General features: G+C 63.7%; 107 protein-coding genes, 2 tRNA genes and 1 pseudogene (2 of these 110 only partly in view). 36 read left to right on the top strand and 74 right to left on the bottom strand.

All coding sequences use genetic code 11. From position 1 onward, the window contains the following. From RTK35_RS22815 to thrS, 13 genes are all read right to left on the bottom strand, one after another. Window positions 1-1164, bottom strand: the 5' portion of a protein-coding gene (locus tag RTK35_RS22815; RefSeq protein ID WP_316909073.1) for an Eco57I restriction-modification methylase domain-containing protein. 468 nt of this gene lie to the left of the window's left edge; only the first 1164 of its 1632 coding nucleotides appear in the window; its start codon is at window positions 1162-1164; its stop codon lies beyond the left edge, outside the window. Next, a complete protein-coding gene (locus RTK35_RS22810) occupies window positions 1139-1741 on the bottom strand; it encodes an HNH endonuclease (RefSeq protein WP_316909072.1) in 603 nt (200 codons plus the stop codon). Before RTK35_RS22810 ends, RTK35_RS22815 begins: the two co-directional genes overlap by 26 nt. Then, complete coding sequence (locus RTK35_RS22805) at window positions 1738-2406, bottom strand: hypothetical protein (protein ID WP_316909071.1); 669 nt, start codon at window positions 2404-2406, stop codon at window positions 1738-1740. Before RTK35_RS22805 ends, RTK35_RS22810 begins: the two co-directional genes overlap by 4 nt. Before the next feature lie 2 nt (window positions 2407-2408). After that, window positions 2409-4961, bottom strand: coding sequence for a sensor histidine kinase (locus tag RTK35_RS22800; protein ID WP_316909070.1), 2553 nt, complete (start codon window positions 4959-4961; stop codon window positions 2409-2411). A 463-nt stretch (window positions 4962-5424) separates the two neighbouring features. Further along, window positions 5425-5501 (bottom strand) — tRNA-Pro (locus tag RTK35_RS22795). 84 nt (window positions 5502-5585) lie between these two features. Then, on the bottom strand, window positions 5586-5942 hold the full coding sequence (locus RTK35_RS22790; protein ID WP_044401789.1) for a MerR family transcriptional regulator: 357 nt from the start codon (window positions 5940-5942) through the stop codon (window positions 5586-5588). After that, on the bottom strand, window positions 5923-6225 hold the full coding sequence (gene ihfA, locus RTK35_RS22785) for an integration host factor subunit alpha (RefSeq protein ID WP_044401787.1): 303 nt from the start codon (window positions 6223-6225) through the stop codon (window positions 5923-5925). The genes RTK35_RS22790 and ihfA overlap by 20 nt, the downstream gene beginning before the upstream one ends. A 3-nt stretch (window positions 6226-6228) precedes the next feature. Next, window positions 6229-8607 carry a phenylalanine--tRNA ligase subunit beta gene (gene pheT, locus RTK35_RS22780; protein ID WP_316909069.1) on the bottom strand — a complete coding sequence of 793 codons (2379 nt, stop codon included), beginning with the start codon at window positions 8605-8607 and terminating at the stop codon, window positions 6229-6231. 37 nt (window positions 8608-8644) lie between these two features. Next, window positions 8645-9661 (bottom strand): phenylalanine--tRNA ligase subunit alpha, encoded by a 1017-nt coding sequence (pheS, locus tag RTK35_RS22775; protein WP_044401781.1) that lies wholly within the window; start codon window positions 9659-9661, stop codon window positions 8645-8647. Between the two features lie 93 nt (window positions 9662-9754). Next, window positions 9755-10111, bottom strand: coding sequence for a 50S ribosomal protein L20 (gene rplT / locus RTK35_RS22770; RefSeq protein ID WP_044874620.1), 357 nt, complete (start codon window positions 10109-10111; stop codon window positions 9755-9757). A 26-nt stretch (window positions 10112-10137) separates the two neighbouring features. Then, on the bottom strand, window positions 10138-10332 hold the full coding sequence (gene rpmI / locus RTK35_RS22765; RefSeq protein ID WP_044401775.1) for a 50S ribosomal protein L35: 195 nt from the start codon (window positions 10330-10332) through the stop codon (window positions 10138-10140). A gap of 61 nt (window positions 10333-10393) precedes the next feature. Continuing rightward, on the bottom strand, window positions 10394-10945 hold the full coding sequence (infC, locus tag RTK35_RS22760) for a translation initiation factor IF-3 (protein WP_170832300.1): 552 nt from the start codon (window positions 10943-10945) through the stop codon (window positions 10394-10396). Then, window positions 10945-12867, bottom strand: coding sequence for a threonine--tRNA ligase (thrS, locus tag RTK35_RS22755; protein ID WP_316909068.1), 1923 nt, complete (start codon window positions 12865-12867; stop codon window positions 10945-10947). The genes infC and thrS overlap by 1 nt, the downstream gene beginning before the upstream one ends. Before the next feature lie 358 nt (window positions 12868-13225). Between thrS and RTK35_RS22750 the strand changes: the two genes are divergently transcribed. Continuing rightward, on the top strand, window positions 13226-13387 hold the full coding sequence (locus tag RTK35_RS22750; RefSeq protein WP_236211403.1) for a hypothetical protein: 162 nt from the start codon (window positions 13226-13228) through the stop codon (window positions 13385-13387). A gap of 76 nt (window positions 13388-13463) precedes the next feature. On the opposite strand, the gene RTK35_RS22745 is transcribed toward RTK35_RS22750, so the two are convergent. Further along, window positions 13464-13540, bottom strand: a tRNA-Val gene (locus tag RTK35_RS22745). A 183-nt stretch (window positions 13541-13723) separates the two neighbouring features. On the opposite strand from RTK35_RS22745, the gene RTK35_RS22740 reads away from it, so the two are divergent. Continuing rightward, window positions 13724-15007: an NAD(P)/FAD-dependent oxidoreductase gene (locus tag RTK35_RS22740; RefSeq protein ID WP_182850506.1), complete on the top strand. Its 1284-nt coding sequence runs from the start codon at window positions 13724-13726 to the stop codon at window positions 15005-15007. A 61-nt stretch (window positions 15008-15068) separates the two neighbouring features. Here RTK35_RS22740 and RTK35_RS22735 read toward each other — a convergent pair whose 3' ends face one another. Next, complete coding sequence (locus RTK35_RS22735) at window positions 15069-15752, bottom strand: PA2778 family cysteine peptidase (protein ID WP_316909067.1); 684 nt, start codon at window positions 15750-15752, stop codon at window positions 15069-15071. Window positions 15753-16024: 272 nt separating this feature from the next. Between RTK35_RS22735 and RTK35_RS22730 the strand changes: the two genes are divergently transcribed. The 6 genes from RTK35_RS22730 (at window position 16025) to RTK35_RS22705 (ending at window position 19896) form a co-directional block, all read left to right on the top strand. After that, window positions 16025-16294, top strand: a complete 270-nt coding sequence (locus RTK35_RS22730; RefSeq protein ID WP_044401762.1) for a hypothetical protein — start codon at window positions 16025-16027, stop codon at window positions 16292-16294. A gap of 182 nt (window positions 16295-16476) precedes the next feature. Next, complete coding sequence (locus tag RTK35_RS22725) at window positions 16477-17475, top strand: GlxA family transcriptional regulator (RefSeq protein WP_316909066.1); 999 nt, start codon at window positions 16477-16479, stop codon at window positions 17473-17475. A 14-nt stretch (window positions 17476-17489) separates the two neighbouring features. Continuing rightward, complete coding sequence (locus tag RTK35_RS22720; RefSeq protein WP_107328936.1) at window positions 17490-17738, top strand: DUF1272 domain-containing protein; 249 nt, start codon at window positions 17490-17492, stop codon at window positions 17736-17738. 12 nt (window positions 17739-17750) lie between these two features. Next, window positions 17751-18260, top strand: a complete 510-nt coding sequence (locus tag RTK35_RS22715) for an HPP family protein (protein WP_044401754.1) — start codon at window positions 17751-17753, stop codon at window positions 18258-18260. Between the two features lie 8 nt (window positions 18261-18268). Beyond that, a complete protein-coding gene (locus RTK35_RS22710; protein ID WP_316909065.1) occupies window positions 18269-19435 on the top strand; it encodes an MFS transporter in 1167 nt (388 codons plus the stop codon). Between the two features lie 83 nt (window positions 19436-19518). After that, the gene (locus RTK35_RS22705) at window positions 19519-19896 is read left to right on the top strand and encodes a hypothetical protein (protein ID WP_316909064.1); all 378 of its coding nucleotides are present in this window, start codon (window positions 19519-19521) and stop codon (window positions 19894-19896) included. Between the two features lie 28 nt (window positions 19897-19924). Here the strand turns inward: RTK35_RS22705 and nfuA are convergent, their stop codons facing one another. From nfuA to RTK35_RS22675, 6 genes are all read right to left on the bottom strand, one after another. Then, window positions 19925-20509 (bottom strand): Fe-S biogenesis protein NfuA, encoded by a 585-nt coding sequence (gene nfuA, locus RTK35_RS22700; protein WP_044401745.1) that lies wholly within the window; start codon window positions 20507-20509, stop codon window positions 19925-19927. A 147-nt stretch (window positions 20510-20656) separates the two neighbouring features. Then, window positions 20657-22933, bottom strand: coding sequence for a fatty acid cis/trans isomerase (locus RTK35_RS22695; protein ID WP_316909063.1), 2277 nt, complete (start codon window positions 22931-22933; stop codon window positions 20657-20659). Between the two features lie 80 nt (window positions 22934-23013). Further along, window positions 23014-25164 carry an AAA family ATPase gene (locus RTK35_RS22690; RefSeq protein WP_316909062.1) on the bottom strand — a complete coding sequence of 717 codons (2151 nt, stop codon included), beginning with the start codon at window positions 25162-25164 and terminating at the stop codon, window positions 23014-23016. Continuing rightward, window positions 25149-26360 (bottom strand): hypothetical protein, encoded by a 1212-nt coding sequence (locus RTK35_RS22685; RefSeq protein WP_316909061.1) that lies wholly within the window; start codon window positions 26358-26360, stop codon window positions 25149-25151. The genes RTK35_RS22690 and RTK35_RS22685 overlap by 16 nt, the downstream gene beginning before the upstream one ends. Window positions 26361-26475: 115 nt before the next feature. Further along, complete coding sequence (locus RTK35_RS22680) at window positions 26476-27444, bottom strand: hypothetical protein (protein WP_222901526.1); 969 nt, start codon at window positions 27442-27444, stop codon at window positions 26476-26478. Window positions 27445-27494: 50 nt separating this feature from the next. Next, the gene (locus RTK35_RS22675; protein ID WP_316909060.1) at window positions 27495-28229 is read right to left on the bottom strand and encodes a hypothetical protein; all 735 of its coding nucleotides are present in this window, start codon (window positions 28227-28229) and stop codon (window positions 27495-27497) included. A gap of 312 nt (window positions 28230-28541) precedes the next feature. Here RTK35_RS22675 and RTK35_RS22670 point away from each other — a divergent pair, with 312 nt between their 5' ends. From RTK35_RS22670 to RTK35_RS22640, 8 genes and pseudogenes are all read left to right on the top strand, one after another. Beyond that, on the top strand, window positions 28542-29051 hold the full coding sequence (locus RTK35_RS22670) for a hypothetical protein (protein ID WP_279811038.1): 510 nt from the start codon (window positions 28542-28544) through the stop codon (window positions 29049-29051). Between the two features lie 12 nt (window positions 29052-29063). Next, window positions 29064-29537 carry a hypothetical protein gene (locus RTK35_RS22665; protein WP_316909059.1) on the top strand — a complete coding sequence of 158 codons (474 nt, stop codon included), beginning with the start codon at window positions 29064-29066 and terminating at the stop codon, window positions 29535-29537. A gap of 216 nt (window positions 29538-29753) precedes the next feature. Then, window positions 29754-33476, top strand: coding sequence for a methionine synthase (metH, locus tag RTK35_RS22660; protein WP_316909058.1), 3723 nt, complete (start codon window positions 29754-29756; stop codon window positions 33474-33476). 191 nt (window positions 33477-33667) lie between these two features. Beyond that, window positions 33668-34483 (top strand): annotated as a pseudogene (locus RTK35_RS30655) (cache domain-containing protein); the annotation flags it as partial. A gap of 90 nt (window positions 34484-34573) precedes the next feature. Continuing rightward, window positions 34574-35707 (top strand): methyl-accepting chemotaxis protein, encoded by a 1134-nt coding sequence (locus RTK35_RS30650; protein ID WP_371320963.1) that lies wholly within the window; start codon window positions 34574-34576, stop codon window positions 35705-35707. A 74-nt stretch (window positions 35708-35781) separates the two neighbouring features. Continuing rightward, the gene (locus RTK35_RS22650; protein ID WP_107328948.1) at window positions 35782-36075 is read left to right on the top strand and encodes a YceK/YidQ family lipoprotein; all 294 of its coding nucleotides are present in this window, start codon (window positions 35782-35784) and stop codon (window positions 36073-36075) included. A 53-nt stretch (window positions 36076-36128) separates the two neighbouring features. Further along, on the top strand, window positions 36129-37169 hold the full coding sequence (locus RTK35_RS22645) for an RNA methyltransferase (protein WP_316909057.1): 1041 nt from the start codon (window positions 36129-36131) through the stop codon (window positions 37167-37169). Window positions 37170-37217: 48 nt separating this feature from the next. Next, window positions 37218-37436 carry a DUF2970 domain-containing protein gene (locus RTK35_RS22640; RefSeq protein WP_044401713.1) on the top strand — a complete coding sequence of 73 codons (219 nt, stop codon included), beginning with the start codon at window positions 37218-37220 and terminating at the stop codon, window positions 37434-37436. A 5-nt stretch (window positions 37437-37441) separates the two neighbouring features. Here the strand turns inward: RTK35_RS22640 and RTK35_RS22635 are convergent, their stop codons facing one another. Then, window positions 37442-38533: an ABC transporter substrate-binding protein gene (locus tag RTK35_RS22635; protein ID WP_373870841.1), complete on the bottom strand. Its 1092-nt coding sequence runs from the start codon at window positions 38531-38533 to the stop codon at window positions 37442-37444. A 375-nt stretch (window positions 38534-38908) separates the two neighbouring features. Between RTK35_RS22635 and RTK35_RS22630 the strand changes: the two genes are divergently transcribed. From RTK35_RS22630 to RTK35_RS22600, 7 genes are all read left to right on the top strand, one after another. Further along, on the top strand, window positions 38909-42619 hold the full coding sequence (locus RTK35_RS22630; RefSeq protein WP_316909056.1) for a DUF4132 domain-containing protein: 3711 nt from the start codon (window positions 38909-38911) through the stop codon (window positions 42617-42619). After that, window positions 42613-43710 carry an ATP-binding protein gene (locus RTK35_RS22625; protein ID WP_044401704.1) on the top strand — a complete coding sequence of 366 codons (1098 nt, stop codon included), beginning with the start codon at window positions 42613-42615 and terminating at the stop codon, window positions 43708-43710. The genes RTK35_RS22630 and RTK35_RS22625 overlap by 7 nt, the downstream gene beginning before the upstream one ends. Before the next feature lie 3 nt (window positions 43711-43713). After that, window positions 43714-46179, top strand: coding sequence for a DUF5682 family protein (locus tag RTK35_RS22620; protein WP_316909055.1), 2466 nt, complete (start codon window positions 43714-43716; stop codon window positions 46177-46179). Continuing rightward, window positions 46172-47296: a VWA domain-containing protein gene (locus RTK35_RS22615; protein WP_069562357.1), complete on the top strand. Its 1125-nt coding sequence runs from the start codon at window positions 46172-46174 to the stop codon at window positions 47294-47296. The genes RTK35_RS22620 and RTK35_RS22615 overlap by 8 nt, the downstream gene beginning before the upstream one ends. Then, window positions 47293-49302 (top strand): SWIM zinc finger family protein, encoded by a 2010-nt coding sequence (locus tag RTK35_RS22610; protein WP_316909054.1) that lies wholly within the window; start codon window positions 47293-47295, stop codon window positions 49300-49302. The genes RTK35_RS22615 and RTK35_RS22610 overlap by 4 nt, the downstream gene beginning before the upstream one ends. A 222-nt stretch (window positions 49303-49524) precedes the next feature. After that, window positions 49525-51183 (top strand): nitrite/sulfite reductase, encoded by a 1659-nt coding sequence (locus RTK35_RS22605; RefSeq protein WP_074968816.1) that lies wholly within the window; start codon window positions 49525-49527, stop codon window positions 51181-51183. Continuing rightward, complete coding sequence (locus RTK35_RS22600) at window positions 51167-51664, top strand: DUF934 domain-containing protein (protein ID WP_074968815.1); 498 nt, start codon at window positions 51167-51169, stop codon at window positions 51662-51664. Before RTK35_RS22605 ends, RTK35_RS22600 begins: the two co-directional genes overlap by 17 nt. 102 nt (window positions 51665-51766) lie before the next feature. Here RTK35_RS22600 and cysS read toward each other — a convergent pair whose 3' ends face one another. Further along, complete coding sequence (gene cysS, locus RTK35_RS22595; protein WP_316909053.1) at window positions 51767-53152, bottom strand: cysteine--tRNA ligase; 1386 nt, start codon at window positions 53150-53152, stop codon at window positions 51767-51769. Next, a complete protein-coding gene (locus RTK35_RS22590; RefSeq protein ID WP_316909052.1) occupies window positions 53152-54822 on the bottom strand; it encodes a glutamine--tRNA ligase/YqeY domain fusion protein in 1671 nt (556 codons plus the stop codon). Before RTK35_RS22590 ends, cysS begins: the two co-directional genes overlap by 1 nt. A 120-nt stretch (window positions 54823-54942) precedes the next feature. Here RTK35_RS22590 and RTK35_RS22585 point away from each other — a divergent pair, with 120 nt between their 5' ends. The 3 genes from RTK35_RS22585 (at window position 54943) to RTK35_RS22575 (ending at window position 57596) form a co-directional block, all read left to right on the top strand. After that, window positions 54943-55437 (top strand): peptidylprolyl isomerase, encoded by a 495-nt coding sequence (locus tag RTK35_RS22585; protein WP_044401686.1) that lies wholly within the window; start codon window positions 54943-54945, stop codon window positions 55435-55437. Then, window positions 55434-56156: a UDP-2,3-diacylglucosamine diphosphatase gene (gene lpxH, locus RTK35_RS22580; protein ID WP_316909051.1), complete on the top strand. Its 723-nt coding sequence runs from the start codon at window positions 55434-55436 to the stop codon at window positions 56154-56156. Before RTK35_RS22585 ends, lpxH begins: the two co-directional genes overlap by 4 nt. A gap of 102 nt (window positions 56157-56258) precedes the next feature. After that, entirely contained in the window at window positions 56259-57596 is a 1338-nt protein-coding gene (locus RTK35_RS22575) for an SPFH domain-containing protein (RefSeq protein WP_279811006.1), read from the top strand. Window positions 57597-57655: 59 nt separating this feature from the next. Here RTK35_RS22575 and RTK35_RS22570 read toward each other — a convergent pair whose 3' ends face one another. Next, window positions 57656-58258, bottom strand: coding sequence for a tRNA-(ms[2]io[6]A)-hydroxylase (locus RTK35_RS22570; RefSeq protein WP_316909089.1), 603 nt, complete (start codon window positions 58256-58258; stop codon window positions 57656-57658). Between the two features lie 188 nt (window positions 58259-58446). Here RTK35_RS22570 and RTK35_RS22565 point away from each other — a divergent pair, with 188 nt between their 5' ends. After that, on the top strand, window positions 58447-59310 hold the full coding sequence (locus RTK35_RS22565) for a universal stress protein (RefSeq protein WP_074968897.1): 864 nt from the start codon (window positions 58447-58449) through the stop codon (window positions 59308-59310). A 51-nt stretch (window positions 59311-59361) separates the two neighbouring features. Here the strand turns inward: RTK35_RS22565 and RTK35_RS22560 are convergent, their stop codons facing one another. Next, window positions 59362-59838: a DUF1289 domain-containing protein gene (locus RTK35_RS22560; RefSeq protein ID WP_044401674.1), complete on the bottom strand. Its 477-nt coding sequence runs from the start codon at window positions 59836-59838 to the stop codon at window positions 59362-59364. A gap of 405 nt (window positions 59839-60243) precedes the next feature. Here RTK35_RS22560 and acnB point away from each other — a divergent pair, with 405 nt between their 5' ends. The 8 genes from acnB to RTK35_RS22520 all read left to right on the top strand — a co-directional run bounded on the left by acnB (window position 60244) and on the right by RTK35_RS22520 (window position 69838). Beyond that, window positions 60244-62853 carry a bifunctional aconitate hydratase 2/2-methylisocitrate dehydratase gene (acnB, locus tag RTK35_RS22555; protein ID WP_044401671.1) on the top strand — a complete coding sequence of 870 codons (2610 nt, stop codon included), beginning with the start codon at window positions 60244-60246 and terminating at the stop codon, window positions 62851-62853. Between the two features lie 158 nt (window positions 62854-63011). Then, window positions 63012-63221: a YgdI/YgdR family lipoprotein gene (locus RTK35_RS22550; protein WP_044401668.1), complete on the top strand. Its 210-nt coding sequence runs from the start codon at window positions 63012-63014 to the stop codon at window positions 63219-63221. A 157-nt stretch (window positions 63222-63378) separates the two neighbouring features. Further along, complete coding sequence (locus RTK35_RS22545) at window positions 63379-64734, top strand: pyridoxal phosphate-dependent decarboxylase family protein (protein ID WP_316909050.1); 1356 nt, start codon at window positions 63379-63381, stop codon at window positions 64732-64734. A 172-nt stretch (window positions 64735-64906) separates the two neighbouring features. Beyond that, complete coding sequence (locus RTK35_RS22540; protein ID WP_172433089.1) at window positions 64907-66010, top strand: polysaccharide lyase family 7 protein; 1104 nt, start codon at window positions 64907-64909, stop codon at window positions 66008-66010. 291 nt (window positions 66011-66301) lie between these two features. Further along, window positions 66302-67531 carry an alanine transaminase gene (gene alaC / locus RTK35_RS22535; protein ID WP_316909049.1) on the top strand — a complete coding sequence of 410 codons (1230 nt, stop codon included), beginning with the start codon at window positions 66302-66304 and terminating at the stop codon, window positions 67529-67531. Between the two features lie 110 nt (window positions 67532-67641). Further along, window positions 67642-68529, top strand: a complete 888-nt coding sequence (locus tag RTK35_RS22530; RefSeq protein ID WP_316909048.1) for an alpha/beta hydrolase — start codon at window positions 67642-67644, stop codon at window positions 68527-68529. 94 nt (window positions 68530-68623) lie between these two features. Further along, window positions 68624-69310, top strand: coding sequence for a polysaccharide lyase family 7 protein (locus RTK35_RS22525; protein ID WP_160479771.1), 687 nt, complete (start codon window positions 68624-68626; stop codon window positions 69308-69310). A gap of 84 nt (window positions 69311-69394) precedes the next feature. Next, window positions 69395-69838: a thioesterase family protein gene (locus tag RTK35_RS22520; RefSeq protein WP_316909047.1), complete on the top strand. Its 444-nt coding sequence runs from the start codon at window positions 69395-69397 to the stop codon at window positions 69836-69838. Window positions 69839-70133: 295 nt separating this feature from the next. Here the strand turns inward: RTK35_RS22520 and RTK35_RS22515 are convergent, their stop codons facing one another. The 8 genes from RTK35_RS22515 to ppsA form a co-directional block, all read right to left on the bottom strand. Beyond that, the gene (locus tag RTK35_RS22515) at window positions 70134-71180 is read right to left on the bottom strand and encodes an OmpA family protein (RefSeq protein ID WP_044401650.1); all 1047 of its coding nucleotides are present in this window, start codon (window positions 71178-71180) and stop codon (window positions 70134-70136) included. Window positions 71181-71288: 108 nt separating this feature from the next. Then, window positions 71289-71879 carry an RNA polymerase sigma factor SigX gene (gene sigX, locus RTK35_RS22510; protein ID WP_044401647.1) on the bottom strand — a complete coding sequence of 197 codons (591 nt, stop codon included), beginning with the start codon at window positions 71877-71879 and terminating at the stop codon, window positions 71289-71291. An 87-nt stretch (window positions 71880-71966) separates the two neighbouring features. Further along, entirely contained in the window at window positions 71967-72791 is an 825-nt protein-coding gene (locus RTK35_RS22505) for a mechanosensitive ion channel family protein (protein ID WP_044401644.1), read from the bottom strand. Between the two features lie 2 nt (window positions 72792-72793). After that, entirely contained in the window at window positions 72794-73039 is a 246-nt protein-coding gene (locus RTK35_RS22500) for a hypothetical protein (protein WP_044401640.1), read from the bottom strand. A 55-nt stretch (window positions 73040-73094) separates the two neighbouring features. Next, entirely contained in the window at window positions 73095-74090 is a 996-nt protein-coding gene (locus RTK35_RS22495) for a zinc transporter ZntB (RefSeq protein WP_316909046.1), read from the bottom strand. A gap of 19 nt (window positions 74091-74109) precedes the next feature. Next, a complete protein-coding gene (gene rraA / locus RTK35_RS22490; protein WP_074968794.1) occupies window positions 74110-74598 on the bottom strand; it encodes a ribonuclease E activity regulator RraA in 489 nt (162 codons plus the stop codon). 258 nt (window positions 74599-74856) lie between these two features. Next, complete coding sequence (locus tag RTK35_RS22485) at window positions 74857-75837, bottom strand: alpha/beta fold hydrolase (RefSeq protein WP_316909045.1); 981 nt, start codon at window positions 75835-75837, stop codon at window positions 74857-74859. A gap of 63 nt (window positions 75838-75900) precedes the next feature. Continuing rightward, the gene (gene ppsA, locus RTK35_RS22480) at window positions 75901-78270 is read right to left on the bottom strand and encodes a phosphoenolpyruvate synthase (RefSeq protein ID WP_044401628.1); all 2370 of its coding nucleotides are present in this window, start codon (window positions 78268-78270) and stop codon (window positions 75901-75903) included. A gap of 263 nt (window positions 78271-78533) precedes the next feature. On the opposite strand from ppsA, the gene RTK35_RS22475 reads away from it, so the two are divergent. Then, the gene (locus RTK35_RS22475; RefSeq protein ID WP_316909044.1) at window positions 78534-79835 is read left to right on the top strand and encodes a tyrosine-type recombinase/integrase; all 1302 of its coding nucleotides are present in this window, start codon (window positions 78534-78536) and stop codon (window positions 79833-79835) included. Between the two features lie 112 nt (window positions 79836-79947). Here the strand turns inward: RTK35_RS22475 and terL are convergent, their stop codons facing one another. From terL to RTK35_RS22275, 40 genes are all read right to left on the bottom strand, one after another. Beyond that, window positions 79948-81687 carry a phage terminase large subunit gene (gene terL / locus RTK35_RS22470; RefSeq protein ID WP_316909043.1) on the bottom strand — a complete coding sequence of 580 codons (1740 nt, stop codon included), beginning with the start codon at window positions 81685-81687 and terminating at the stop codon, window positions 79948-79950. Window positions 81688-81732: 45 nt separating this feature from the next. Further along, window positions 81733-81882: an Rz1-like spanin outer membrane subunit gene (locus RTK35_RS30645; RefSeq protein WP_410478706.1), complete on the bottom strand. Its 150-nt coding sequence runs from the start codon at window positions 81880-81882 to the stop codon at window positions 81733-81735. A 281-nt stretch (window positions 81883-82163) separates the two neighbouring features. After that, a complete protein-coding gene (locus RTK35_RS22460) occupies window positions 82164-82409 on the bottom strand; it encodes a DNA packaging protein (protein ID WP_165668105.1) in 246 nt (81 codons plus the stop codon). A gap of 3 nt (window positions 82410-82412) precedes the next feature. Then, complete coding sequence (locus tag RTK35_RS22455; RefSeq protein ID WP_316909041.1) at window positions 82413-82610, bottom strand: type II holin; 198 nt, start codon at window positions 82608-82610, stop codon at window positions 82413-82415. An 8-nt stretch (window positions 82611-82618) separates the two neighbouring features. Beyond that, window positions 82619-83989, bottom strand: coding sequence for a phage tail fiber protein (locus RTK35_RS22450; RefSeq protein ID WP_316909040.1), 1371 nt, complete (start codon window positions 83987-83989; stop codon window positions 82619-82621). 96 nt (window positions 83990-84085) lie between these two features. Further along, window positions 84086-84466 carry a hypothetical protein gene (locus RTK35_RS22445; RefSeq protein ID WP_316909039.1) on the bottom strand — a complete coding sequence of 127 codons (381 nt, stop codon included), beginning with the start codon at window positions 84464-84466 and terminating at the stop codon, window positions 84086-84088. 37 nt (window positions 84467-84503) lie between these two features. Further along, complete coding sequence (locus RTK35_RS22440) at window positions 84504-88589, bottom strand: transglycosylase SLT domain-containing protein (RefSeq protein WP_316909038.1); 4086 nt, start codon at window positions 88587-88589, stop codon at window positions 84504-84506. A gap of 17 nt (window positions 88590-88606) precedes the next feature. Continuing rightward, window positions 88607-90883: a hypothetical protein gene (locus tag RTK35_RS22435; protein ID WP_316909037.1), complete on the bottom strand. Its 2277-nt coding sequence runs from the start codon at window positions 90881-90883 to the stop codon at window positions 88607-88609. Window positions 90884-90891: 8 nt separating this feature from the next. Beyond that, the gene (locus RTK35_RS22430; protein ID WP_205894789.1) at window positions 90892-91425 is read right to left on the bottom strand and encodes a hypothetical protein; all 534 of its coding nucleotides are present in this window, start codon (window positions 91423-91425) and stop codon (window positions 90892-90894) included. A 42-nt stretch (window positions 91426-91467) separates the two neighbouring features. Next, complete coding sequence (locus RTK35_RS22425) at window positions 91468-91926, bottom strand: phage protein Gp13 family protein (RefSeq protein ID WP_316909036.1); 459 nt, start codon at window positions 91924-91926, stop codon at window positions 91468-91470. 51 nt (window positions 91927-91977) lie between these two features. Beyond that, on the bottom strand, window positions 91978-94344 hold the full coding sequence (locus RTK35_RS22420) for a hypothetical protein (RefSeq protein ID WP_316909035.1): 2367 nt from the start codon (window positions 94342-94344) through the stop codon (window positions 91978-91980). Between the two features lie 8 nt (window positions 94345-94352). Further along, a complete protein-coding gene (locus RTK35_RS22415; RefSeq protein ID WP_165672919.1) occupies window positions 94353-94946 on the bottom strand; it encodes a phage tail protein in 594 nt (197 codons plus the stop codon). Window positions 94947-95023: 77 nt separating this feature from the next. Continuing rightward, window positions 95024-96049: a hypothetical protein gene (locus RTK35_RS22410; RefSeq protein WP_316909034.1), complete on the bottom strand. Its 1026-nt coding sequence runs from the start codon at window positions 96047-96049 to the stop codon at window positions 95024-95026. Between the two features lie 104 nt (window positions 96050-96153). After that, complete coding sequence (locus RTK35_RS22405; protein ID WP_316909033.1) at window positions 96154-97017, bottom strand: capsid assembly protein; 864 nt, start codon at window positions 97015-97017, stop codon at window positions 96154-96156. A gap of 92 nt (window positions 97018-97109) precedes the next feature. Further along, on the bottom strand, window positions 97110-98714 hold the full coding sequence (locus RTK35_RS22400; RefSeq protein ID WP_165668093.1) for a portal protein: 1605 nt from the start codon (window positions 98712-98714) through the stop codon (window positions 97110-97112). 11 nt (window positions 98715-98725) lie between these two features. After that, window positions 98726-98986 carry a hypothetical protein gene (locus RTK35_RS22395; RefSeq protein ID WP_165668092.1) on the bottom strand — a complete coding sequence of 87 codons (261 nt, stop codon included), beginning with the start codon at window positions 98984-98986 and terminating at the stop codon, window positions 98726-98728. A 22-nt stretch (window positions 98987-99008) separates the two neighbouring features. Further along, window positions 99009-99302, bottom strand: coding sequence for a putative phage head protein (locus RTK35_RS22390; RefSeq protein ID WP_316909032.1), 294 nt, complete (start codon window positions 99300-99302; stop codon window positions 99009-99011). A 9-nt stretch (window positions 99303-99311) separates the two neighbouring features. Continuing rightward, window positions 99312-99569, bottom strand: coding sequence for a phage protein (locus RTK35_RS22385; protein ID WP_316909031.1), 258 nt, complete (start codon window positions 99567-99569; stop codon window positions 99312-99314). A gap of 93 nt (window positions 99570-99662) precedes the next feature. Next, window positions 99663-100595 carry a hypothetical protein gene (locus RTK35_RS22380; RefSeq protein WP_316909030.1) on the bottom strand — a complete coding sequence of 311 codons (933 nt, stop codon included), beginning with the start codon at window positions 100593-100595 and terminating at the stop codon, window positions 99663-99665. Window positions 100596-100844: 249 nt separating this feature from the next. After that, the gene (locus tag RTK35_RS22375; RefSeq protein WP_165668087.1) at window positions 100845-101054 is read right to left on the bottom strand and encodes a hypothetical protein; all 210 of its coding nucleotides are present in this window, start codon (window positions 101052-101054) and stop codon (window positions 100845-100847) included. Window positions 101055-101065: 11 nt separating this feature from the next. Continuing rightward, on the bottom strand, window positions 101066-101410 hold the full coding sequence (locus RTK35_RS22370; RefSeq protein ID WP_316909029.1) for a hypothetical protein: 345 nt from the start codon (window positions 101408-101410) through the stop codon (window positions 101066-101068). A gap of 9 nt (window positions 101411-101419) precedes the next feature. Next, window positions 101420-103492 (bottom strand): DNA polymerase, encoded by a 2073-nt coding sequence (locus tag RTK35_RS22365; RefSeq protein ID WP_316909028.1) that lies wholly within the window; start codon window positions 103490-103492, stop codon window positions 101420-101422. A gap of 61 nt (window positions 103493-103553) precedes the next feature. After that, on the bottom strand, window positions 103554-103751 hold the full coding sequence (locus tag RTK35_RS22360) for a hypothetical protein (protein WP_316909027.1): 198 nt from the start codon (window positions 103749-103751) through the stop codon (window positions 103554-103556). Window positions 103752-103770: 19 nt separating this feature from the next. Then, window positions 103771-105441 (bottom strand): DnaB-like helicase C-terminal domain-containing protein, encoded by a 1671-nt coding sequence (locus RTK35_RS22355; protein ID WP_316909026.1) that lies wholly within the window; start codon window positions 105439-105441, stop codon window positions 103771-103773. Then, window positions 105428-105985 carry a hypothetical protein gene (locus tag RTK35_RS22350; RefSeq protein WP_316909025.1) on the bottom strand — a complete coding sequence of 186 codons (558 nt, stop codon included), beginning with the start codon at window positions 105983-105985 and terminating at the stop codon, window positions 105428-105430. The genes RTK35_RS22355 and RTK35_RS22350 overlap by 14 nt, the downstream gene beginning before the upstream one ends. 77 nt (window positions 105986-106062) lie before the next feature. Further along, window positions 106063-106485: an N-acetylmuramoyl-L-alanine amidase gene (locus tag RTK35_RS22345; RefSeq protein ID WP_316909024.1), complete on the bottom strand. Its 423-nt coding sequence runs from the start codon at window positions 106483-106485 to the stop codon at window positions 106063-106065. Next, window positions 106485-106955 (bottom strand): endodeoxyribonuclease, encoded by a 471-nt coding sequence (locus RTK35_RS22340; RefSeq protein ID WP_316909023.1) that lies wholly within the window; start codon window positions 106953-106955, stop codon window positions 106485-106487. Before RTK35_RS22340 ends, RTK35_RS22345 begins: the two co-directional genes overlap by 1 nt. Next, window positions 106955-107644 carry a single-stranded DNA-binding protein gene (locus RTK35_RS22335; protein ID WP_316909022.1) on the bottom strand — a complete coding sequence of 230 codons (690 nt, stop codon included), beginning with the start codon at window positions 107642-107644 and terminating at the stop codon, window positions 106955-106957. Before RTK35_RS22335 ends, RTK35_RS22340 begins: the two co-directional genes overlap by 1 nt. 125 nt (window positions 107645-107769) lie before the next feature. Further along, window positions 107770-108147 (bottom strand): hypothetical protein, encoded by a 378-nt coding sequence (locus RTK35_RS22330; protein WP_316909021.1) that lies wholly within the window; start codon window positions 108145-108147, stop codon window positions 107770-107772. Then, a complete protein-coding gene (locus tag RTK35_RS22325; RefSeq protein ID WP_316909020.1) occupies window positions 108147-108281 on the bottom strand; it encodes a hypothetical protein in 135 nt (44 codons plus the stop codon). The genes RTK35_RS22330 and RTK35_RS22325 overlap by 1 nt, the downstream gene beginning before the upstream one ends. Next, complete coding sequence (locus RTK35_RS22320) at window positions 108281-108433, bottom strand: hypothetical protein (protein WP_165668079.1); 153 nt, start codon at window positions 108431-108433, stop codon at window positions 108281-108283. The genes RTK35_RS22325 and RTK35_RS22320 overlap by 1 nt, the downstream gene beginning before the upstream one ends. Then, window positions 108430-108597 (bottom strand): host cell RNA polymerase inhibitor, encoded by a 168-nt coding sequence (locus RTK35_RS22315; RefSeq protein WP_316909018.1) that lies wholly within the window; start codon window positions 108595-108597, stop codon window positions 108430-108432. The genes RTK35_RS22320 and RTK35_RS22315 overlap by 4 nt, the downstream gene beginning before the upstream one ends. After that, window positions 108594-109262 (bottom strand): hypothetical protein, encoded by a 669-nt coding sequence (locus RTK35_RS22310; RefSeq protein ID WP_316909017.1) that lies wholly within the window; start codon window positions 109260-109262, stop codon window positions 108594-108596. The genes RTK35_RS22315 and RTK35_RS22310 overlap by 4 nt, the downstream gene beginning before the upstream one ends. Next, entirely contained in the window at window positions 109255-109458 is a 204-nt protein-coding gene (locus RTK35_RS22305) for a hypothetical protein (RefSeq protein ID WP_316909016.1), read from the bottom strand. The genes RTK35_RS22310 and RTK35_RS22305 overlap by 8 nt, the downstream gene beginning before the upstream one ends. Beyond that, a complete protein-coding gene (locus RTK35_RS22300) occupies window positions 109451-109711 on the bottom strand; it encodes a hypothetical protein (protein WP_165668075.1) in 261 nt (86 codons plus the stop codon). Before RTK35_RS22300 ends, RTK35_RS22305 begins: the two co-directional genes overlap by 8 nt. A gap of 326 nt (window positions 109712-110037) precedes the next feature. Further along, window positions 110038-111045 carry a hypothetical protein gene (locus tag RTK35_RS22295; protein WP_316909015.1) on the bottom strand — a complete coding sequence of 336 codons (1008 nt, stop codon included), beginning with the start codon at window positions 111043-111045 and terminating at the stop codon, window positions 110038-110040. After that, a complete protein-coding gene (locus tag RTK35_RS22290; protein ID WP_316909014.1) occupies window positions 111045-111341 on the bottom strand; it encodes a hypothetical protein in 297 nt (98 codons plus the stop codon). The genes RTK35_RS22295 and RTK35_RS22290 overlap by 1 nt, the downstream gene beginning before the upstream one ends. After that, the gene (locus RTK35_RS22285; RefSeq protein WP_316909013.1) at window positions 111338-111466 is read right to left on the bottom strand and encodes a hypothetical protein; all 129 of its coding nucleotides are present in this window, start codon (window positions 111464-111466) and stop codon (window positions 111338-111340) included. The genes RTK35_RS22290 and RTK35_RS22285 overlap by 4 nt, the downstream gene beginning before the upstream one ends. 9 nt (window positions 111467-111475) lie before the next feature. Beyond that, window positions 111476-111655, bottom strand: coding sequence for a hypothetical protein (locus tag RTK35_RS22280; protein ID WP_316909012.1), 180 nt, complete (start codon window positions 111653-111655; stop codon window positions 111476-111478). Between the two features lie 12 nt (window positions 111656-111667). Further along, on the bottom strand, window positions 111668-113718 hold the 3' portion of the coding sequence (locus RTK35_RS22275) for a DNA-directed RNA polymerase (RefSeq protein WP_316909011.1). Its footprint extends 625 nt past the window's final position; the window shows 2051 of its 2676 coding nt (coding positions 626-2676); its start codon lies beyond the right edge, outside the window; its stop codon occupies window positions 111668-111670.

Below are 113718 nucleotides of genomic sequence, written 5' to 3'. Positions count from 1 at the left end.
ATTCTTTCTATTGCGACATTTATATCGCTTGTGAAGCCCCTCAGCCTCACCCTGCTTAATATACTCCTGCAGCTTTTCATTTAACGATGAGAACTCCCCCTTAATATTCAATAGATAGCAGGGTTCGCGTCGCTCAAGCTCGTTAAAATCTGCATGATCGAAGACTGGTCTATGGCTTGCCAGGCTACCTTTCTTCAATATTGGGATAACGTAATTTTCAACTTCAAGCTCTTCGACTCGAGCCTTTGTCAGAATGAAGAACTCGTTAGCCGCCGAAACTATTCCAGGCGCACTCCCAGAAAAATCAGAGATTTTTTTTGCACGAGCTCGCAACTTCACTAATAGCTCTACCGTGGTTTTGGGAAGGAGAAAGGAGCTAAGCTCAATACCAGAATTACTTTGGTCAAGTGCAGAAAGCTTATGGACAACTGGGCTAAAAAGATCAACCATGCTTTCAACGTGATTAATATAAAGCCCTTTACTTCTATTTGTTTTCTTCTGACCAACAAAAATAACGGCATCCTGGTCTATCGAAGGAAATGCTTTACTTTTTGATATAAAAAGATCTATACGCTCATAAGCAGCAGAAAGAGATCGTAGCGCTTTCCTCCCATAATCTACGGTCATAAGCTCATAGGGAAGAATAAGCGCCACAACCCCATCTGGCGATACTAAAAGTCCCGATGCAATCAAAAAAGCGACCCAGCTATTTTTCAAATCTATTAAAGGATAAGAGGCTACAGCTGAAAGTTCTGCCATGCGGCTTTTAAATTCTTCCGAAAAATGGCGCCCACGAATAAAGGGTGGATTCCCTATAATAATATCGAATTTCCGGAAGCCCACATAGCTCTTACTAAGAGCGTACTCTATGAAATCACTGCAAATCAGATTTAATGATGAACGGCAGCCTGCTAGGCCTTTTAACAAAGTATCAATAGACTGACTATCGATATCTACTGCAGTAAATTTATGCTCTTGCTGCAGCTTTATCATTTCATGTAAGAAAACGCCATCCCCTACGCTTGGCTCCAAAATCTCTAATGGACGACTTGGTACAAGAGAGATAACTTTTTTTATCAACGCGACTGCAATATCTGTCGGAGTGTAAACCGCCCCAGTAAATCGAATCTTTTTTCTCTTATCCGCCTTGCGCACCAAACTCATACTCTTCAATCTTAATTGTTAGCTCTCGGAATTTTTCTAACAAAGCGACATACAGCTCTCCTTTAGGAAAGCCTCTCGCTCTAAACTCTTCGATCAATGGGGAAATTTCTTCTCTAAGCAACCTTGCACGCCTTGCTCTCCAAAGCAATTGATGCCTAAGAAGCCCGAGATTTAGGCGCTTGACTATATAGCAACCTAGTGGCGTTTTGCCAATAATCTTACCTGTTGCTTCGCGCCCTATATGTTCCGCATATGCATCAGAGCAAGGATCGACAAATCCTTTTTCACCATCATTATGAATCAATGGGTCATCGCCTATCCAGTGATTAGATTTAGGTATATTGCAAAAACGACAGGCATAGACAAGATTTGAATAAGCATTCTCAAGTTCAGGAAATTTTTTCTTCGGCGCAAAATGATCAATATGAAAGCATATGCGATCCATTCTATGATCACTGTCATCACAGTAGCCACACGATTGATTGAAATCTTCTCTTAGATCATCTCGGTAAGCACTATAGGGCTCTCGGAGCTCGATCTGTCGACGACTAGGCTTCTTCTCGTGAACCAAACTCACTTACTTTCACCTTCTTTGAGGGCGGATCGCATGTGTTTGATTAAATTCTCAGCTTCTTCAATAAGAGAACCATCAAACTCTAGAAGATGCTTTTTTATATGAGAAGGAATTGACGACTTTCTAGAAATACTAGACTCTATTTTGCCATCCAGCTCGATGGCCCTCTCCACCTCTGCGGCACTTAACCTACCGGGCCTGTTATTAAGATCGTCTAACTCTTCCTGCCAAGCGTGCAGACGAGATTTATATCTATTTATCTGATGGACAATACGAGCAAAAAGATCTCGACCATCTTCCTTGTCCCTGCCGCCACCTTTAGAGTAGACCCTATTCACATCCTCAGCCGAAGATATTGCTTGGTCGCCATACGCTGTTCTTATAAAACAGGGGAAATCACACCGCACAGACATAAATGCGGAAACTAATTTATCACCATCATAAGACAGAGGCCCCGCTTCCGAGAGGTTAAAATCACTTACAAGAGCATCAATATCTAAAGAAAGCAAGCCATCAAGCAACTCATCAAGGTCCTTAGTTGGAGCAACTAGGTAAATAGTATTGAAGAACTCAGTATCAAAAGCGTCATTAAAAAAATTTGATCGCTCATCCTCATGCTCATCAACGTAAGCGATACTTGGGCGCCAACCGCTATCCATCGAATCCATATTTACCCCTCCTTCTTATACTCTGGAAATTTTAGGCTGATTGAAAATCCAGACTCCCCTATGCCTGAATTTAAATTTACCTCACCAGAATAGTCATCAATAATTCCTTTAACCAGCCACATCCCAATGCCCGTTCCAGAAACCTCTGTTCCTTCGGTAGTTTTCGATGAGACGCCAAAAGAAAAAATATCACTTACCGAAGTGAAACCTTCCGAAATGCCAGGGCCATTGTCTCTATATATAACATCTATACTATTAGGACTAACCGAAGCCACCTTAATCCAAACATCTCTGGACTCGGCATCTCGAGGGCGAATAAATGCCTCTACAGAGTTGATAAGTAAATTATAGAAAATACTATCTAAATCTATTTCGTGAGCCAATAGTAGCGCTGGTTGCTCAAGTTCATCAACTATATGAAGGACAATGCTTTTCGCTTTGAGGAAGTCCTCCCAGTACTCAGAAAGGTTCAATAAGTAACTAGAGAAATCGATGATCTTACGCCGACGCTTAACTGGCGAAATAGCCGACAAGGCAAAATCAACCCACCTACCTACCTTCTCGTCCTCACGCGCCCATCTTTGGACGATATTAAATGGGTTGACATATTCTGGCACTGTCTTGATACGCTCCTCATCAACCACTCGCTTGAGGGCATTATCCATCCTGCGGTAGCGTAAATCCATGTTGGCTTTAATTTGCTTTAATTCATGCGTAAACGAAACCAATACGGTTCCTAACGTAGCCAATCCACGCATTACTTGGATTTCATCTTTTAGTACTTCGTTCCTTTGCTCCTCAGTCTTATATGCCTTAGCGATCTTCAGATTCTGAGATAGAAGTTCTTCGTTTGCTTGATGCAGGCTTTCGGGATTAGTAACCCCTAGTTCTAACTGAGGGGGCTTCGGGTTATCAGCATTGGCTAACGCATCTTCCGCTAGCTGCTTCCCTTCCTCAATATCCTTTTGATCTGCTCGCTCAGCCTCGTAGACCCTGTCAAAGACTCGATAAATATAGCTTCTATCATGCTCAAACTCTGCGATTAGTGAAATAATCAATGAGCGAAATACTGAAAACGCTCGCTCATTCATAATACCTTCGCGGTTAGACTGATCAGCAAGCAATGGATTTTCGTGTTTTGTTATATTAATTGTGCCCGCCACTTGCTGTGGGGGTACACGCCAGCCAATGCGTTTCGCTGCGGCAGGATTAGATGCAACCCTCTGTCCAAGTAGGAGCCAATCTGAGCCTTGCGTATTTGGTTCGCCATAAGGACGCACCCGAAATCCATCACGGTAAATTCTTATTCCACCAGAGCTATTTAACCATCGACGCCTTTTAGCAACATCGAAACTCTTTTGTGGATATCGTTCTAGAGTATCTGCAGAGGGGTTAGCCAACTTAAAAAAATAGAGAGTAAAATCAAGAGGACCAATTGAGAGAACATCTTTCTTCTCGTTATCCGTCAAACGAAGATTAAAAATACTTTTATTATAGCCATAGCTACCAATTAAAAAATCCCCCCTCCTAAAACCATCAACCTGCATTTCCTTATAATCGAAAACAGCGGACCTTATTTTAGAAGGATCTATCTCCTTTCTTTCAATAGCAAACTCAACACTCCCACTCGCATTAATTTTTGCAAACATTTTATAATCGAACTGATCTGGCGGAAAACTATCAATCCAACCACTACTTGCAATATCTCGATAGTCATAAACATATATATTAAAGCCACCTCGCTCCCTTGGGGGAAGCAAAGCTTCTAGAGTCTGCTTCAGCTTTAAGCTGTCACGCTGGTCCCAGACATCGTGCAAGTGAGAGATCCTGATGGCTGTTCCCTTTAGAAAGCTAACAGGTTCATAGTCCGTTTCATTAACAGGCACAGACTTTGGCAGATACTCTTTGATACCTATTCTTTGATAGAGAGAGCATAGCTCTTCTGCATAAGAGTCCAGAGACGCTCTGACATCGTCTAGAATTTTTCCTCTACCTTCAAAACATTCCCAGTCAACAGACCAGTGGATTATTTCTGCCCCTTCATGCTCCCCACTGTAGAGCTCACACTCGTACCCTAACCGGTCAAGTGCAAAGCGGCCAATTCCCTTTGCCCCTGTAACAACTCGCCCACCTACTGAATGCTCTCTTATCTCCTTCGCATCGGTTCCAATTACCATCCAGTGATCTTTTATAACTTGAGCCGACATCCCATGACCATTGTCTACGATCCATAAATCTAATACATCTTTAAAGGCGGCCGCAACGCTGTCCAAAAATTGTCCGGATAAACCTGTGCGCAAGTGATACTCTTGCCCCACTGCCTCATAATAGCTTTCAGCATCCTGTAAAAACTTAGACAGCTCTTGGTATTGCCGCCCAGATATAGATCGAGGAACTTGCTTATATCTTGGCAAAAACATTACCGCACATGCGCCCGCGTCTGCATCATATGCATTCTTTACTAATTCAGTAATGGCACCTTGCGACGTCGCAACGTTCTCTCGGCCTATTAGTCTAGCGGCCCTTGCAGACACCTTAAATGGAATATCGGCCATAAATAGCCCATCCTATGCAAGTAAATTGAGGTAATACAGCTCTACTGAACAGTAACAAAGCAGGCCTATCGGGCGACTGAAGCTGAATTTCATGCCTCTAGCTCTGCAAAGCTGCAACCGCTTGCGCTTACGCTACCAACAGACACTTTATGGGAAGTTCTCTTTTTTGACGAGCCTGGATTTTCCCTTTCATAACCCCCCTCAGATGGTCGCCCCTTTGGTAGCCTATTGTTTCGCACGCAGTTCACTGATCACAGTTAATGCGAGCCGAATGGAGCTATAGAGATAAGCAAGAGCAGGACTGCAATAGGCGCCCAAGGCAGGCGCCGCAAAGGGAGGAGGGGAAAATTGAAAGGCAACCTCCAAGGTGGAGGTCCTTAAGCAAAAGCCCTTAGATCGATCAAATAAAATTAATCGAAAAACGAAAAGGCCCAAGCCTTTTGGCTTGAGCCTTTTCTAAATATGGTCGGGACGGAGTGATTCGAACACTCGACCCCTTGCACCCCATGCAAGTGCGCTACCAGGCTGCGCTACGCCCCGACATTTGTTGCTAGCTCCGTCACCGGAACGACGCGAACTATACTTTAAGCTTTTGAATTATGGAAGGTTTTTTTTGGATTTTTTTCACTTACGCAGTACGACGAGGACGTCTTCAAGCTCGGCAATCATCTGCCGTATCAGCTGCTTGTACTGAGTGGTGTCATCCTTGGCCTCGTCACCGGAGAGACGCTGACGCGCCCCGCCGATGGTAAAGCCCTGATCGTACAGCAGAGCCCGGATCTGCCGAATCATCAGCACATCCTGGCGCTGGTAGTAGCGGCGGTTACCCCGCCGCTTGACTGGGTTGAGCTGGGGAAACTCCTGCTCCCAGTAACGCAGCACGTGGGGCTTGACTGCGCAGAGCTCGCTGACCTCGCCAATGGTGAAATAACGCTTGCCAGGGATAGGTGGCAGTTCGTCGTTATGACTTGGTTCCAGCATAAGCTTCAACTCTGGCTTTCAGTTTTTGGCCCGGACGGAACGTCACGACACGGCGTGCCGTGATCGGGATTTCCTCGCCTGTCTTCGGGTTGCGTCCGGGGCGCTGGCGTTTATCGCGCAGGTCGAAGTTGCCGAAACCGGACAATTTCACCTGTTCGTTCTGCTCCAGCGCCTGACGGATTTCCTCGAAAAACAGTTCGACCAGTTCCTTGGCTTCCCGTTTGTTCAGGCCAAGCTCTTCATACAGACGTTCAGCCATCTCAGCTTTCGTCAGAGCCCCCATACGCTACTTCCTTAACGTGGCGTTGAACCTACCTTCCAGCGAGGTGACGATGTTCTGGGTTGTGGTGTTCACCTCATCGTCGTTAAGAGTGCGCGATGGATGTTGCCAGGTCAAGCCGACGGCCAGGCTTTTTCTAAGCGGATCAATACCTTTACCGTGATAGACGTCAAATAGCCTGAGGTCCGTCAACCACTCCCCAGCGGCTTCGCGAATCGTATCGAGGACGGCTTCAGCGGCGACTTCGCGATCAACCAGGACGGCCAGGTCGCGACGCACTTCGGGGAAGCGCGACAGCTCGCTGAACGTAGGCAGGCGTCCACTCATGACCTCAGCCAGCACGAGTTCGAAGAGGTAAACGGGCTGGTCAAGATCGAGGCTCTTGGCCAGTTCGGGGTGAATGGCGCCGAGGTAGCCAACCAGCTTGCCATCTCGTTCGATGCGAGCGGTTTGCCCCGGATGCAGCGCCGGATGCTCGCCCGACACGAAGCTGAATGCGTCCAACGCGCCAGCTGCACCCAACAGCGCCTCGACGTCGGCCTTGGCGTCATAAAAATCCACGCCTTCGCGGCCATGGGCCCAGGCTTCCGGCAAGCGCTTGCCACAGACGACACCGGCGATCATCGCTTCCTGCTTCAGGCCTTCGAGTTGGCCGACGAAGCGAAGGCCACTTTCAAACAGGCGAACACGGCTCTGCTGACGGTTGAGGTTATGCTGCAGCGCCTTGACCAAACCCGGCCACAGCGAGGATCGCATGGCAGCCATGTCGTTCGAGATGGGGTTGGCCAGCATGAGCGGCTTGGCGCCAGGATTGAACAGCTCGAACAACTTGGGATCGATGAAGCTGTAGGTGATCGCTTCCTGATAGCCCCGGGCAACCAGCAGGCGACGCAAGGCCGGCAGCTCGACTGCAGATTCGGCACGCGCGCGAGGCGCAAGGCGCGCTTGCGGGTAGCGAACCGGCAGGCGGTTGTAGCCATAGAGACGACCAAGCTCTTCGATCAGATCCACCTCCAGACTGATGTCGAAGCGGTGACTGGGCACTGCAACCTTCCACTGACCCGGCGCAATAGAGGTGACGCCCAGACCCAGAGCGGTAAGCAAGCGCTCGACCTCGGCGGCGTCCATCTCCATGCCCAGCATCTGGGCAATACGCTCGGCACGTAGGATAACTGGGGCAACGCTCGGCAGATCTGCCTCACTTACAGCCTCGATGATCGGGCCAGCTTCCCCCCCCACGATCTCCAGCAGCAACGCAGTGGCGCGCTCCATGGCCTGGCGAGCAAGCTGCCAGTCCACGCCACGCTCGAAGCGATGCGAAGAGTCGGTGTGCAGGCCATAGGAGCGGGCCTTGCCAGCAACGGCGATGGTGTCGAAGAAAGCAGCCTCAAGGAACAGGTCGCGGGTCTTGTCGCTGACGCCACTGTGCTCACCCCCCATTACCCCTGCGATAGCCAGGGCACGGCCGTGGTCGGCGATGACGAGGGTGTCACCACGCAGGCTGACCTCCTGACCATCGAGCAGGACGAGCTTCTCCCCCTCCTCCGCCATGCGCACACGGATGCCGCCATTGATTTCGGCAAGGTCAAACGCGTGCATCGGTTGGCCGAGCTCAAGCATCACGTAGTTGGTGATATCGACGGCTGCATCAATGCTGCGCACGTCCGCCCGGCGAAGGCGCTCGACCATCCACAACGGAGTGGGCTTGGAGAGGTCGACATTACGCACCACCCGACCGAGATAGCGAGGACAAGCCTTCGGCGCCAGCACGTCCACCGGGCGAACTTCGTCGTGAGTCGGTGCGACCGGGCTGATCACTACAGGGGTGACGGATGCCGCATACAGGGCACCCACTTCACGGGCCAGACCAGACATGTTGAGACAATCGCCACGGTTGGGCGTGAGGCCCAGCTCGATGACGGCATCATCCAGACCGAGGTAGGCCCGGATGTCCTGCCCGACTGGCGCATCGGCAGCTAGTTCCATCAGGCCGGCGTTCTCGTCGCTGATCTGCAGCTCACTGGCAGAGCAGAGCATGCCAAAGGACTCGACGCCGCGAAGCTTGGCTTTCTTGATCTTGAAGTCGCCGGGCAGCTCAGCACCGATCATGGCGAAGGGGATCTTCAGGCCGGGGCGCACGTTGGGCGCGCCGCACACCACCTGGAAAGTCTCGCTGCCATTGCTGACCTGGCATACACGCAGCTTGTCGGCATCGGGGTGCTGCTCGGTGCTGAGTACCTCGCCCACCACGACGCCACTGAACGCGCCGGCGACAGGCGTGACGCTGTCCACTTCCAGGCCGGCCATCGACAGACGAGCCACCAGCTCGTCGCGGGAAACCTGCGGGCTTACCCAGCTCCGCAGCCACTGTTCACTGAATTTCATCCTGCTCTCCTGAGGAATTCGTTACGTGGACTACGACCTAGCGGAATTGCGCGAGGAAGCGCAGGTCGTTGTCGAAGAACAGGCGCAAATCGTTGACGCCATAACGCAGCATGGCCAAACGCTCGACGCCCATGCCGAAGGCAAAACCCTGGTACTTCTCGGGATCGATGCCGGACATGCGCAGAACATTGGGGTGGACCATGCCGCACCCCATCACTTCCAGCCAGCCGGTCTGCTTGCAGACGCGGCAGCCTTTGCCGGAACACATGACGCACTGCATGTCGACTTCGGCGGACGGCTCGGTGAAGGGGAAGAACGAGGGGCGGAAACGCACGCCCAGGTCCTTCTCGAAGAAGACGCGGAGGAACTCCTCAATGGTGCCTTTCAGGTCGGCGAAACTGATGCCTTCGTCGACCAGCAGGCCTTCCACCTGGTGGAACATCGGCGAGTGCGTGATATCCGAGTCACAGCGATAAACACGGCCGGGGCAGACGATTCGGATCGGCGGCTGCTGGGACTCCATGGTGCGCACCTGGACCGGGGAGGTGTGGGTGCGCAGCAACATGTTGGCGTTGAAATAGAAGGTATCGTGCATCGCCCGGGCCGGGTGGTGGCCGGGGATGTTGAGCGCTTCGAAGTTGTGATAGTCGTCTTCAACCTCCGGGCCTTCAGCGATGCCGTAGCCGATGCGGGTGAAGAACTGCTCGACGCGCTCGAGAGTACGGGTAACCGGATGCAGACCGCCAGATACCTGGCCGCGTCCCGGAAGGGTGACATCGATCCGCTCGGCCGCGAGCTTGGCTGCCAATGCAGCTTGCTCAAGCGAGTCCTTACGGGCGTTGAGGGCGTCCTGGACGCGCTCTTTGGCGGCATTGATCAGCGCACCGACCTTGGGCCGCTCGTCTGCAGGCAGGTCACCCAGGGTCTTCATCACCTGGGTCAGCTCGCCTTTCTTGCCGAGGTACTGAACGCGAATCTGTTCGAGAGCATTCACGTCTTCGGTTTGTTGCACGGCCTCAAGCGCTTGAGAGACCAGCGCATCCAGATTTTCCATTTACTGACTCCAGATACGAAATAGGGGAAGAGCCAAGGCCCTTCCCCTATTGGTGACGTTCAGCACCGGGATGGCCCGGTGATTGTCGGGGACTTAAGCCAGAACGGCCTTAGCTTTCTCGACAATCGCAGCAAACGCCGCTTTTTCGTTCACTGCCAGATCGGCCAGAACCTTGCGGTCGATCTCGATGGCCGCTTTTTTCAGGCCAGCGATCAGGCGGCTGTAGGACAGACCGTTCTGACGAGCACCAGCGTTGATACGAGCGATCCACAGAGCGCGGAACTGACGCTTGCGCTGACGGCGGTCACGGTAGGCGTATTGGCCTGCCTTGATTACCGCTTGCTTGGCAACGCGGAACACGCGAGAGCGAGCACCGTAGTAGCCTTTGGCGAGTTTCAGAATTTTTTTGTGACGAGCACGAGCGATAACGCCACGCTTAACACGAGCCATGAGTGTATTCCTCTAGTCTTGACCGATTAACGAACGCGCAGCATGCGCTCGACTTTTGCTTTGTCCGACGGATGCATCAGTTCGCTACCGCGAAGTTGACGCTTACGCTTGGTGGACATCTTGGTCAGGATGTGGCTCTTGAAAGCGTGCTTGTGCTTGTAGCCGGAAGCGGTCTTGAGGAAACGCTTGGCTGCACCGCTCTTGGTTTTCATCTTTGGCATGTTCGGATACTCCGCATTGAGTGATTACGCATAACCGCAAGGCCTGCCAGTGCCCTGGTGGTTACTTTTTCTTTTTAGGAGCGATGACCATCATCAGCTGGCGTCCTTCCAGCTTGGGATGCTGTTCGACGGTTCCGATTTCGGCGAGGTCGGTTTCGACCCGCTTCAGCAGTTCCATACCCAGCTCCTGGTGAGCCATCTCACGGCCGCGGAATCGAAGCGATACCTTGGCCTTGTCCCCATCATTAAGGAAACGTACCAGGTTGCGTAGTTTTACCTGGTAATCCCCTTCTTCCGTCCCTGGACGAAACTTGATCTCTTTGATCTGTTGCTGGTGCTGATTCTTCTTGGCTGCAGCAGCCTGCTTCTTCTTCTCGAAGAGGTGCTTACCGTAGTCCATGATCCGGCAGACAGGCGGTACCGCGTCTGCCGAGATCTCTACGAGGTCCAGCTTTGCTTCATCAGCAGCGCGAAGCGCTTCATCGATCGAGACGACGCCAATTTGCTGGCCGTCTGCACCAATAAGTCGCACCTCTCGAGCCGTGATGTTCTCGTTGATCGGGGCCTTGGGTGCAGCTCGTTTATCTTGTCTCATTTCACGCTTAATAGTGATTACTCCGATTCTTGGCGACCACGCCGGGAAACCGTCTGCGCGAGCGTGGTGACGAATTGCTCGAGGGGCATGGAGCCCAGATCGACGCCTTCACGGGTGCGCACAGCAACGGATCGTGTCTCAACTTCCCTGTCTCCGATAACCAGGAGATAGGGAACCTTGAGCAAAGTATGCTCGCGGATTTTAAAGCCGATTTTTTCGTTTCTCAAGTCGGACTTGGCACGGAACCCGCTTTGATTGAGAGTCTTTTCGACCTCAAGGGCGAAATCCGCCTGTTTGTCGGTGATATTCATGATCACCGCCTGGGTCGGCGCCAGCCATGCCGGGAACGACCCTGCATAGTGCTCGATGAGCATGCCGATGAAGCGCTCGAAGGAACCGAGGATCGCGCGGTGAAGCATGACCGGGCGCTTGCGGTTGTTATCTTCGGCGATGTAGCTGGCATCGAGCCGATCAGGCAGGTTCGGATCGTACTGCAGGGTACCGCACTGCCAGTTACGACCCAGGCAGTCCTTGAGGGTGAATTCGATCTTCGGACCGTAGAAAGCCCCCTCACCCGGCTGGTATTCCCAGGCCAGGCCCGACTCGTTCAGCGCGTCAGCCAGAGCCCCTTCAGCCCGATCCCACAACTCCTCGGACCCCACGCGCTTGGCCGGGCGGGTCGAGAGCTTCATGGAAATGTCACTGAAGCCGAAGTCGGAATAGACCTGCAAGGTGAGCTTGATGAAGTCCGCAGCCTCCTTCTTCACCTGCTCTTCGGTGCAGAAAATGTGGGCGTCGTCCTGGGTAAAGCCGCGCACGCGCATGATGCCGTGCAGCGCGCCCGACGGCTCATTGCGGTGGCAGGCACCGAATTCAGCCAGGCGCAGCGGGAGATCGCGGTAGGACTTCAACCCCTGGTTGAAGATCTGCACGTGGCACGGGCAGTTCATCGGCTTCACGGCATAGTCGCGACTCTCGGACGCGGTGGTGAACATGTTCTCGGCGTAGTTGGACCAGTGACCGGAGCGCTCCCACAGGATGCGATCGACCACCTGGGGCGTGCGCACCTCGACATAGCCATGCTCACGCTGAACCTGACGCATGTACTGCTCGAGCACCTGATAGACGGTCCAGCCATTGGGGTGCCAGAACACCATGCCCGGCGCTTCTTCCTGGAGGTGGAAGAGGTCCAGCTGCTTGCCGATACGGCGGTGATCCCGCTTCTCGGCCTCTTCGATGCGCTGGACATAGGCAGCCAGCTGCTTCTTGTCCGCCCAGGCAGTGCCATAGACACGCTGCAGCTGCTCGTTCTTGGAGTCGCCGCGCCAGTAGGCACCCGAAATCTTGGTGAGTTTGAAGGCCTTGAGGAAACGCGTGTTCGGCACGTGCGGGCCACGGCACATGTCCACGTACTCTTCATGGAAGTACAGGCCCATGGCCTTCTCGTCCGGCATGTCATCGACCAGGCGCAGCTTGTACTCCTCGCCTCGAGCCTTGAAGGTCTCGATCACCTCCGCACGCGGCGTCACCTTCTTGATGACGTCGTAATCCTTGTCGATCAGCTCGGCCATGCGCTTCTCGATAACCGCCATGTCGTCCGGAGTGAAGGGACGCTCGAACGCGATGTCGTAATAGAAGCCTTCGTCAATCACCGGCCCAATGACCATCTTGGCACTGGGATAGAGCTGCTTGACCGCATGCCCGACCAGGTGAGCACAGGAGTGACGGATGATCTCCAGCCCCTCCTCGTCCTTCGGCGTGATGATTTGCAGGGTGGCGTCGGCTTCGATCAGGTCACAAGCATCGACCAATTTGCCGTTGACCCGACCCGCCAGCGTGGCCTTGGCCAAACCAGCACCGATGGACTGAGCCACCTCGAGCACGGAAACGGGTTTATCGAACGAACGCTGACTGCCGTCGGGAAGAGTAATGATGGGCATGGCGCCTCCTCTCCTAGTGGTGACCTCTACCAAAGGCCACATGGGTTGGGATGAGCCAGTAAATGATCCGGCGGTATACCTGCCACACGATGGCAGAGCCCTTTCAGGCCAACCTGACCGAACCAGGGTCACTGGAGGTATTTCGGGAAACGCGAATGCTTTCAGAAAGACAACGCAGTGACAAGCAGGAATTGGGCCTCACAGAGCATTTAGCCAGCGGCACCTCACCACCCCACCGCGCATCCATAACTCACGCCAAAACGAGACACGGATCACACAAGCCCAGCACCGCAACCTGACAGATCGCTCGCGCACCTATGCTCAAACGGGTAACCCGCCACCCTCGGGAGGGCGCGCAATGAAAGAACAACGGAGATACCTCGCACTGCGTGCGCACATTGATGAACTGATCCAGAGCGGCGCCCGAATTCTCAGCCGAGAACCACTCACCCTCAGGGCAAACGGCAATTTGTACACGATTGCCCATGGCATGCTGATCAGCCATATCGCAGCCGCCTGAAGCGCGACCACGAAGCCAAAAACAAAAAGGGCGATCCTTTCGGATCGCCCCTTCTGCTAAGCCTTTCGGCTTTATTTGGTAGGCACAATTGGACTCGAACCAACGACCCCCACCATGTCAAGGTGGTGCTCTAACCAACTGAGCTATGTGCCTTCGATGGGTGCGCATTCTACGGGGTTAAATTTTGGTGTCAACAACTTTTTTCGCTAACTGACTGAAAAAGTGGAGCTTTTACTGTTCAGCCCCTCGTCAATTATCTTGCACGGAGGCTAGCCGGCTATTTTCAACTCGGGTAGCATCTCGCCATCCGTAAAAAATAAAAAACAGAGATTCAAGATGACGCACACTCCCTACCCTCAATCCTATTACGCCGCCTCCGCCAACCCGGTTCCGGCCCGCCCTGAACTGGAAGGCGAGACGCAGACCGATGTCTGCATCATCGGCGCGGGCTATACCGGCCTTTCCACCGCCCTCTTCCTGCTGGAGAACGGCTTCAAGGTCACCGTCGTGGAAGCGGCCAAGGTCGGCTTCGGCGCATCGGGGCGCAACGGCGGCCAGATCGTCAACAGCTACAGCCGTGACATCGATGTCATCGAACGCACCGTCGGCCCCAAGCAGGCCCAACTGCTCGGCCAGATGGCGTTTGAAGGCGGACGCATCATTCGCGAGCGCATCGCCAAGTACGACATCAAGTGCGACCTGAAGGACGGCGGCGTATTCGCCGCCTTTACCGCCAAACAGATGGGCCACCTGGAATCCCAGAAGAAGCTCTGGGAGCGCTACGGCCACACCCAGCTGGAACTGCTGGACAGCAAGCGCATCCGCGAAGTGGTAGCGAGCGAGAACTACATTGGCGGCATGCTCGACATGAGCGGCGGCCACATCCACCCGCTGAACCTGGCCCTCGGCGAGGCGGCGGCAGTGGAGTCGCTGGGCGGCGTGATCCACGAGCAAAGCCCGGCCATCCGCGTCGAGCGTGGCGATAACCCGGTGGTCTACACCCCCAAAGGGTCGGTAAAGGCCAAGTTCGTCGTCGTCGCCGGCAACGCCTACCTGGGCAACCTGCTGCCGGAACTGATGGCCAAGTCGATGCCGTGCGGCACCCAGGTGATCACCACCGAGCCGCTGTCGGACGAGATGGCCCGCAGCCTGCTGCCGCAGGACTACTGCGTGGAAGACTGCAACTACCTGCTGGACTACTTCCGCCTGTCTGGCGACAACCGCCTGATCTACGGCGGTGGCGTGGTCTACGGTGCACGTGATCCGTCGAACATCGAGGCCATCATCCGCCCGAAGATGCTCAAGACCTTCCCGCAGCTGAAGAACGTGAAGATCGACTTCGCCTGGACCGGCAACTTCCTGCTGACCCTGTCCCGCCTGCCCCAGGTGGGTCGTCTTGGCGACAACATCTACTACTCCCAGGGCTGCAGCGGCCACGGTGTCACCTACACCCACCTCGCCGGCAAGGTGCTGGCCGAGGCGTTGCGCGGCCAGGCCGAGCGTTTCGACGCCTTCGCCAGCCTGCCGCACTACCCGTTCCCGGGCGGCCACCTGTTCCAGGTACCGTTCAGCGCTCTCGGCGCCTGGTACTACAGCCTGCGCGACAAGCTGGGCTTCTGATGCTCCATCCTTGAATGAAAACGGCGCCACAGAGCGCCGTTTTCATTTGGGCGATGCACATTCAGCGCACCTGTTTCCTCGCCATGTCCGCCGCATCCGCCTGGCCCGCAGCCGCCAGCGCATCCGCCGCCGCCCGCCAGCGAGCCATATCGGCCGCCACCGGTAGCACATTGGGCGCCTGAAGCAGCACGGCCCACTGCCCAGCGGCGGCCCAGTCTGCCGCGAACTCAGCAAACCCGACCTGGGCCCGACGATCACCGGCCAACCGCAACAGCACCACCTCACGCTCCCGGTCGAATCCGACCAGCACCGCATAACGCCACGACGGCAGCCAGCCATAGCCCTGGCGCAGATGCACCAGCACCGGGTTACCGGCCGCCACCTGGACCAGTAGGTCCTCCAGACGCTTATCGAGCGGGTACACCAACAGACCATGCTGGTGGGCGACCACAGGAATCCGCTGGGCAAGCGACGCCTCGGCCTCAGGCAGTTGCAACGCCTTCTCCACCATTCCCGGTGTCACCGTTTCTCCCTGGAAGCCAAACAGCGCAGCCAGGGAAGCCGGCGCACTCTGATAAGTCTGCTGGGCGAAGAACGGCACGCTGCTCAGCTCCACCACCATCGGCAGAGCCCGCACGCGCGGATCATCGGCGGGATCGTGCCCCGCGCAGGCCACCAGCAGGAATGGAACGAGGCAGGCCATCACGACCTGGCGGGAACAGGCAACAAATCGGGAACGGCGCAAGGAAACCACCTTGTTAGCAACCGGGAAGAGGCCCGCATGATAGCGCTCGCCCCCAACCGGAACCCCATGTTTTATGGGACTTCGCCCCACCGGCAGATGACAGAAATGCGACCTGTGCACACTCCACCATTCATCCTGGCGACAAATTGTTTCCAAAGCGCGACTCGCTGTGACTTATAGCGGGGAATCAGCCATCCATATCCACGACACCGCCCAGCCACATTGGCGGCGGCCAAGTCAACCCTTGGGCACAATATGGAGAGAATCCCCCAATGAACGCTCCGCTCCGCGTCAACGAAGCCTTGATCATCGCCGGCCGCGCCTTCCAACCCTACCAGTGCGTCGCCTGGGCTCCCCAGGATGGCAGCGGTGAACTCAGCATCAGCGTGATCGACCGCACCAGCACCCGCCTGCTGGGCCGCTCGAAACTCACCACCAGCACCTACACCGACCCGGCCCAACTGGCCAGCGTCCTCAAGCAGTCCCGCGAGGAGCTGTCGCGCCAGGGCTACCGCCTCGACCCGTGGAAGATGCCGGAATAATCCTCTTCCGCGCTGTGCCCAATGCGCCGGCGAGCCGTCCACACGGCTCGCCGCTGAGCTGATCCCCTCCACCTCCTCCCCTCTTTCCCAAGCAGCGGATTGGCAAGATCCGTGGGCTTGTTGTCGTTGTCGCCAAGACCTCCGACCTCCACACTGATGGCGTCCCCCTTGAAGCGAACGCCATGGACGCCCCACTGACCATCGCCTGCCTGGCTTTCCCCGATGTGATGAGCCTCGACGTGACCGGCCCTCTGCAGGTCTTCGCGTCCGCCAATGTCGAGCGAGAACGCCAGGGCCTGCCCGCGCCCTACCGCATCCTCCTGCTCGGCCTGGAGGCTGGGCCAGTGCGCACCTCAGCCGGCTTTGCCCTGCTGGCGGAGCAGGCCTGCGGCAACTGCCCGGCGGAAACCCTCGACACCCTGCTCATCCCGGGCGGTTTCGGCGTTGAGCCGCTGCGCAGCCATGCGCCCCTCCTTGGCTGGCTGCGTGATGCCGAACCCAAGCTCCGCCGCCTCGGCTCGATCTGCTCCGGCGCCCTCATTCTTGCGGCCGCCGGCCTGCTGGACGGCCGGACCGCCACCACCCACTGGTCCGACGTCGACACACTGCGCTGCCACGAAGCCGTGGACGTGCAGGGCGACCGCCTGCACACCTACGATGCCTGTGGCCGCGACGGCGATCCCCATGTCTTCACCTCGGCCGGGGTCACCGCCGGCATCGACCTGGCCCTCGCCCTGGTGGAGGCCGACCTCGGCCGCTCCATCGCACTGGCAGTCGCCCGGCGCCTGGTGCTCTTCCTGCGGCGCCCCGGCGGTCAGGCGCAGTTCAGCCCGCTGCTGGCGCCGGATCCGCACCGCACATCGCGCCTCGCCGCCTTGCTGGAGTGGATCCCCCTCCACCTCGGCGAGGACCTCAGCCTCGACACCCTCGCCAGCCAGGCGAACCTGTCGCCGCGCACCCTCTCCCGGCTCTTCAGCCAGGAGCTGGGCATGGGGCCCGGCCAGTACGTCGAGCGGGTGCGCCTGGAGGCCGCGCGCAACCTGTTGCAGGACGCCCAGGCCTCCATCTCGACCGTCTCCCGCCTCACCGGCTTCGGTCACCCCGAGAACCTGCGCCGCACCTTCCACAAGCACCTGTCCATCAGCCCCCAGGAATACGCCGAGCGCTTCGGCCGCCCCTGACCCGGAGAACCGCGATGCTCGAACTGCGCCCCAACTGCGAATGCTGCGACAAGGACCTGCCGCCAGCCGCCACCGACGCCATGATCTGCTCCTTCGAATGCACCTTCTGCCGTGACTGCGCCGAAGACCACCTGGACGGGCGCTGCCCCAACTGCGCCGGCACGCTGGTGAGCCGCCCCATACGGCCCGATGCGAAGCTGGCGGCCAACCCACCGTCCACCCAACGCATCCACCACCCCAATGGCTGCCTGAAGCGCGCCTAAGCTGGAGTCACCATGCTCGAATTCGCCAAGAAGCTCCGGGGCGACGCCGCCGCCCTGCCCCCTCGTCCCGCTTCGCGCCAGGTGATCCTCGCCTGGTTCGGCGGCGTGCTGGCCATTGCCGGCATCGCCGGCCTGGGTGACGCCCTCACCCTCAGCCTGCTGCTGGGCTCCTTCGGTGCCTCCTGCGTGCTGGTCTTCGGCTTCCCCGACGTCCCCTTCTCGCAGCCACGCAACGTGGTGCTCGGCCACGTCCTCAGCAGCCTGGTAGGCCTGGTATTCCTGGCCCTCTGCGGGCCCCACTGGTGGGCCATTGCCCTCGCCGTCGGCAGCGCCATCGCCCTGATGATGGTGACCCGCACCGTGCACCCACCGGCCGGCTCCAACCCGGTGATCATCTTCCTGCTGCAGCCCGGCTGGGACTTCCTGCTCTACCCCACCCTCAGCGGTGCACTGCTCCTGGTCTTCGTCGCCCTGCTGTACAACAACGCAAGCCGCGAGGCCCGCTACCCCAAGTACTGGTAGGCCACCGCATGCCCCTTCTGCTGAGCAACCCCGGAATCCGCCTGCTGTTCGCCTGCCAAGCGCTGTACTGGAGCTGCTCGCTGATCGGCATCACCCTCACCGCACTGATCGGCCTCCAACTCGCGCCGGCCAACGCCCTCGCCACCCTGCCGCTGGCACTGCTGGTGCTGGGCAACCTGCTCGCCGTGCAGCCGCTGTCGGTGTTCATGCAACGCCACGGCCGCCGCCCGGGCCTGATGCTCGGAGCGGCCGGGGGCATCCTCGGCGGCCTGACCAGCGCCCTGGGCGTCTGGCTCGGCGACTTCAGCCTGCTGTGCCTGGGCGCCTTGCCCATCGGGGCCTACCAGGCCTCGGCGATGTACTACCGCTTCGCCGCCCAGGAAGCGGTCCCGCCGGAGCAGAAGGGCCGTGCCACCGCCTACGTGATCGGCGGCGGCATCTGCGCCGCCCTGCTGGCACCCAGCCTGGCGCTGTGGTCGCGCAACGCCCTGCCGACACCCTTCGTCGGCGCCTACCTCGCCATCGCGGCACTGGCCGCGCTCGCCCTGCTGCTGCTTCATCGCCTGCGTGAAGGCGATGCACCCCCAGCCCCACGAACCGGCTGGGCCTCGACACGCGCACTGCTGGCCCGCCCCCTGGTGCGCGCAGCCATCGCCACCACCGCCATCGGGCACGGCTTGATGATCCTGGTGATGAACGCCACGCCCCTGGCCATTAGCCTGTGCGGGCTGTCGATCGAAGAAGGCTCGGAAGTGATCCGCTGGCACGTGCTGGGCATGTTCCTCCCGGCGTTCGCTGCCGGCCCGCTGGTAGACCGCTTCGGCAGCCGCCAGGTGGCACGGCTCGGCATCCTGCTGCTGGCCATCAGCGCGGCCACCGCCCTCACAGGCCTGGCACGCAGCCATTTCCTGGTCAGCTCGATGTGCCTCGGCCTGGGATGGAACCTCATGCTGGTCGCCGGCACCACCCTGCTTGCGGAAGGCCACGACAGCGCCGAGCGGGGCCAGGCCCAGGCCCTGATGGAGCTGAGCAACAGCCTGGTGGCAGCCTGCGCGTCCTTCGCCTCCGGCGCCCTCATCACCGGCCTGGGTTGGGCCGCCGTGAACATCGGCATGCTGCCGCTGCTGGTCATCGCCTTGCTGGCAGCCGGCGTTCGCCCACACAAGGCGCACTGAGCACAGCCGTCTTGCTCGCCGGCCGGCCAGCCAGCGGCTAGAGTTGCCCGCTACCGGCCCCCCCAACCACAAGGCCCAGCACGATGTCGAAGCCGATAACCGACCCGCACGATGCCTCCACCGCTACAGAAGCATCAGCGCACGAACCCCCACTCCCGGGAATCGACCTGTCCAGCCCAGCTTCGGGCCAGCCTGTCTGGGGGACGATCAGCGCCCCGGTCGCGATGCCATCGCCTGACGTCAAAGGCAGCGACACAAGCCGCAAGTACGGCGTCGAATACAACATAGACGTGCACGCCCACCAGACACTGATGCCCGAAGGCCTGCAGCGTGTCCTGGACATCATCGACCAGGCCATCGCCCCACACCCCGCCGCACCCGCTGGCGGCAACCACGCCGGGCCCGACGAGCCAGCAGCCTCGTCGCCAACCGCTCCCGAAAATGAAAAAGGCAGCCCGTAGGCTGCCTCTCTCTGCTTCGCGCAACGCCTCAGTAGTAGGCGTTCTCGCGGTTGCTGTGGTCGGTGACGTCACGCACGCCCTTCAGCTCGGGGATGCGCTCCATCAGGGTCTTCTCGACACCGTCCTTCAGCGTCATGTCGACCATGCCGCAGCCCTGGCAGCCGCCGCCGAAACGCAGCACGGCGATGCCTTCCTCGACCACGTCCACCAGGCTCACCTGGCCGCCGTGGCTGGCCAGACCGGGGTTGATCTCGGTCTGCAGGTAATAGTCGATGCGCTCGTTGAGCGGGCTGTCTTCGTTGACCATCGGCACCTTGGCATTCGGCGCCTTGATGGTCAGCTGGCCGCCCATGCGGTCGGTCGCATAGTCCACCACCGCGTCTTCGAGGAAGGGCTCACTGACGGCATCGATCCACGCCGTGAAGGACGCCAGAGCCAGGGGCGTATCCTCGGGCTTCTGCTCGCTGGGCTTGCAGTAGGCGATGCACGTCTCGGCGTACTGGGTGCCGGGCTGGGTGATGAAGATGCGGATACCGATGCCGGGGGTGTTCTGCTTCGACAGCAGGTCAGCCAGGTAATCCTGGGCTGCCTGGGTAATGGTGATGGCGCTCATGGCAACTCCTCGCGAACATGGCGCGCAGTGTACGCCAATCCGCTCCGACGGATAAAGTCCCAGTAATTTAGTAGGAATTATTCCCGATTAGCTCAGCCCAGGCTCCATGCAACGCTCTTCCCGGTGGAAAGAGCGCTGCAGCGCGCCTCAGAGGTTCTGGTAGCGGTTCATGTCCAGCACGCCCGCCTCCACCGGTTCGGTCTCGCGGATGTAGGCCGACAGGTCGTGGAAGTAGTACCAGAACTGCGGGTGACTACGGCGGATGCCCCAGCGCTCCACCACCTTGTCGAAGGCTGCCATGTCCTTCACCCGCCCCAGGGCGGTGACGAAGTCCGGCACCTCGTCGGCGCGCAAAGCGAAGATGAAGTTCGGGTAGCTGGTGAGTACCCCCGGGTAGATGGTCAGGGTGTCCAGGCCGGGCTGGTAGCGGAGCTCCTCGCCCATCATGAAGGCCACGTTGCTGTGGGCGCGGTTGCGCAGCACGCTGTAGACCTCGCGCTTGCCATTGGGCAGCTCCACCCTCAGCAAGGTCGCCTCGGGCAACTGCTCGATCACCCGCAGCCCTGCCGCCGGGCGACTGACCAACTGGCTCAGCGCCTGCTCGGCGTCCTGCAGCGCCGGGTCGATGCCCGGGCGGTAGCAGTTCGCCGTGCAACGGTTGATCGGGTCCGGCCGGGCGTTGAGCCCCTCGAAGCGCTTGACCAGCTCGGCGGCAAAGGCGCCCTTGGCCCCCTCCACCGGCAGGAACAGCCCGGTCGGGGCGTCGTTGTCGATGGCCTCGTAATCCAGCCACATCTTCAATTTGCCGCTGTTCTGGTACCAGTCATCCAGCAACCCATCCCGCGATGCCGCCGGCATCAGGCGCAGGAAATTCACCTCCGCGCCATTGCGGATCAGGTCGAAATAGAGCCGGGTCTGCGCCTGGTGGGACACGTTGCCAAACACATCGAAGTTGACCACCAGCTGGTAGTAGGTGCGCTCCAGCAACGGGTAATCCAACAGCCACATCGTCTGCGGCACCTGACCGATCAGCCCCTTGCGCACCGATGCGCTGTCGAACTGCCGGTAGATCGACAGCAGCGCATTGTCATTGCCCGCCCAGAGGGTGCTCCAGGTAGGCGCCGGAGCCGCCGCATAGGCTTCCTGACGCAGCTTCTCGTAGGCGTTGCGCTTGTCCCGGTAGCTCAGCCACAGCCCCAACAGGTTGCCGATGTCGTCGAACTGCCCCGGCATCGCCAGCAGCGGCGTGGCCTGGCCACGGTAGGCGGCATCGGTGACGTACAGGTCGTGCGCCGGGTCCTGGAACATCGCCCAGAAGTTGTCGCGGATCACGTCGGTGGCGATCTGCCCGCGGCATACCGGCCCGCGGATGAAGGTGCGAACGAAGTACTCCGCGTTGTCCAGCATGAACTGGTAGCGGGCACGGGCCGGGATCGCCTCGAAGGTCTCGAACGGATTGGCCCGGCGCTGGGCGCCGTAGCCCGGCACCTTGTCGGTGCTCCAGTTGCTGGAGAAGAACAGCTCGCGGACCCGCTTCATCTTCTCCGCGCTCAGCGGGTAGGTGATGTGGGTCTTGTGGACGATGGCCCCCTGGATCGGCCACATCCGGTAGTAGAAGGTGGTGCCCGGGTCATCGTTCGGCCGGCGGGTGGCGATGGGGTCGATGGGCTGGCCACTGGGCGTGCGCGAGCGCACCAACTGGAAGAAGTGGCCGCTGCGCCCACCGTCGAAGTACAGGTGTGCCAGGAACAGGTGCTCGAACAACCAACGCCCCACCAGCACCTCGCGGGCACCGGGGGCGTTGAGCAGCGCCTCCCACTGTGCCACCTGGGCCGCCTCGCTCGGCGTCGGCAGTGGTGCCTGCTCCTCCACCGGCGCCCCGGCCCCCAGCCAGCGCTGGAGAGTCTGGTACTCCTGCGCGTCCAGCCCGGTCACCGCGAAGGGCATGCCGGCATGGGCATAGCGCCGCGCGTAGTCGTCGAACTCGGCAGGCGTCGGGCACTGGTTCTGCCGGTTGATGCCGATGTCCAGGTCCTCCGGCAGCTTCGCATTGGGCGTCGGCGGGTTGCTGTGGCCCAGCTCCAGCATGCGCGCCATCAGGGCAGCCTGGGGCCCCTGGCCGTTGAGCACCGAATAGAAATCCTTCTGCCGCCAGGCCGCCTCGCCGTGGGCATCGAAGTAGAGCCGCGTGGTGGCCTGGGCCTGGGTCCGCGTGCCGTCGTAGACCGGCTGCTTGGTGGCCCCACGGGCAGCCCCTTCGGCGCTGCCCAGGTTCAACTGGCAGGGCGAGTCATAGCAGGCATGGCAGGCCACGCACTTCCTCTCGAAGATCGGCTGCACATCACGGGTGTAGGACACCGATGCAGCCTGCACCCCAGAGCCTGCGCAGAGCAGGAACACGAACGACAACAGGCGATGGCGCATGACCTCATCCTTGAACGAAGCGAAACGGAAAGTGGGGATTCTACCGGCCCCGCCTCCGTCGCGCAGTGACAAAGGCCCGCTCAGGCGGGTTGCAGCGCCAATGCCTCGAACTCCTGCTCCAGCAGCACACGGGTTTCCGCCACATCGAACTGATGAGCCAGGAGCGGAACAGCGAAACCATAAGCCCCTGCCTCCCGCTGCAGCACATAGGCCAGCAACAGGCGCGAAAGCGAACGCTGCAACTCGTCCGCCTCGACCCGAACACCGCGCCCACGGAAGCGTTCCACCAGGTCCGCCAGGCGAACCGCACCGTTGCAGGCAACCTGGTAGACCAGGATCCGGTCCAGCCGGCAGGCACGCTCGTCGTGGCTGAGCCGACCCCAGCCGGCCAACGCGTCGCGCACGGCCTGGGAAGAGATCGCCGCCTGCAGGTGCCGGCGTTCGATGGCCCGTTCACCCGGCTGCAAGCCTTCCAGGCATTCCTGGCAGAGAATCGCCACCAGGTTGGCCCGGCGCCCACTGGCCTCCACCAGGTCCTCGATGAGCGAATCGTTGGCAAACCCCAGCCGTAGCAGCTCCAGCGGCACCCGAGCCAGTTCCCGGCACGCCTCCACTTCCAGCGCGCCCACCGTCAGCACCTCGCCGAAGTTGCGCAGGGGCGACTGGTAGTCCAGCACGGCCGTGGCGTAGAGGTCCCAGAAGCCGGCGAGCATGAACCAGCAGCGCCCCTCCTCGCTCAGCGCCCGCAGAGTGGAAAGCTGCCCATACCCGTGCTGGGCCTCGTCCCGGAAGAACAGGTCCGCCTCGTCGATCAGCAGGAACAGCCGCTTGCCCACGCACTGTGCAGCCAGGTGCTCCACCATCTGCTCCAGCGCCGTTTCGGCAGGCAAACCGAACTGCAGCGCCAGGCGCGGCGCCAGGCGGTGATCACGCAACGAAACGTAGTGGCAGGCCAGGTGAGGATGGTCCTGCAAGCGGCGCTGCACGGCCTTCAGCAGGCTGCTCTTGCCCAGCTGCCGGCCGCCCACCACCAGGTAATTGGACGGCTCCCGGTTCAGCACGCGGGCCAGCATCTGCGCCCGACCGAAGAACGAGCCCGGGCGCACCACGCCCCCACGGGTCTGGTAGGGCGAGATGCGCGTCACCCGCAGCTGGGCCGCCAGCAAGCGCAGCAGCACCTCGATGGGCCGCGCCGCCAGCAGCAGCTCGGTCTGGGCCGCCCCATCCACCAGCACCAGCAGGTTGGCGGGATCGGCACAATGATCCTGCAGGGCCTCGCCCGCCTCCTCGCGCACCACCAGCATCACGTCGAGCCCGGTCTGCTGGGCGCGCAGGTGCTGCAGCAGCAACTCGTCGGCCAGCCCCGACTCCGGCAGGTAGACCAGGCAGCGGTCCATGGACACCGGCAACTCGCCCTTGAACAGCCACTCCCCCATCACCCCCGGGAGGCTCCAGCCGCTGCTCGGCCGGTACTCCGCCCCAAGGCGCAAGGCCAGGGCACCCAGGCGCTGCGAGGCCGTGCCCCGGGCATAGGTCAGGGCCTGGCGCCAGCGCCCGACATTGGTTCCGGCTGCCATCAACGTCGACTCACGGCGCCCCAGCAGGCCCAGCAGGCGATCCAGCCGAACCAGTTGCCCCACCGGCAAACGCAGCAGGCGGGACGGCCGCATCTGCACCGGCATCAACAGCGGGTGGCGGAGCAGCAACAACAGCGTCGCAATAGCGAACAGCACACCGCAGGCGATCACCACCGCATGCAGGGTATCGATGATGGGGACGCGGGCTTTGTCCGCCTCCTGGCAGTTCAGGGGCAGATAGCCCTGGGGGAACGGCGGGTTGCCCGGTCGGCAACTGGACATGTTTAGTTGCCGGTCGAAGTCGAGGATCATCTGCGTGCCCGCCAGGGAGCCCATCTCGTCCTGGTCCACCACCGTCACCACCAGGCGATAGGGCGCAGGCGACTCGATGCGCACGCTGCTGCGATCCGCCGGGGGCAGGTAGGGCGTGATGTCCGCCGGCCAGTCCCCTTCGATCTGCTGGACGTCCATCAGCTTGCGGCGCACGTCCATCACATCGCCCCAGACCCGGTCCATGGCAGTGATCGCCAGCACACGGCCCCGGCTGAACGGGTTGAGGTGGGGCGTCAGCACCAGGCTGCCCACGAACAGCGTGGCGAAGGCCACCAGCAGCAACCGGGCAGCGCCCGGGCGGCGGATCAGCGACCGGAACATGCGTCGATCACCTTCAGCCCAGCCTCGCGAATCACGCTGGAGCGCCAGCACAGGCGAGCCCCTGCCTCGGTCTCCCGGGCCGTGATCAGGTTGCTCCAGAACAGCCGCCGCAACTCGGCATCCGTCAGGTAAGGATGGGCCCGCCCCAGGTCATCGGCCTGCAAGCGCTCCTGCATGCGTGCCCTCGCCACAGCGTCCTCCACCAGCGGTACAAAGGCCTGCCAGAGCCGCTCGCTGCCCAGCAGTTGCCGGTGCAGGGATTCAGGCGAGGGCTCCAGCGCCTGGTCGACCAGTGCCTGCAGCCCCTCCTCCACCAAGGCCGGGTGCCCGCCCGTCACCTGCAGCAACACGCCCAGCGCCGCCGGATCGAAGGCGCGGCCCGGCCAACGCTGCCGCGCCAGCGCATCCAGGTCGCCGTGGCCCAACTCCGGCCAGTGCACCACCTGGGCGATGTTGAGCAACGACAGGTCGCCGCTGCGGTACTTCAGGTCCGCCAGGGCCTCGCCACCGCAGAGCAGCAGGTGCAACTGGCCGCCATGCATCTCGCTGAGGCTGCGCAGGATGCCGGCGAGGGTCTCGCGCTGGGTCTCGGTGCCTTGCTCGAAACGGCTGACCAGGCAGAACAGCCGCTCGCCATCGAGCAGGCGGCGCTCCAGCGCGGCCTCGAATTCATAGTCGGAACCCACATCGGCAAACCCGCACTGCCGGCCGATGGCCGCGAAATAGTCGGAGCTGGCGGTGCTGGTGCTGAATGGCGGCTGCACGTGCAACACCGCTGCCTCGCCGTACAGGGCCCGCCCCCGCGCCAGCAGGGCCTGGCGGAACGGCGGCTGTCCCCAGTGGGCCTGGGACAGGAGCATGAGGATGGGGAACGGCGCCAGGCGTCCCAGCCGCTCGAAAAGCCCCTCGATGAAACCGGCGAAGGGGCTGCCCCCCGCTGCCTCTTGCTGCAGGGGAAACTCCAGCTCGAAACCCGCCGCCTCGAACAGGCGGTTGGTCTCAGCCTCGGTCAGGCGCAGGTAGCGCGCACACGCCAGCAGGCGATCACGGAACTTCGGGTTGGGCAGGGACAACCCGTTGCGCCAGTTGTTGACCGCCTCGCGGCTGAGGCCGATTTCGGTGGCGACACCGGCCGCGCTGGCGCGGATGCGCCGCATGTAGAGGGTGAGCAGCTGGGAAAACAACGGGTTCTGCATCGGTCAATCCAGGTGAAACGCCCCACACGGCGGAGCAGGAAAAGGCCCGCCAAAGGGCGGGCCAGAGAAATCCAGAGGAGCGGCAGGGGGCAGGAGCCGCCCCCTGTGCTCAGGCTCAGCTGTAGCTGACACCCAGGTTGAGGGCGATGTGCTCGAGAGCCGCCTTTTCCTGCTTGCTGATCTTGCTGCCGAAACCAAGGAAGCCGCCGGAGGACGCGGCCACGGCCTTGCCCAGCGCCACCAGGGTCTCGCAGTAGATCCGCGCATCGTCAGCCGCGACGCGGGCCTGGAGGATCTCGCGGACGCGAACCAGCTCAGCCGAGTAGTCCATCGACGTGCTCACCAGTTCCTGCAACAGGGTTGGGGCGTTGCCAACGACGTTGGTGGCCACCCGCGAGAACAGCGGGCTGCCCGAACCGGCCAGGGTCACCAGTTGCTTCATGAAGGCCTCCACCTCCTTCTTGTCGAACTTGCCGTCGGAGGCCGCCACCAGCAGGAACACCAGCACCGGCGAACGGCACAGGGCATGGAATTCCTCGGCACTGAAGTCGGTATTTTCCTGCCCCGCAGACGCGGAGCTCTCGCCAGCCTGTTCGACGTAGTGGGCATTCCACAGCGCCCAGCCTTGCTCGTGGCGCTCCATGCCGCTGAAGAACACCTGGCCCAGCGCCTTCAACTCGTCCGTGGAGAAGCCCGCCCCCTCCGACACCTTGGGTTTGTGCACGGCGAAGCCCGAGGCATGGCTGGCATTGCGGTAAGGCAGCAACCACTGGAAGCGCCGCCCACGGTCGGAGGCGAAGCGCACATCGGCGATCAGGCAATCGGTCTTGCCCGTGGGCAGGGTCACCATGCCGTCGCGAATGAACACCGCGCCCAGGGTGTCGCCGTCCAGCTCGCTGATACGGGCCTCACCGACCTGCATGGCCTCTGCCGAGCTGCCCATGGCCAGGCGCACCATCCGCGAGCTCTGGTCCACCCCGAGGTAACCGACGATGGGGATGAGCATCTCCCCGTCCGAAACGCTCTGCACTGCATGACCGGCGAAGAATCCAGCCATCTCCATCACTTTTCTTGCGTGTTCCATCCGTTGGCGTCCTTGTTCGAGTCGGCGGCCCTGCGGCCACCTGGGGGGGGTCATTGCAGAGAGAAAGCACAGAGGCCGAGGGCCTCGGGCAGGATGTCCCGCACATCCTGCAGCACCTTGTCGTCCAGTGCATGAAGCAATAGCGAGGTGCCAGCATCAATCTGCAGGACCAGCGCCCGCCTTGTGAAGAGCAGGAAAAGGCTTTCGTGATCCATGTCGATAATCGAGCACGCCAGGCGCTCTTCGTCCGTCAGCGGCGGGTTGATGTAGCCCATGCCCAGGCTGGTGTAGGTCCGCACCAGGTTGTTCCAGACCAGCTTGGCCAACGCCGGATGGCCGGCCAGGCCGAAATACTCGGTGCCTTCGAAGGTTGGGTTGGCGAGGACGATCTCGCCGCCATCGGCCAGCGCAGCGATCAGCTCCAGATCCTGCGCCACCCGCTCCTCGATCATCCGCACGATGCGGGTGCCCTGGTAGCTGGCCGCCTCCGCTGCACCGGGGTTGCTGAGGTAGGCCCGCTGGTAGAAGTCCACCAGCATCGACACCTGGCCGTCGTCCGCGCGAGCCAGCCGGCAGGAGCTGAGGGTGCAATCCCGCCCCTTGCTGGCCAGGTCGGCGAAATCCACCGCGCACCAGGGCCGAAGCGAGGTGGGCAGGTCCTCGGCCTCGAGGTCGACCAGCTCCGCCTCGTGCAGGCGGCGGGACGGCATGCGGTCCGAAACGTAGTCGAAGTCAGCGTTGACGATCACCAGCAATTGGCGGATCAGCTCGTTGCGCAGGTCCATGTGAGGCTCCCGTTTCCCTGGTTTGTTGGAAGAACGGGCCCAGTATTCCGCGCCAAGCGGAGCGAGGCAGTCCCGGAGTTGTCAGGCCCGCACGGCGCCGGTTGACACGCCGTCAAGCGGCACCCTGCAGGCCGTCGCATCCGTGAACCGCGTCATTTTCCGTACACGGCGTCAGGCGTATCCTTCGCGCCACGCCGGACCATCAGGGACAGTCGGCGCAGCCACAGGGACGTCGACGGGCACCACGCCCGCTCGCCACCCGGCCGCACCCCGAGGGTCGCCACCCCATTGCATGCTCCACAGGAGATCGTCATGAAAGCCCTCGCCGGTGGCCTTGCCGCCCTGTTCCTCTGTGCCTGCACCCAGGCCGCCGATTGCGGTTTCGCGCCGCTCACCCTCAGTGCCAGCGCCGCAGCGCCGAACGTCTTCGTCGGCAAGGGCCAGCACCTGGAGGTCAGCTTCACCAACGAGAACCCCGAGATCAAAGAGCCGGATGCCTTCCCCGAGCCCCCCGTGGTGCTGCGCGACACCGCCAGCGGCAAGGGCTGCAACATCGAGGACGGTGGCATCTGGGCCCGTGAACCCCTGTACCTGAGCCGTGACGAGAAGCGCCTGGTGACTTTCGAGTACAGCGGCTCCAACAGCGAACTGGTGGCCTACGACACCGCCACCTGCAAGGCCGTCCACCGCCTGGACGTCTCCGGCAAGCGCGCCGCCGTGGTGGGCGAGCAGCTGGTGCTGGGCAGCCAGTGCGACGGCGACTCGCTCGGCAGCTGCAAGAAGCAGGCGCGCCAACCCGTCCAACCGTTCTGCAAACCCTGATAGGGAACGTCAATGAGCCTCGATACCTGCATCGTCAACGCCTGCACGGCCGCCTGGGATGAAAGCTTCATCGCCGGCACCAAGAACAAGAACAACTGCTCCGGCTTCCTCCAGTCGGTTGCCGCCGCCCTCAACGTGCCGATCCCCGCCGGCAATGCCGACGCCATCATGTCCGGCCTGCCCCAGGCCAGCGGCTGGAAGGAGCTGAAGAGCGGCGCGGAAGCCGCGCAGAAGGCCTCCCAGGGCTGGTTCGTGATCGCCGGTCTGAAAGGCAGCGACCACAACCCCACGCGCAACAACGGCCACGTCGCCGTGGTCATCGGCGGCACCCTGTACCGCGGCACCTACCCGCGCTGCTGGTGCGGCAGCATCGCCGGCCCGGTGGGCCAGAGCCAGGGCGTGCGTTCGGTCGGCGAGGTGTGGAACCGCACCGACCGCGACCTGGTGAAGTACTTCGTGTACGAAACCGTCAGCTGCGCCAAGTAAGCCCGCCACGCCGTGGATGATCCCCCCTCATCCACGGCGCCCGCCTTCCGGGCCGTTTCCGGCCGTCCCCCGCTGAATCCCGCGCGCCCGGCCTACCAGAGGCCTACACCCCACCGCCAACATGAGCCACATTCATGTTCCAGGCGGCACAGGCCGTAAACCCTTCATCTTTGTTATGATCGGCGCCCTTTTTCCGCCCAGCCAGACAGGTCCCTCATGTCCAGCACGCTCACCGATCGTGGCGCACGCCTCAACGCCCTCCAGCAAGCCCTCAAGGAACGCATCCTGATCCTCGATGGCGGCATGGGCACCATGATCCAGAGCTACAAGCTGCAGGAGGAGGACTACCGCGGCGCGCGCTTCGCCGACTGGCCCAGCGACGTGAAGGGCAACAACGACCTGCTGCTGCTGAGCCAGCCGCAGGTGATCGCCGAGATCGAGCGCGCCTACCTGGATGCCGGCGCCGACATCCTCGAGACCAACACCTTCAACGCCACCCGCGTGTCCCAGGCCGACTACGGCATGGAAGCGCTGGTGTACGAACTGAACGTCGCCGGCGCCCGCGTGGCCCGCCAGGTGGCCGATGCCAAGACCCTGGAAACCCCGGACCGCCCGCGCTTCGTCGCCGGCGTCCTCGGCCCCACCAGCCGCACCTGCTCCATCTCCCCGGACGTGAACAACCCCGGCTACCGCAACGTCACCTTCGACGAGCTGGTGGAGAACTACACCGAGGCGACCCGTGGCCTGATCGAAGGCGGCGCGGACCTGATTCTGATCGAGACCATCTTCGACACCCTCAACGCCAAGGCGGCGATCTTCGCCGTGCAGCAGGTGTTCGAGGAAGACGGCGTCGAACTGCCGATCATGATCTCCGGCACCATCACCGACGCCTCCGGCCGCACCCTCTCCGGGCAGACCACCGAAGCGTTCTGGAACTCGGTGCGCCACGCCAGGCCGATCTCCGTGGGCCTGAACTGCGCCCTCGGCGCCAAGGAGCTGCGCCCCTACCTGGCGGAGCTGGCGGCCAAGGCCGAGACCCACGTCTCCGCCCACCCCAACGCCGGCCTGCCCAACGCCTTCGGCGAATACGACGAGACCCCGGCGGAAATGGCTGCCGTGGTGGAAGAGTTCGCCGCCAGTGGCCTGCTGAACATCGTCGGCGGCTGCTGCGGCACCACGCCGCCGCACATCCAGGCTATCGCCGAGGCCGTGGCCAAGCACAAGCCCCGCGCCCTGCCGGACATTCCCAAGGCCTGCCGCCTGTCGGGCCTGGAGCCCTTCACCCTCTCCCGCGACTCGCTGTTCGTGAACGTCGGCGAGCGCACCAACATCACCGGCAGCGCCAAGTTCGCCCGCCTGATCCGCGAGGAGAACTACACCGAAGCCCTCGACGTCGCCCTGCAGCAGGTGGAAGCCGGCGCCCAGGTGATCGACATCAACATGGACGAGGGCATGCTCGACTCGAAGGCGGCCATGGTCACCTTCCTCAACCTGATCGCCGGCGAGCCCGACATCTCCCGCGTGCCGATCATGATCGACTCCTCCAAGTGGGAGGTGATCGAAGCCGGCCTCAAGTGCATCCAGGGCAAGGGCATCGTCAACTCCATCTCCATGAAGGAAGGCGTCGAGCAGTTCAAGCACCACGCCCGCCTGTGCAAGCGCTACGGTGCCGCCGTGGTGGTGATGGCCTTCGACGAGGTCGGCCAGGCCGACACCGCCGCGCGCAAGAAGGAAATCTGCAAGCGCAGCTACGACATCCTGGTCAATGAAGTGGGCTTCCCGCCGGAAGACATCATCTTCGACCCGAACATCTTCGCCGTCGCCACCGGCATCGAAGAGCACAACAACTACGCCGTCGACTTCATCGAGGCCTGCGCCTACATCCGCGACGAGCTGCCCCATGCGCTCTCCTCCGGCGGCGTCTCCAACGTCTCGTTCTCGTTCCGCGGCAACAACCCGGTGCGCGAAGCCATCCACTCGGTCTTCCTCTACCACGCCATCCGCAACGGCCTGACCATGGGCATCGTCAACGCCGGCCAGCTGGAGATCTACGACGAGATCCCCGCCGAGCTGCGCGAGAAGGTCGAGGACGTGGTGCTCAACCGCCACGAAGGCAGCACCGAGGCGCTGCTGGCCATCGCCGAAAACTACCGGGGCGGCGGCGCCGTCAAGGAAGCCGAAGACGAGGAATGGCGCAGCTACCCGGTGACCAAGCGCCTGGAGCACGCCCTGGTCAAGGGCATCACCGCCTTCATCGTCGAAGATACCGAGGAGTGCCGCCAGCAGTGCGCGCGCCCCATCGAAGTCATCGAAGGCCCGCTGATGGCCGGCATGAACGTGGTCGGCGACCTGTTCGGCGCCGGCAAGATGTTCCTGCCCCAGGTGGTCAAGTCCGCCCGCGTGATGAAGCAGGCCGTGGCCCACCTGATCCCCTTCATCGAAGCGGAGAAGGGCGACAAGCCCGAGGCCAAGGGCAAGATCCTCATGGCCACGGTCAAGGGCGACGTCCACGACATCGGCAAGAACATCGTCGGCGTGGTGCTTGGCTGCAACGGCTACGACATCGTCGACCTCGGCGTGATGGTGCCGGCGGAGAAGATCCTCCAGGTCGCCCGCGAGGAGAAGTGCGACATCATCGGCCTCTCCGGGCTGATCACCCCCTCCCTGGACGAGATGGTCCACGTCGCCCGCGAGATGCAGCGCCAGGGCTTCCAGCTGCCGCTGATGATCGGCGGCGCCACCACCTCCAAGGCCCACACAGCGGTGAAGATCGAGCCGCAGTACAGCAACGACGCCGTGGTCTACGTCACCGACGCCTCCCGCGCCGTGGGCGTGGCCACCAGCCTGCTGTCCAAGGAGCTCAAGCCTGAGTTCATCGAGAAGACCCGCGTCGACTACGCCGAGGTCCGTGAACGCACCGCCAACCGCGCCGCCCGTACCGAGCGCCTGGCCTATGCCGACGCCATCGCCAACAAACCGGCCTTCGACTGGACCGGCTACCGAGCGCCCAAGCCCAGCTTCACCGGCGTGCGCGTGCTGGAAGACATCGACCTGGCGGTGCTGGCCGAGTACATCGACTGGACGCCCTTCTTCATCTCCTGGGACCTGGCCGGCAAGTACCCGCGCATCCTCACCGACGAAGTGGTGGGCGAAGCCGCTACCGCGCTGTTCGCCGACGCCCAGGCCATGCTGAAGTCGCTCATCGAGCAGAAACTGATCAAGGCCCGCGCGGTGTTCGGCTTCTGGCCCGCCAGCCAGGTCAACCACGACGACATCGAAGTGCGCGACGAGCAGGGCAAACCGCTGGCCGTCCTGCACCACCTGCGCCAGCAGACCATCAAGCCCGATGGCAAGCCGAACCTCAGCCTGGCCGACTTCGTCGCACCGAAGGAAAGCGGCGTCACCGACTACGTCGGCGGCTTCATCACCACCGCCGGCATCGGCGCCGAGGAGCTGGCCAAGCAGTACGAAGCCAAGGGCGACGACTACAGCGCCATCATGGTCAAGGCCCTGGCCGACCGCCTGGCCGAGGCCTGCGCCGAATGGCTGCACGAGCGCGTGCGCAAGGAGTACTGGGGCTACGCAGCCGATGAGCAGCTGGACAACGAAGCCCTGATCAAGGAGCAGTACAAGGGCATCCGCCCCGCCCCCGGCTACCCGGCCTGCCCGGACCACACCGAGAAAGCCACCCTGTTCCGCCTGCTGGACCCGACCGCCGACTTCGGCAAGCCCGGCCAGAGCGGCGTGTTCCTCACCGAGCACTTCGCCATGTTCCCGGCTGCCGCCGTGTCCGGCTGGTACTTCGCCCACCCCGAGGCGCAGTACTTCGCCGTCGGCAAGGTCGAGCGCGACCAGATCGAGCAGTACAGCAAGCGCAAGGGCCAGGAGCAGACGGTCAGCGAGCGCTGGCTGGCACCCAACCTGGGCTACGACAACTGAGCCATCGACAGGGCGCCCATGGGCGCCCTGTCTTCATTCCACCCTCCTCTCTCCTTCCCCCTGCCTCGCCCCCTCGCGACCGTCCGTCCCTTCGGGCTGGAGCAGTTTCCGAAAACGCCGATAGCCAAAACAGGCGGGCCCGCTGGCCAGGCATTGCGCTTGCATGCTGATCTGTGCGGCCCGGGAGCCCCATGGCTCCCCTTCGAGACCGGGAAACGAGGAGTACCTGCATGTCGCTGCTGCCTGATCGTATTTCCACCCGCCTGACCCTAGGCGCCATCCTCCTGCTGTTGCTGACCGCCCTTGCGGTGTTCGCCGTGATGGTGCTGCGCGGCCAGCCCCGCGTCGTCGCCGAGAGCAACGCCCTGATCGAACAGACCGGCAGTGCCATCGTGCGCCAGCTCGGCCTGCAGCTCACCGGCATCCAGGGGCTGGCGGTGAGCATGGCCCACCTGGCCCAGACCCTGCCCCATGACGAGGCGCTCTACCGCACCACCTACCCGCCGCTGATCGACAACAGCGGCGACGCCGCCATCGCCGGCGGCGGCATCTGGCCGGAACCCAATGCCTTCACCAGCGGCACCGAGCGCCGCAGCTTCTTCTGGGCACGCAACACCAGCGGCGCCCTGGATTACTCCGACGACTACAACAAGCCCGACGGCCCCGGCTACCACAACGACGCCTGGTACACCGGCGCCCGCAGCGCCGCCGGCAATGCCTGCGTCTGGTCAGAGGCCTACCAGGACCCGGTCAGCAAGGTGCCCATGGTCACCTGCAGCGTGCCCTACCAATTGCAGGGCCGCTTCGCCGGCGTCAGCACCATCGACCTGCGCCTGGACGACCTGGCCCGTTTCCTCAAGGAACAGGGCACGGTTACCGGCGGCTACGCCTTCGCCCTGGACCAGGCCGGCAACGTCCTGTTCTTCCCCCTCGGCCAGGACGTGACCATGCAGAAGTTCGACGACCTGGCCAGCCGCGAGGCCTGGCTCGCGCCCTTGCAGGAGGCCCGCCGCAAGGCCGCCGCCGACGGCCACTCCAGCGTGCAGCTGGACGCCGACGCCGTACTCGACACCACCGTCCAGGCCAACCTGTTCCGCATGCCGCAAACCGGCTGGGTGGTCGGGCTGGTCACCCCCCAGGCTCGCGTCACCGGCCTGGCTCGCGCGCTGACCTATGAGCTGCTGGCCTTCCTGCTGCCGGTGCTGGGCCTGCTGCTGCTGTTCGTCTGGCTGGCCGGGCGCAAACTGCTGGAGCAGATCGGCGAGACCACCGCGCAGATCCAGGCCCTCGGCAATGGCCAGTCCGGCCAGGGCGGCGCCCTCAGCGTGCTACGCGACGACGAGATCGGCCAGCTGCGCCAGGCGGTCAACCAGTACGCCGGGCGCCTGCAGGGCATGCTGCAGAGCATCGCCAGCGAATCCCAGCGCCTGCGTGACGAGGCCGGCAGCCTCGGCCGCCTGAGCAGCGCCCTGCTGCAACGGGCCGAGCAGCAGCGCCAGGAGAACACCCAGTTGGCCACCGCCATCACCCAGATGTCCTCCAGCGCCCAGGAAGTGGCACAGAACACCAACGACTGCGCCGACACCGCCCAGCGCTCCCAGAGCGTGGTGCGCCAGGGCCAGGACAAGGTGGCCGCCAACAGCCGCGCCATCCAGGCCCTGGCCGGCGAGATGGCCAGCGCCGCCGCCGTGATCACCCAGCTGGAGCAGGACAGCCAGCAGGTCGGCGCCGTGCTGGACGTGATCAAGGCCATCTCCGAACAGACCAACCTGCTGGCCCTCAACGCCGCCATCGAGGCAGCCCGGGCCGGCGAACAGGGCCGGGGCTTCGCCGTGGTGGCCGACGAGGTGCGCTCCCTGGCCGGCAAGACCCAGAGCTCGGCCAACGAGATCAGCGGCATGATCGCCAACCTCCAGCAGGCCTCGCGCCAGGCGGTGCAGGCCATGCAGGCCGGCGAGGCGCGCACCCGCCACGCCGTGGAGGAAGCCGAAGGCGCCGCCAGCAGCCTGTCGGCCACGGTGCAGAGCTTCGACGACATCTCCCAGCGCGCCCAGCAGATCGCCGTCGCCGCCCAGCAGCAGAGCCACGTCACCCAGGAGATCAACGAACTGGCCGTGCGCATCCACTCCGCCAGCGAGGAGAACGCCCGCGACGCCGTGGACCTCGACGCCCTCGGCCACTCCGTGCAGGACGCCGCCAGCCGTCTGGCCGAGCTGAGCCGCGGTCGCTGAGACTGCGAACGGTGCCCACCGAAGCGAAGCGGGAGCTGCTAGGCTCCCGCTTTCTTCGCCGCCGAGACCCAACCATGCCCTTCCCCACAGGCCGCCTTGCAGGCCTCGCCCTGATCGCCGCCCTGCTCGGCGGCTGTGGCTCCATCCTCGCCCGCAGCCAGGACGTCCACCTGGTGGATGCCGACTACTTCCGCAGCACCCAGGGCGACGTGCAGTTGCTCACCGGCAATCTGGACGAAGGCTCCTTCCCCATGAGCACCGTCTGCTGGATGTCGCTGATCTGCCCGGTCGCCACCGTGGTCTCGGTGCCGGTGGACCTGGTGGTGGATGTCGCCCTGCTGCCCCACGACATCGCCGCCGAGCGCTGAAGCCCCCGGCGCCCCTACTTAAGCGCCCAAGCCGGTGGTAGGATGCGCGCCCCATGCGTATCCACGACCTCGACCAACAGCTCGCCGCCCTTGGCGCCAAGCCCATCCACCGGGATCGGATGCTGCGTGCCTGGCTACAGGGCAAACCCCTGGACAGCGGCCGCCCACGCCAGCAGGCCGACGACTTCCTGCCGCTGCGGGTGCGCGAAGCCCTGCCCGCCCTCACCGAAACCCTCGACGGCCTGGCGCGCCTGCGCTCCGAACACCCCGGTGGCGACGGCTCGGCCCGCCTGCTGGTAGGCCTGGGCGACGGGCAGATGGTGGAGAGCGTGCTGCTCCCGCGGGACGGCCTGTGCGTCTCCAGCCAGGTGGGGTGCGCCGTGGGTTGCGTGTTCTGCATGACCGGCAAGAGCGGCCTGCTGCGCCAGGTCTCCAGCCTGGAAATCGTCGCCCAGGTGGTGCTCGCGCGGCGCTACCGCAAGGTCAGGAAGGTGGTGTTCATGGGCATGGGCGAGCCCGCCCACAACCTGGACAACGTACTGGAAGCCATCGACCTGCTCGGCACCCTCGGCGATATCGGCCACAAGAACCTGGTGTTCTCCACCGTCGGTGATCCCCGCGTGTTCGAGCGTCTGCCGCACCTGCGGGTCAAGCCCGCCCTCGCCTTGTCACTGCACAGCAGCAAGGCCGAGGTCCGCGAGCAACTGCTGCCGAAGGCCCCGCGCATCGCCCCGGACGAGCTGGTGGAACTGGGCGAGACCTACGCCCGCCAGGTCGGCTACCCCATCCAGTACCAGTGGACCCTGCTCGAAGGCATCAACGACAGCCTCGAAGAGGCCGAAGGCATCCTGCGCCTGCTCAAGGGCAAGTACGCGGTGATGAACCTGATCCCCTACAACAGCCTGGAAGTCGACGACTACAACCGCCCCAGCGGCGAGCGCATCGTCGAGCTGGTGCACTACCTGCACCGCAACGGCGTGCTGACCAAGGTGCGCAACTCCGCCGGCCAGGACGTGGAAGGTGGCTGCGGCCAACTGCGCGCCCGCGCCGTAGAGCGGGTCAACACCCGCCGGCTGCATTCCCCCGCCTCCTGACCCGGCAATTCCATGGAAAGCACCTACGCTTGCAGCAGGAGGTGCCCCATGGACGACCCACAGCAAGACCGCCCACTGACCTTTCGCGAAATGCTCCACAGCGTCGCCGCTGCGGCGTTCGGGGTGCAGAGCGGCAAGAACCGCGCCCGTGATTTCAGCCGGGGCAAGCCCAGCCACTTCATCCTGCTGGGCGTGCTGTTCACCCTGGTGTTCGCGCTGATGCTGTTCGGCGTGGTGAAGCTGGTGCTGCACCTGGCCGGCCTGTAGCCGCCTCAGTCCAGCAGCGGCGCCAGGGAGAAGCGGTAGCCGGAGAACCCGGGATTGCCCCGAGCGCCGAAATCGCGGAAGCGAACCCCGTAGCCCGGCTGGCGGATGTGCGCCAGCAGCCGGCGCGCCTGCTGCACATCCAGCCGGGTGAACAGCCGGGCATGCTGGTCGACACCACCGTAGCGGGCGAAATCCAGCCCGGCGTCGTAATCCGCCAGCATCACCAGCGCCCAGCCCCCCAGGGTGAAGTGCCCACCCACCAGCACGTCCACGCGCCCGTCGATGCGCGCCTGCAGCACCTCCGGCGAATTGTTCAACGCGGAAACATGCAGGCGCCCACGCACCAGCGGGCCCAGCGCATCGGCGGCACGCATGGCGCCAAAGGCCATCTCATCGTTGGCGGCCCAGATCAGGCTGACCCGCGGATAACGCGGCAGCAGCTGGCTGGCCTGCTCGAAGGCGCGGCCCCGGTCCCACTCCGCGTACACCAGCTGCCGCAGTCGCACATCCGGGTTGGCGGCCAGCACCCGGCGCAGCCCGGCCTCGCGAAAGCGCGCAGCAGGCGTCTGCTTTACCCCGGAGAACGCCAGCATCTCGATGGTTCCCTGGGGCTGCAGGCGGCGCTGCTGGCGGATCAGCTCCTCGGCCATCAGCGCGCCAGCCTCCTCGTCATTGGGCACCAGGCTGCCGATCCAGTTGCTGTAGCGCTCGCGCGGGCCACCGGTCAGCTCACGCTGCTCGTCGGTGAGGGTGCTGTTGACGGTGAACAGGCGAACGCCGCTGCCCTGCCCCAGGCGGAGGATCTCCGGCGCGGCGTATTGCTCGTTGACGAACACCAGGTAGTCGGGGCGCTGGGCTTCCGGCCCCTGCAGGATCGCCCGGGCCTGGCGCAGCATGCGCGCGTTGTCGCGCTCGGCGAATTCGATGCGCAGGTCCATCCCCAAGTCATCGGCGGCGGCCTGCATGAAATCGGCGTAGCTGCGCCAGAACGGCTCGTCGCTACGACCGGGGTTGAGGAACACGACGGAGGCGGCCTGCGCCAGGCCACAACAGAGCAGGCCCACGCACAGGGCCAGGGAACGCAGGAAGGGCATCAAGGAGAACCTGTTCGTCGAATGCGCCGCAGTATACCCGCGCCACGCCTGCCCTGCCCCGCCGCCTCGCTGGGTCCGTCTACTGGTGGCTCACCCAGAACACCGCGGTGGAGACGACGATCAGGATCAGGCAGAAGATGGCGATGGCGTCCGCGCGGCTGTCCCCGCCCGGGTGCTGGATAGGCTCGTTCATGGCAACCCCTTCTTGTGGTTATGGATGGGCACGCTCCAGCAGTTAAGACCAGCCCCGACAGGCCCTCAAGGCAGGCCGTCGGAAGGAAAACTTGCGCCAGCCAGCAAACCCTGCGCGCGAGCAGGCGAGCGACCGGCCCGATGTTTTAACATCGGCGCCTCGCATTCCAAGGACAGGCCCTCCCCATGCTGCAGACACTGCTGGAAAAGCTCGGCATCACCGCCCCCACCACCCCCTTCGCCAAGCACGTCGCCGAAAGCCTCGAGGTGCTGGACATCCTGGCGCCGGGCCTGGCCGCCCGTGCCGCCGCCTTCGTCCTCAGCGGGCGGGAGGAACAGGTCCTCGCCGAGCTGTCCCGGCTCAATGGCGAAGAAGCCGCCGTCCTCCTCGATCAGCCCGCCACCCTCGGCTGGTGGTACCCCTCGGGCAACCTGCGCAACGACGCCCAGAAGCACAAGAAGCGCATCAACGCCGCGACCAATGCACGCACCCGCCTCTACGTGATCGGCGCCGAACCCGATGTCGTCGCCCTGGCCCGTTTCGGCAAGGTGCTGGCCGCCGCCTGCCAGGGCGTCAACCTCACCCGCATCGCCCAGGTGCCCGACTGGTTCATCTACCTGGTGGTCGACGCCCTGCACACCACCCGCAAGGACTTCGGCAGCAAGATCAGCAGCGACCTGCGCCAGCACTGGACCCTCGACCTGTTCACGCGCCTGCTGGCGGTGGACGACCTGCCCGGCGACGACGCCCCGCTGCTGGTGCTGGACCGCCGCGACCTCGGCGACTACCACTGGCGCGACCTCAACGCCCTGCTGCGCCTGCCCGACCTGGCCGACCACCTGCTGCAGCACCCCGAGGCCACCCGCGCCCTGCCGGCCCGCCTCTCGGCCAGCGGCAACCTGTCCCTGGTGGGCCTGATCGGCCCCCACCCGCGCCTGGCCGCGGCCTACGCCGACATCCTCGTGCGCCTCGCGGTGAACAGCGCCAAGACCGTGCGCGCCGCCGCCGGCCCGCACGTGGAAACCCTGCCCCAGGACGTCAAGCTGGAACAGCTCGGCCTCCTGCTGGCGACCGGCAGCAGCAGCGAACGCACCCTGGCCGCCGACCTCCTCGCCCGCAGCGGCGAGGGCGCGCGGGCGATCCTCCAGGCGCGCCTGGCCGAGGAAACCTCCAAGCCTGTGCAGCAGGCCCTGGCCAGCGCCATGGCCCGCCTGGACAGCCAGTCCAGCGCCGAGGAACAGGTGCTGCCGGAGGCCGGCGACTACGAGCGCTGCCCCGACGTGGAACTGGGGGCCACCACCCTCGACCTGCTGCGCCGCAACCTCACCGAACTGCTGGAGGAGAGCCGCCTCTCCGCCGAGGAAGAGATCCGCGGCAACCTGGAACACAAGCGCAAGTGGGACTGGCAGCAGAAGGCCTACAAGAAGCTCAAGGCCCTGACCGACAAGGACCTGCAGGCCGCCCTCGACTTCCTCAACGGCAAGAGCCGCAAGCTCTCCGACGGCCTCGACGACGTGCTCGCCTACCGTGGCCGCCTGGCCGCCAGCGCCGACGTCAACCTGCTGCACGCCCTGCGGGTGACCCGCCGCCGCTACTTCAACGCCTACCAGCTCATGCAGTGGCTCAAGGGCGACGCCCTGCGCCGTCTCGACCTGCGCACCCTGGCCGACGCCCTGCGCCGCTGCGGCAGCGAAGAGCCTGAGCGCGAGACCGCCGGCCTGTGCTTCGGCTGGAACTCGCCGCTGGCCCAGCTCGACCCCGACCGCGTCTGGCCGTTCTTCGCCGAGCACCCGCAGTTCCTCGAAGAGGCCTTCGGCCTGCGCCCCAACCATGGCCGCACCGAGTTCGACGTGCCCACCGCCCTCAGCCTGCTGGAGCGCTTCCCGGTGCTGCCGAAACGGCTGATCCCGGTGCTGCTGGAACTGGCCCTGGGCGCCAGCAAGACCAACCGCAGCGAAGCCCAGCGCCTGCTGGAAACCCTGCCCGACATCGCCGAGCGCGCCATCGAGGCCCTGGCCTCCAGCAAGCAGGAGATCCGCACCCTCGCCGCCGAATGGCTGCAACGCCTGGGCCGCCCCGAAGCCGTCCCCGCGCTCAAGGCCGCCCTGGCCAAGGAAAAGCGCGAGACCGTGCGCGCCGCCCTGCTCACCGCCCTGGAAGCCCTGGGCGACGACATCAGCGGCCACCTCGCCCCCGCCGTACTGCTCGCTGAAGCGCGCAAGGGCCTGCAGGGCAAGGCCCCGGCCAGCCTGGCCTGGCTCGACCTGGACCGGCTGCCCGCCTGCCAGTGGCTGGACGGCAGCGCAGTGGAGCCGGAGATCGTGCGCTGGTGGGTGGTGCTCGCCTGCAAACTCAAGGAGCCGGCCGGCAACGCCCTGCTCAACCGCTACCTGGAGCTGCTGGCCCCGGCCAGCCGGGCAGCGTTGGGCAAGGCCCTGCTGCTGGGCTTCATCGCCCAGGACACCCGCCACCCGAGCCAGGAGGAGGCCATCGCCCACGCCCAGGCCAACCTCGCCCAACGCATGCAGAGCTACCAGGCCTGGGCCAAGTGGTCCCCCGAGTACGCCGACATCACCCAGGAGCAGGCCTTCGAGATTCTCAAGCGCGAGCACCTGTCCATCTACCTGGGCAGCGCCATCGCCGACAAGGGCATCCTCGCCCTCACCTGGGCCATGGCCGGCCACGAGCTGGTCAGCCTGCTGCAGGCCTACATGCGCGACCACTACCAGCGCCGCGCCCAGGTCGAGGCGCTGCTCAGCGCCGCCGCCAACAGCAACGACCCGCTGGTGATCCAGCTGCTGCTGGCCGTCGCCCGCCGCCACCGCACCGCCTCGGTCCAGGCCCTGGCCCGCGTGCTGGTGGAGCAGATCGCCCAGCGCAACGGCTGGAGTGCCGATGAACTGGCCGACCGCACCATCCCCAGCGCCGGCTTCGACGAACAGGGCGTGCTCAACCTGCAGTACGGCGAGCGCCTGTTCACCGCGCGCCTGGACGGCGCCCTCAAGCTGGAGCTGCGCAACCCCGACGACAAGGTGGTCAAGGCCCTGCCCGAGCCGCGCAAGAGCGACGACCCGGCGCTGATCAAGGAAGCCAAGACCCAGCTCTCCACCAGCAAGAAGGAGCTCAAGCAGGTCATCGAGCTGCAGACCCAGCGCCTCTACGAAGCCATGTGCGCCGAGCGCCTGTGGCCTGCCGGCGAGTGGCGCGAGTACCTGCAGCGCCACCCGGTGGTCACCCACCTGGTGCAGCGCCTGGTCTGGGCCGAAGTGGCCGAGGACGGCGCCCTGCGCCTGTTCCGCCCCACCGAGGACGGCAGCCTGATCGACCTCGACGACGACGAGGTCGAGCTGGACGAAACCCGCCGCGTGCGCCTGGCCCACGCCGCCCTGGTGGACGCCGACACCGCCAAGGCCTGGACCGCCCACTTCAAGGACTACAAGGTCAAGCCGCTGTTCGCCCAGATGAGCCGCATGCTGCCCGAGCCCACCGCCAGCGAGGCGCCGGAGCAGGACGAAGGCAGCGGCGAACGCATCGCCGACCGCCTCGGCTGGCTCAGCGACACCTTCACCCTGCGCGGCACCCTCACCAAGCTCGGCTACCAGCGCGCCGCCGCCGAGGACGGGGGCTTCTTCGACCACTACTTCAAGGAGTTCTCCAGCCTGGGCCTGCGGGTGTGCATCGGCTTCACCGGCAACTGCCTGCCCGAAGAGAACGTCCCCGCCGCGCTCACCCACCTCAGCTACGAACGCATGGCCCAGCGCTGGTCCACCGGCGAGAGCCTGCCCCTGGCGGAGATCCCGCCCGTGCTGCTGGCCGAGACCTACGCCGACTACCGCGCCGCCGCCGACGCCTGCGTCGGCTTTGATCCCCAGTGGAAGAAGAAGACACCATGGTAAGCACCGCCTTGCGCCACAGCGCCGAACACCTGCATGCCGACGAACTGGCGCGCCTGAGCGAAGCCGACCAGCAGGCCGGCGCCGACCTGCCCCCGGGCTGGCTGCGCTCGCCGCGTTCGGTGCGCCGCTTCATCCTCGGTGACGACGCCCTGGGCATCAGCCGCAAGTTCTACGGCGACGATGCCCTGGTGGACCGCGCCATCGTCACCCTGCTCGGCCGCCAGGGGCTGATGCTGGTGGGCGAGCCGGGCACCGCCAAGTCGATGCTCTCCGAGCTGCTGGCCGCCGCCATCAGCGGTGACTCCACCCTCACCATCCAGGGCACCGCCGGCACCACCGAGGACCACATCAAGTACTCCTGGAACTACGCCCTGCTGCTGGCCGAGGGACCGACCCCGCGCGCCCTGGTGCCCTCCCCGCTGCACCAGGGCATGCAGGCCGGCAAGCTGGTGCGCTTCGAGGAGATCACCCGTTGCCCGCCGGAGATCCAGGACGTGCTCGTCTCCCTGCTCTCCGAGAAGCAGATGATGATCCCCGAGCTGGGCGAAGGCGGCCGCCTGCTGGCCCGCCCCGGCTTCAACCTGATCGCCACCGCCAACCTGCGCGACCGCGGCGTGCACGAGATGTCCGCCGCCCTCAAGCGCCGCTTCAACTTCGAGACGGTGCGCCCCATCGCCGACAGCGAATTCGAAGTGGAGCTGGTGATGCGCCAGCTGCAGCGCGAACTGGGCGAGCAGGCCGGCAAGGTCGCCGTCGAGCGGGACGTCATCACCCTGCTGGTCACCGTGTTCCAGGAGCTGCGCCAGGGCAGCACCCGCGAAGGCACGGCGATCAAGGCCCCGGACGCGGTGATGTCCACCGCCGAAGCGGTCAGCGTCGCCTACGCCGCCGCCCTGGAGGCCCGCTACCTGGGCGACGGCCGCCTGACCGCCGCCGAGCTGGCGCGCCAGCTGCTCGGCGTGGTGTTCAAGGACAGCCAGGACGACGCCCGCCGCCTGCGCCACTACCTGGACAGCGTGGTGCGCGAGCGCGCCCGCCGCGACGACCACTGGAAGCGCTTCTTCGACGCCAGCAAGGGCCTCTGGGACTGAGCCATGGCAGAGGCCTTCGCCAGCGACCCGCGCCTGCCCGAACGGCTGCAGGCCGCCGCCCGTGAGCGCGCAGCCCTGGCCCGGGCCGGCATTCACCTGGTGCCGGTGCGCCACCACAGCCCGGCCTGCGCCTTCGCCCTGCGCCAGCAACTGCAGGTCCTGCAGCCGGCGGCCATCCTGATCGAGGGGCCGGCGGACTTCGACCGGCTCATCCCCGACCTGCTGGACTCCCGCAGCCGTCCGCCCCTGGCGATCCTCTCCCAGCACCGCCGGCCCGATGCCGAGGGCGAGCCGGCGCTGCGCTCGGCCTTTTTCCCCTTCTGCGACTACTCGCCGGAATGGCAGGCCCTGCAGGACGGCCAGCGCCTGGGAGCGCAGCTGGCCTTCATCGACCTGCCCTGGGCCCGCCAGCATGACGAGGAGCAGGCCGCCGACCAGCAGCGCAGCCTCATGGCCGAGCGCTACCTGGCCCACAGCCGCTACCTCGCCGCCCTGGCCCGCGAGGCCCACTGCCGGGACCACGACGAACTCTGGGAGCACCTGTTCGAACTGCGCCCCCGCGCGGCGCTGGCCGACTGGCAGCGGCTGTTCGACGACGCCTTCGCCTGGTGCGCCATGGCCCGCCTGGACTACGAGGACGACGTGCTCGCCGCCGAAGGCTCCCTGGCCCGCGAAGCCCACATGCTCGGCTGCATCCGCGACTGGCGTGGCCGTGTGGACGGCCCGCTGGTGGTGGTCACCGGCGGCTTCCACACCCTGGCGCTGGTGGAGGCCCTGGCCGCCGGCACCCCGGTACCGGCCAGACCCGCCGCCCCGGAGGACAGCCAGGCCTGGCTGATCCGCTACAGCTTCGACCGCCTCGACGCCCTCAACGGCTATGCCTCCGGCATGCCCTCGCCGGCCTATTACCAGCAGGTCTGGGACGCGCTGCAGGGCGAGGAGGACGACACCCTCGCCCGCCAGCGCATCGCCACCCGCCTGCTCAGCGGCATCGCCGCCGAAACCCGCGAGCAGCGCCTGGCCGATGCCCTGACCTTCGCCAGCGTGAGCAACGCCGCCGAACAGGCCGCCGGCCTCGCACGGCTGCGCCAGCACCCCGGCCCGGGACGCTACGACCTGCTGGACGCGGTGCACGCCTGCTTCGTCAAGGGCAGCCTGGACGAAGGCCAGGACGGCCTGCTGCGTGCCGTGCAGCGCCACCTGGGCGGCAACCGCCTGGGCGACGTGCCGCCCTCGACCCAGGCCCCGCCCCTGGTGGAAGAAGCCCGGCGGCTGGCCCTCGCCCACCGCCTGGACCTCAGCGACAGCCTGGCCCGGCGCACCCGCCTGGACCTCTACCGCAAGCCCCGCCACCGCGCCCGCAGCCGCTTCCTGCACCTCATGGCCTACCTGGACAGCGGCCTGGCCCGGCACCAGGGCGGGCCGGACTTCGTCAACGGCAGCGGCCTCGACCTGCTCTTCGAGGAGTGGGAATACGCCTGGTCGCCGTTGGTGGAAGCCAACCTCATCGAACGGGCCGAACAAGGCAGCAACCTGCGCGACATCGCCCTGCGCCGCCTGCTGGACGAGGAGCGTGCGCTGCTCGGCCAGGGCCAGGGCCGCAGCGCCGGCCGCGTGGCACAGCTGGTGGCCCGCGCCGGGCTGATCGGCCTGGGCGAGCAGCTGCCGAGGCTGTTCCAGCGCCTGGCCGAACACCTGGACGAAGACCCCGAGCTGGCCTCGGTGGTTACCTGCGGCCAGCGCCTGCTGCACCTGTGGCGCGGCCGCGAACTGCTCGGGCTGGAGGAGCAACCGCAACTGCCGGCACTGCTGCAGCGCATCGTGCCGGCGGCGCTGTTCCTGGTACCGGGCCTGGCCCTCTGCGCCCCCGAGCAGGAAGGCGCCGCCGTGGATGCCCTGCTGGCCCTGCGCGAATTCATCCGCCTGGGCAGCGGCCTGGTGGGCCTGGATGGCCAGGACGAAGCCCTGCAGGGCGCCCTGGCGCGTCTCCGCGACGAGGCGCCGCCCACCCTGGCCGGCGCCCTGGACGCGCTGCGCTACCTGGACGATCTCGATAACGAGGCCCGCCTGGCCGAAGCCCTGGGCCGCCGCTTCGGCCCGGGTGCCGACAGCGAGGACGCCGTGCGCTACCTCGGCGGGCTGCTGCAGGCCGCACCGGAGCTGATCCTGCGGGTCGAACACCTGGGCCAGGCACTCAACGCCCTGGTGGCCGGCTGGGACGAGGCCACCTTCGTCCGCCACCTGCCCGACCTGCGCCTGACCTTCACCCGCCTCAAGCCCCAGGAGACCGGGCGCCTGGCCAGCCAATTGGCCGCGCTGAACGGCCTGGGCGACAGCGCCCTGGACAGCGCCCACCACGAACTGGACAGCCACGACCTGCTCGCCGGCGCCGCCCTGCACCTGGCGCTCGGGCGCTCGCTGGCGCGCGACGGCCTGCTCGACTGGGCCACGGAAGCCGACCATGACTGACCTGGAAACCGCCCGCCGCTGGCGCCTGATCCTCGGCCGCTACGCCGACCGCGCCCTCGACCAGGCCGCCCTGAACCCCACCGACGCGCGGCTGGAGAAGACCCTCGACTACCTCTACAACCGCGAGTACCAGCGTCGCGGCCATGTCCAGGGCGGGCGCGGCGGCTCCCTCGACGACAGCCAGCTGACCGCCCTCAACTGGCTGGAGCAGGCCCGCAACCTGTTCCCCCGCTCCACCTTCGAGCGCCTGCAGACCCAGGCCATCGAGCGCTACGCCATCAGCGCTCTGCTCACCGACCCGGCCAGCCTCGCCAGCCTGGAACCCAGCCCGGCCCTGGCCAAGGCGCTGCTCAGCGTGCGCGGCCGCCTCAGCGCCGACACCCGCGACGCGGTGCGCCAGCTGATCGCCAAGGTGGTGGAAGAGATCCTCCAGCGCCTGCGCAGCCGCTTCACCAACGCCCTCAACGGCCGGCGCAACCGCTTCCGCCGCTCGCCGATCCGCCACGCGCAGAACTTCGACTGGCGCGCCACCATCGCCGCCAACCTCAAGCACTACGATCCGGAGCGCAAACAGCTGCTGATCGAATCGCCGCGCTTCAACGCCCGGGTCCGCCGGCAGCTGCCCTGGGACGTGATCCTCTGCGTCGACCAGAGCGGCTCGATGCTCGACTCGGTGATGTACAGCGCCATCTGCGCCAGCATCCTCGCCACCCTGCCCAGCGTGCGCGTGCGCCTGGTGCTGTTCGACACCCAGGTGGTGGACCTCAGCCACCTCGCCCACGACCCGGTGGAGGTGCTGCTGACCGTGCAGCTGGGCGGCGGCACCGACATCGGCAAGGCCCTGCGCTACTGCGAGCAATTGGTGGACACGCCCCAGCGCACCGTGCTGGCGCTGATCAGCGACTTCGAAGAAGGCGCCGCCATCGGTCCGCTGCTGGCCTGCGTCTCGCGGCTGAACGAGGCCCGCGTGCGCCTGCTCGGCCTGGCGGCCCTGGATGATGCCGCCCGGCCGGTCTACGACCCGTCCATGGGCCAGCGCCTGGCGGATCGGGGCATGCGGATCGCCGCGCTGACCCCGGAGCACTTCGCCGAATGGCTGGCGGAGGTGATGCAATGAGCGCCTGGCTGGCCCGCTACCGGGCCTACGACGACGCGGCCCTGGAAACACTGGCCAACGCCGGCCTGCTGCGCCGCGCCGGCAAGGACGTGGAGGCCGGCAAGCTGGCCTGGGGCGAGCGCACCGAGGCACACGGGCTGATCGAGACCGACGGCCAGACCGTGCGCCTGGACGCCGGCGGCGTGGAGGCGGCGCGCTGCACCTGCCCGGCCAGCGGCTGCTGCAAGCACATACTCGCCGCCGTGCTGTGGCTGCGCAGCGAAGCGCCCGACGCGGCCACCGGCACGGAACAGCCCGATCCCGATGCCGCCCAGGTGGAAGCCCTGGCGCTGGACCCGGCGCAGCTGCAGAAGCTCGCCGGCAAGGTGGCCACCCGCCGCGCCCGGCAATGGATCGAGACCCTCGGCACACCCCAGGTGAGCAACCACGGCCTGCGCCTGGCCATCGCCTTCGACGGCCTGGAGGGCGAAGTCAGCTACCTGGCGGGTGCCGGCTTCGACGGGATGCTCTCCGAAGCGCGGGACAGCGAACGCAAGGCCCTGCACCTGGCGGCCCTCGCCGGGCTCTTCCAGGCCCACGGCCAACCCTGGGCCTGGACCGCCGAAAGCGCCCCTGCCGACACCACGCGGGACGGCCTGGGCGAGGCCGAGCGCGAACTGCTGGCCTCGGTGCAGCAGCTGCTGCACGAGCTGCTGGGCCAGGGGCTGTCCCACGTCAGCCGGGCCAGCGCCCTGCAGCTGCGCCTGCTCAACCTCGGCGCCCGCACCGAAGGCCTGCCGCGCCTGGCCGGCCACCTGCGCACCCTGGGCGGGCAGATCACCCGCCTGGCCGAGCGCGACGACCACAGCAGCGAGCGGGAGGCACTGGTGCAGATGGCCCGCGTCCACGCCCTCTGCCAGGCCCTGCTGCGCGCCGACGGCGAACGCCTGCCCCCGCTGCGCGGCCGCCTGCGGCGCGACTACCAGGCCGGTGAAACTCTCGACCTGCTGCCCCTGGGCGGCCACTGGTGGACCAGTGCCGGCGGCGCCCGCGGCCTGAGCCTGGCCTTCTGGGACCTCAGCGACGGCCAGGTGCTGGAAACCACCCTGGCCCGCCCCGATGGCAGCGACCCCGGCTTCCGCCGCGACGCGGTCTGGGCCCAGCAGGCGCTGTGGCGCAGCACGCCCGAGCTGCTGTGCCGTGCGCCCTTGCAGCTGGAAGGGCCGCGCCTGGCCGAGGATGGCCGGCTGGCCCCCGGCGGCGGCATTGCGCGCCCCCAGGACGGCTGGCCAGCGGATGCCCCGCGCCTGCTCGACCTCGGCCTGGCGGACTGGGAACAGCTGGGCCTGGCCCTGGAAGACAGCGCCGCCCTCGCCAGCGAGCCGCCGACCCGGCTGCTGCTGCGCCCCGCCCGCTGCCACGAAGCGAGCCTGGACGAAGCCCGGCAGGTGCTGACCTGGCCGCTGGAGGACAGCAACGGCCGCACCCTGCTGCTGGAGCTGCCCTGCACCGCCGAGCGCCGCGAACGCCTGGACAACCTGGAGCGGGCGCAGAAAGCCCTGGACGACATCCGTGCCGTGCTGGTGCGGCCCTGGCTGGACGGACGCCGCCGCTGCCTGGAGCCCCTCGCGCTGCTGGTGGCCGATCACGGCCGGCTGCGCTGCCTGTCGCTGGACTTCGAATCCCTGGTGCGCGGCGGCTTGAGCCGCAACCGCCGGCTGTTCGACCGCATCCAGCGCCTGCTCAGCCGCACCGACCGCCCCGTGCCGGCGGTGGAGCCGCCGAGCCTCGCCGGACGGCTGGTGGAGCCGGCCCTGGACGTGCTGGAAAGCCTGGCCAGCAGCGGTCGCCAGCAGCCCTCTGCCCATCACCGGGAAGTGCTGCGGGCCCAGCAGGCGCTGGCCGAGGCAGCGGGGGTGGCGGTGCTGGCGCAGGCGCTGGGGCAATTGGCGGAGTCGCCCAGGGTCTCCTCCGGGACACTACTGCGGGGGACGCACCTGATGAGCCGCCTGCTGGCCCTGGGCTGACGCCGGGCCAGTCGAGAAGCATTCTCGACGCCCGCCGGCCGGGGCCTCCAGCCGCGCGGGGAAGGTTATGCTCGCACCCCTGCTTATGCGATCAGGTTCTTTACATATACTCAAACATCACTTTTGCGCATAAACCTGAGCTGGTATCTTCCACCGGCTCCGCAGGGGGTGCGCGGCCGTGCGCGCAGAAAAGCTGTAAGCAGCCTGACAACAGGACCATTCATGTACGTATACGACGAGTACGATCAACGCATCGTAGAGGACCGCGTCAAGCAGTTCCGCGATCAGACCCGCCGCTACCTGGCCGGGGAACTCTCGGGCGAGGAATTCCGTCCCCTGCGTCTGCAGAACGGCCTCTATATCCAGCGCTACGCCCCCATGCTGCGGGTCGCCGTGCCCTATGGCCTGCTGTCGTCCGCCCAGGTGCGCAAGCTGGCGCAGATCGCTCGCGACTACGACAAGGGCTACGCCCACATCAGCACCCGCCAGAACGTCCAGTTCAACTGGCCGGAGCTGGAGGACGTGCCGGAGATCCTCGCCGAGCTGGCCACCGTGCAGATGCACGCGATCCAGACCAGCGGCAACTGCATCCGCAACACCACCACCGACCAGTTCGCCGGCGTCGCCCGTGACGAGCTGGTGGACCCGCGCCCCTGGTGCGAGATCATCCGCCAGTGGTCCACCTTCCACCCCGAGTTCTCGCACCTGCCGCGCAAGTTCAAGATCGCCGTGAACGGCGCCGTGGGCGACCGCGCCGCCATCGAGGTGCACGACATCGGCCTGGAAGCGGTGAAGAACGAAGCCGGTGAACTGGGCTTCCGCGTCTCCGTCGGCGGCGGCCTGGGCCGTACCCCGATCGTCGGCAGCTTCATCAACGAATTCCTGCCCTGGCAGCACCTGCTGAGCTACCTGGACGCCATCCTGCGCGTCTACAACCGCTACGGCCGCCGGGACAACAAGTACAAGGCGCGCATCAAGATCCTGGTCAAGGCACTGACCCCCGAGGTGTTCGCCGAGCGCGTCAACGCCGAATGGGTCCACCTGAAGGATGGCCCCACCACCCTGACCCAGGCGGAAGTCGATCGCGTCGCCAGGCATTTCGTCGACCCGGCCTACAAGGCCCTGGAGGACCAGGACGCCGCCCTCGCCGCCCTGGACGCCGAGCACCCGGGCTTCGCTCGCTGGCGCCAGCGCAATACCTTCGCCCACAAGAAGCCGGGCTACGTGGCCGTGACCCTGTCGCTGAAGCCCACCGGGGTGGCCCCGGGCGACGTGACCGACAAGCAGCTGGACGCCATCGCCGACCTGGCCGACCGCTACGCCTTCGGTGAAGTGCGCAACAGCCACAACCAGAACGTGATCCTGGCGGACGTGGAGCAGGCGCAGCTGTTCACCCTGTGGAACGAACTGCGCGAGCAGGGCTTCGCCACGCCGAACGTGGGCCTGCTCACCGACATCATCTGCTGCCCGGGCGGTGACTACTGCTCCCTGGCCAACGCCAAGTCGATCCCGGTGGCCGAAGCCATCCAGCGTCGCTTCGATGACCTGGACTACCTGTTCGACATCGGCAACCTGGACCTGAACATCTCCGGCTGCATGAACGCCTGCGGCCACCACCACGTCGGCCACATCGGCATCCTCGGCGTGGACAAGAAGGGCCAGGAGTTCTACCAGGTGTCCCTGGGTGGCAGCGCCGGCCGCGACGCCAGCCTGGCGCAGATCCTCGGCCCGTCCTTCGCCCAGGAGGAAATGGCCGACGTGATCGAGAAGATCATCAAGGTCTACGTCGAGCGCCGCACCGAGGAGGAGCCTTTCCTCGACACCTTCCGCCGCATCGGCATCGACCCGTTCAAGGAGCGCGTATATGCAGCGAATCATTAAGAACGGCCAGGTCATCGACGAGACCTGGCACCTGCTGCCGAAGGACGCGACCCTCGATGGCCTGTCCAACTGCGACGACCTGATCGTGCCCCTGGCCCTCTGGGTCGAGCACAGCCACGCCCTCAAGGCCCGCGATGGCGGCCTGGGCGTGTGGCTGGACGCCGGTGAGGAGATCGAGGAGATCGCCGACGACCTCTCGCACTTCCAGGTCATTGCGCTGAACTTCCCGGCCTTCACCGATGGCCGCCACTCCTCCACCGCCTACCTGCTGCGCCAGCGCTACGGCTACCAGGGTGAGGTCCGCGCCATCGGCGACGTGCTGCGCGACCAGCTGTTCGCCCTCAAGCGCTGCGGTTTCGATGCCTTCGCCCTGCGCGAGGACAAGGACCCGTACGACGCGCTGAAGGCCTTCGAGGACTTCAGCGAGGTCTACCAGGCCTCCGCCGACCAGCCACTGCCGCTGTTCCGCCGCCGCGCCTGATTCCCCGGGCAACGGCCAAAAGAAAACCGGGACCTTTGCAGGTCCCGGTTTTTTTATGGCGCTTGGATGGGGCGTTATCCGCAACGCCCCATCGGTCAGCTGTTATTCAGCCAGGCGCCAGGTGGTGCCGCCCTTGCCATCCTCCAGCACCACGCCCATGGCGGTGAGCTGGTCGCGGATGCGGTCGGACTCGGCCCAGTTCTTCTCCGCACGCGCGGTCAGGCGCGCCTGGATCAGCCCTTCGACCTCGGCGGCGTCCACCTTGCCGGTGGCACCGGCCTGGAGGAACGCATCCGGCTCCAGCTGCAGCAGGCCGAGCAGGCCACCCAGGGCCTTCATGCGTGCCGCCAAGGCGGCTGCGGTGCTCGGCTCGCTGTCACGCAGGCGGTTCACCTCGCGGGCCATTTCGAACAGGGTGGCGACGGCTTCGGGGCTGTTGAAGTCATCGTCCATGGCTGCGCCGAAGCGCTCGACGAAGGCTTCGCCACCTGCCGCCTCGACGACCGGCAGGCCGCGCAGGGCGGTGTAGAAGCGCTCCAGGGCGCCCTTGGCTTCCTTGAGGTTGTCCTCGGAGTAGTTGATCGGGCTGCGATAGTGGCTGGACACCAGCAGGTAGCGCACCACTTCGGGGTGGTACTTCTCCAGCACCTCGCGAATGGTGAAGAAGTTGCCCAGGGACTTGGACATCTTCTCGCCATCCACACGGACCGCGCCGGCGTGCATCCAGGCCTTGGCGTAGAGCTTGCCGGTGGCGGCCTCGCTCTGGGCGATCTCGTTCTCGTGGTGGGGGAACACCAGGTCCGGGCCGCCGCCGTGGATGTCGAAGGTCTCGCCCAGGCAGCAGGTGGACATCACCGAGCACTCGATGTGCCAGCCGGGACGGCCAGGGCCCCACGGGGATTCCCAACTCGGCTCGCCGGGCTTGGCGCCCTTCCAGAGGACGAAGTCCAGCGGGTCTTCCTTGGATTCGTCGACCTCGATGCGCGCGCCGATCTTCAGCTCGTCGATGCGGCGGCGGGAGAGCTTGCCGTAGCCCTCGAACTTGCCGACGCGGTAGTAGACGTCGCCATTGCCGGGGGCGTAGGCGAAGCCCTTGTCGATGAGGGTCTGGATCATCTGGTGCATGCCGGCGATGTGGCCGGTGGCACGGGGCTCGATGTCCGGGCGCAGCACGGAGAGGCGAGCCTCGTCCTCGTGCATGGCGGCGATCATGCGGTCCACCAGCGCTTCGAATGGCTCGCCGTTCTCCTGGGCACGCTTGATGATCTTGTCGTCGATGTCGGTGATGTTGCGCACGTAGGTCACGTCATAGCCGCGCTCGCGCAACCAGCGGGTGACCACGTCGAAGGCGACCATCACCCGGGCATGGCCGATGTGGCAGTAGTCATACACGGTCATGCCGCACACGTACATGCGCACGCTGTTGCCTTCCAGAGGTTGGAAGGCTTCCTTGGCCTTGGTGAGGGTGTTGTAGATCGTCAGCGCCATCACTGCCCCCAGGAGTCACGCAGGGTGACGGTGCGGTTGAACACCGGCTGGCCGGGCTTGGAGTCCTTGAGGTCGGCAACGAAGTAGCCTTCGCGCTCGAACTGGAAGCGCTCCTCGGGCTGGGCCTGGGCCAGGGACGGCTCGGCACGGCAACCGGTGAGCACCACCAGCGAACCGGGGTTGATGTTGTCGAGGAAGCTGCCGCCCTCTTCCGACTTCTCGGGGTTGGCCGAGCGGAACAGGCGGTCGTACAGGCGCACTTCGCATTCCAGGCTGCCTTCCACCGGCACCCAGTGGATCACGCCCTTGACCTTGCGCCCTTCGGGGTTCTTGCCGAGGGTGTTCTCGTCGTAGGAGCAGCGCAGCTCGACGATGTTGCCGTCAGCGTCCTTGATGGCTTCGTCGGCACGGATCACGTAGCTGCCGCGCAGGCGCACTTCACCACCGGGCACCAGGCGCTTGAAGCCGGCAGGCGGGACTTCCTCGAAGTCGCTGGCGTCGATGTAGATCTCGCGGGCGAAGGGCAGCGTGCGCACACCCATGTCTTCCTTCGGGTGGCGCGGCAGTTCGAGCTGCTCGACCTGGCCTTCCGGGTAGTTGGTGATGACCACCTTGAGCGGCTTGAGCACGCACATGGCGCGGGCGGCGGTGGCGTCCAGGTGGTCACGGATGCTGAATTCCAGCATGCCGATATCCACCACGCCGCTGGCACGGTTGACGCCGATCATCTCGCAGAAATTGCGCAGCGATTCGGGGGTGTAGCCCCGGCGGCGGTAGCCGGACAGGGTGGACATGCGCGGGTCGTCCCAGCCGCTGACATGCCCTTCGTCCACCAGCTGCTTGAGCTTGCGCTTGCTGGTGATGGTGTAGTTCAGGTTCAGGCGCGAGAACTCGTACTGGCGCGGCTGCGCCGGTACCGGCAGGTTGGCCAGGAACCATTCGTAGAGCGGGCGATGGTCCTCGAACTCCAGGGTGCAGATGGAGTGGGTGATGCCCTCGATGGCGTCCGACTGGCCGTGGGTGAAGTCGTAGCTGGGGTAGATGCACCACTTGTCGCCAGTCTGGTGGTGATGGGCGTGGCGGATGCGGTAGAGGATCGGGTCGCGCAGGTTGATGTTCGGCGAGGCCATGTCGATCTTGGCGCGCAAGGAACGGGCGCCGTCCGGGAACTCGCCGGCCTTCATGCGGGCGAACAGGTCCAGGTTCTCCTCGACGGAGCGGTCGCGGAACGGGCTGTTCTTGCCCGGCTCATGCAGGCTGCCGCGGTACTCGCGCATCTCCTCGGGGGTGAGGTCGCAGACGAAGGCCTTGCCGGCCTTGATCAGCTCGACGGCCCAGGCGTGCAGCTGGTCGAAGTAGTCCGAGGCGTAGCGAACCTTGCCCGCCCACTGGAAGCCCAGCCACGTCACATCGCGCTCGATGGCATCGATGTATTCCTGGTCTTCCTTGGCCGGGTTGGTGTCGTCGAAGCGCAGATGACAGTCGCCGCCGAATTCCTGGGCCAGGCCGAAGTTCAGGCAGATCGACTTGGCATGGCCGATGTGCAGGTAGCCGTTGGGTTCCGGGGGGAAGCGGGTGACGATCTTCGCGTGCTTGCCGGCGTCCAGGTCGGCCTGGACGATGGGGCGAAGGAAGTTCGTGGCGACGACGGGGGTCTCTGGCTTGCTCATGGTGTCCTTAAGATCATGCTTTGCGGCTCAGGGTAGGCCGGCCAAATCAAAGCGCTTATCATACCGAAGCTGTCAACCCCCTGACAGGCCTTCGGATTTCACGTTCAGAGCGAATTGCCCATGATCAAGCTGCACACCAACCACGGCGTCATCACCCTGGAACTCTTCGAGGACAAAGCGCCTGAAACCACCGCCAACTTCAAGGAATACGTAAAGGCCGGTCACTACGACGGCACCGTGTTCCACCGCGTCATCTCCAACTTCATGATCCAGGGCGGCGGCTTCGAGCCCGGCATGAAGCAGAAATCCACCCGCGCACCGATCAAGAACGAGGCCAACAACGGCCTGTCGAACAAGGTCGGCACCATCGCCATGGCCCGCACCATGGACCCGCACTCCGCCTCCGCGCAGTTCTTCATCAACGTTTCCGACAACGACTTCCTCGACCACAGCGCCCCCACCACCCAGGGCTGGGGCTACGCGGTGTTCGGCCAGGTGACCGAAGGCATGGACGTGGTCAACGCGATCAAGGGCGTGGCCACCACCATGAAGGCCGGCCACCAGGACGTCCCGGTCGAAGACGTGATCATCGAGAAGGCCGAGATCGTCGAGTGATCCTGCTGATCTCCGACCTGCATCTCGAAGAGGAACGCCCGGACATCACCCGGGCGTTTCTTCGTTTCCTCGACACCCGCGCCCGCCAGGCCGAAGCGCTGTACATCCTTGGCGACTTCTTCGAAGCCTGGATCGGCGACGACGCCATGACCCCCTACCAGCACGCCATCGCCCGTGCCCTGCGACAGGTGGCTGACGGCGGTACGCGGCTGTTCCTGATGCACGGCAACCGCGACTTCCTCGTCGGTGAGCGGTTCTGCCGCGAGGCCGGCTGCACCCTGCTGGGCGACCCGACCCAGGCCGAACTGGCCGGCCACCCGGTGCTGCTGATGCACGGCGACAGCCTGTGCACCCGCGACGAGGCGTACATGCGCCTGCGCCGCATCCTGCGCCACCCGCTGACCCTCTTCATCCTGCGCCACCTGCCCCTGCGCGTGCGTCACCGCCTGGCCCGCAAGCTGCGCAGCGAGAGCCGCGCCCAGACCCGGCAGAAGGCCTACGACATCGTCGATGTCACCCCCGAGGAAGTCACCCGGGTGATGATCGACGCCAAGGTGCCCACGCTCATCCACGGCCACACCCATCGACCGGCGGTGCACCCCCTGGAAATTGGCGGGCAGCCGGCACAGCGCATCGTGCTGGGTGACTGGGACCGCCAGGGCTGGGCGCTGGAAGTGGACGCAGACGGCTTCCGCCAGGCGCCGTTCGCCCTCGACTGACCGCCGCAGCGAGAACCCGCCCGCAGCCCGCGTGAGTGCTGCTTGACGAGGCGGCATGCGGCCTCCAGCATGCCGCATCCCCACACCGTCAAGGATGCGACCATGCAGTTTGCGAACGCCCCCTACATCAAGTACCTGGTCGGTGGCGCTGCCGCTGCCGGCCTCGGTTTCGTCCTGTTCAACGGCATCTTCTTCTATAACGAAGCCGGCTTCGCCACCCACGTGCGAACCATCTTCGGCGAGGAGAAGGTCGTGGACGACGTCGGCTACGCCACCAAGTGGTTCGGCCGCGCCACCCCCTGGAAGAAGGCGCTGAGCGTGCAGTCGGTGCTCACCGAAGCGCTCAACCAGATCGACGAGAACAGCGACAACGACTCCCTCGGCGCCACCATCGAAGCCTTCCCCATCGTGTTCCTCGGCAACGTCGACGCCAAGGTGGAGTCCTCCGCGCGCTTCCGCCTGCCGGGCGGCGACCAGTTCCTGAAGATCGCCCAGGAATACCGCAACCCCGAGAACTTCATCCGCACCGCCCTGGTTCCGGCCATCAAGGAAACCCTGCAGGCCACTGCCTCCCTGATGACCGCCGACGACTTCTATGCCGGCGCCCGCAGCGAGTTCGCCGCCGAGTTCGAGAACCAGCTCAATGACGGCCTCTACCTGATCAAGCGCAAGGAAGTACGCGGCCCGCGCGGCGCCATGCCCCACCAGACCGCCATCCTCCAGGCCGGCACCGAGCAGGGCACCTTCGGCGACAACAATGCCAGCCAGTTCGTCACCGAGAAGGTGATCGACTCCAAGGGCATCCCGGTGCGCAAGCAACAGCAGTTCCGCAAGTACGGCGTGGAAGTGGTGGAGGCTCGCATCACCAACGTCGACCCCAACCCGCAGTACAAGCAGCGCATGGTCAAGGTCCAGCAGGCCCTGGCCGAACTGGCCGTGGCGCGGCAGAACCGCCTGAAGGAAGAGGAAGAGAAGCTGCTGGTCACCGCCCGCGGTGAAAAGGAAGTGGAGGCCCGCCGCCAGGAGACCCTGCGCGACCAGATCGAGCGCACCACCCAGGCCGAGACCGAGAAGCAGCTCGCGCGCATCAACGCCGAGCGCGAGAAAGGCCGCGCCGAGATCGAGAAGCAGACCGCCGAACTGCTGCGTGACAAGGCCAGCATCACCGCCCAGGCCACCAAGATCACCGCCGATGCCGAGGCCTATGCCCGCGAAGCGGTGATCAAGGCGGACGGCGCATTGCAGCCCAAGCTCGATGCACTGATCGCCATCAACAAGGTGTGGGCCGAAGCCGCTGCCCAGGCACCGGTGCCCAGCGTGATGATGGGCGCCGGCCAGAACGGCGCCACCAGCCGCCAGGACGAAATCGGCCAGTTGATGGGGGTGCTCGCCACCAAGGCCGCCCGCGACCTGGCTCTGGATCTGAAAGTGAAGGACTGACCAGGCACCGCCCACAAAAAAAAGCGCCCCTCGGGGCGCTTTTTCATTCCGGGCCGGATTCAGGCCGGAACACCGCTGTGGAAGCGGAACTCCTCGTCAGGGCTCTCGATCAGCTCCTGTTCCACGCCACGCACCCGCTCGATCGTCGCATCCACGTCCGCCGCCTCACCGTACTGGTAGGCCAGCTTCAGGTAGCCCTGGTAATGCCGCGACTCGCTCTTCAGCAGGCCGAAATAGAACGCGCCCAGGTCCTCGTCCAGGTGAGGCACCAGTGACTCGAAGCGCTCGCACGAACGGGCCTCGATGAAGGCGCCCACCACCAGTGTGTCCACCAGCTTGGCCGGCTCGTGGTTGCGCACCGCCTTGCGCAGGCCCGAGGCGTAGCGCGCTGCCGATACCGGCCGCAGGGGAATGTGGCGCCTCCTCATGATCCGCAGCACCTGCTCGTGGTGGACCAGTTCCTCCCGGGCCAGGCGCGACATGAAATTGATCAGGTCGAGGTGCGTGTTGTACTTGGCGATCAGCGCCATGGCGGTGGACGCCGCCTTGAACTCGTTGTTCTTGTGGTCGATCAGCAGGGTTTCCTGATCGGCCAGCGCCGCCTCCACCCAGGCCTGCGGGGTGCGGCAGGGGAGGAAATCGTGGATCTCCGGCAGGTTCATCGGGCGGGCACTCCAGTTCGGGCAGCAGACAACGAGGGCGCTCACGGCGAGGCCTCGGCGAAAAGGTGCGCATTATACGAATGCACCGGTCGCCGGCCAGCCATCCGCGATTGATATGCATCAAGCACGTTCGTGCAATCGCCGCTAGAGTGACTCCCAGCCATCTGTCTCACAGGGAGAGCATGACCATGCAAGCCATTCGCAGCATTCTGGTGGTAGTCGATCCGAGCCACCCCGAGAGCCTGGCGCTCAAGCGCGCCACGCTGATCGCCGGCGTGACCCAATCCCACCTGCACCTGCTGGTCTGCGATCGCAAGCAGGACCACAGCGCCTGGCTCGCCGACCTGGCCGGCACCCTGACCGGCGACGGCTACAGCGTCAGCACCCAGCAGGCCTGGCACGAGAACCTGCACCAGACGGTGATCACCGTGCAACAGGCCGAGGGCTGTGGCCTGGTGATCAAGCAGCACGTGCCGGAGAACCCGCTCAAGCGCGCCCTGCTCACGCCGGACGACTGGAAGCTGCTGCGCTACTGCCCCGGCCCGGTGCTGATGGTGAAGACCGATACGCCCTGGACCGGTGGCGTGATCCTCGCGGCCGTGGACGTGGGCAACAACGACGGCCCGCACCGCACCCTGCACGCCAGCATCATCAGCCACGGCTACGACATCGCAGGCCTGGCGCGGGGCAGCCTGCACGTGGTCAGCGCCCACCCCTCCCCCATGCTCTCGGCAGCGGACCCGACCTTCCAGCTCAAGGAGAGCATCGAGGCGCGCTACCGCAATGCCTGCAAGGAATTCCAGGAGGAGTTCGACGTCAGTGACGACAACCTGCACATCGCCGAAGGCCCGGCGGACGTGATCATCCCCTACGCGGCGAAGACCCTGAAGGCAGCCGTCACCGTGATCGGCACCGTCGCCCGTACCGGCCTCTCCGGCGCGCTGATCGGCAACACCGCCGAGGTGGTCCTGGACGCGCTGGAAAGCGACGTGCTGGTGCTGAAGCCGGACGAGATCATCGCCCACCTGGAGGAGCTGGTAGCCCAGCACTGAATCGAGCGATGAACGGAAAGCCGCCCGACGGGCGGCTTTCTCATGGGTGGGTCAAACGCGGAGTTCCATCCCCTCGCGCAGGAAGCGCGGGGCGATGTAACGCTCGTAGTGCGCCTCGGAGAGCAGGAAGAACTCGCGGTCGATGGCCTCGCGCAGGTCCGGCAGCGGCCAGTCGCGGAACTCCGGCATCAACACCAACCCATAGGCCTCCAGGCGGTTGATCACCCGCGAGCCCCGCGCGATCAGCTGGTACGCCCAGCAATACACCGACTGCTCCGGCACGAAACGGATCTGCCGCTGCTCCAGCTGGCCCCGCAGCAGCGCCGGATCGAAGACCTCCAGCTTGGCCTCCACCACCTGCACCAGCAATTGCTCCAGGCGGCGCCAGACCGCGCGCTTCTCTTCGTCGCTGTAGAGATTCCAGTTGATGATCTCGTGGTGGAAACGCTTGCAACCCCGGCACACGGTATCGCCGTAGACGGTGGAGCAGAGGCCGACGCAAGGCGTCTTGATGCGCTGGTTGGGCATGGCGGGGACATTGGGTAACGCAGGTACGGACGCGGCATCTTAGCCCTTTGTCTAAGCAGGGTCACCCCAAGATAGGCGGGGCTTTTGTCTTAACTTCGGTTCCGCTTTCCTTTAGAATCGTTCCGCCGTTTTAGGCGCCAAATCCGTTGGAAGCTGTTTTCAAAGCGTCACGAGCACAGTCGATCCGGCAGGAAATCTTGGCGCTGGGTTCTCCTCTCCCGATGAGACCCAACGCCAGCCCTCATCAGGCTCTTCCTTCCGGCGTAAAACTTTGAAAGCAGCTTCTGGATGGAACCATCGAAACACTGGCCAGGCGGCCCAAAAAGCCGCGCGGCGCATGTGTTCGGTGGAATCCTGGATGAGCGTCCCGAACCAAGACTAGGGACCACTGATGAGGGTAAAACTGTGCTTGAAGCCTATCGCAAACACGTAGAAGAGCGTGCCGCCCAGGGGGTCGTACCCCAGCCGCTGAACGCCGAACAGACCGCAGGCCTGGTCGAGCTGCTGAAGAACCCGCCCGCTGGCGAAGAAGAATTCCTCGTCGACCTGATCACCAATCGCGTTCCCCCGGGCGTTGACGAAGCCGCCTACGTCAAGGCCGGCTTCCTGTCCGCCGTCGCCAAGGGCGAAGCCACCTCTCCGCTGATCTCCAAGGCTCGCGCCGTCGAGCTGCTGGGCACCATGCAGGGCGGCTACAACATCGCCACCCTGGTGGAGCTGCTGGACAGCGCCGAGCTGGCCGAAGTCGCCGCCGCGCAGCTGAAGCACACCCTGCTGATGTTCGACGCCTTCCACGACGTCGCCGAACGCGCCAAGAAAGGCAACGCCGCCGCCAAGGCCGTGCTGCAGTCCTGGGCCGATGGCGAGTGGTTCAAGGCCCGCCCGGCCGTTGCCGAGAAGCTGACCCTGACCGTGTTCAAGGTCCCCGGCGAGACCAACACCGACGACCTCTCCCCCGCTCCGGACGCCTGGTCGCGCCCCGACATCCCGCTGCACGCCCTGGCCATGCTGAAAATGGCCCGCGACGGCATCGAGCCGGTACAACCCGGTTCCGTCGGCCCGCTGAAGCAGATCGAAGCCGTCAAGGCCAAGGGCTTCCCGGTTGCCTACGTCGGTGACGTGGTCGGTACCGGTTCCTCCCGCAAGTCCGCCACCAACTCGGTGCTGTGGTTCTTCGGCGACGACATCCCCTACGTACCGAACAAGCGCGCAGGCGGCTTCTGCTTCGGCACCAAGATCGCCCCGATCTTCTACAACACCATGGAAGACGCCGGCGCCCTGCCGATCGAATTCGACTGCACCAACCTGGCCATGGGCGACGTCATCGACGTGTACCCGTACGAAGGCAAGGTCGTGCGTCATGACAGCGGCGAAGTGGTCACCACCTTCGAACTGAAGACCCCGGTCCTGCTGGACGAAGTCCGCGCCGGCGGCCGTATCCCGCTGATCGTGGGCCGTGGCCTGACCGAGAAGGCACGCGCCGAACTGGGCCTGCCCGCGTCCGACCTGTTCAAGAAGCCGGAAGCCCCCGCCGACAGCGGCAAGGGCTTCACCCTGGCGCAGAAGATGGTCGGCCGCGCCTGTGGCCTGCCGGAAGGCAAGGGCGTCCGTCCGGGCACCTACTGCGAACCGAAGATGACCACCGTCGGCTCCCAGGACACCACTGGCCCGATGACCCGCGACGAGCTGAAGGACCTGGCCTGCCTGGGCTTCTCCGCCGACCTGGTAATGCAGTCCTTCTGCCACACCGCGGCCTATCCGAAGCCCATCGACGTCAAGACCCACCACACCCTGCCGGACTTCATCATGACCCGCGGCGGTGTTTCCCTGCGTCCGGGCGACGGCATCATCCACAGCTGGCTGAACCGCATGCTGCTGCCTGACACTGTCGGCACCGGTGGCGACTCCCACACCCGCTTCCCGATCGGCATCTCCTTCCCGGCCGGTTCCGGCCTGGTGGCCTTCGCCGCCGCCACCGGCGTCATGCCGCTGGACATGCCCGAATCCGTGCTGGTGCGCTTCAAGGGCAAGATGCAGCCCGGTATCACCCTGCGTGACCTGGTGCATGCCATCCCCTACTACGCCATCCAGGCTGGCCTGCTGACCGTCGAGAAGAAAGGCAAGAAGAACATCTTCTCCGGCCGCATCCTCGAGATCGAAGGCCTGAACGACCTGACCGTCGAGCAAGCCTTCGAGCTGTCCGACGCCTCTGCCGAGCGTTCCGCTGCGGGCTGCACCATCAAGCTGCCGGAGAAGGCCATCGCCGAATACCTGCAGTCCAACATCACCCTGCTGCGCTGGATGATCGGCGAAGGCTACGGCGATGCCCGCACCCTGGAGCGTCGCGCCCAGGCGATGGAAGCCTGGCTGGCCAAGCCGGAGCTGCTGGAAGCCGACAAGGACGCCGAGTACGCCGCCGTCATCGAGATCGACCTGGCCGACGTCAAGGAGCCCGTGCTCTGCGCCCCGAACGACCCGGACGACGCTCGCCTGCTGTCCAGCGTCCAGGGCCGCAAGATCGATGAAGTGTTCATCGGTTCCTGCATGACCAACATCGGTCACTTCCGCGCTGCCGGCAAACTGCTGGACAAGGTCAAGGGCGGCATTCCGACCCGTCTGTGGCTGGCCCCGCCGACCAAGATGGACGCCCACCAGCTGACCGAAGAAGGCTACTACGGCATCTACGGCAAGGCTGGCGCGCGCATGGAAATGCCGGGCTGCTCGCTGTGCATGGGTAACCAGGCTCGCGTCCAGACCGGTTCGACCGTGGTCTCCACCTCGACCCGTAACTTCCCGAACCGTCTGGGCGATGCCACCGACGTGTTCCTGGCATCTGCCGAGCTGGCCGCTGTCGCTTCGATCATCGGCAAGCTGCCGACCGTCGAGGAGTACATGGCCTATGCGAAGGACATCGACAGCATGTCTGCCGATATCTACCGCTACCTGAGCTTCGACCAGATCGCCGAGTTCCGCGAAGCTGCAGCCAACGCCAAGATCCCTGTCATCCAGGCCTGATCCACGCGTTGTTGAAAGAGCCCCGCCCCGTGCGGGGCTTTTTCTTGGGCGCAGATTTTTCCTGAACTCCCCGGCGCAGGCGACAGCCCAAATGCCTGAACGCCCGCACTGGCCATCGGCCATGGCGAAGCGACAACCACCGGAACAGGAGAATCCCCATGAAACGCTGGCCCCTCATCCTCGTCTGCCTGCTGGGCCTGGCAGGCTGCTCCAGCGAGTACCTCGTCCAGACCACTGACGGGCAGATGCTCACCAGTGACGGCAAACCCGAGCTGGACGCTGACACCGGCATGCTCGAATTCGAAGACAGCGAAGGCCGTGAGCAGCGCATTCCCGAAAGCCAGGTGAAGCAGGTGATGCCCCGCTGACCAGGACGGCGAGGCAACTGTACGGGTCAGAACCCCCGCTGTTGCAGCGGCCTCGCCCTCCCCGCCCCCAGCTGTACAGGCATCTCGGGCTCGAGCTGTACCTGCTGCGAACCCGCACCTCGCGCTAAGGTGGCCCTCTTTCCACGCCGAGGCCGCCATGGACACCGAACGCCAACTCCTCGAAGACGCCGACCGCCGCGCCCTCGCCTACCTCGACGGCATCCCCGGCCGGCGCGTCTTCCCCACGCCCGACGCCATCGCCGCCCTGGCCGGCTTCGAAGAACCACTGCCGCAGCAGGGGCGTTCGCCCGAAGGGGTGCTGCGGCAGCTGGACGAGCTGGGCTCCCCCGCTACCACGGCCTCCAATGGTGGTCGCTACTTCGGCTTCGTCATCGGCGCCACCCTGCCGGCCGCCGCCGCTGCCGAGCGCCTGGCGCTGGCCTGGGACCAGTGCGCGTCCTCCTTCGACAACTCCCCCGCCGCCGACCGCATCGAGAAGGCCGCCGCACGCTGGGTGCTGGAGAGCCTCGACCTGTCGGCCGAGAGCGCCGTGGGCTTCGGCACCAGCGCCACCGCCTGCACCCTCGCCTGCCTCAGTGCCGCCCGCCGCACCCTGCTCGCACGCAAGGGCTGGGACTTCGACGGCGACGGCCTGATGGGCGCGCCCGAGGTGCGCGTGGTGGTCTCCGCCAGCGTGCATATCACCGTTAAGAAAGCCCTGCGCATCCTCGGCTTCGGCATCAACCGTCTGCTAGTAGCGCCCGTCGACGGGCTGGGCCGGATCGACCCGGTGCAACTGCCGCCGCTGGACGACATGACCGTCCTCTGCCTGCAGGCCGGCGAGGTCAACACCGGCGAATTCGACCCCTTCGCCGCGCTCATCCCCCGCGCCCGCGCCGCTGGCGCCTGGGTGCACGTCGACGGTGCCTTCGGCCTCTGGGCGCGGGCCAGCTCCGCCGCCGCGCTGGCCGAAGGCGTCGAGCAGGCCGACAGCTGGACCACCGACGGCCACAAGTGGCTGAACACCCCCTACGACGGCGCCATGGCCATCTGTCGGGATGCCGAGGCCCTGGCCACGGCGATGAACAGCGACGCCGCCTACGCCAGCGCCTCCTGCGATGCGCAGAAGAACCTCAACCTGGAATTTTCCCGCCGCGCCCGCGGCGTGCCCATCTGGGCAGCCCTGGCCAGCCTCGGCCGCGACGGCCTGCGCGCGTTGATCGACCGCCACCTGCGCCAGGCCACACACCTCGCCGAACGCCTGCGCGAAGCCGGCTACCAGGTACTCAACCGCGTGGTGCTGAACCAGGTGCTGGTGCGCGCCGGCAGCGACGAGCAGACCCTGGCCATCCGCCTCGCCGCCCAGGCTACGGGCGAGGTGTGGTTCGGCCCCACGCTGTGGCAGGGGCGCCCGGCGTTCCGCCTCAGCGTCTCGTCCTGGCGCACTACAGACGCCGACATCGAACGGCTCGCCAACCTGCTGATCACCCTCAAGGCCCAGCACCCGGGTTGAGCGCGGCGTCACAGCCTGGGGCAGCGGCATCGCGCTGCAAACGAACCTTCTCCGCCCTCGCCGGGTCTGTGAAAGGCCTGCCCATCGGCAGGCCCACGAAGCCCAGGGAAGGCACGCGCGTCGAAGCAGGCAGTCTCGAGCGGGGTGCAGCCCAACGACGAGGATGCAAGGCATGCCCAGGTTCCAACCGCCCCACACCCATCTCCTGCACAACCACCCTGCCCGCTGGCTCGGCCTGCTCGGCTGCTTGCTGCTCGGCGAAGCCCAGGCCGAGCTCTACAAGGGCGTCGCCCCGGGCGGCAACTTCGCCCTGGAGAACTGGAACATCACCGTGCCTCAGGACGCCGACGGCAACACCACCGGCAAAGCGATCACCATACGCCCGGACCAGTTGTCCGGCCCCTATGGCTACCAGTCCCGCTGGTTCCGCACCGACCCGCAGGACGGCTCGATGACCTTCTGGACACCCATCAACGGCGCTACGGCCGGCGGCTCAAGCAGCCCACGCGCCGAACTGCGCGAAATGCTCGACCCGACCAACCTGGGCGTGACCTGGAGCGGGGCTGGCGAATCGGTGCAGGACGCCCTGCTCAAGGTCATGCAAGTGCCCCGCGATGGCATCGTCATCGTCGGCCAGGTGCACGGCTACGGCAGCGCACCGCTGATCCTCCTCTACTACCGCTATGACTTCTCCAAGCAGACCGGCCGCGTCATCGCCAAGCTGCAGGGCCTGCCGGAACAGGGCCCGCCCTATACCAACCATGTGCTCGCCACGAACATCGCCCTGGGCGAGACCTTCAGCTACCAGATGAAGGTCAGCCACAACGTCGCCATGGCCTCGGCCAACGGCGGGCCGGTGGCGACCATGGCGATGGACCCGGCCTGGAACAGCGAGACCTTCTACTTCAAGGCCGGCGCCTACCTGCACATGCACGGCGACAGCGCCACCGAAGGCGCGCGGGTGAAGTTCTACCGCCTGGCCGCCAGCCACCCCAACGACGGTCTCCTGATCAACAGCCCCGCCGCCCTGCCCGAGGCCCGCGTCGGCCAGCCCTACCAGGCCCAGCTGTCCGCCACCGGCGGTCTCGGTGGCGCCACCTGGAAGCTGGTCAGCGGCCATCCGCCGGCCGGCCTGACGCTGGCCGCCGACGGCCTGGTCAGCGGCACCCCGGAAGCCGGGACCGCTTCTGCTACCGCACACTGGTTCGTGGCCCAGGCGCGTGATGCCAATGGCAACACCCACCACAAGAAGTTCTCCATCCTCATCCCGCAGTAACCCTGCACGCCTAGCTCTAGCGGGGTGGACCGCGCTTCACCGGTCCACCCCACCGGCGCCCAGGCCCGCACCGCGGGTGGATACAAAGAGCGGCATCCACCCTGTGGGAGCGGATTCATCCGCGATGCGCAACACCATGTGGCACATACATTCGCCCCGAAGGACAGCGCCCCACAGCGCCTCGGATTTTTCTCGACAACGCCCCTCCGCTGCGCTTATCTTCGCCGCCAGGCCACCCATGTGGCCGACGTCGCTCGGACGGTTCCGGGCGCTTACGTATCCGAGGAAAGCATGGCTGACTCCCGTTCTCCGCGCCGTTTCGCGCGTATCGATCGTCTCCCCCCCTACGTCTTCAACATCACCGCGGAACTCAAGATGGCCGCGCGCCGTCGTGGCGAGGACATCATCGACCTGTCCATGGGCAACCCCGATGGGGCCACCCCGCCGCACATCGTCGAGAAGCTGGTGCAGGTCGCCCAGCGTGAAGACACCCACGGATACTCCACCTCCCGCGGTATTCCCCGCCTGCGCCGCGCCATCTCGCGCTGGTACAAGGACCGCTATGACGTGGAGATCGACCCCGAAAGCGAAGCCATCGTCACCATCGGCTCCAAGGAAGGCCTCGCGCACCTGATGCTGGCCACCCTGGACCACGGCGACACGGTGCTGGTGCCCAACCCCAGCTACCCGATCCACATCTACGGCGCGGTGATCGCCGGCGCCCAGGTGCGCTCGGTGCCGCTGGTGCCCGGCGTGGACTTCTTCGCCGAGATGGAGCGCGCCATCCGCGAATCCATCCCCAAGCCGAAGATGATGATCATCGGCTTCCCCTCCAACCCCACTGCGCAGTGCGTGGAACTGGACTTCTTCGAACGCGTGGTGGCCCTGGCCAAGCAGTACGACGTGCTGGTGATCCACGACCTGGCCTACGCCGACATCGTCTACGACGGCTGGAAGGCCCCGTCGATCATGCAGGTGCCCGGCGCCAAGGACATCGCGGTGGAGTTCTTCACCCTGTCCAAGAGCTACAACATGGCCGGCTGGCGCATCGGCTTCATGGTCGGCAACCCCGAGCTGGTCAGCGCCCTGGCGCGGATCAAGAGCTACCACGACTACGGCACCTTCACCCCGCTGCAGGTGGCTGCCATTGCCGCGCTGGAAGGCGACCAGCAGTGCGTGCGCGACATCGCCGAGCAGTACCGCCAGCGCCGCAACATGCTGGTCAAGGGCCTGCACGAGGCCGGCTGGATGGTCGAGAACCCCAAGGCCTCGATGTACATCTGGGCGAAGATCCCCGAGCCCTACGCCCACCTCGGCTCCCTGGAATTCGCCAAGAAGCTGCTGGCCGAGGCCAAGGTGTGCGTCTCCCCCGGCATCGGCTTCGGCGAATACGGTAACGACCACGTACGCTTCGCCCTGATCGAGAACCAGGACCGCATCCGCCAGGCCATCCGTGGCATCAAGGCGATGTTCAGGGCCGATGGGTTGATCGAGGCGAAGCCTCGCAAAGCCTCCTCCTGATCGCCACACAGCGCCCCTTCGGGGCGCTGTTTCGTTGGGGCGCGGAAAAACGCAGGGATGTTCGGCGAACGGCGTATCAGGTGCACGACACTCCACTTCGGAAGCCAACCATGTCCATGACCCGCTTGCTTTGCTGCCTTGCCCTGCTGCTCGCCCTCCCCCTGCAACCCGCCTGTGCCGGCCTGCTGCAGGACCGCCGGGAAGCCCGCCAGCTGGAGCAGGCGGGAATCCGCGTCCTGCGGGATATCGCCTACGGCAACGATGAGCGGCAGCGCCTCGATGTCTACCTGCCCGCCAATCCGGGACGCGGGCCGGCGCCGGTGATCTTCATGGTCCACGGCGGTGCATGGGTCACCGGCGACAAGGACAACGGCAGCGTCGCCCTGAACAAGGCACTGCGCTGGGTGCCCCAGGGTGTGGTGCTGGTCTCGGCCAACTACCGCATGCTGCCCGACACTCCGCCCCTGGCCCAGGCCGACGACGTGGCCCGCGCCCTGGCGCATGCCCAGCAACTGGCGAGCGGATGGCAGGCAGACCCGGCGCGCTTCGTCCTGATGGGGCATTCGGCAGGGGCGCATCTGGTCGCCCTGCTGGATGCCGCGCCGGAAATCGCCGCCCAGCAAGGTGCGCGTCCCTGGATCGGGACCGTTGCCCTGGACAGCGCGGCCTTCGATGTCGAAAGCATCATGCAGGCGCCCCACATGAAGCTGTACGACAAGGCGTTCGGGACCGATCCCGCCACCTGGCAGGCGGCCTCCCCGATCTTGCGACTGGAGCAACCTGGCACGCCGCTGCTGGCGGTCTGCTCCACCCGTCGCGACGATGCCTGCCCGCAAGCACGCGGTTTCGCCAGCAAGGGCCGCAGCCTGGGCAAGCGTGTCGAGGTGATGGGGGTGGACATGTCGCACCGGCAGATCAACCACGAGCTCGGCCAGGACAACAGCTACACCCGGGATGTCGAGCGCTTCCTGCGCAGCCTGGGCGTGCTGCGCCTCTGAGCAGCCGCAGTTCGTCGCAAAACCTGAACCTTGCTGAACTTCAGGCGTCACGCCGGTCCGATCTGGGGTTCCCATCCCGCATTAAGGACCGCGCGTGATCGATCTCAGCACCTGGCAACTGGACATTCCCACCCACACCTCCGCCACCGAAATCAGCACCCAGCGCCTGAACAACGGCTATGAGAGCCAGTACTTCCGACGCAACAGGGACGGCAGCGTCACCTTCTGGGTGCCCGTGACCGGGAGCCGAAGCGAAGACGCCCGGTATCCGCGCAGCGAACTGAGGGAAACCCAGGCAGATGGCACGCTGAGCTACTGGTATTACGCAAGCGCGGACAACTACCTCAGCGCCGTCCTGACCGTGCAACAGGTCCCCAGCCGCAACAAGGTGATCATCGGGCAGATCCACAGCAAGGACGAAGCCGGCAGCGAGAACGATCCGCTGCTGAAGCTGCAGTACCACTTCAAGGACGGGAATGGCCGGATCGAGGCCCTGCTGCGCAAGCGACCCGGTGACGCGGAGGTGGAGAACATCGTCCTGGTCGAGCATGTCGATCTGGGCGAACGCTTCGGCTACGACCTGCGGCTGACACCAACGGGGCGCCTGGGTATCACGGTCAGCAGCAAGGGCGATGACGGCGGGCTGTACCGACAACTGAGCGGCTACTGGAGCAAGCAGCAGCTGTACTTCAAGGCCGGTGCCTACATCCAGGACAACTACGGCCCTAACAACGAAGGCGGCCGGGTCACTTTCCACTGGCTGAACAGCCTGCATCGCTGAGTCATTCACCTGGCGAATGACCAGGCGGGCCCAAGCCAGGGGCAGGTAGAATCCGCGCCTGCCCTGTCCCCTGAGATTTCAACGATGGCCCGCCTGACGCTGAGCTTTCCAGACGACCAGTTCTGCTACTCCACCCACCTCACCGTACGCGTCACCGACATCAACGGCGCGAACCACTTGGGCAACGACTCGATGATCTCGATGATTTCCGAGGCCCGCGCCCGCTTCCTCTACGACTACGGGATCACCGAGACGGGCGCCGACCGCGTCGGCATCATCGTCACCGACCTCGCCACCACCTACCGAGCCGAAGCCCACGCGCGGGACCAGTTACGCTTCGAGGTGGGGGTGATGGACTTCAACCGCTACGGCGGCGACATCATCTTCCGCATCACCCGCCCCGCCGATGGAAAACTGGTGGCCATGGCCAAGTCCGGCTTCGTCTTCTTCGACTACGCGCACTCACGGGTGGTGGAAATGCCGGAGTCCTTCCGCGCAACCTTTCCGCAGGCCAACTGGCTGGACTGACGACGCACCCTTTCGGATCGCCGCGCACCTTTCAAGTGCAACAACATGCCCGCCTGGGAAGCACTGGCCTCTCAAAAGCCCGCAGGGCGTGCTGATAAGCGAGCTGGCACGGAGCGTGCTTAACGCTCCATACAATCTACAAGAAGCGCCCATCCTCCGAGGTGGCACTTGCCTCAAGAGGGGCAGCTTGCGTGAAGGCGTTCCGCCCAGGCGGAACGCCTTTTTTATTTGACGCAGTTTTCCCCAGGCAAAGAAAAACCCGGCCTAGGCCGGGTTTTCCTGAAGCTCAGACCAATTACTTGGCTTGGGCTTCTACTTCAGCTTCTACGCGACGGTTAACAGCGCGGCCAGCTTCGGTGGCGTTGTCAGCAACCGGGCGGGACTCACCGTAACCAACGGCATTGACGCGGTCAGCACCTACACCGTACTGGTTGACCAGCACTTCACGAACGGCGTTGGCACGGCGCTCGGACAGCTTCTGGTTGTAGGCGTCGGTACCAACGGAGTCGGTGTGGCCTTCAACGGTGGTGGTGGTGGCCGGGTACTGCTTCATGAAGTCAGCCAGGTTCTTGATGTCGCCGTAGCTTTCTTCCTTGACCTTGGACTTGTCGAAGTCGAACTTCACGTCCAGCTCAACACGGACCACTTCGGCAACGGCCGGGCAGCCATCGGCGTCAACGGTGACGTTGGCCGGGGTGTTCGGGCACTTGTCGACGTTGTCGCAGACGCCATCGTTGTCGCTGTCGGAGCAGACTTCGGCAACCGGAGCCGGAGCCGGCTGTGCAGCAGGCTTGGAGCCACCACCGAAGTTCACGCCAACACCTACGCCGGCAGCCCATTCGGCTTCGTTGGCGTCGATGTTGTACATGCCGTCCAGACCAGCCTTGGCGTAGAAGTTCTCGGTGAAGTAGTACTTCACGCCGGTGCCGATGTTGGCGAAGGTGCTGTGGTCACGACCGGTACGGGCCGGAACGTTGCTGATGTTCTGGTGGGCGAGACCAGCGGACACGTACGGGCGCAGACCTACACCGGGAGTACCGAAGTGGTAGATCGCATCCAGACCAGCCTGGTTGCCTTTGATGTTCTTGTTACCAGTGTCGTTTTCCGAACGAATGTCGTGAAACTCGCCGTAGGACAGAGCCAGTTCGACGTCGTCGGTCAGGTAGTAACCAACCGAGCCGCCCAGCAGGTTGCCGTTGGACAGATCACGCGAGCTATCGGTGAAGTAGCGCTTGCCGAAAGCCTCCACCTCGACAGCGCCTTGGCCTTGCGCCAGCGCGTTCAGAGAAAATGCGGCAACGAGAGAGCCAACGGCTACGCCTAAGGTGTTTTTCAGTTTCATCCGTAAATCCCCATCTTGGTTGTCAGTAAGTTGTCGAACAATCTCAATGGACAACTTGGTCCGCAAGTTTACCAGAACTCGCTGCTCTTAGAGATTGATTTTGCCCAACTAAGTTTCGGCCGATCCTGAAAATTTTTCGCGCAAGCGATCCAGAGCGCGCTTGTACCTCATCTTGGTCGCGCTCAGGCCCATATGCATGATGTCGGCGATTTCCTGGAACTCCAGTTCCGCAACAAAACGCAATACGAGGATTTCACGATCGATCGGGTTCACATGCACCAGCCAGCGCTCGAGCCCGCCACGCTCCTCGATCTTCGGAGCCTTCTCATCGGAAGCCTCCTCGAGCGGATCGAGACTCAGGGCATCGAGCAAGCGACGCTTGCGTCGCTCTTTGCGGTACTGGGTAATGCATTCGTTGTACGTGATGCTGTAGAGCCAGGTCTTGAACTTGGATTTACCCTCGAAGTTCTTCAGGCCATATAGCACTTTGAGCATCACCTCCTGACAGACATCGTCAGCGTCTCGTTCGTTCCCCAAATATCTCGCGCACACATTGAAGAGGGTCCGCTGGTAGCGGCGCATCAGCTCCTCGTAGGCGCGAGTGACATGGAACAGCTCGACATGCGCACGCTCCACCAGCTCTTCGTCGGAGAGTTCGTGAGGGTCATAGCGCAGGGACAGCGATTGGGGTTTGTTCAAAACAGGTCGGGCCGGCAATGATCGGGAGCCGCCGGAGTGCGTGGGCGCTGATCCGGCGGCCAATATTAGCAGGGATGGCGCTTCGTGTTAGCGGCTCGTTACCCGCTGGTCGAGAAGCGTCCGGTTGGCCACCGATACCAGATCCCCCTCATCGGTGAGCAGGATGGTCTTCACGGTGCCGATCTCCTCGATCTGCCCTTCGATGTCCCCGACCTTGACCTCCTGGCCGACCTGGTAGAGCTCGCGCACATAGATCCCGGCGATGATCTGCGCGGCGATGTCACGGCTGCCGAGACCCAGGGCCAGAGCGGCCGCCAGGCCAATGGAGATCAGCGCGATGGCGATCACGTTGTTCAGCAGGTCGGTCTTGACCTCCAACTGGCCGATGGCCACGGAGATGCTGATGAGGATGACCAGGCCCTGGGCAATGCGCCCCAGGCCATGGGCGTAGTCCAGGCCCACACCTTCCGCCGCGCCACGGACGATCCCGCTGAGCAGTTGTGCCAGCAGCACGCCGGCCAGCAGCACCAGAGCGGCGCCCAGCACCTTGGGCAGGTAGAGCGCGAGCATGTCCAGGGTCGCCGAGACGCGATCAAGGCCCAGGGACTCGGCAGCGGACACCAGGAAGATGAGCAGGACGAACCAATAGACAATCTTGCCGATCAACGACGAAACCGGCACCTGGATGCCGACACGGCCGAGCATCTTGGTCAGGCCGGTCCCGGCCATCAGGCGATCCAATCCCAGCTTGGCCAGCAGCTTGGAGAGCAGGGTATCCAGCAGCTTGGCGACGACGAAGCCAACCAGGACCACCACCAGCGCGCCGAAGAAGCGCGGAATGAAGCCGGCGACCGGTGTCCACACCGTGGTCATGGCGTTAACGATACCTTGGGTCCAGGGGTCGAATTCCATCTTCATTCAGCCTTGTCAGCAGAGCGTTTCGAGGAGGGGCGGCGAGATACGGGCGCCACATGCGCCGAGCCGTTGTTCAGGGCGATCATCAGGGCTTCGGCCCAGTGGCCGAGCAGGCAGAAGAGGTCGCCCACGCCAACCTGCCGGTTCGCGGTCTTGAGGACGCGACCGAGCGCCGCGCTGTCGTCATGGTCGGACGGCGCGTTGCGGAGCATGTCCCGCAGGGATTCTTCGAAGGGATCGTGCATTCGCACCTCTCGTGGGTATGTCGGCTAGACGCGGCAGGCTGGGGATGGGTCACATTCAAAGCCAGCGCAGCCGACGGAAGAGCCACCACTGGAAGGCGGCCACCCCGAGGAGGAGCAGGCACACGATGGGGAAGCCGTAGGACGCGTCGGCGCCCGGCAGCCCACCCACGTTGATGCCCAGGAGCCCGGTGATGAAGCTCATGGGCAGGAAGAAGCCGGTGATGATGCCCAGCAGGTACATGGTGCGCGTCATCCGCTCGCTCATCCGGCGGTTCTCGGACTCCAGCACCAGGGCGACCCGTTCGCGGATCATCTCCAGCTCTTCGAGGTAGCGGGTCAGGCGGTTGTTCAGCTCGTTCCAGTAGTCCGCATCGTCGGACGCGAACCAGCCGAGGCGATTGCGCACCAGCTGGCCATAGATGTCCCGCTGCGGGGAGAGGAAGCGGCGCAAGGCCGCCGCCCGCCGGCGAATCTGCAGCATCAGGTCATGATCGGGGTTGTAGCGCTCGTTGGCGTCGAGCTGCTCCTCCTGCTCATCGACCGCATCCCCCAGGTGGGCGATCAGCGCATCCACCTTGCTGGTCAGGTGCTCGGCAAGGTAGAGCAACACCTCGGATGCACTGCGCGGCCCGGTCCCGGCACGCCACTGCTGGATCAGCTCATCGGTGGCGTGGAGGGGACGCAAGCGCAGGGAAATCACGCGACGCGCATCAGCGAAGATGCGCACCGCCACCATGTCTTCCGGCTGGGCACCAGGATTGAGGTTGACTCCGCGAAGGAACAGCAGCAGTTGCTCATTCGGCAGGGTTACCAGGCGCGGACGGGTGCTCTCTTCCAGCAGCAGGTCACAGGCGAACTCCCCCAGCCCACTGCGCTCGCGCAGCCACAGGCGAGCCAGGGGATGTCCCCGGTCCCAGTGCAGCCAGAGGCTTTCATGCGCGCCGAGCTGGAGCCCATCCAGCTCGGCGCGACTGATAGCGCGTGCACCACCCTGCCCGTCGAGCACGAATGCATGGACCAAGCCCGCGCCGGGGTTCTGTTCACCTGTCATCCTCGCGCCACCTGCCAGGTTACTCGGGCATCTTCAGCGGTTCGGGGGACACGATGATGCCGTTGTTGTCGGCATACAGGTACTGCCCCGGGCGGAAGGTCACGCCACCAAAGGTGACCGCCACATTCAGGTCGCCGATGCCGCGCTTGTCGGTCTTCATCGGGTGGCTGGCCAGCGCCTGGACACCCAGGTCGGTCTGGGCGATCACGTCCACATCACGGATGCAGCCGTACACCACGATGCCTTCCCAGCCATTCTTCGCGGCCTTCTCGGCGAGCATGTCGCCCAGCAGCGCGCGGCGCAGGGAGCCACCGCCGTCCACCACCAGGACCTTGCCCTGGCCGGGCTGGTCGACCTGCTCCTTGACCACCGAGTTGTCCTCGAAGCACTTGATGGTGACGATTTCGCCGCCGAAGGAATCGCGACCGCCGAAGTTGCTGAACATCGGCTCGACGACCTGTACCAGGTCAGGGTAGGCATCGCACAGATCAGGGGTGACGTATTGCATGGCGTGGCTCCTTGCGGGTCTAGAGATCGGGGCCGTCACGTTCACCGTCCTGGCAGCGGAAAGCGGTGCGCAGCGCATGCACCAGCGCATTCCAGGTCGAAGGCGATCCCGTGGCGGGAACAGCGCAGCACCCTACCGACGAGGCGAGCGCCGCGCAAGGGCGCAGCACCGCCGTTACGGCGTCTTTCCGGGGCGTTGGCCAGCGGTTCAGCGACAATCAATTGCAATCGGTTTCATATAGCCGAAGAAACTCCACGCTCAGGCGGGCACAGCCTGACCTGGCAGCGGCGGCAGGCTGCGGTGCAAGAGCCAGTGCTCGACGAGCGGCCAGACCTCCTGCTGCGCCGACTTGCTCACCAGCATCTCCACATGACCGTAGTCCTCGGCGAAGCCGCCCTCGCGGGACAGGCAAAGGAACTCACGGACCTCGCTGCCGAACTGGTCGAGCAGCTTCCGGCAGGCCCACGCCGGGTCCTGGTGGTCCCCGGCCGAGCCCACGGCCAGCACCGGGATACGGACATCCGCCAGCCCCTTCCACCAATCCCGCTCGGCATCACCGAAGCGGCCGAACAGGCCGTGCCAGCGGAGATTCTCCAGCCCGACGCCGATAGGCTCATCCTCGGGCCCGCGCTTGAGACCGGAACCGGAGAGCACCTCGAAGCGCTTGAGCAGGAAACGCCCCAGCCACTCCACTGGCGGAACCTTGAGGGGCCAATAGACCCGGCTGATCTGGCTGCCGAACAGGGCAGCGGACGCCGCAGTCTCCTCGTCGAGGTAGCCACCTCCCAGCGCAGCAGCCAGGGTCACTCCGCCCAGGGAATGCCCCACCCAATGGGCGGGCGATCCGGACTGCTCGCGCACGAAGGCGCCAATGGCCGGCAAGTCGTAGCGGGCGTAATCAGCCACCCGGTTGTGTCGGTAGGCCTGGTTGCGAGGGGAAAGACCGTGGCCGCGCATCTCGACGATCCACACATCGAAACCCGCCCTGGCCAGGAAAGGCCCAAGACCCAGGCCACGCGGTGAATACCAGAAGCGACGATTGGAGAAGCTGCCGTGCACCAGCACCACGGGGGCTCCGCGCTGCCCTTCACGCCCGTACAGGCCCAGGCGCGTGACCACCAGCTCGACGCTGGGGTCAGGGCTGTTGCCGGGCTTGAGGCGATAGAGGTCTTCCGTGAGGTCCCCACGGAGTTCGGCGCCCACCAGGGCAACCGGAAAAAGAAGACTGCTGCTTTGCATGAAAACTACTTGCACGAAAAAGGGCGGGTGATGACCCGCCCTCTTTCCGGTTGCCGTTCGGGATCAGGCTTGGCCTTCGGCCAGGAAGAACCAGGTGTCGAGCACGGAGTCGGGGTTGAGGGACACGCTCTCGATGCCCTGCTCCATCAACCACTTGGCCAGGTCCGGGTGGTCCGACGGGCCCTGACCACAGATGCCGATGTACTTGCCCGCCTTGTTGCATGCGGCGATGGCGTTGGACAGAAGCTTCTTCACCGCCGGATTACGCTCGTCGAACAGATGGGCAATGATGCCGGAGTCGCGGTCCAGGCCAAGGGTCAGCTGGGTCATGTCGTTGGAGCCGATGGAGAAGCCATCGAAGAACTCCAGGAACTCCTCGGCCAGCAGGGCATTGGACGGCAGCTCGCACATCATGATGATGCGCAGGCCGTTCTCACCGCGCTTGAGGCCGTAGTGGGCCAGCAGGTCGATCACCTGGCTCGCCTCGCCCAGGGTACGGACGAAGGGCACCATGATCTCGACGTTGGTCAGGCCCATCTCGTTGCGCACCTTCTTCAGCGCGCGGCATTCCAGCTCGAAGCAATCGCGGAACGACTCGCTGATGTAGCGGGAGGCGCCACGGAAGCCCAGCATGGGGTTCTCTTCCTCGGGCTCGTACAGCTTGCCGCCGATCAGGTTGGCGTATTCGTTGGACTTGAAGTCCGACAGGCGGACGATGACTTTCTTCGGCCAGAAGGCCGCAGCCAGGGTGCTGATGCCTTCGACCAGTTTCTCGACGTAGAAGCCGACCGGATCGTCGTAGCCGGCGATGCGCTTCTCGACGCTTTCCTTGATCTCCGGCGGCAGGCCGGCGAAGTTCAGCAGCGCCTTGGGATGCACGCCGATCATGCGGTTGATGATGAATTCCAGGCGGGCCAGGCCCACGCCCTCGTTGGGCAGCTGAGCGAAGTCGAAGGCACGGTCGGGGTTGCCGACGTTCATCATGATCTTGAACGGCAGCTCCGGCATGGCGTCGACGGAGTTCTTGCGCACGTCGAAGCCCAGCTGGCCTTCGAAGATGAAGCCGGTGTCGCCCTCGGCGCAGGAAACGGTCACGCCCTGGCCGTCCTTCAGCACCTGGGTGGCGTTGCCGCAGCCCACGACAGCCGGGATGCCCAGTTCACGGGCGATGATCGCGGCGTGGCAGGTACGGCCGCCACGGTTGGTGACGATGGCGCTGGCGCGCTTCATCACCGGTTCCCAGTCCGGGTCGGTCATGTCGGAGACCAGCACGTCGCCCGGCTGGACCTTGTCCATCTCGGAAACATCGTGGATCACCTTCACCGGGCCGGCGCCGATGCGCTGGCCGATGGCACGGCCTTCCACCAGGACGGTGCCCTTTTCCTTCAGCAGGTAGCGCTCCATCACGGTGGCGCTGGCGCGGCTCTTAACGGTCTCGGGGCGGGCCTGCACGATGTACAGCTTGCCGTCGTCACCGTCCTTGGCCCATTCGATGTCCATCGGACGGCCGTAGTGCTTCTCGATGATCATGGCCTGCTTGGCCAGCTCGGTGACTTCGGCATCGGTGATGCAGAAGCGGGCGCGGTCGGCGCGGTCGACGTCGACGGTCTTCACCGACTTGCCGGCCTTGGCTTCGTCGCCGTAGACCATCTTGATCGCCTTGCTGCCCAGGTTGCGGCGCAGGATCGCGGGGCGGCCGGCTTCCAGGGTGTGCTTGTGCACGTAGAACTCGTCAGGGTTCACCGCGCCCTGCACCACGGTCTCGCCGAGGCCGTAGGCGCCGGTGATGAACACCACGTCACGGAAGCCGGACTCGGTGTCCAGGGTGAACATCACCCCGGCAGTGCCGGTTTCCGAACGCACCATGCGCTGCACACCGGCGGACAGGGCGACCAGCTTGTGGTCGAAGCCCTGGTGCACGCGGTAGGCGATGGCACGGTCGTTGAAGAGAGAGGCGAAGACTTCCTTGGCGGCACGGATCACGTTGTCCACGCCACGGATGTTGAGGAAGGTCTCCTGCTGGCCGGCGAAGGAGGCGTCCGGCAGGTCTTCGGCGGTGGCGGAGGAGCGCACGGCGACGGCCATGTTCTCGTTGCCAGCTGCCATTTCAGCGAACGCCGCACGGATTTCGGCGTCCAGGCGCGCCGGGAACTCGGCATCCATGACCCACTGGCGGATCTCGGCACCGGTCTTGGCCAGCGCGTTGACGTCGTCCACGTCGAGCTTGTCCAGCGCATCGTGGATGCGATCGTTCAGGCCGCTCTGCTCGAGGAAGTCACGGTAGGCCTGGGCAGTCGTGGCGAAACCACCGGGAACGGAAACCCCAGCACCCGCCAGATTGCTGATCATCTCGCCCAGGGATGCGTTCTTGCCCCCCACATGCTCAACATCGTGGACGCCGAGCTTATCGAGGGAAACTACGTACTCTACCAAGGTGAAATCTCCAGTGGTTGGTCATCCACACGCTCAACCCCTTGATTTTGCTGGAGGTAGACCACATGGAATCTGTTGTTCAGCGGCAGCAAACAGGCGCCGATGTTAGAATACTGTTAGAACGTTGTCACTCAGTGGCTTGCCCACTTTCCGTCCCGTGGTTGTATCGAAGGAACGGTGTCTACTACCTGCGAATCCGGCCCATAGGGGTCTCAAAGCAAGCCTTCACCATCTCCCTCCGCACAAGGCTCCGAGAAACAGCAATGCGTCACACACGTCGAATCCAGGCGGCTCTCGCCTCGTTCCATCTCAACCGTCCAGATGACACTTGGGAGGACATGGTGGTTCCGCTTCGAGAGAAGGCTGAGCAGACGCTGCTGGATTCTATCCGACTGGAGGAGCGAGAAGCCCAGGCTACGGCCTATTCAGAGCTGCTGGACGACCTTGGCCTTATCCGGGCCACAGAGCCCCTTACGGCGGACCATGTGAAGGCCCTTGGGATTGGCATCAGGATCGTTCAGGCCGCCCAGGAGCGCCTGCTGAAGGGCAATCCTGAGCCCCTGAGGGAGGTCGTGGACGAGCTGAAGGAGGCTGAAGCGAAGCTCAAGGCCCCTACGGCTCCAGTGGCCCCAGTGGAGGCCCCATCTGTAGACGCTGAGTACATGCCCTTCAGCAAGCTCGCTGCTCTTTATATGGAGGAGCAGAGAGGGAACCTCGCGGAGAAGTCCGTGAAGGACATCACCAGCTCCAACAAGGTACTCGCTGAGGCTCTGACTGATGAGAGCGGTACTGAGCTGAACATGAAGACCCACACGCGGGAGGACATGGTGGCGCTCAAGAAGCGCCTCATGGACAGCGGGAGGAAGCCCCTCACCGTGAACAAGCTCCTGACCCGCCTATCTACGGTCGTCACCTGGGCACTGAACAACGGGTATCTCGAAAAGGCGTTCAACAAGGGCCTCAAGATCACCAAGGGTGCCGAGAGTGGCCGGAAGGCGTTCACGGATGAGCAGATCAGGACGATCATGGACGAAATGTCGCGGCTGCCTAAGGACAACTGGAAGCGCTGGGCGATGTCCCTCGGGGTCATCACAGGGGCCAGGATCGGGGAGATTTACCAACTGACCAAGGCTGATGTCCGCACCTTGGGTGAGTCCACAGTCGTTGACTTCAACGATGAGGGCTCCAAGACCCTGAAGAACTCCAGCTCGAAGCGCATTGTCCCGTTGGTGGACGGAGCCTATGGGTTCGACCTGAAGGCGTTCCTTGAGTACGTCGAGGGGTGTGAAGAGAAGTTGTTTGATCGTGTCAGTCACAACTTCACACGGGTCCTCAATGAGACCCTTCGGGACATCTGCCAGCACGACTCAGGGGAAGGCCTGACGTTCCACTCCCTGCGTCACTCCCTGGCGTCCCTCATGAAGCACCGAGGGGTACAGGTGAGCATCGCGCAGGACATCCTTGGGCACAGCTCCCAGACGATCACCTTCGACTTGTACGGTGGCGATGCTCGCCTTGCAGTCTCGAAGCTCGAAGATGCCCTGAGGGAATGCTTCGGGGCCTGAGCCGCCATAAGTGAGGGTTTTAAAGGGGACCTAAGGGCTACCTCAATGAGATAACCTTTAGGCCCCCCTCCCTTAAAGTGAGGGCTTTTGGAGCCCGCGCGCTGCAAGGGCTTCAGCCGAGGTAGTTCGCCCTGAAGGACCAGTCGTCTTCCCACTGAATGGTCACGTCCGAGCCCTCCATCACGATCCGCTGGGCATCCTCGAAGCCAGTCAGCTCGCTCTCCATGTGGTGCTCAAGGAACTCCTGAAGCAGCTCAGAGGCGCCCTCCTCGCTGTTCTTCTCCATGCTCTCCACGAAGAACTGAACGCCAATCGCCAAGGCGTCCAGGCGGTCATCGTGTGCCAGGGAGCCCCGATCTCGGGTCAGACGGGTGAGCTGGTAGAAGCCGCAGTAGCGGATATCGAAGTTGCCGTCGCTGTTGCAGGCTGAGCGATACTCCTCCTCGATCACGGCTTCCTGAACCACCAGCTTGTGGCTCCCCAGGACCGGCTCCAGAACGTCCGCAATGCGCAGCTCCTTCTGCCCCTTGGACTTCACCTCTGTGATGGCGCAGCGATGCACCTTGGTCATTACAGGGCTGAAGAGCTTGAGGTACATGCCGTCACCGAAGTTGCCCTCAATGACCACCTCGTTCACCTTCCACTTCTTGCCAACCTTCGCCAGGGCCTCCAGGGTCTTGTCCTCGTAGCCTCCCCGGAACCCGCCCCACTCCATCAGGTAGATGTACCCGTTGAGCTGGAACAGAACGGCATAGCCCGTCTCGTCCTTGCCGCGACCGCTGGGGTCGATCACAAGGATGCGCGACTGGTAGGCCATGAAGCTCGAATCGGCCTCTTGGTAGCGGTGGTAGCGGTCCCCCTTCAGGCCTACGTTGGGCAGGTCCTCCAGGGCGTTCCCGTTGTTCGGGAGCCACTGGTACGACAGGGGCGCCTTCTCGCCATCCAGAGCAGCCACGATGAGATCGCGGAGCTTCAGGGGATAACGCTCGGCATCGCTGAGGTTCGGGTTGAGCATGAACTGGAGGGCAAAACCGCCCTTGCCATAAGACAGCTCCCGCTCCCGCAGGTCTTCGTCGTCGAACCGCACGGGGTCCGTTGGTTGCCAGAAGAGCCCTTCGTCAGCCATCAGCTCCTTGAGCAGCATCGGCGCCAAGCGGTGCCCGTAGTTCTCAAGGTCCTTGTGGTCACGCGGGTAACGCGCCGGCCAGATGGTGGTTGTGTAGCCCCGGTTCTCCAGCTCGCGGTAGAGGGTCATCTCGGTCTGAGGCGTACCCAGGTAGATGATCGTCCCGCCCGGCTTCAGGATCGCGTCGAACTCCTTCACCAGCTCGCCCAGGCGCTCTCGGGCTGCCTGTGTGGCTGAGTTGTTCGGAACCTCCACGTCGTCCGCAATGAGGATGTCGGCTCGGCTACCTGTGAGCTGGCCCGTGATGCCCACCGACTTCACCGAAGGCGAGTGGTCAGGACTGGCAGGCCCCACGTCGAAGCTGATGGTGGAGTCCCGCTGGCCGGGCCTTGGCTTCAGCTCATGGAGGAACGGAAGCAGGTCGATGATCCGCTTGATGAACACGGAGTTCGCATCCGCGCGCTCCTTGGAGGCGGACACGATCATGAATTTGAGCTGCGGGTTGTTCCACAGCATCCACACCACGAAGGCGCAGGTGATGAAGCTCTTCCCGATCCCTCGGAACGCCTGGAGGATGAACCGTCGGTTATCCCCGGCGCTGAGCTTTCGGGCCATGTCGATCTGGCAACGGGTGGGCTTCGGGAGCCCCAGGGCCATCCAGAGGACGAACAGGAAGGCCACGAAGTCGGCCCGCATCCTGGCGATGTGCTTGGCGTCACTGCTCATGGGCACCCTCCTTCTGGAGGACCCGGATGACGCCCTGGAGGGCCTTTACTTGGTCGTCGGCTCGCTTGGCTTGTCCGACAAGAAATTCAGCAGCTCGGCTTGATAGCTCGGCTCGGCCATCAGGCTCGCGTCCACAGTTACCCGTGACTGCGCACACACGGGCATCTGCGAGTTCGACCCGCAGCCGGACGCCATCAGCACGAAGCTGAGCAACAGTCCCAGCAGCAGACCTTTTGTTCGCCGCCAGCGCGGCCTGCCATTCCTTGGTGATTCCATCGAGTTCTCCTTGAGCGGCCTTGCGCTGCTCTTCGAGTTGTTTCAGGTAGGTGTTCTGAGCGGTGAGGGCTTCCTGTTGGGCCTCGTTGTCGCGCACGGAGTAGCCCCATGCGAAGGTCAATCCGATGACCAGAGCCACAACGAAAAAAGCCCCCACAGCTTTCGCTATGAGGGCCTTCATTCAGATTCCTTGTGGGTGTTTAGTGGCGGGTGCTTTCTTCGTCCGTCAGGTCCGGAACTTCATCCAGGGCGGCGGCGAGTTCGCCCAGCAGACCGGCGTCCGGTTGCAGGCGGGAGATGGTGAACTTGTGGCGTTCGAGGTATTTGCCGATGGCATTGTAGAGCTGAGGGGAACGGCGCTCCGGGTCTCGGAGGTCTGCTAACAGGTTTCGACCAGTTTCCGTGTCGATGGCCTCAAGCAGTTGCTCAAGGACAGATTGGGCCATGTGTTACTCCTTAGGCGGTTTCTCCTTGACGGCCTTGTAGACAGCGAGGCCAGTCATGACGAGGGAATAGAGGATGGCCGTGACGTAGAACCATTCGTTCAGCGTCAGGCCCCAGAAGAAACGACTTGCGGCATCCGCAGCAGCCGTCCCCGCAACGGGGGCCACTTGGACCACCCCGTTGTTGAAGTCGATTTGGATCATGTGGGTTCCTATAAAGAGCAGACGATTCTCATATTGGAGTTTGCTGGGGAGAATCCGTCGCTTGAGTTCAGGCCTGTAAACCTCTGAAAACTATGGCCAAATCGAACTCTGATGATATTTGCATCCACGTAGACAACCTGAGCGTTATACATATAGCTCCCGTAGTACATGGAGAGTTCAAAGATGGTGGACGCAGGGGTATTTCCTACCGCTACCAGAGCCTGACCATACAGGGTGATCGCAGAGGGCAACTCGCCTAACCCATGTGAGAAATCCACAGTGCCGCCGGCAGTCCATGGAGTCCACCCACTGTCAGCACGGCTGGGGGTGCTCTTAGATATTCGGTCAGACCCCCACCACAGGGACCCGTTTTGATCCATAGAAAGGCGCCGAACCGTATACCCACCCCAGTGCATCGATAGGCTGGGCCGCACCCATTCTGACGTGCCGAGCGTAGTAGTCAGCTTGCCAGTCTCTCGGATTTCCAGCGCACCAAGATAAGGCGTACCACCTGGGTCAACGGTGGCAGGAAAAAAGATGGCGTTGATGGTCCCGAGGGTTCCAAAGGTAGCCGGCAACCGAGCAGACGCTTTATCTGCCTCCGCCTTCGCCCTGTTCGCTTCTTGTGAGGCAAAGCCCGCGCTATTTGCTGCTTGATCGCGCGCGCCTTCCGCCCCTACTCGCGCAGTCTCTGCACGCTGGACGTTGTTGCCAATAGTCGCTGTAGCAGCCGCTGAGCGATCAGCCTCAACCTTCGCGCGCGCCGATTCCGTTACCGAGGTGGCTTCAGCCTGAAGGGCTCTTGCAAGGGAGTCCGACACGGATTGACCGACCATCTCAGCGGCTCTCTGAGCCTCCCGAGCAGCATCCCGAGCAGATTCGGCGGCCTGCTTATTCCCCAGAGTGGACGCAGCCCAGGCCGTCTCCTGACGGAGCGTCACTGCGTGGTCTGGGGCTAACGCATCCGCCAGGTTAACCAAGCGCCGCCCCCTTGCATCGAGGTCGCCGTCCTGATTGGCAGCTATAGTGTCTGCCACCATGTTCCGGGCCTCTTCGGCCACATGAAGGGTCTGCACCTGGGAGGTGTTCAGTTCGTTGGCACGAAGGATGGAGCCGTCAGCGAAGTCCACGAGACGGTCTGTGGCGCTGGTGTTGCGCCGAATCTCAATGCGCTCGTAGCCGTCAGCAGGGCCCCACGCCTTGAGCGTCTGGATGCTGGTCTTGCCGACGAAGCGGAAGTCGGACGCGAGGTCCAGGGTCTTGCGGTCTTGCCCGATCAAGGTCACCTGCACGAACCTCCGGGCCAGATACTCAAAAGGTACGTCGAAGTCCTTTTTGCTCCCGTTGAGGTCGTAGGTGTAAACGGTCGTAACTGCCATGTTTACTCCTTGTGTGGAAAAAGAAAGAGGACCCGAAGGTCCCCTTAAAGTGAGGGCTTTTGATCTGCCAGCCCCAGGCAGTGATCGCGACTCGCGTCATTTGGCGGGAAGGGCGAATGCCTTCGCAGTGCCGTTGAGCACATACCAGCAGTTCCGGCTCAGGGCCGACTCCTTGGTGATCTGCACAGCGGTGATGCCATCGGCACCCTGGGCATAAGCAGCGATCTTCAGGTCATTCAGGAGAGTCGCCTCCTCTGGCGCATCCTCAACGAAGCTCCGGTGACACCGGGATGCCGACACTTCGGTCAGCACCTCGGCACCACTCGGGAGTACATCGTATTGACGGACCGCTCGGACCGCTTCGCGCTGGTCCTTGAGGCTGAGGTAGGACTGCTCGTTGCCTACCTGCATGTTGGACGAGAAGGAGGAGCAGCCAGCGGCCAGGACGGACACCAGCAGAATTCCCACGGCTTTCATTTGTCGGACGGCTTCCATGTTGGTCAAAGCCGCTATGTTACCGCGTCCGGTCTACGCCTTGATCCTGTGCCAGCCGTTGCAGCAGGTTTTGACTCACGGGATCGTTCGGGATGAACGCCTTCAGGGCGTTGAACAGCCCGGTCATGTGGCCTTGACGGTCGCCGCGCCGGTCACCCATGAGGTGTGCCCCCGAGTACCCGGCCTGGACGCCAGCAGCCACAACCCCGAGCGCCGGAACCTGCTCCGCTGTGCGGGACATGAAGCCGGTCAGCAGGTCCGAGCGGAGCGGGCTGTAACGGATCGGCTTGCCGTCCTGGCCCTGTTGCTGATCCCTGGGGAGGATCGAGGTCCGCACCATGGCGGCTTGATCGGCACCGAACGGCGCACTGATGAAGTTGGAGACGCCGAACGGGGCACCTACGTGGGAGCTACGCGAGATCGCCGCGTAAGCCAACATGCTCGGGCTCAAAGCCTCGTTGAGGTACTTCTCGCGGGCTCGCTGAGGCAAGCCCAGTGCCTTCAATTGGGTAGACGCAGCGTAGAACGCAGTGGCCAGCGCCAGGGACGCGGCGACCTTGTAGGTCTGATCGAGGACTTGCCCGTTGCGGGTCGCCTCCATCCAGCCACGGACCAGACGCCCGTTGAGGGAGCGCATCACGAACATCTTGAATTGCAGGACCATCGCGCCCATCGCCCCGTACTGCTTGGAGGGCGCCAGGGACATTTTGTGCGGACGGAGCATCGTCTCGTCAGCCACTGCATCCCCAAGACGCCACAGGTCCATTGAGCGCGGATCAGCCGCCAGCTTGTCGGCATCCTTGATGCGCCACTGCCCGGCCTTGTTGCGCTTGAAGTGGGCCTTGATGAGGTCCTGAATCCCCTTGAACTGCTCCGGGGTGATCGAGGCCGACCGCAGGCGCTCAGGGGTGAAGAGCTTCGTCTCCAGGCCGTTCAAGGTGTGGTCGATGAGGTCCACGAGCAGGCCCTGTCGGCCAGCGTCCATGATGTAGTTCCCGGTCTCCCGGAGGAGCCAGGTGAACGGAGAGCGAACCGAAAGCTCGCCCGTGGCCCACTTGAAGGACCCTGCGGCCTGGGCGCCGTAGTAGCTGTGGTTCTCCCGGAGGCCGTCAACGATGTCCTGGCGGGTAGGCCGAATGAGGTCATCCAGCTCGCGCCCGAACACGATGTTATGCATGTCCTTGATGTCCTCAGGGGCCAGCTTGGAGCCGGCAGTCGTCCACTTCTTCAGGAGCGGTACGCCCTTCAGCAGCATCCGCTGGTGGCCCTTCACGAACAGGCTCGCCGCCTCGGTGATGTTCTGAGCCCCCATGTAGGCGTTCTTGGTGACGAAGCCGATGTCGTTGAGGGAGCGGATGGTGGTCTGCCAGACGCCATCAGGATCACGCCGAGCACGCCCCGTGAACATCTTGAGGGCATCCATGAGCGCATCAGCTTCCGTCGTGTCGGCCCCAGGCTGGGCACCTTGGCGCATCTTGATGGCCATGGACTTCAGCTCAGCAGTGCTCTTCCCCGTACCGCCCATAAGGGCCACATCGCCGTTTACGCGGCGGTCGTACTGAGGGACGATCCGCAGGATGTCGAACTCCCTCAGGTCATCCACGCTGAACAGCGAACCGTTCGGGAGGTTGATCTGCACATCGGAGTCGAACAGGTTTCGCGCTTCGAGGTAGTCGTTGTTCTCGACCCCTACGCCATCGTGCAGATGCTCCTCAACGATGTGGCTACGGTTGAACCGCTCGGTGTGGCTGATGCCATACGCCTTGTCCCTGGCGTACTTCTCCACGGCTGCCCGCAGCGCCTCGGGGGTCAGCTTCTGCTCACCTGCGGCCTCCTGAAGCATCTTGTCCACCCTGGCGCGGACTTGCGGACGCTTCGCGTAGGAGGCCAGCCAGGACCGCATGATGGCTTCCTGTAGGCCTTCAGGCCCGCCCAGCTCCCGCAGGAGACCCTGCTTGGCGGCTGTGCTGTAGCGCATCGGGTAATACGATCCCGCATGGCGGGTCTCTTCGAGAAGGCTCTTGGCGCTCATGTTGCCGAACTGGCCAGGGTTCTCGATGTAGTCCCACTTCTTCGCCATGTGCTCCTTGAGCAGTTCAGCGAGCTTCACCTCGGCAGGGGTCAGGCTGTGCGTCTTCTCGCCGTGACTGGCGGCCTCCATTGCCTGCACCACGCGGCGACTGATGGCTTCGCGCTTGGCGCCCTCGGAGCCACCACGGGCCCGCCAATAGGGGTCCTTCAGTACCTCGTCGAGCTGTTCGGCAAATCGGTTGTGGGCCACGTTGTCCTGCGAGCGCAGCCGTTCAGCGATGTCCGAAGCGGTAGCCCCGAATTTGCCGTTCGATCCGGTCTCGTACCCCGTGGGGGACCTGAAGAGGTCGTAAGCGATGCCACGCATCTCCGGGTTTTCCGACGCGGCCAGCTTGTAGCCGATCTCCGACAGGCTGCCCATGGAGAACCCACGGACGGCCTTGGTGCCCAGTGGGTCCAGTTCGACGAACGTGTCCACGGTCTTCGGGTTGAGCGGCGAGCCTCCACTGTGGATAGAGCCGTCCATGGTGCGGGACGCCTCGTTGTCGAACGGAACGTCGAGGTAGGGCCCCGAAGGGCTCTCCTTGGCCTCCTCGCCATCCCTGAAGGGCATCCTGGCCGGGTCTTCTTCGGCACCTGCCAAGCGGGCCTGCTCACGAAGCTGAAGGCGATTCGCGGCACCGCCGATGCGGTTCATCTCCTGGGCCAGCGCAGGGACCTCTCGGCCCTCTCCGTCTATCCAGCTCTCCAGGCGCGGCACCTCGTTGTTGAGCCCAGGGCCTGCCGGACCTTGAGGTGCCTCAGGGCCCAGAAGCTCCCCGTCCAGGGCGCTCCCACCCTCGTCCCAGGAGTTGCGCCCAGGGCGGGCACCCATGAGGCCGTTCAATAGGCCACCGAAAGCAGCGCCCCCTGCGATGGCAGCGCCCAGGTTCTCCTCCTTGCCAGAGGCCTTGGCGGCGGAGTGCTCCGACAGGCCGCCCAGGGCACCACCCACAGCGGCACCACCGATCATGCGAGACGCCAAGCCGGCCCCTGCGCCCCTGGCCGGGTTCACCAAGCTCCAGGGGTCGCCCATCATCCCCGCAGCGCCACCGATGATCTGGGCACCGAGGGTGGCGCCATCACGGGCCTGTACGAGCTTCTGGTTCTCCAGGGCAAGGGCAAGGTTCTGGTCGAAGTTACGCTTGTAGCCACGGAGGACCACATCGTAGAACTGGGGGTCCAGGCCCGAAGTGCGGAGCTTGTCGTAATCCTCATCGGTCCAGTCGCTGAGGCGACCACCGTCCAAGGGCTCGTTGAAGACATCCCGAAGCATGGTGAACGACTGGGTGAAATCAGCGTTCCCCTCTTGGTTGACCGAACGGATCATCATGCCAAGTACGGAGTTCTGCAGGGCTTCCTTGGCGGCTATGCCCGTGCCGGTGAACATGCCGTCCTCTTCGGTCTTACCTGTGGTGGTGTAAAGCTCCTGGGCGAACGTGGGGGCCTTAGGGGCCACATCCACGCCTTCCATATTGAAGGAGGCGAAGGTGTCCGGGACGTTACCAGGGGGCACCGTGGGTTGTGCTTCGATGCCTGCGGGTGCCTCAAATCCGCCTGCGGGCTTTACGAACGAGTCCAGTTCGGCGCGCTTGCCGGTGTTGGTCACGTCCGCCAGCTTGCGCATGTAGTTCAGCCCCTCCTCGCTGACCCCGGAGAAGTCCCCACGGTCATATGCATCGAGCTGAGGGGCGCCCTTCCGGCCTGCCCCTTGGTTGTACGCCAGGAGCGCCTTGAGCTGGTCGCCACCGGCCAACTGGATGTTGTCCCGCATGTGGCGAGCTGCTGCGTCGATGGACTTGGCCGGGTCGAAGAAGTCCTCCTCCCGCTCAAGCCCATAGGCCAAGCCGGTAGCGGCGGTCATCTGGGCCAGACCACGAGGCCCCGTAGGGCTCACGGCGCGGGGATTGAAGGACGACTCAAGGAAAATCTGCTTGTGCAGGAGGTCGTAAGGGACCCCGTACTGTGCCGAGGCGGACTGGATGAGCGAGTCAAACGGTCCACCCTCGGCTTTGATCTTGTCGTAGCCGTTCATGGGTACTCCTGAAGGTGTTAGCGGTCTCGGAAGCCCGCAGCGCCCTCAAGGGTTCCTGTAGACGGGTCGAGACCTCCGAATGGGGATTGCTGCCGGCGTTGCTGCTCGGCCTTGTAGCGGTTGATCTTCTCGTCGGCGGCCTGCTGGCGTTGCGCTGCGACCTTGGCTGCCTCCTCTTGTTGCTGGAGGACGTAGACCTGACGGAGGTACTGCGGGGTGATAGGCGGGAGATTCAGGGAGGACACAGCGTCATTCAGGACGATCCCATTGGGCGTCTCACTGATCGTAATGTCGCCCTCGTTGATCCAGGGGCGCGCCTTGGCGATATCACGGACAAACTGATTCAGGATGTCGCGTCCAGCCGTCCAGCTCTCGGCGTTCTGCGGGTCAACCATGAGGGTCCGCTTCTGTACGGCACCCACCGTCTTCCCTTTAGCCGCCCCGTCAGAGGCCTCGAAGGAGACTGTGGACTTCTTCAGCCAGTCATTGACGGAGGCAAGAGCAGTGCCCTCGTCACCTGTACGGAACAACTCGGAGTCGTAGAGCGTTCTCGCGGCATCTCGAAGTGGAGCCGGAAGGTACGGAACTGGGGAGGCCGAGGAGGTAAGCACCTCGTTCCACTTCTGGTCCTGCATGATCTTCTCTTCCCGCGTCAGCCCCTTCTTCTGGCGTTCGGCATCTACGATTGTCTCCATGCCGAATCCAGCCTTCTCCAGAAGTGTGATCCGTGAAGCCAGTGCCGAAGCCGTAGGGTAAAGCTGAGTGATCGTCACGGGGTCCCGCTGGTAGATGCCTTGAAACTCGCGGATTTTCGCCATGTTCTCCTCAGTGACCTCAGCAGTCCCCGAGATAACAAGCCCCTGAAACTGGTTCATCGCGTCAACGGTGAGGGTCTGGAAGTGCTTCCTGAATGGCCCGTTCTCGCCGTCGGCTCGCAGATAGTTGAGCTTCTGACGATCTCGCTCCTCAGGGGCCAGGCTCATTCGATCCAACTCGCTTAGCTTCTTGATCGCAAAGTTCGCCGCATCCTCCTCCGTGAAGTTGCCTGTGTCGGGCGTCGTCTCGTAGGTACGCCAGTCGGTCGAGACGTTATCCCCGGCAATGCGCTGGGCATACTTGGTCTCGAACAGCAGTTGACGGTTATCTGCCTTGATCTGCTTGTCCTGCTCCTTTCGGCGCCGGACGGAATCCTCCGAGATCATGGCCAGCACCCGGCCCCTGGCAGCATTCAGCTCCTCCGTCTGGCGGGTCACCATGCTGGAGTCCTGAACCTTGTTGAGCTTGCCTTGCATGGCCGACAGTTGCGAAAGGGCCGTATTGGGGTCGGTGTTCGCCACGGCCAGGGCGTTTTGAATGCCGAAGGTCCACTGCTGGGTCATGTCCCGGTTCCGCTTGAACGCAGCTTCCCCGGCCTTGACCTGATAGTTCTCCAGCACCTCCGGGCCCACGATGTCGCGGACCTTCATCTGCTTGCCGTAGAGGGTGACCTCCTGATCCCCGATGTTCTTGAAGAACACATCGGCGCCCGGCTGGGCCGCGTTCTGCGCAAGGGAGTCCCGAAGAGCACTGATTGCCATGCCTTCGGTTGGGATGGAGCCCTTGGCGAGGCTCGCGGTGAAGTAGGTGGCGAAATCCGCAGGGGCATTGGGAGACCGCAGGAAGGCCTCGTCGGAGAACATCGAACCGAGGTCCGAAGTGGTCTCCATCTGGGCAATCGCCTGGGTCTGCTCGCTGAGCTTGCGGGCGTGCTGGTCGAAGATCGCTGCGTTGCGCTGAACGATGTCAGCATTGAAGCCGCGCTGGTAAGCGGTGTCCGAGTGGTCTACCCCTACCGCTTCGGCGTAGCTCTTGGCCTTTTCTTCGAGGCGGGTGTTCCGGTACTCGGTCAGCTCTTCATGGGTCTTGAAGGCCCCTTGGTCGATCTTCTCGCGAATCTCCGTCTCGACCTCGAAGGCAGCATTGCGGCCCGACTTGAACCGCAGCGCTTCCATCGCATCGGGATCGTCTTGGTACAGCAAGGTTCCGTTTGCTACTGCCTGTCGGCGCTGCTCAGGGGTGAGCTTGCGGATGATCTCGTTGGAGCGCTCATCGGCGCGGCTCTGATTGAAGCTCTTCTGGGCACTGTAGAGTTCGGTGGCGGACTGTCCGAAACGAAGGAGCGCTTGCCCAATGCCCTCCCCTTGCTGGGGAGCCTGGAAGGTGGCGGCGCGATACCCGAGGCGCCCCGTGTCCCGCAGACGCTCGACCCCGCTCCGCTCCTGCCCCTCTACTGCCTGTTGAATCTGGTTTCTCATGTCATCTCCTAACCCTTACCGGCTGCCTTGCCTGCCTTGGCCGACTGCATCTGCTGATCGACGCCGTAGCCCTGTGCTGCCCCACCCATGCCTGCCGAGACCACATTGAGGGCGCTCGCCAGCTTGGAGGTGCGGAACACGGGGGCACTCGATTTGAGCTGGGCCTTGGTGTTCTCGACGGTGCCGACTTGGTTCGCGAAGATGGTCTGGTAGTCGCGCTGATAGTTGTCCAGAACGGACATCTTCTCCCGCGAGGTCTCAGCCTCGGTGACCCGCTGGATACGATCCATGGAGGCACCCGCGAGGTTGGACTCACCGATTGCCGCTGCGACCATCCCCTGGTTCCGTAGGGACTTGAGGTTGATCTCGGTCATCTGCTGCTGCGCCTGTTCGGCCTTGTCCTTGGACTCAAGCGCAAGGTCCGCATTGGCGATGTTCATCTGCTTGACCATCTCGATCTGCGACTTGCGGCGGGCATCCTCTGCCTTGCCTTCGGCCTTGGCCTTGTCGTGGGCACCCGCAGCAGCGCCTGCTACAGCCATCACAGCCATCGTGATTGATACTGGCTCACACATGGCGGCCTCCTAAAAGAAGAACTGCTGGAATCCGTGCCCGTTGTGGTTGAACCGTTGGCCCCACTCGGCCCCCAGATGGTTGAGGAGCTTGATGTGAGACGTGTTGGCTTCGGACACGGCGTTGGTGAAGTGGAAGCGGCCCCTCGGGTCCTCGCGCTCAGCCGCGCGCTTGATGGCCTGGAGGTGCCCCCTGAGCAGGGCGAGCATCTTGGAGCGCCCCTTGGCGGACAGCGCTTCGGCGTGAGTGGTGTGTACGAACCAGATGAGCCCCAGGCTGTGCCCGCCTACCGCCAGGACATTCCCTCGGTCATCGGAGATGTGCATCACCGTGGGGTCGTCCGAGGATGCCGTAAGGACCTCTACCGGGTCCCGGCCAGCCCCTACGCGCTCCATCTCGTCGCGGTCGCTTTGGGCAAGCGCCAGGGCTGCCTGGAAGAGGTGCAGGTAGTTTGCTTTGTAGAGCCTCATTGAACCTCCCTGTAGTTGAAATGAAAGAAGGCCCCGAAGGGCCTCCTGTGGTTAAACGCCTGTGGAGCGCCTGAGGTAGTTGCCTTCCCAGCCGCACCCGATGATGTTCACGGGCACGGGCGCCTTCGAGAACAGGTAGACCTGCTGGCGGCGCGCATCCCCGGTGACTGGGAACTTGAACTGCCCAGTGCCTGCGTTCGGGTAGCCGAGCATCACCGAAGAGCCCAGGCGGCCGCCCGACATGGGGTAGGTGTAGCGTGTCGATCCGTTGTCCACGGTGATCTCGAAGGCACCTGAGTCCTCGTAGTTCACCCAGGCGCGCCGGAGTTGAAGCCGCCCAATGTCCTCAGTGCTCGACGATCCGTCGTCGGCGGTCTGTTTGATGAGGAACTTCGAGAAGCCATAGGCGAACTCAAAAGCGCGCCCCACGGTGAAGAACTTGGAGGTCATGTCGCCATCCAGCCGTAGCAGTGGATCAGCCGCCCAGCCCCCTTCAGGCATCTTGTGGAGGCGGAACACGCCATCCTCCGAGATCGTCCAGAAGTCGCCCTCTCCGGGAGTGAACCCGTAGAGGTCCCTGAGGTTGAGCTTGGTCAGGTACTCGTTGTCATCGAAGGTGGCGGGCTTCACCTGGACCTTCATGTCCATGTAGGAGCGCCAGGGCTCATGGCTGAAATCAACGGTGTCCTTGGTGAACTCCACGCGCTCCATGGTGATGCCACCTGGGCGCCTGAGGATCAGCCACATGAACGACCCGATGCACGAGGCAGTCAGGACCTCGACGCCCTCCCCCATCTCCCAGTGACTCCACGACTGCTGGACAACGTTCTCGTCCATGTAGAGGAACTTGTAGATGAACACGCAGCTCCGCTCGGAATCGCTGAGCACCGTCAGGAAGTTCTCCGTGCCGGAGCCATGCAGCGCGAACACAGTGTTTGGGACGTAGCTGGGAACGTGGGCCGAGATGTCCTCAGCGCTTTTCACGTCGCTCACGTCCTGAACCGCGTAGTACCGCTTCACGGAGCTGTAGGATGCCCGTGGACTCACGAAGTAGACCCCTCGCCCGATCCCGAAGGGGCGCGCGTAGTCGCTCACATCGAACTCGGTGGTGAGGTCAAGCTGAATGGTCTTGGTGGACATCACGCCGGCACTGGTCAAGACGAACTGCGCTTGGTCGCTCCACAAGAGCAACTGCTCGGAGAACGGTACGGCGTACTTCAGGACCGACACCCGATTATGGCTGATCGCAACGTCAATCGGATCGTCGTCGCTGAGCTGGGCAACGGAGGCCGGGAAGAAATCGAAGTATTTCGAGGTCCGGCTCATGATGACGTTCTCGCCGGAGAGGAAGCCGAGGCGGTTCCTGAAGAAGAACACGTCGTTCAGGGTGTAGTCGACGAAGCTCGGCATCGGGTTGGTGTCGTCATCACCTGCGCTTCGGGTCCCCCAGGTGAGAGCCCGGAAGTCGAACTGCCCATCAGCGGCCCGTATGAGTGCATGGGGCATGGACAGGGGGTCCACCCCGGTGATGATTCCCGGCTTCACCGTCTCCTTCCAAACCGCCCCGGCTGCATCGTAGCGGACCCAGTAGTTGTCCCCGGACTTCGAGGACTCCCCAGTGATCTCCACCAGATAGCCGTCCTTGCACTGTAGGGGCAGCTTGGCGAAGGTCTGGACCTGATGGATGAAGGCGTTGAGGAGTTGGTTGGCGTAGCCGTCAGCGGTCTTGATCGTCGAGATCATCTCGGAGGTCTTGGCGCTAATCAGCAGCCATCCCTGGCCCGCCTCGGCTGCCCACTTGGCAGACGCATTGATCTGGTTGGCCAACTGGGTAGCGATCCACTGGGCATCGGTCTGGGTCACATGGGACGCTGTGGAGCCATCCGGCATGACCAGCGAGGCCACCTGAACGTCGTTCACGGTGATGCTCAAGGTTCGCCCGTACTGGCCGCCACGGACGTTCACCACTGCGCGGGACTTCAGGGCCGGATAGCCTTGATGCGTGGTGGTGTTGGCCATCGTGATCTTCTTGTTGCGGTTCACGATGAACGTGTAGTCCGCCACGGTGACCATCCTCAGGTCTTCCCGAGGGTTCTGGCAGTTGGCGTAGCCGTTGTACCCACGGACCTGATAGGAGCGCCCGAGGAGGTCCACCACCTCAACCCCCGTCCCGGTGAAGACCACGAAGTATTGCTCGGCCTTGTCGCGGTTGATGAGGTGAACGGCTGGCTTACCGGGCCACTTGGAATCCGGCCCGAGGTGCTTGACGAAGGTGGTGGGCGGACGCTTCTGGAGACCTTCCGCCTCTGAGGACCACCCGTTGATCTGGAGCGCGCCCTGGTTGGGGAACCGGAGGATATCCGGCTGCTGCGAGATGCCGCCTTTGAGGTTCTTGACGGACTGCGATACGAGACCCATTGGACCTCCTATCGCGACAGTCGGCCAGCGACCCAGGCGTCACCGTCCAGCATGTTGAAGGCGCCATAGTCCAGCTCGAATTCCTGAACGGCCTGCCAAGCGTCCTGCTCTTCGAGCTGCAGCGAAGCCTCGATCTCGGCGGCCCCGAAGAATCGGATGTTGAAGCGCCGCGCGGCCCTGGCGACGATGTAGGTACGGAACTGGATGGGCATCTCATCGAAGGACTTCAGGCGAATCAGGTTGACCGTGATCGGGTCGTTGAACTGATCGGTCTTCGCCGTCCGGTCGTACACGTAGCCGCCCCGGTTGGTGTAGACGGTGGCCCCGCTCTGCGACTTCACGGAGAGGAAGTCCGGGAGCCAGTTGATGAGCTTCGAGAACACATCGGGGGTCAGGATGGCGTCCTCTTCGATGTTGAAGGTCCACCCCTTGGACTGGACTTCGAGGTTCACCCCGTTGAGGATGCGGCGGCAGTTCGCCACGTCAGCGTTTGCGTCCCCCTCAAGGGTGTTCACGGGGCTCTCGCCAATGGCCGACAGCATGTCGTTCACGGCAGCCAGCTCGTCCGAAGTCTCAAGGTTTGCCTCATAGCTGCGAGCCATGTGTGCCTCCTTGCGATTGGCTGATTCAAAAAAAAACCCCTAAGAGCCATTGCGGACTCAAAGGGGTTCGGGAGGGGTTAGGCGACGTTGAAGATCAGCGCGCCAGCGGCTTCAGGACGCAGGCCACCGTGGCCCATCGCGTACTTGCCGATGATCTGGTCAGCCTGGTATTCGGCTCGACGAGCACGCTCCAGGGCCATGTCCTTCAGCTTCACGGTGCCTACCGCCGAGCGGTGGTTGAACAGGCCCACAACGGAGTCCAGTGCGACCTTTGCGGTGGCGGTGGCCTTATCCGGGAAGGCGTGCTTCTGGTTGGTGCCCGCCAGATCATCACCGGCGCCACCGATGGTCAGGTGCGGAACCTCGATGACCTCGAAGCCCATCACGTTGCGGATGTTGCCGGTCTCCGGGTCGATCAGGGCCGAGTAGTTGGCCGAGTTCGGCATCAGGGCCGCCAGGATCGCGGAGTAGTTGTCCGGGGTGGTGTAGAAGCGGCGGTCGGTGGCCGGTACGTAGTTCGAGGTCAGGCGGGCACGAGCCTTGGTCAGGCCCTTCAGGATCGCCTTGCCCATTTCCTCGGAGTCGGCATTCAGGGCCGTCTTGTCACCGACTTGCAGGACCACAGCCTTGCCCAGGCCCGCAATGTTCTCGTCGTTGGCAGCCGGCAGGTTGCACAGGGCAGCCATTTCAGCCAGAACGGCACCGTCAGCGGCCAGGGCCAGGGCTTCACCGAGTTGCGCCGAGTATTCGGCACGAACATCGTAGTGGTTCATTGCGTCTTCGATGTCGAAGATCAGAACGTCGGAAGTCAGCAGGCCGTCGATCTGGATGATCTTTTCGGAATGCTTGATCTCGCCGCGCTTGTCGTCCAGGCTCTCGCCGGCCTTCAGGTAGTAGCCCTTGGTCCGGCCCATGACCGGGAAGGAAGCGGACTTGCCGTTCTGGATGGTGCGGACCATGTGTTTGTCCATGGTCACGGAGCGGCGAGCGAATGCGGTCAGCACTTCGCCACCGAAAATCTTCAGGAACAGAGCCAGTTTGTCGGCATCATTGGCGCCCTTGCCCTGGTTCGTGCCGATGTTCTGGCCTTTAGCGTTTGCCATGTACTACTCCTTGTGCATGTGGTTTTCGAGCGGGCACAGGGAGTCCTCGGGATGTACCCGAAGACGCCGATGTGTCCCTTAAAGTGAGGGTTTTTGCTGAGCGGTCAGAAGGTGCTTGCGGCCACCTTTGCCTCGACCTTGGCGCGGAACTTGGCGTCCAGCCGGTACTCCGCCTTGCTCATGTCAGCGATCATTTCCTGGCGGGAGCCGTAGCCCTCGACAGTAGGTGCAGACCGCTTGGCCGGGACGGCAGGCGCGCTCTTGGTGATGTTGCGCGCAGGCTTCTTGCCGAACTTCTTGGTGTGGCTCTGGATGCCCAGGTTGATGATCGTGCGGATCGCCTTGAGGTCCTGGCGCTCCATGGCTTCGTACAGGGAATCAACGGCACCGGGCGAACTGGCGTTCATGTGCTTGATGATCTTGTCGAAGCTGTCCTTGCCACCTGCGTACTCCACGACCTGGGCAACGAACTGGTGGGCGATGGACTCTTGGCCCTGGATGTAGCTGTCCACGAAGTTGCGCGAGTAGCCGGCCTTTTCGAGCGCCTGATAGGAGGCCTCGGAGAGACCCTTATCGGACTCGTACTCGGCCTCGATCTGGGCCGCGAGGGCTTCCGGGAGGCCGTTCTTGATCGCCTGATCGCGAAGCTCGGTGAAGCCATCGGCGTACTTGGACAGTTGCTCGCTGACCTCCTTGAGGGAGTCGGGAACGTCCGGCAGCATCTCAACGTCGCCGTCTTGCTGCTCACCGGCCTCTTCGTCTGCCTCGTCGCTGCCCTCTTCGGATTCGTCCTGTTGGCCGGACTCGTCCTGCTCCTCGCTGCCCTCCTCAAGTTCTTCCTGAAGGGTCAGGGCGTCATCGCCATCACGGGCGTCCACGTCCAGGGCGAGCATGTTCTGCTCGTGCTCAGCGATGTCCGAGGACGACATAACGGCGTTGTTCACACCGAACTCGGCGTAGATATCCATTCAGTTCTCCATGTTGGTTGAAAGGCGGACACACGGGATCGCGGGATGCACCCGTGGGATGTCCCGTGTGTCGCTATCAGTGAGGGTTTTTGTCAGCCCAGCGGACGGGCCTCGATGCCAGCCGTATCCATGGCCTTCTGCATCGCTTCGGGGCTTGCAGTGGCCTGAGCGCCAACTCCAGCGCCGATGCCTTGGGCAATCGCGGAGCCGCCTTCTGCGACCATCTGCTGCGCCTGTTCCATAGCGCGGTCCTGCTCGGTCTTGAGGAGACCCGCAGTGTCCAGGCCCAGGGCGTTCGCAATGCGAATCTTGAGGTTGCCCGTGTTGAGGTCCGGGTCCTGCATCTGACCCAGGGGCGCAATGGCAGCAATGAAGCGGTTGATCTTGTCGAGGTCCTGGCCACGCCCCAGGGCTTCCATGCCGGTGCTCACGGTGGGCTCGATGGCCTCGCGAGGCAGGTCTGGGATCATGGAGGTCGCCTGGAGTTGAACCAGCAGGACCCGAACGATGGGAAGCTGAAGCTCCTGGGAGAGGATCGAGTAGACACCCCCGAGGGTGTCCTCCAGCTCACCGGCCACATACCGAATCTCTTCGGCGGTGACTCGTTCGCCCGTCCGTTGGACCGCTGAGTTCAGCATGAAGGCGAACGACAGGCGGGCCTCAATGGCATCCGCTACGTTCTTGGCGACCGAAAAGTCAGCGGCCTTCTCCAGTTGCAGGAACTCGATGTCCTGCTTACGGCCCGGAACGAAGTCACCCGTTTGGGCCTTCACGAGGCGGCGGACCTGGGTGATTCCATTGGGGTTCACCAAGCCGACGACCTTCGAGGAGATCATCGCGAATTTCACGATGCTCTCGGTCAGGTTCTCCAGGGAGCGCAGGTCACCCAGGTACTCTTCGCAGTGGCTCCTGCCGTAGTGCTCACCGTCCATCTTGACGTAGCGAACGGGAATCCAGGGGCACGCGGTGGCCGGGTATTGCCCTTCAGAGCCTTCGACCTCCTCGCCTTCAATCTCTTGGTAGCTCAGGTAGTCGCCAGACTCATCGTCGAGGTAAACATGGGTGTAGACCTCCATTTCCTCGTCGGGCTCGTGTTCACCGTCCAGCCGTGTGCGGATGTCCTCCGGTAGGGCCGCGAAGGCGACCTTATCCAGGGTGACGACCTGCAGAACGTTTCCGTAGGGGTCCCGCTGGCACACGTACTGGGACAGCTTGTAGAGCTTCGGCGGGTTGAGCTTTTCGGTCTCGGGCTCTTGGATGTAGAGCAACCCGTTGCCGGCGACAACCAACTGCTTCAGCAGCTCGAAGAACGTCGGACGATAGGAGTTGGACTCCATGAAGGCCATCAGAATCCGCTCGACCATGGACAGCCCCTCGTCCACCTTGGCGAGGCCTTGGGGGTCACCGAGGAGCTGCTTGGCCTGGAACTCAGAGATGGTGAGGCGCATCCAGGGCGCCAGGGGGAACAGAGCGAGCATCAGCTTGGATGCCAGATTGTTCAGACCTCGGGCGCCTACGGCTTGCCACGGGGTTGTATAGTCTGTGGAGGCGTTATCGGACGCCTTGGGGAACAACGCAGGGATCGTGTATTTGGCACAGTTCTCCGCTCGTGTCTCATACGGTGCTCGGTCAGCTACCAAGCGGTCGTATGTTGCCTTTGCACCGTTGGCGCCGAAGCCTTTGCGAGCTTCAGCCACGATGCGCCTCCTTAGATGTTGAGACCGCTACCGGAAGACCGGGCGACCGACAGGCCGCGCTTTCCTCGGGCCCGAGCTGCCTTCTTGGCGCTCTCGGTGCCCTCATCGACTTCGGTCGAGTCCTCTTTAGGCGCCTCCACTACTTGTGCGGCAGGTGCCGGGGGTGGAGTTTCGACCGGAGCGGCCTTTTTCTTGTCGTCATCGCCACCACCGAGGAGACCCCCGCCGATGGTTGATTTGACGACCTTCTTGAATGCTTTTTTCAGTCCCACTTCGCCCTCCTGGCTTGCTGGGTTACTGGGCACCAGATTGCTTGGTCAGGCTCTTGCGAACCGCCGAACTGCTCATGGTGGACTTCTTGCGCTTGCTACTGGATGCAGTGGACAAGGCGCTGGGGACATCCGTGGACTCCCCTTCCCGCTCGATCTTGGTGATCTTGCCGGTCGATTTGTCGTCGTCAGACGCGCTCTCGGAACCGGACTCTTCACCCCCAAAATCAATGCCCTTGGGTTCCTCTTCAAGAACCGGCTCGGGCGCCGGGGGGTTGGTGTTGACCTTGGGGGTCTTCACCTTGCTGCCGAAGCACATAGAACCTCCCTACGTGATCTGTTGGTCTTCCAGGCGCTGGGCTTGGGCGTTCTCCATCAGTTCGATGATCTCGACTACGGCGTTCGCCCCTTCGATGAACCCCAGGATTGCCTGCTCGGAGAAGCCATCCCGACGCAGATCGTTCAGGACTCCCACTCGCATCAGGTAGGCCGGGTTAAGGCGTGCCTGTAGAAACTGCGAGGCGGACTCCGGGATTGCGGGGATGTCTTCGGGGTTGTCTAACTGGTGTTTCAGAATGGAGAGCATTGAGCCTCCTTTGGGTTGGACAGAAGGTTTCATCCCACAGGGCCCTCCCCTACGAGTGAGGGGTTTTGTAGGGCCCTGGGAGATCAGCCTTGGTTACGCGGGCAGAACGGCGCGTGGGCGGCCTTTCGGAAGCCACGGGATGGGGCGCTTGGTTTCCCAGCAGAAGTCGTCGGTGCGCAGGATTCGGGCTACCTGGGCCTGGACGATAAGATCTTCCTCGGTCATGCCTTGGCGGCGAGCCAGGGAGACCACGCAGTCCCACTTGGACAGGCCATCGTCCGGGTCTAAGGGCTTGGAGACCCACTGAGTGACCTCTTGGCCCTTCCGTGGGCCGGACTTCAAGGTCTTGGTGGTCTGGTAGAAGTAGGTCGGGTTATCCAGCCATTCCAGCAGCGGGACCCCATCAACTTGCTCACCGACCCCAGGGATACCGCCGTAGCCGTCCGTGGTGTCACCCTTGATGGCTTGGTACATGTGCCAGCGGTTGGCCTCAGCGAGCGTGTTGGTGACCACCTTGTTGTTGGTCAACCAGTAGAAGCGCCCAGGCAGGGTGTTGAAGTCCTTGTCGCAGGACACCGGGATCGCTTCGTCGACGTCCAGATACCCAGGGTTGGTCGCCAGGATGCCGAGCACGTCGTCACCCTCCAGGCCGTCCCACTGGAACGTCCGGTAGAAGCCCCAGTCGCCCTCGTTGTTCAGCAGCTCCTTCAGCAGCGCCGGATATCCGACAGGCTTGCGCTTGCCCTTCCGGTTGGCCTTGTAGGAGCCGAGGACCTGCTTGCGCCAGTTGTCGTCGCCGTTGGCGGTCGAGAAGACCATCACCAGCTCGGCGTTGTTGAACTCCTTCAGGCGCTCACGGATGCCGCGAATGGTGGAACGCAGAATGGCCCGAGCCTTGTTGTGGTCGCACTCCAGGGTCCAGATGTCATCGCCCCAGTCCACCTCGTTCTCAGAGGCGGACATGGCGGAGAACAGGAGGTAGTCGCCATCCAGCAGGAGCGCGATGCGCTTACTCTGCTTGGACATTGACGGCCTCCTCTGGAGCTACCTTGGGGGCTCTGGGCTTGCGCCCTCGGGTCTGGGCCTCGGGAACAGCCTCGGCGGTTTCGGCGGCCTCGAAGAGACGGCCCTCCAGGCCGCAGCGCCCATTACGGCCACGAGCCTTTGCACAGTGGTCCACCGAATGGCGGGACTCACCGTCGATGAGGCTGATAGCCGTAGCGACACAGTAGGTTTCCGTGATTTTGCGGAAGTGTTTGCAGTCCTTGCAGAGATTCACATGATCCTCCCGTGTTGTTTCAGAAAGCGGGTGCCCTTGGCGGTCACGGTCCAGACGCCAGAGTTGATCCCGCAGCCGTTGAGGCACGTCAGGTGGCCCCGAGAGGCCGCTTCTGCGATCTCTGGGGCGTGATCCCTGGCGTAGTTCGATTTGAAGGTTTTGGGTTCCATCTTCATCGTGAAGAGGACCCGGAGGTATTCATCCATGGCTCCCTCGGTTATCGGGCGACCCAGGCGGTCTTGATCGGGGAAACAGAGGCGGCGAACAGCTTGTCCTTCAGCGAGTCAGCCAGCAGTTCCTTGAAGAGCGTCTTAACGCCGGCCTTCATCACCGAGGCCAGCATCTGCTCGTCCTCCATAGCGAGGTAGCGCTTGATGTTCTCTACCTCAGCGAATGCCTGGGCTCGGACCTTGGGCGATTCCTTTGCGAAAGCCGCCCCACGCTGGGCTACTTGGAAGCCAGCGAGTACAAGCTGCAAGCTCTCACGAAGCTCAAGTAGTTGCTCCGAGGTGGCGACTACACGAGTCGAGAAGGTGTGTTCCATATGAAGAGTGATGGCCATAGGGTCTCCTTAGTGGCAGTCGCGCCATGTCCCACCGGCCTTGGCTTCGGTGTCGAGTTGGCAGCGGAAATTGAAGAGTTGCTGGACGTTGCGCATGGCCTGCTGGCCAGCGCCCTGGAGGATTTCGGCGATTGCCGGGGCGCGCGCCGCGAGTTGAACCTCGTCGTGGACCCAAGCCATGAAGCAGAAGTCGCCGTCCCATCCATGGGTCAGCCCGTGCTCTTCCATGAGCAGGCGCTCCAGCTCGACCACCCAGGCCTTGCAGATCAAGGCGCCGGCAGACTGGAGGAGCGTATTGAGGGCGGCGTGTGGCGAGCGGACGTGGACCTTTCGGCCATCCAGACCTTTGATCCAGCGGCGGCGCCACTTGATGTCGAACTTCTTGAGCGCAGCGTTCCATTTCTGCGACTCGATCAGGGAGTCCTCCAGAGCCGTCCGTAGCCCGGAGATCGCTGGGGTGTTCTCAAGGAAGGCCTTCTTCAGCTCCTTGCCTTCGGCCTTGCCGCCTCCCACGAAGCCACCGACCTTGGCATCACCCGCTCCGTAGAGGAACGCATAAATGAAGGTCTTGGCGATGGCCCTGCGGGCCTCGTGGTAGTCGTTGTGCTTGTCCCTGGGCTCATCCGGGCAGATGCCAGCGGCGATGCCGTTGACCCAGTGGATGTCCCCGTTGAGGACAGTCTCCGCGTACTGGCCACCATCGAAGGGAAACCCGAAGTGCCCCAAGCAGCGCAGCTCAAGCCCCGAGGCGTCGATGCCCACTTGGACGGCTTCCTGCCATCCTGGGAGATGCCTCGCGTAGATCGCACCGAAGAGGCTCCGGCACTCCGGCCCATAGGGAGCCGTTGAGCTGGGCACTTGGCCCATGTTCGGGAACGCATGGGTGGCACGTCCTGTGACCGCCCCATTTGGGTTCACCGAGCCATGCATGAAGCCGTCCTTGCCGACCAGTCGCATCCATGCATTGTCGCCTTCAGCCAACTGGCCGATGCGCTTCTGGATCATCAGGTACTCGCGGACCAGCTCGATTGCAGCCTGAGCCTTGGGGTCCGATACCTTGACGTTCTCCAGGACCTCATCGTCCACCACGGGAGCGCCGTTGTCGGTGAAGTCCACAGGGACCCACCCGGCATCCTTCAGGACCTTTACGAGGTGCTGCCGGCTCGCGGGGTTGAACGTGATGTGCTCGACGGGTGTGTAGGGCGCACCTTCCATGGTCTCGCGCTTGTCCCTGCGCTTCTTCTTGCCCTCCCCGAGCCAGATTTGGCCGACCTTCGGGTACTTGACCCTCGGGTACTTCTCCAGGGGCTTGCCCGTCCGTGGGTGCCGGAAGAACTCCGTGCCGCCCTTGGGTTGATACCAAGAGCCGAACGTTCGGATGAGCTGGATGAGCAGATCGGAGCGGCGTCCTGCCAGCTCCACGAAAAGCGCCTCTGCGCCCTTCTGGTTGAACGGGAATCCATTCCGTTCCATCTGGGCCAGCGTCCATGCGCACTGGTGCTCAAGGCGGACAGCGTGCATGCCCAGCGTGTCCCCATCCGTGGGGAAGTAGTGCTGGTCACTGATGATCTTCTCCATCAGCAGAGTGGTGACCTGAACGTCCTGCACGCAGTAGTCCAGCATCTCCTCGGTGAACACCGCCCAGGCATCCTCTTGTTCGCCATAGACGCCCTTCAGGACGCCCAGGCGGTAGCCCCAGGCCTTCAACGAGTGAGAGCCGAAGAGCTTCCCTGGCAGCTTCCCGGAGCGCAGCAATGCGCCATCTCGGTCACGGATATTCGCGAACACGAGGCGGGAGCCCACGAGGGTGTCGAAGATTTTGTGGCGGGGGATGTTCAGGCGTTTGCCGGTAAGGGCTCGCTTGAGTTTGTCGAGAGCGGGGTGGTCGTACTTGATGCCGTTATGGAAAACGATCAGCCCATCAGGCTTGGCAGCCTCGGCCTCCAGGGCCTTGATGTAGGCGATGAAGTCGTTCGGCCTGTACTTGGTGACCTCTCGGGAGAAGAAGTCGATGGTGACGCCGCAATGGAACTTGGTGACATCCTCAAGAAGCCCATCCGTCTCGATATCGGAGACGAGCATGGGTGCTCCTTGCGTTGGTTGATCTCAGGGGAGTCCTCAGTCCTTGAAGACTCCCGAGGCATCAACCCAGGAGGGGCTTGATGCGAGCCGCTTCGGCTTCCAGGGAGGCGGCCTCGGCCTGGAGTTCGATCTGCTTGGCCTTGAGGGCGGCAGCGGCTTTTGCGGCCAGATCGGCCTCGCGCTCCTTCAGCTCAGCGGCTTTGCGGATCGCGGTGTACAGGCGGGTGATGGTCCAGCGGTAGGCTTTGATCAGAAACATTGGGTACTCCTTGTGTTGGTCAGAAATCGCCGCCTTCTTCCTCCTGCCCTTCCCAACCAGTGCTTTCGGGAGCCCATCCACTGGGCATCGCTTCGAGCCAGCCGGTTTGCGGGCTGTAGAGCATGTAACCGGCGACCCCGGTGTATCCGGTGAAGCGGCACTTGAGGACGCGGAAAAGGACGATGTTGGGGTTTTCGCCTTGCTGATTCCGTTCAGCGGCGATGATGGTGTCCGAGAGCTGGCGCAGAGAGCCGGAGCCACGGAGGTCGGTCACCTTGATGACCCGGCCTTCCTCGTGAGGGGTGCCCTTCTCGGGGTTCTTCAGGTGGCAGATGACCACCATGAGGATGCTGTTGGCCTTGGCGAACGCCTTGAGCTTGGTCATGAGGCGGTCGATGGTCTTGCGCTCGTCCGAGTTGTCGTCCATGGCAGACACCACGATGCTGATGTGGTCGAGGACGATGACCTTGCAGCCTTGCGCCTTGACCATGTAGTGCAGCTTGGCGATCAGTCGATCTTCCACGGACTCCGCGAAGGAGTCGTAGAGGAACAGGCGGTCGGACTCGAAGATTTCGTCGAAGGCAGCGTCGAAAGCCTCTTCCGTGGTGGCCTCCGGGTTCTGCCTGTAGCGGGTCTTGAGGTGCAGACCCACGAGGTCCTGGACCGTCTCTTCAACGGCCTCCTCCAGCATCGCCACGCCTACGTTGATGCCCTGCTTGTGGAACCAGTTGTAGGTGTTCTGGCGAACGAAGGTACTCTTCCCTGAGCCGGACCCGGAGGTCACCAGCAGCAGCTCGCCTTCCCTGGCGTCCTTGGTCATCTCCCGCAGCTCCTCAGGGGCGCTAAGCGGGATCGTCGGGGCTACCTTCTTCTCCTTGACGCGCGCCTTCAGGCTCTTCGCGGAGACCACACCGTCCGGAATGAACGGGGAGGCATTCCAGATGGCATCCATGACGGCCTTTCCTTGGCTCGCCAGAAGACACTCGTTGGCATCCTTGAGGGGCAGTACAGCGATCTTGGCCTTCCCTGCAGGGCAGACCTCAGCGGCTTCCTGCGCAGCAGCTCGCCCGGGCTCATCCATGTCGAACATGAGGATGATCTCGTCGAACTGGTCGAGGTATTCGTAGTTCGCGGCGATGCAGGCTTTGGCGGACTTCGAGCCCTGCGGCAGCGAGACCACCGGGTACTTGCCGCCCTGGAGCTGGGCCACAGTCAGGCAGTCGATCTCACCTTCCGTGATGACGATCTTTTTCCCGCCGTTCCACAGTTGGCGCCCGAAGAGCAGTTCCTTGCCCATCGCGCCCTTGGCCTTGAAGTTCTTGTCCTTGTCGCGGAGCTTCTGGCCTACGAGGGTTCCGTCCTCGCTGTAGTAGTTGGCGATCTGGTAGGTGACGCCGTTGGACTTCCCTACCCAGTACCCATACTTCCGACAGATGTCAGCGCACAGGCCACGAGAAGGCAGATTGTCGTAACGGCCCTGGCTCTTACCGAACTCCAGGCAGCCATCAGCAACACGAGGAGCAGCCCTGGGGCTCCCCTCTCGGCCATCGCCAGGAACATAGGCCTCGCAAGAGAAGCAATACTGATGGCCATCGGTGTACAGAGAGTTCGCATCCGAAGAACCGCAGTTTTCACACGGCACATGCTGAAGGAACTCGCTTTCGGTCTGGTCCAGTTCAGAAGAGACCATCAGCGCCCCCTACGGGAGCCTCATTGACGACCTCGCCGGTGGCCCTGCGGGGAATCAGATCGAGGTACTTGTCGAACATCCGGCCACAGCGGGAAGCCGAGGCATCCTCGCGGACTGCCACGAGTTGGCCCCAGTGATGGCGACCGACGAAGCGCACATAGGCGCCTTCGATGCCATTGCGGGTGTCCACGATGGCGAACTGGTTGAGGTTGAAGTCGAAGGCGTCGATGGCCTCGGACACAGAGGTGCAGCGGTAGAGCACCACGTCGATGTCGGCACCGACCAGCTTGAAGCCGCCGATGATGCGATCCGAGGTGGACTCGCCCCGGTAGAGGTGGAAGCCCACGGCGGCAAGATTCGCCTCTGCCAGGAGAGCTTCGATGACATCCATCGAGGTGTCCGCGACGATGATGTCGATGTCCTTCGGCTTCACACCGAAGAAGATGTCACGAGCGCAGCCGCCCGCGATGATGGCCTCTATGCCATTGGCCTTCAGGTAGTCCAGAAGGTCGAAGGCCTGTTGGAGGCCTGCGCGATTGATCATTTGGTCACTCCCTTGAGAAAGCTGAAGGCGCAGGGCCGCCTCCCAGGGATGGGTGACAGGTGCGCCTTCAGGGTCGTTTAGAGCCAGGAAGCCACGTCGAAGGACGGGCAGGCCTTGCGGTTGTCGAGGTCTCGGTGACCTACGATCCGGGCTGACGGGTAGTCGGCCTTGAGCTTGTCCAGCAGGGTCCGCAGGGACTCAAACTGGGCAGGGGTGAAGTTGTTCTCGGGCTTCCCCGTTGCGTCGATGCCACCGGCCATGCAGATGCCCAGGGACTCGTAGTTGTGGCCCTCGACGTGGGCGCCGATGACACCCTGGGGACGCCCTTGCTCCACTGTGCCATCGCGGCGGATGACGAAGTGGTAGCCGATGTCCAACCAGCCGCGCTCTCGGTGCCACTGGCGGATTTCACGAAGGCCTATGTCCATGGTCGGCTTGGTGGCCGCGCAGTGAACAACGAGGTACTTGGTGGTCATCCGGGGTTTGAACTGAACGCCCATCACTCACCTCCTCCTTTGGCAATCAGGGTGCCTTCGGGGATCGGACGGGCTTTCTCCCGGAGCCAGGTGGCGGGGATCAGCTTGTCGGCAAACTGGAAGCCGTTCTTCTCGCACCACTCCGCATAGGAGGTCTTGGAGCCCTTGTAGAGCTTCGCCCGGGAGGACGAGAAGACGAACCGGATGTCCAGCTCGGGGTATTGCTCTCGGATCAGGAGGTGCTTCTTGCGGTCCTCGACATCGAAGATGCCTTTGGACTCCACGATGATCCCGTTACGCAGAACAAAGTCCGGCGTATAGGTGGCCTCGCGGGCCGGGACCTCGTACTTCAGCTTGTACTGCTCGAAGGCCACGGGGAATCCAGCGGCCTCCAACTGAGCAGCAATCTTTTCCTCAAGGCCGGAGCGGTAGGCGGTTACAGCGGTGCCTGCTGCCTTCTTACGGGCATACGCTCGGCTGCGGACGGTACTCATTAGAAGTCGCCGTCATCAGGCTCTTGGCCGTCGCCGTCTTCCGCCCACTGGTCTTCTTCGCGGGAGGAGCCCTGGGACTCATCGGCCTCGTAGCCGTCTTCTTCCTGGCCGCCCCAGTCGTCTTCACCGCCACCGAACTCGACGAGCTTGGTGAGCATGAAGCCTTCCAGTTGCAGCTTGACGGAGCAGCCCACAGTGGCGTTCCAGCCGTAGGGGACGATGGTGAAACGAGCCTTGCCTTCGGAGCCACCGGAGATGTTCGGGACCTTCTGGATGGCCTTGCCCTTGGCGTCAACGACCTTCAGGACCAGCGGGATCAGCTCGCCTTCCTTCTCGTAGCTCGCCCAGGAAGCGAACTTGAAGGTTACGGTGCCGTCATCGTTCTCGAAGAACGGCAGGTCGCCCACGTAGGGTTCCAGCAGTTTCTTGCCACGGGGCAGCTTCTTCAGCAGTTCGGGCTTCTTCTCCCCGAACTCAGCCACACGAGCCGCGTAGTCGGCTTCATGCAGGTCAACGATCTTCTTGACCAGCGGCTGGGCGAGCTTGCCGGGAACGGTGAGGGACAGCTTGTACTTGCCACGCTCGGAGGCGAAGCCGTCACGACCGAAGTCCGGCTTGGCCAGATAGGCGTAGGGCTCCACGGTGCCGACCGGAGTGAACAGGATTTCCTTCTTGGGTTTGGAACTCATCGAATTCTCCTTGTGTGAGTTTGGGTTTGCGAGGTGTCGCTATCAGTGAGGGTTTTTGGGCTCGTCCAGCCAGACCATGAAGATCACGAGGGCCACACAGAGCCCGAGGACGGCGGGTCCCCAGCTCACGGCCAGCGGACCTTGGCTTTCTCGGTTTGCAGGTACTCGCGGTTGATCGCGATGGACATCTGCTCCGAGGCGTTGCGCCGGATGAGGCGATAGGTGCCGTAGACGACCGGCTTGAAAGCGGTGGCGAGGAAGTCCTTGTCGAACCGATAGCAGTCATGAGCCTCGGTGAAGACCGCCACAGGGCGCGGATGGGTCGTCAGGTCCTGCTTCTGGGCGAGTTCCAGCAAAGCGGCCTCAACGATGCGCCTCTGACGGGGCTCCATCAGGTGGTTGAACAGGGCGCCGGCCAGGCCCGATGCCTTGGTCACAGCGAAGTTCTGAAGGTGCAGGTAGCCATCAGGCTTGGCACGGGGTTTACCTTGGGCGCGGCGCATCAGTCCTCCTCCTCGCCCAGCTCTTTCAGGGCCTCGCGGTATTCATCGCGGGCGTGATCAATGCCGGACCAGTTGTCTACGCCTGCGTTTTCCAGGCATTGCAGCCAGAGCAGGTCCTTTTCGTCTTGCGTCATCAGCGGTACTCCTTGTGAGGCACGTTGCCGCCCTTCCCGCAGACCCAGAAGGTCACGCAGGGGATCAGGTTGATGCAGACGCGCTTGTTGAAGGTCGAGTAGTGGGCGCCGAGCCAGAGGCTGCGCCAGTTGAACAGGAGGCCGCACTTCATACGGCCACCGGGGTGAACGCTGGGCGGATGCGATCCACCTCGCCGTACTCGGCTTCTGCCTGCTCCAGGGCCGTGTCGAGGTCTTCGGCCCACACGGGGACCTCCTCGGACTGGAAGTTGATTTCTACGGTCGCCTTGTAGAGGCGCAGTGCTTCCTTGCTCATAGGAACCTCTCGATTTGCTTGAACATGTCTTCCGGGCGGCCCCATTCGTTCACCACGAGGGCGTCGAAGGCGTGGGCCAGGAGGGCGATGTCGGATTCGTGGTAGGGCACGGTGTCCACTTCGGGGACGTGCCAGTTGCGGACGATGCGGATCAGGTAGGCCCCGGCCAGGGACATCCGCTCGTATTCGTTAGGCAGGCGCATATCGGTGACCACAACGACATCCACCGAGGGGTCGGATTGACCGTTTAGGACTTCGAGGCAGCCCTTTTCAAGCCAGTGGCCCGGCTTCTTCAGGTAGCCTCGGACGAAGCCTGTGCCGTACTGCTGGAGGTGCCAGCGAAGGGAGCGGGGCTTGTAGTAGTCCTTATCTGCGGGGTACGCGACCTGATTCAGCCATGCGCTGTATTCACTCTTCGGGATGTACGCCAGAGACAGCCAGGGCTCCTCGCGGTCTTTCCGGGCGCTGTGCATGTCCCGCTCAAGGGAGTGGGCAAGGCCCATGCTTCCCCGGCCGTTTGCCAGGACCTCGGCACAGGCGCGCTTCAAGGTGTCTGCAAAGGCCACGCGGTGGACCTTCAGGCCGTTGGCTTCGATGTGCTCGATGAGGGTGTCCTTGCCGGACTTCCCACGGATGCTGTTGAGGGCGAGGATCGGCTTAGACACGGACAACATCCTCCGGGCTGCGGAAGACGTACTCGGTGCCCCGGCGAGGATCGAGCTGGTAGCTGATCTCGACGGTCTTCGGGAGCACCCTGGTGACGGTGCCCACGGTCATGCGCTTGCAGCTACCGGCGAGGCAGAAGACCACGCTGTCAGTTGGCTCCAGGGGCTTGCCCAGGATGTCGAGATGGTCAACCACGGATCACCTCCTTGAAGCGGGCCCACAGGAGCGCCAACACAGGCCATTTGCCGGTGTAAGGACGCAGGCGGATACGGCCCAGGCGGCTCGCGGTCTGGCAGAGCCCTTTGGTCACGAGGAAGGTCTGGCCGGAGCGGCGGCATTGGAGGGCGAGGTTGAAGGGGGCCTTCTTGACGAAGCGGATTTCGCGGTCGCTGCGGATGGTGAAGGCGAGCTTGGGGACACCACGGCTGTGATGCAGGAAGAAGTCCATTCGATTCTCCTTTCGGACTGGTTGGCGGATGTGTGTCGCTACCAGTGAGGGTTTTTGCGGGAGAGAACCGACGGACTAAATTTTTGCGCGCTAACTAAACAGATAAATAAAAGGGCCGACCCTGTGAAGAGCCGACCCTTTGGTGGAGCTGCGGATAGTGACTAACGGGGCTTCAGGAGCTTCCGTTTCCAGTCGGAGTCGTAGAGGCACACCACTACGATCAACGTAACGATGCCGATCAAGATGAATCCTCCTGTGGTGACTTCCATGGCGCGCTCCTTCTGGTGAGACCCGAAGGTTACCATCAGGGCGCGCAGGGTTTGAAGTTACTCCTTGGTCAACGGGTCCGAGATGCCACGCCAGCGGCTGAAGCTCGGGTGCCGCAGGGAGCCGTCCTTGAAGCGCTCCATGAAGGAGACCTCAACGGCCCAGCCATCGAAGGGGTTGCGAAGAGCCTCCCGTTCACTCTGCTCCATGCTCAGGCAGCAGGAATGGACCTTGCCAGTGAATTGGTCCTTCTGGGCCTGGGTGAGGCCACAGGCGTTCACCACATGGCCGTCCTCCAGCAGCACCTCGAAGCCGATCACCTTGCCTTCGTTGCCGAGGCCAGGAGTGCCCCAGATGAGCCCCTGCACGATGCCGTCGATGGTGTCTTCGGGCTTCATCTTCCATTGGCCGACCTTCTTGCCACGCTTCCAGATGGCGAGCGGGTCCTTGAGTACCAGACCTTCCTGGCCCTCCTCCCGGCGAACCCCGTAGACCCGCTGGAGTTCTTCGTAGGTGAACACATCCACGGTCTCGACGACCTTCCAAGCTATCTGGGGGACGTGCTTCTGGAGCAACGCCGTCATGGCCTCGACGTGGTACTTCATGATCGCGTGGGTGACATCGTGGTCCTCCCCGGACTCAACGACATCCAGGGGCACCACGCCAAAGACGTGAACCTCGATGCTGCTCAGGTCCAGCGGGACCGACTTGCGGCGAAGATTGCCTGCGGTGACCTCAGCGGGCTGGCCTGGGGTGACGATCTCGGCTTGGAGCATGAAGCCGTTCGGGTAGATGCAGGTGTCGTCTTCGAGCAGCTTGCCCAGGTTGGCATCTACGAACTGAAGCTCCCAGGCGCGCTGGAGGGCCGGCAGGTACTTACCCGCGCGGCTTAGAAAATCTGCGTGGGCTGTGCCAAAGGCGCGCTCAACCACGAGGTTCAACTGCACGCCATCGACCTTGGTGTCAGCGATCAGGTAGGAGGCATCCAGGGCCTTCTTGATGGCCTTCTCGGAGTAGTCCACCGGGCCGGCGGGATTGGTCTTCAGGATCACTTCTTGTACGGCCATCAGTGGGTCTCCTTGACGTGGCGGGACTGGACGAGCATGGCGAGGGAGTTGTGGAGTGCGGTGGAAACAGCCTGGGTCTTCTGGTCAGCGAACAGGCGGCAGCGTTCTTCGACGGTCCCCGTGGCCCCTTTGAGGGCCTTCAGGGCGCGCCGGTCGATTAACTCGCGGGTGCGGTGCTGGACGCCCATGATGGTCAGGGTGGTGTCGAACTGGATGGTCACCTTGTCTCGACGGGACCACTCGACACGGATGCTGATCTGACCTTGTTCGGATTGGGTCTCGACGGTGCTGGTCATACGGAGAACTCCTCACGCTGGCCACGGCGGGTCTTGTGGAGCTTCCCTTTGCGCGCTTTAAGGGACTGGTGCTCCGCGAAGCTGCGGCGTTCGGTGGTCCTTCTGTGCATCTTTTCGAAGTTCATGGCGTGTCCTTACTGTTGAACGCAGATGAAGCGGGATTCTTTCTTGGTGCTCGACACCAACTGGGCAGCCTTACGGCCGGCAGCCTCACAGGCTTCCTCGGTCTTGAACCCGGGCACGTTGGTGGCGGTCATCGAGTCGCCATCAGCCCAGACACCGGCGTAGAGGAAGAGGATCAGGGTGAAAGTCATGAGTGCGGTTCCTTATGCAAATGCGAAGTCGGATTCGAGGATCAAGCGGATATCCAGCGTTCCCGCCTTGGGCAGGGCCGGCATCTTTTCCAGTTGGGTCTCGTGGAGCTGGTCCATGAATTCGTTGCGGAATTCGGCCAGGACATCGTTGTTTTCGTAGGTCTCGACCATGGTTTCCCTGACGGCCCTGAACATCTGTTCGGCGCGCGCTGGGATGGTCCCGAAGGAGTCATGGATGAGGGCGAAGAAGTCGATCCCGTAGCGGTTCGCAGCGGTCACGACGGTTTTCCTGAGGTGGCTTCCGTCCTGGGAGTGGACGAAGTTGGGGGACACGCCGGCTTCCTGTTTCCTGGCGTCCAGCTCTTTCGAGTCCCGGACGACCACGGTGGCCTCCATCCTGTGGGAGCCGAGGAACATCAGGTCGATGCGCCTCTTCACGGGCTTGAAGTATTCCTGCCAGACCGGGAAGCCATCGGGGGTCGTCCAGCTCACCGGGAGGCACGGCTTCAGGATCAGGTTCTTGTCCTTCTTGTCCTTCACCGGGGTGGCCATCAGCTTCGCGGAAGCCTGGAGCCAGTTCATGGCCTCTACGGAAGCCACCACGACCACGCTCACGGATTCCCAGATGTGCTTTGCGAGATACCGCGCGTACTGGCCTGGGTCGGTGAACATCGTGCCCTCGCCCTTGTCCACGGCTGGGCGGATGATGTCCTCCAATAGCTGGTCGCTGAATCCGTACTCCTTGGAGCCATACGGGAGGGTCATGACGGAGCGCTTGGTGACCTTTCGGGTCACGCCGTACTTCGTCCAGCCTTCCGCCATGGTCTTCGTGCCCAGGACGGTGATCTCAGTGATCTCGCCGGTCTTCTCGTTGGTCTTCAGGTCCTTGGTGTTCCCGGTGCCGCTCTTCAGGTCCTCCTGAAGGCGCAGGTTCACCTCGTCGGCCACCAGCTTGTAGATGTCCTGAACAGTTGGGCTCGGGACCAAGTTGACCGCCCTTCCGCCCCGCTCATCCCGGAGCATCGCGCTGAAGTGCTGGATACCCGAGCAGGACCCGTCGAAGGCTACAGGCAGTGCTGATACCCAGGCGTCCCCGTGTTGCTGGACACCGGCCCACTCGAAGCAGAACGCGAGGAAGCAGAACGGGGAGTCCTGTTGCATCCACCATGTGCAACCGAGGGGATCGGCGGCGACTTCGAGGATCCGGGCGGTGTTGTCTTCGACCCACTGGAGACGGTCCGCGAAGGAGACCTTATCGACCCCTGCGGTGTTGGCACCGTGGATCGCCAGCCACTTCCGGCCTTGGGCACCAATCGGCTCGCCCTTGGCGGCCTGGAGGAGGCCCTTGGTCATGTCGTTACCCTGCGGGTTGAACGCTGGGATCGCGTAGACCCGGCCCCGCCAGTCCATGTTGTACGGGAACCAGATGGCCTCGTACTCCGCGAACTTGTTTGCCTGCTCCACGATGAACTCGAAGCGGAGTCGCCTGGATGTCCTGGCGCGCTCCCTGCGGTAGACCTTGGAGGCTTCGCGCTTCCAGGCCTTGAGGACCTGCTCGTCCTCGTCCATCCCTTCATGCCGCTGGGGCAGCTCTTCCTTGTCCAGGGATGGGAAGTCCTCAATGGGTACGTTGCGCCACTCTGCGAGCGCGTTGACGACCTCAAGGACCTTGGTGTTCACGCTCCACGCGGTGCTCTGGGCGAGGTTCACGGCCTCGTAGACCACAGGCATATGCACGTCGCGGTAGCGCTCCAGGGCGCGCTTGCTGCGGACCCTGATGAAGTTCAGCGGCTTCCGGCCTCGGGCCCAGTAGCCACCACCTTTGACGCCCGTCCACTTCTTCGGGGGGACGACACAGGGCTGATACACAGGGGCGATGCCTGCAAGGCTGAAGGCCCGCTCACCGAGCTTCTGGACCCACTCGGGGTGCAGCTCTACGGTCTCTTGGTCCTTCTTGGCGTTGCCTGCGTTGTCCCTGCGGACCACGATCAGTTCGGTGGACTCGATCAGGATTTCCATGAGCTTGATGCCCACTTGGAAGCGCCTGTCGTTCTCCGGTTCGG

Origin of the sequence: Pseudomonas sp. zfem003, assembly GCF_032621675.1 — a bacterium.
Taxonomy (GTDB): Bacteria; Pseudomonadota; Gammaproteobacteria; order Pseudomonadales; family Pseudomonadaceae; genus Metapseudomonas; species Metapseudomonas otitidis.
This window is presented reverse-complemented; position numbering and strand designations above follow the sequence as displayed.

Bases quoted from the DNA above. Each gene is read 5' to 3' on its own strand.
- RTK35_RS22805 (WP_316909071.1), bottom strand. From the start codon at position 2,406: ATGGATTCGATGGATAGCGGTTGGCGCCCAAGTATCGCTTACGTTGAT.
- RTK35_RS22800 (WP_316909070.1), bottom strand. From the start codon at position 4,961: ATGGCCGATATTCCATTTAAGGTGTCTGCAAGGGCCGCTAGACTAATA.
- RTK35_RS22790 (WP_044401789.1), bottom strand. From the start codon at position 5,942: ATGCTGGAACCAAGTCATAACGACGAACTGCCACCTATCCCTGGCAAG.
- ihfA (WP_044401787.1), bottom strand. From the start codon at position 6,225: ATGGGGGCTCTGACGAAAGCTGAGATGGCTGAACGTCTGTATGAAGAG.
- pheT (WP_316909069.1), bottom strand. From the start codon at position 8,607: ATGAAATTCAGTGAACAGTGGCTGCGGAGCTGGGTAAGCCCGCAGGTT.
- pheS (WP_044401781.1), bottom strand. From the start codon at position 9,661: ATGGAAAATCTGGATGCGCTGGTCTCTCAAGCGCTTGAGGCCGTGCAA.
- rplT (WP_044874620.1), bottom strand. From the start codon at position 10,111: ATGGCTCGTGTTAAGCGTGGCGTTATCGCTCGTGCTCGTCACAAAAAA.
- rpmI (WP_044401775.1), bottom strand. From the start codon at position 10,332: ATGCCAAAGATGAAAACCAAGAGCGGTGCAGCCAAGCGTTTCCTCAAG.
- thrS (WP_316909068.1), bottom strand. From the start codon at position 12,867: ATGCCCATCATTACTCTTCCCGACGGCAGTCAGCGTTCGTTCGATAAA.
- RTK35_RS22750 (WP_236211403.1), top strand. From the start codon at position 13,226: ATGAAAGAACAACGGAGATACCTCGCACTGCGTGCGCACATTGATGAA.
- RTK35_RS22740 (WP_182850506.1), top strand. From the start codon at position 13,724: ATGACGCACACTCCCTACCCTCAATCCTATTACGCCGCCTCCGCCAAC.
- RTK35_RS22730 (WP_044401762.1), top strand. From the start codon at position 16,025: ATGAACGCTCCGCTCCGCGTCAACGAAGCCTTGATCATCGCCGGCCGC.
- RTK35_RS22725 (WP_316909066.1), top strand. From the start codon at position 16,477: ATGGACGCCCCACTGACCATCGCCTGCCTGGCTTTCCCCGATGTGATG.
- RTK35_RS22720 (WP_107328936.1), top strand. From the start codon at position 17,490: ATGCTCGAACTGCGCCCCAACTGCGAATGCTGCGACAAGGACCTGCCG.
- RTK35_RS22715 (WP_044401754.1), top strand. From the start codon at position 17,751: ATGCTCGAATTCGCCAAGAAGCTCCGGGGCGACGCCGCCGCCCTGCCC.
- RTK35_RS22710 (WP_316909065.1), top strand. From the start codon at position 18,269: ATGCCCCTTCTGCTGAGCAACCCCGGAATCCGCCTGCTGTTCGCCTGC.
- RTK35_RS22705 (WP_316909064.1), top strand. From the start codon at position 19,519: ATGTCGAAGCCGATAACCGACCCGCACGATGCCTCCACCGCTACAGAA.
- nfuA (WP_044401745.1), bottom strand. From the start codon at position 20,509: ATGAGCGCCATCACCATTACCCAGGCAGCCCAGGATTACCTGGCTGAC.
- RTK35_RS22695 (WP_316909063.1), bottom strand. From the start codon at position 22,933: ATGCGCCATCGCCTGTTGTCGTTCGTGTTCCTGCTCTGCGCAGGCTCT.
- RTK35_RS22690 (WP_316909062.1), bottom strand. From the start codon at position 25,164: ATGTTCCGGTCGCTGATCCGCCGCCCGGGCGCTGCCCGGTTGCTGCTG.
- RTK35_RS22685 (WP_316909061.1), bottom strand. From the start codon at position 26,360: ATGCAGAACCCGTTGTTTTCCCAGCTGCTCACCCTCTACATGCGGCGC.
- RTK35_RS22680 (WP_222901526.1), bottom strand. From the start codon at position 27,444: ATGGAACACGCAAGAAAAGTGATGGAGATGGCTGGATTCTTCGCCGGT.
- RTK35_RS22675 (WP_316909060.1), bottom strand. From the start codon at position 28,229: ATGGACCTGCGCAACGAGCTGATCCGCCAATTGCTGGTGATCGTCAAC.
- RTK35_RS22670 (WP_279811038.1), top strand. From the start codon at position 28,542: ATGAAAGCCCTCGCCGGTGGCCTTGCCGCCCTGTTCCTCTGTGCCTGC.
- RTK35_RS22665 (WP_316909059.1), top strand. From the start codon at position 29,064: ATGAGCCTCGATACCTGCATCGTCAACGCCTGCACGGCCGCCTGGGAT.
- metH (WP_316909058.1), top strand. From the start codon at position 29,754: ATGTCCAGCACGCTCACCGATCGTGGCGCACGCCTCAACGCCCTCCAG.
- RTK35_RS30650 (WP_371320963.1), top strand. From the start codon at position 34,574: ATGCCGCAAACCGGCTGGGTGGTCGGGCTGGTCACCCCCCAGGCTCGC.
- RTK35_RS22650 (WP_107328948.1), top strand. From the start codon at position 35,782: ATGCCCTTCCCCACAGGCCGCCTTGCAGGCCTCGCCCTGATCGCCGCC.
- RTK35_RS22645 (WP_316909057.1), top strand. From the start codon at position 36,129: ATGCGTATCCACGACCTCGACCAACAGCTCGCCGCCCTTGGCGCCAAG.
- RTK35_RS22640 (WP_044401713.1), top strand. From the start codon at position 37,218: ATGGACGACCCACAGCAAGACCGCCCACTGACCTTTCGCGAAATGCTC.
- RTK35_RS22630 (WP_316909056.1), top strand. From the start codon at position 38,909: ATGCTGCAGACACTGCTGGAAAAGCTCGGCATCACCGCCCCCACCACC.
- RTK35_RS22625 (WP_044401704.1), top strand. From the start codon at position 42,613: ATGGTAAGCACCGCCTTGCGCCACAGCGCCGAACACCTGCATGCCGAC.
- RTK35_RS22620 (WP_316909055.1), top strand. From the start codon at position 43,714: ATGGCAGAGGCCTTCGCCAGCGACCCGCGCCTGCCCGAACGGCTGCAG.
- RTK35_RS22615 (WP_069562357.1), top strand. From the start codon at position 46,172: ATGACTGACCTGGAAACCGCCCGCCGCTGGCGCCTGATCCTCGGCCGC.
- RTK35_RS22610 (WP_316909054.1), top strand. From the start codon at position 47,293: ATGAGCGCCTGGCTGGCCCGCTACCGGGCCTACGACGACGCGGCCCTG.
- RTK35_RS22605 (WP_074968816.1), top strand. From the start codon at position 49,525: ATGTACGTATACGACGAGTACGATCAACGCATCGTAGAGGACCGCGTC.
- RTK35_RS22600 (WP_074968815.1), top strand. From the start codon at position 51,167: ATGCAGCGAATCATTAAGAACGGCCAGGTCATCGACGAGACCTGGCAC.
- cysS (WP_316909053.1), bottom strand. From the start codon at position 53,152: ATGGCGCTGACGATCTACAACACCCTCACCAAGGCCAAGGAAGCCTTC.
- RTK35_RS22590 (WP_316909052.1), bottom strand. From the start codon at position 54,822: ATGAGCAAGCCAGAGACCCCCGTCGTCGCCACGAACTTCCTTCGCCCC.
- RTK35_RS22585 (WP_044401686.1), top strand. From the start codon at position 54,943: ATGATCAAGCTGCACACCAACCACGGCGTCATCACCCTGGAACTCTTC.
- RTK35_RS22575 (WP_279811006.1), top strand. From the start codon at position 56,259: ATGCAGTTTGCGAACGCCCCCTACATCAAGTACCTGGTCGGTGGCGCT.
- RTK35_RS22570 (WP_316909089.1), bottom strand. From the start codon at position 58,258: ATGAACCTGCCGGAGATCCACGATTTCCTCCCCTGCCGCACCCCGCAG.
- RTK35_RS22565 (WP_074968897.1), top strand. From the start codon at position 58,447: ATGCAAGCCATTCGCAGCATTCTGGTGGTAGTCGATCCGAGCCACCCC.
- RTK35_RS22560 (WP_044401674.1), bottom strand. From the start codon at position 59,838: ATGCCCAACCAGCGCATCAAGACGCCTTGCGTCGGCCTCTGCTCCACC.
- RTK35_RS22550 (WP_044401668.1), top strand. From the start codon at position 63,012: ATGAAACGCTGGCCCCTCATCCTCGTCTGCCTGCTGGGCCTGGCAGGC.
- RTK35_RS22545 (WP_316909050.1), top strand. From the start codon at position 63,379: ATGGACACCGAACGCCAACTCCTCGAAGACGCCGACCGCCGCGCCCTC.
- RTK35_RS22540 (WP_172433089.1), top strand. From the start codon at position 64,907: ATGCCCAGGTTCCAACCGCCCCACACCCATCTCCTGCACAACCACCCT.
- alaC (WP_316909049.1), top strand. From the start codon at position 66,302: ATGGCTGACTCCCGTTCTCCGCGCCGTTTCGCGCGTATCGATCGTCTC.
- RTK35_RS22530 (WP_316909048.1), top strand. From the start codon at position 67,642: ATGTCCATGACCCGCTTGCTTTGCTGCCTTGCCCTGCTGCTCGCCCTC.
- RTK35_RS22520 (WP_316909047.1), top strand. From the start codon at position 69,395: ATGGCCCGCCTGACGCTGAGCTTTCCAGACGACCAGTTCTGCTACTCC.
- RTK35_RS22515 (WP_044401650.1), bottom strand. From the start codon at position 71,180: ATGAAACTGAAAAACACCTTAGGCGTAGCCGTTGGCTCTCTCGTTGCC.
- RTK35_RS22505 (WP_044401644.1), bottom strand. From the start codon at position 72,791: ATGGAATTCGACCCCTGGACCCAAGGTATCGTTAACGCCATGACCACG.
- RTK35_RS22500 (WP_044401640.1), bottom strand. From the start codon at position 73,039: ATGCACGATCCCTTCGAAGAATCCCTGCGGGACATGCTCCGCAACGCG.
- RTK35_RS22495 (WP_316909046.1), bottom strand. From the start codon at position 74,090: ATGACAGGTGAACAGAACCCCGGCGCGGGCTTGGTCCATGCATTCGTG.
- rraA (WP_074968794.1), bottom strand. From the start codon at position 74,598: ATGCAATACGTCACCCCTGATCTGTGCGATGCCTACCCTGACCTGGTA.
- RTK35_RS22485 (WP_316909045.1), bottom strand. From the start codon at position 75,837: ATGCAAAGCAGCAGTCTTCTTTTTCCGGTTGCCCTGGTGGGCGCCGAA.
- RTK35_RS22475 (WP_316909044.1), top strand. From the start codon at position 78,534: ATGCGTCACACACGTCGAATCCAGGCGGCTCTCGCCTCGTTCCATCTC.
- terL (WP_316909043.1), bottom strand. From the start codon at position 81,687: ATGAGCAGTGACGCCAAGCACATCGCCAGGATGCGGGCCGACTTCGTG.
- RTK35_RS30645 (WP_410478706.1), bottom strand. From the start codon at position 81,882: ATGGCGTCCGGCTGCGGGTCGAACTCGCAGATGCCCGTGTGTGCGCAG.
- RTK35_RS22460 (WP_165668105.1), bottom strand. From the start codon at position 82,409: ATGGCCCAATCTGTCCTTGAGCAACTGCTTGAGGCCATCGACACGGAA.
- RTK35_RS22455 (WP_316909041.1), bottom strand. From the start codon at position 82,610: ATGATCCAAATCGACTTCAACAACGGGGTGGTCCAAGTGGCCCCCGTT.
- RTK35_RS22450 (WP_316909040.1), bottom strand. From the start codon at position 83,989: ATGGCAGTTACGACCGTTTACACCTACGACCTCAACGGGAGCAAAAAG.
- RTK35_RS22445 (WP_316909039.1), bottom strand. From the start codon at position 84,466: ATGAAAGCCGTGGGAATTCTGCTGGTGTCCGTCCTGGCCGCTGGCTGC.
- RTK35_RS22440 (WP_316909038.1), bottom strand. From the start codon at position 88,589: ATGAACGGCTACGACAAGATCAAAGCCGAGGGTGGACCGTTTGACTCG.
- RTK35_RS22435 (WP_316909037.1), bottom strand. From the start codon at position 90,883: ATGAGAAACCAGATTCAACAGGCAGTAGAGGGGCAGGAGCGGAGCGGG.
- RTK35_RS22430 (WP_205894789.1), bottom strand. From the start codon at position 91,425: ATGGCTGTAGCAGGCGCTGCTGCGGGTGCCCACGACAAGGCCAAGGCC.
- RTK35_RS22425 (WP_316909036.1), bottom strand. From the start codon at position 91,926: ATGAGGCTCTACAAAGCAAACTACCTGCACCTCTTCCAGGCAGCCCTG.
- RTK35_RS22420 (WP_316909035.1), bottom strand. From the start codon at position 94,344: ATGGGTCTCGTATCGCAGTCCGTCAAGAACCTCAAAGGCGGCATCTCG.
- RTK35_RS22415 (WP_165672919.1), bottom strand. From the start codon at position 94,946: ATGGCTCGCAGCTATGAGGCAAACCTTGAGACTTCGGACGAGCTGGCT.
- RTK35_RS22410 (WP_316909034.1), bottom strand. From the start codon at position 96,049: ATGGCAAACGCTAAAGGCCAGAACATCGGCACGAACCAGGGCAAGGGC.
- RTK35_RS22405 (WP_316909033.1), bottom strand. From the start codon at position 97,017: ATGGATATCTACGCCGAGTTCGGTGTGAACAACGCCGTTATGTCGTCC.
- RTK35_RS22390 (WP_316909032.1), bottom strand. From the start codon at position 99,302: ATGTGCTTCGGCAGCAAGGTGAAGACCCCCAAGGTCAACACCAACCCC.
- RTK35_RS22385 (WP_316909031.1), bottom strand. From the start codon at position 99,569: ATGCTCTCCATTCTGAAACACCAGTTAGACAACCCCGAAGACATCCCC.
- RTK35_RS22380 (WP_316909030.1), bottom strand. From the start codon at position 100,595: ATGTCCAAGCAGAGTAAGCGCATCGCGCTCCTGCTGGATGGCGACTAC.
- RTK35_RS22375 (WP_165668087.1), bottom strand. From the start codon at position 101,054: ATGGATGAATACCTCCGGGTCCTCTTCACGATGAAGATGGAACCCAAA.
- RTK35_RS22370 (WP_316909029.1), bottom strand. From the start codon at position 101,410: ATGGCCATCACTCTTCATATGGAACACACCTTCTCGACTCGTGTAGTC.
- RTK35_RS22365 (WP_316909028.1), bottom strand. From the start codon at position 103,492: ATGCTCGTCTCCGATATCGAGACGGATGGGCTTCTTGAGGATGTCACC.
- RTK35_RS22360 (WP_316909027.1), bottom strand. From the start codon at position 103,751: ATGTTTCTGATCAAAGCCTACCGCTGGACCATCACCCGCCTGTACACC.
- RTK35_RS22355 (WP_316909026.1), bottom strand. From the start codon at position 105,441: ATGGTCTCTTCTGAACTGGACCAGACCGAAAGCGAGTTCCTTCAGCAT.
- RTK35_RS22350 (WP_316909025.1), bottom strand. From the start codon at position 105,985: ATGATCAATCGCGCAGGCCTCCAACAGGCCTTCGACCTTCTGGACTAC.
- RTK35_RS22345 (WP_316909024.1), bottom strand. From the start codon at position 106,485: ATGGGCGTTCAGTTCAAACCCCGGATGACCACCAAGTACCTCGTTGTT.
- RTK35_RS22340 (WP_316909023.1), bottom strand. From the start codon at position 106,955: ATGAGTACCGTCCGCAGCCGAGCGTATGCCCGTAAGAAGGCAGCAGGC.
- RTK35_RS22335 (WP_316909022.1), bottom strand. From the start codon at position 107,644: ATGAGTTCCAAACCCAAGAAGGAAATCCTGTTCACTCCGGTCGGCACC.
- RTK35_RS22330 (WP_316909021.1), bottom strand. From the start codon at position 108,147: ATGCGCCGCGCCCAAGGTAAACCCCGTGCCAAGCCTGATGGCTACCTG.
- RTK35_RS22325 (WP_316909020.1), bottom strand. From the start codon at position 108,281: ATGACGCAAGACGAAAAGGACCTGCTCTGGCTGCAATGCCTGGAAAAC.
- RTK35_RS22320 (WP_165668079.1), bottom strand. From the start codon at position 108,433: ATGAAGTGCGGCCTCCTGTTCAACTGGCGCAGCCTCTGGCTCGGCGCC.
- RTK35_RS22315 (WP_316909018.1), bottom strand. From the start codon at position 108,597: ATGAGCAAGGAAGCACTGCGCCTCTACAAGGCGACCGTAGAAATCAAC.
- RTK35_RS22300 (WP_165668075.1), bottom strand. From the start codon at position 109,711: ATGGACTTCTTCCTGCATCACAGCCGTGGTGTCCCCAAGCTCGCCTTC.
- RTK35_RS22295 (WP_316909015.1), bottom strand. From the start codon at position 111,045: ATGGCCGTACAAGAAGTGATCCTGAAGACCAATCCCGCCGGCCCGGTG.
- RTK35_RS22290 (WP_316909014.1), bottom strand. From the start codon at position 111,341: ATGACCAGCACCGTCGAGACCCAATCCGAACAAGGTCAGATCAGCATC.
- RTK35_RS22285 (WP_316909013.1), bottom strand. From the start codon at position 111,466: ATGAACTTCGAAAAGATGCACAGAAGGACCACCGAACGCCGCAGCTTC.
- RTK35_RS22280 (WP_316909012.1), bottom strand. From the start codon at position 111,655: ATGACTTTCACCCTGATCCTCTTCCTCTACGCCGGTGTCTGGGCTGAT.